This window comes from Halomonas sp. S3-1-1, from assembly GCF_023757625.1.
In the GTDB taxonomy this organism is placed as follows: Bacteria; Pseudomonadota; Gammaproteobacteria; order Pseudomonadales; family Halomonadaceae; genus Vreelandella.
In genome coordinates this window covers 284,720-399,343 of record NZ_JALGBZ010000003.1, presented here as the reverse complement: position 1 = coordinate 399,343, position 114,624 = coordinate 284,720, and the positions used below count along the sequence as shown (strand labels likewise).

General features: G+C 62.1%; 104 protein-coding genes (2 of these 104 only partly in view). 45 read left to right on the top strand and 59 right to left on the bottom strand.

Going from position 1 to position 114,624, the window contains the following annotated elements; genetic code table 11:
- Together MQW23_RS11215 and MQW23_RS11210 are read left to right on the top strand one after the other, a co-directional pair.
- A protein-coding gene (locus MQW23_RS11215) for a methyl-accepting chemotaxis protein (protein WP_252108181.1) crosses the window boundary here: on the top strand, positions 1–736 show its final stretch. It extends 1,367 nt beyond the left edge of the window; only the last 736 of its 2,103 coding nucleotides appear in the window; its start codon lies beyond the left edge, outside the window; it ends in the stop codon at positions 734–736.
- A gap of 276 nt (positions 737–1,012) precedes the next feature.
- A complete protein-coding gene (locus MQW23_RS11210) occupies positions 1,013–2,932 on the top strand; it encodes a methyl-accepting chemotaxis protein (RefSeq protein WP_252108180.1) in 1,920 nt (639 codons plus the stop codon).
- A 7-nt stretch (positions 2,933–2,939) separates the two neighbouring features.
- Here MQW23_RS11210 and MQW23_RS11205 read toward each other — a convergent pair whose 3' ends face one another.
- Entirely contained in the window at positions 2,940–3,866 is a 927-nt protein-coding gene (locus MQW23_RS11205) for a LysR family transcriptional regulator (protein ID WP_252108179.1), read from the bottom strand.
- A gap of 170 nt (positions 3,867–4,036) precedes the next feature.
- Between MQW23_RS11205 and MQW23_RS11200 the strand changes: the two genes are divergently transcribed.
- Positions 4,037–4,813: a ferredoxin--NADP reductase gene (locus tag MQW23_RS11200; RefSeq protein ID WP_252108178.1), complete on the top strand. Its 777-nt coding sequence runs from the start codon at positions 4,037–4,039 to the stop codon at positions 4,811–4,813.
- Positions 4,814–4,886: 73 nt separating this feature from the next.
- Here the strand turns inward: MQW23_RS11200 and glnK are convergent, their stop codons facing one another.
- From glnK to MQW23_RS11185, 3 genes are all read right to left on the bottom strand, one after another.
- Positions 4,887–5,225, bottom strand: coding sequence for a P-II family nitrogen regulator (gene glnK / locus MQW23_RS11195; protein WP_252108177.1), 339 nt, complete (start codon positions 5,223–5,225; stop codon positions 4,887–4,889).
- A gap of 162 nt (positions 5,226–5,387) precedes the next feature.
- Positions 5,388–6,635: an ammonium transporter AmtB gene (locus MQW23_RS11190; protein WP_252108176.1), complete on the bottom strand. Its 1,248-nt coding sequence runs from the start codon at positions 6,633–6,635 to the stop codon at positions 5,388–5,390.
- Between the two features lie 63 nt (positions 6,636–6,698).
- Complete coding sequence (locus tag MQW23_RS11185) at positions 6,699–7,037, bottom strand: P-II family nitrogen regulator (protein ID WP_227389981.1); 339 nt, start codon at positions 7,035–7,037, stop codon at positions 6,699–6,701.
- Between the two features lie 378 nt (positions 7,038–7,415).
- On the opposite strand from MQW23_RS11185, the gene MQW23_RS11180 reads away from it, so the two are divergent.
- The 6 genes from MQW23_RS11180 to MQW23_RS11155 all read left to right on the top strand — a co-directional run bounded on the left by MQW23_RS11180 (position 7,416) and on the right by MQW23_RS11155 (position 15,878).
- A complete protein-coding gene (locus tag MQW23_RS11180) occupies positions 7,416–7,817 on the top strand; it encodes an accessory factor UbiK family protein (protein ID WP_252108175.1) in 402 nt (133 codons plus the stop codon).
- Between the two features lie 183 nt (positions 7,818–8,000).
- Positions 8,001–10,079 (top strand): TonB-dependent receptor, encoded by a 2,079-nt coding sequence (locus tag MQW23_RS11175; protein ID WP_252108174.1) that lies wholly within the window; start codon positions 8,001–8,003, stop codon positions 10,077–10,079.
- 39 nt (positions 10,080–10,118) lie between these two features.
- Positions 10,119–11,039 (top strand): AraC family transcriptional regulator, encoded by a 921-nt coding sequence (locus MQW23_RS11170; RefSeq protein WP_252108173.1) that lies wholly within the window; start codon positions 10,119–10,121, stop codon positions 11,037–11,039.
- A gap of 151 nt (positions 11,040–11,190) precedes the next feature.
- Entirely contained in the window at positions 11,191–13,293 is a 2,103-nt protein-coding gene (locus MQW23_RS11165) for a TonB-dependent siderophore receptor (RefSeq protein WP_252108172.1), read from the top strand.
- A 114-nt stretch (positions 13,294–13,407) separates the two neighbouring features.
- A complete protein-coding gene (locus MQW23_RS11160; RefSeq protein WP_252108171.1) occupies positions 13,408–14,274 on the top strand; it encodes an ABC transporter substrate-binding protein in 867 nt (288 codons plus the stop codon).
- A 92-nt stretch (positions 14,275–14,366) separates the two neighbouring features.
- On the top strand, positions 14,367–15,878 hold the full coding sequence (locus MQW23_RS11155) for a YifB family Mg chelatase-like AAA ATPase (protein WP_252108170.1): 1,512 nt from the start codon (positions 14,367–14,369) through the stop codon (positions 15,876–15,878).
- A gap of 8 nt (positions 15,879–15,886) precedes the next feature.
- On the opposite strand, the gene MQW23_RS11150 is transcribed toward MQW23_RS11155, so the two are convergent.
- Positions 15,887–16,717 (bottom strand): sulfurtransferase, encoded by an 831-nt coding sequence (locus MQW23_RS11150; protein ID WP_252108169.1) that lies wholly within the window; start codon positions 16,715–16,717, stop codon positions 15,887–15,889.
- A gap of 51 nt (positions 16,718–16,768) precedes the next feature.
- Positions 16,769–17,653 (bottom strand): LysR family transcriptional regulator, encoded by an 885-nt coding sequence (locus MQW23_RS11145; protein WP_252108168.1) that lies wholly within the window; start codon positions 17,651–17,653, stop codon positions 16,769–16,771.
- Between the two features lie 92 nt (positions 17,654–17,745).
- Between MQW23_RS11145 and MQW23_RS11140 the strand changes: the two genes are divergently transcribed.
- Positions 17,746–18,888, top strand: a complete 1,143-nt coding sequence (locus tag MQW23_RS11140; protein WP_252108167.1) for an MFS transporter — start codon at positions 17,746–17,748, stop codon at positions 18,886–18,888.
- 12 nt (positions 18,889–18,900) lie between these two features.
- Here the strand turns inward: MQW23_RS11140 and MQW23_RS11135 are convergent, their stop codons facing one another.
- From MQW23_RS11135 to MQW23_RS11125, 3 genes are all read right to left on the bottom strand, one after another.
- On the bottom strand, positions 18,901–19,656 hold the full coding sequence (locus tag MQW23_RS11135) for a glutaredoxin family protein (RefSeq protein WP_252108166.1): 756 nt from the start codon (positions 19,654–19,656) through the stop codon (positions 18,901–18,903).
- Between the two features lie 48 nt (positions 19,657–19,704).
- Positions 19,705–20,940, bottom strand: a complete 1,236-nt coding sequence (locus MQW23_RS11130) for an MFS transporter (RefSeq protein ID WP_252108165.1) — start codon at positions 20,938–20,940, stop codon at positions 19,705–19,707.
- Positions 20,941–21,006: 66 nt separating this feature from the next.
- On the bottom strand, positions 21,007–22,041 hold the full coding sequence (locus MQW23_RS11125; RefSeq protein WP_252108164.1) for an alpha/beta hydrolase: 1,035 nt from the start codon (positions 22,039–22,041) through the stop codon (positions 21,007–21,009).
- A 267-nt stretch (positions 22,042–22,308) separates the two neighbouring features.
- On the opposite strand from MQW23_RS11125, the gene MQW23_RS11120 reads away from it, so the two are divergent.
- Positions 22,309–24,489 carry a malate synthase G gene (locus MQW23_RS11120; RefSeq protein WP_252108163.1) on the top strand — a complete coding sequence of 727 codons (2,181 nt, stop codon included), beginning with the start codon at positions 22,309–22,311 and terminating at the stop codon, positions 24,487–24,489.
- Positions 24,490–24,663: 174 nt separating this feature from the next.
- The gene (locus MQW23_RS11115; RefSeq protein WP_252108162.1) at positions 24,664–25,020 is read left to right on the top strand and encodes a PaaI family thioesterase; all 357 of its coding nucleotides are present in this window, start codon (positions 24,664–24,666) and stop codon (positions 25,018–25,020) included.
- On the opposite strand, the gene paoC is transcribed toward MQW23_RS11115, so the two are convergent.
- Genes paoC through MQW23_RS11100 form a run of 3 tightly spaced genes read right to left on the bottom strand, consistent with a single transcriptional unit; the run spans position 25,017 to position 28,702 of the window.
- Complete coding sequence (gene paoC / locus MQW23_RS11110; protein WP_252108161.1) at positions 25,017–27,194, bottom strand: aldehyde oxidoreductase molybdenum-binding subunit PaoC; 2,178 nt, start codon at positions 27,192–27,194, stop codon at positions 25,017–25,019. The two genes, MQW23_RS11115 and paoC, sit on opposite strands and share 4 nt — an antisense overlap.
- Before the next feature lie 3 nt (positions 27,195–27,197).
- Positions 27,198–28,148: an FAD binding domain-containing protein gene (locus MQW23_RS11105; protein WP_252108160.1), complete on the bottom strand. Its 951-nt coding sequence runs from the start codon at positions 28,146–28,148 to the stop codon at positions 27,198–27,200.
- Complete coding sequence (locus MQW23_RS11100; protein ID WP_252108159.1) at positions 28,145–28,702, bottom strand: 2Fe-2S iron-sulfur cluster-binding protein; 558 nt, start codon at positions 28,700–28,702, stop codon at positions 28,145–28,147. Before MQW23_RS11100 ends, MQW23_RS11105 begins: the two co-directional genes overlap by 4 nt.
- Before the next feature lie 186 nt (positions 28,703–28,888).
- Between MQW23_RS11100 and MQW23_RS11095 the strand changes: the two genes are divergently transcribed.
- Both MQW23_RS11095 and MQW23_RS11090 read left to right on the top strand, forming a co-directional pair.
- Entirely contained in the window at positions 28,889–29,860 is a 972-nt protein-coding gene (locus tag MQW23_RS11095) for an XdhC family protein (RefSeq protein ID WP_252108158.1), read from the top strand.
- A 15-nt stretch (positions 29,861–29,875) separates the two neighbouring features.
- Positions 29,876–30,460, top strand: coding sequence for a nucleotidyltransferase family protein (locus MQW23_RS11090; RefSeq protein WP_252108157.1), 585 nt, complete (start codon positions 29,876–29,878; stop codon positions 30,458–30,460).
- Positions 30,461–30,515: 55 nt separating this feature from the next.
- On the opposite strand, the gene MQW23_RS11085 is transcribed toward MQW23_RS11090, so the two are convergent.
- The 5 genes from MQW23_RS11085 to MQW23_RS11065 form a co-directional block, all read right to left on the bottom strand.
- Positions 30,516–31,484, bottom strand: coding sequence for a substrate-binding domain-containing protein (locus MQW23_RS11085; protein WP_252108156.1), 969 nt, complete (start codon positions 31,482–31,484; stop codon positions 30,516–30,518).
- Between the two features lie 77 nt (positions 31,485–31,561).
- Positions 31,562–32,548 carry an ABC transporter permease gene (locus tag MQW23_RS11080; protein ID WP_252108155.1) on the bottom strand — a complete coding sequence of 329 codons (987 nt, stop codon included), beginning with the start codon at positions 32,546–32,548 and terminating at the stop codon, positions 31,562–31,564.
- A complete protein-coding gene (locus tag MQW23_RS11075) occupies positions 32,545–34,092 on the bottom strand; it encodes a sugar ABC transporter ATP-binding protein (RefSeq protein WP_252108154.1) in 1,548 nt (515 codons plus the stop codon). Before MQW23_RS11075 ends, MQW23_RS11080 begins: the two co-directional genes overlap by 4 nt.
- Entirely contained in the window at positions 34,085–35,239 is a 1,155-nt protein-coding gene (locus tag MQW23_RS11070) for a Gfo/Idh/MocA family protein (protein ID WP_252108153.1), read from the bottom strand. Before MQW23_RS11070 ends, MQW23_RS11075 begins: the two co-directional genes overlap by 8 nt.
- On the bottom strand, positions 35,232–36,323 hold the full coding sequence (locus tag MQW23_RS11065; RefSeq protein WP_252108152.1) for a sugar phosphate isomerase/epimerase family protein: 1,092 nt from the start codon (positions 36,321–36,323) through the stop codon (positions 35,232–35,234). The genes MQW23_RS11070 and MQW23_RS11065 overlap by 8 nt, the downstream gene beginning before the upstream one ends.
- Before the next feature lie 392 nt (positions 36,324–36,715).
- On the opposite strand from MQW23_RS11065, the gene MQW23_RS11060 reads away from it, so the two are divergent.
- The gene (locus MQW23_RS11060) at positions 36,716–37,723 is read left to right on the top strand and encodes a LacI family DNA-binding transcriptional regulator (RefSeq protein ID WP_252108151.1); all 1,008 of its coding nucleotides are present in this window, start codon (positions 36,716–36,718) and stop codon (positions 37,721–37,723) included.
- Positions 37,724–37,740: 17 nt separating this feature from the next.
- On the opposite strand, the gene MQW23_RS11055 is transcribed toward MQW23_RS11060, so the two are convergent.
- On the bottom strand, positions 37,741–38,121 hold the full coding sequence (locus tag MQW23_RS11055; protein ID WP_252108150.1) for a DUF423 domain-containing protein: 381 nt from the start codon (positions 38,119–38,121) through the stop codon (positions 37,741–37,743).
- Between the two features lie 117 nt (positions 38,122–38,238).
- Between MQW23_RS11055 and thiS the strand changes: the two genes are divergently transcribed.
- The 3 genes from thiS to trmB all read left to right on the top strand — a co-directional run bounded on the left by thiS (position 38,239) and on the right by trmB (position 40,121).
- Positions 38,239–38,460, top strand: coding sequence for a sulfur carrier protein ThiS (gene thiS / locus MQW23_RS11050; protein ID WP_252108149.1), 222 nt, complete (start codon positions 38,239–38,241; stop codon positions 38,458–38,460).
- 25 nt (positions 38,461–38,485) lie between these two features.
- A complete protein-coding gene (locus MQW23_RS11045; RefSeq protein ID WP_252108148.1) occupies positions 38,486–39,280 on the top strand; it encodes a thiazole synthase in 795 nt (264 codons plus the stop codon).
- Positions 39,281–39,368: 88 nt separating this feature from the next.
- Complete coding sequence (trmB, locus tag MQW23_RS11040; protein WP_252108147.1) at positions 39,369–40,121, top strand: tRNA (guanosine(46)-N7)-methyltransferase TrmB; 753 nt, start codon at positions 39,369–39,371, stop codon at positions 40,119–40,121.
- 36 nt (positions 40,122–40,157) lie between these two features.
- On the opposite strand, the gene MQW23_RS11035 is transcribed toward trmB, so the two are convergent.
- The 4 genes from MQW23_RS11035 to MQW23_RS11020 form a co-directional block, all read right to left on the bottom strand.
- Entirely contained in the window at positions 40,158–41,267 is a 1,110-nt protein-coding gene (locus MQW23_RS11035; protein WP_252108146.1) for an MFS transporter, read from the bottom strand.
- Complete coding sequence (locus MQW23_RS11030; RefSeq protein WP_252108145.1) at positions 41,264–41,791, bottom strand: TetR/AcrR family transcriptional regulator; 528 nt, start codon at positions 41,789–41,791, stop codon at positions 41,264–41,266. Before MQW23_RS11030 ends, MQW23_RS11035 begins: the two co-directional genes overlap by 4 nt.
- A 193-nt stretch (positions 41,792–41,984) precedes the next feature.
- Complete coding sequence (locus MQW23_RS11025; protein WP_252108144.1) at positions 41,985–42,122, bottom strand: DUF2256 domain-containing protein; 138 nt, start codon at positions 42,120–42,122, stop codon at positions 41,985–41,987.
- 269 nt (positions 42,123–42,391) lie between these two features.
- Positions 42,392–43,309, bottom strand: a complete 918-nt coding sequence (locus tag MQW23_RS11020) for an AEC family transporter (protein ID WP_252108143.1) — start codon at positions 43,307–43,309, stop codon at positions 42,392–42,394.
- Positions 43,310–43,444: 135 nt separating this feature from the next.
- Between MQW23_RS11020 and MQW23_RS11015 the strand changes: the two genes are divergently transcribed.
- Both MQW23_RS11015 and MQW23_RS11010 read left to right on the top strand, forming a co-directional pair.
- Complete coding sequence (locus tag MQW23_RS11015) at positions 43,445–43,945, top strand: hypothetical protein (RefSeq protein ID WP_252108142.1); 501 nt, start codon at positions 43,445–43,447, stop codon at positions 43,943–43,945.
- Between the two features lies 1 nt (position 43,946).
- Complete coding sequence (locus MQW23_RS11010) at positions 43,947–44,555, top strand: SCO family protein (protein WP_252108141.1); 609 nt, start codon at positions 43,947–43,949, stop codon at positions 44,553–44,555.
- 82 nt (positions 44,556–44,637) lie between these two features.
- Here MQW23_RS11010 and bamJ read toward each other — a convergent pair whose 3' ends face one another.
- From bamJ to MQW23_RS10980, 6 genes are all read right to left on the bottom strand, one after another.
- Positions 44,638–45,330, bottom strand: a complete 693-nt coding sequence (gene bamJ, locus MQW23_RS11005; RefSeq protein ID WP_252108140.1) for a BamJ family beta-barrel-assembly machinery protein — start codon at positions 45,328–45,330, stop codon at positions 44,638–44,640.
- Between the two features lie 124 nt (positions 45,331–45,454).
- On the bottom strand, positions 45,455–45,898 hold the full coding sequence (locus tag MQW23_RS11000) for a universal stress protein (protein WP_252108139.1): 444 nt from the start codon (positions 45,896–45,898) through the stop codon (positions 45,455–45,457).
- Between the two features lie 30 nt (positions 45,899–45,928).
- Complete coding sequence (locus tag MQW23_RS10995; RefSeq protein ID WP_252108138.1) at positions 45,929–47,212, bottom strand: TRAP transporter large permease; 1,284 nt, start codon at positions 47,210–47,212, stop codon at positions 45,929–45,931.
- Positions 47,213–47,241: 29 nt separating this feature from the next.
- Positions 47,242–47,820 (bottom strand): TRAP transporter small permease, encoded by a 579-nt coding sequence (locus tag MQW23_RS10990; RefSeq protein ID WP_252108137.1) that lies wholly within the window; start codon positions 47,818–47,820, stop codon positions 47,242–47,244.
- A gap of 193 nt (positions 47,821–48,013) precedes the next feature.
- Complete coding sequence (locus tag MQW23_RS10985; RefSeq protein WP_252108136.1) at positions 48,014–49,060, bottom strand: TRAP transporter substrate-binding protein; 1,047 nt, start codon at positions 49,058–49,060, stop codon at positions 48,014–48,016.
- 157 nt (positions 49,061–49,217) lie between these two features.
- Positions 49,218–49,790 carry a TIGR02444 family protein gene (locus MQW23_RS10980; protein ID WP_252108135.1) on the bottom strand — a complete coding sequence of 191 codons (573 nt, stop codon included), beginning with the start codon at positions 49,788–49,790 and terminating at the stop codon, positions 49,218–49,220.
- Between the two features lie 26 nt (positions 49,791–49,816).
- On the opposite strand from MQW23_RS10980, the gene MQW23_RS10975 reads away from it, so the two are divergent.
- Entirely contained in the window at positions 49,817–51,760 is a 1,944-nt protein-coding gene (locus MQW23_RS10975; protein WP_252108134.1) for an ABC-F family ATP-binding cassette domain-containing protein, read from the top strand.
- On the opposite strand, the gene dtd is transcribed toward MQW23_RS10975, so the two are convergent.
- The 6 genes from dtd to MQW23_RS10945 all read right to left on the bottom strand — a co-directional run bounded on the left by dtd (position 51,757) and on the right by MQW23_RS10945 (position 56,612).
- On the bottom strand, positions 51,757–52,197 hold the full coding sequence (gene dtd, locus MQW23_RS10970; RefSeq protein ID WP_252108133.1) for a D-aminoacyl-tRNA deacylase: 441 nt from the start codon (positions 52,195–52,197) through the stop codon (positions 51,757–51,759). The genes MQW23_RS10975 and dtd overlap by 4 nt on opposite strands.
- Before the next feature lie 3 nt (positions 52,198–52,200).
- The gene (gene thiD / locus MQW23_RS10965) at positions 52,201–53,022 is read right to left on the bottom strand and encodes a bifunctional hydroxymethylpyrimidine kinase/phosphomethylpyrimidine kinase (protein ID WP_252108132.1); all 822 of its coding nucleotides are present in this window, start codon (positions 53,020–53,022) and stop codon (positions 52,201–52,203) included.
- Between the two features lie 9 nt (positions 53,023–53,031).
- On the bottom strand, positions 53,032–54,435 hold the full coding sequence (locus MQW23_RS10960) for a TRAP transporter large permease (RefSeq protein WP_252108486.1): 1,404 nt from the start codon (positions 54,433–54,435) through the stop codon (positions 53,032–53,034).
- Between the two features lie 8 nt (positions 54,436–54,443).
- Complete coding sequence (locus MQW23_RS10955) at positions 54,444–54,992, bottom strand: TRAP transporter small permease subunit (protein ID WP_252108131.1); 549 nt, start codon at positions 54,990–54,992, stop codon at positions 54,444–54,446.
- A 139-nt stretch (positions 54,993–55,131) separates the two neighbouring features.
- Entirely contained in the window at positions 55,132–55,977 is an 846-nt protein-coding gene (locus tag MQW23_RS10950) for an endonuclease/exonuclease/phosphatase family protein (RefSeq protein WP_442908598.1), read from the bottom strand.
- A gap of 2 nt (positions 55,978–55,979) precedes the next feature.
- Positions 55,980–56,612 carry a thiol:disulfide interchange protein DsbA/DsbL gene (locus MQW23_RS10945; protein WP_252108130.1) on the bottom strand — a complete coding sequence of 211 codons (633 nt, stop codon included), beginning with the start codon at positions 56,610–56,612 and terminating at the stop codon, positions 55,980–55,982.
- 313 nt (positions 56,613–56,925) lie between these two features.
- On the opposite strand from MQW23_RS10945, the gene yihA reads away from it, so the two are divergent.
- A complete protein-coding gene (yihA, locus tag MQW23_RS10940; protein ID WP_252108129.1) occupies positions 56,926–57,564 on the top strand; it encodes a ribosome biogenesis GTP-binding protein YihA/YsxC in 639 nt (212 codons plus the stop codon).
- A 15-nt stretch (positions 57,565–57,579) separates the two neighbouring features.
- Here the strand turns inward: yihA and MQW23_RS10935 are convergent, their stop codons facing one another.
- The 8 genes from MQW23_RS10935 to MQW23_RS10900 form a co-directional block, all read right to left on the bottom strand.
- Positions 57,580–58,332 carry an HAD family hydrolase gene (locus tag MQW23_RS10935; RefSeq protein ID WP_252108128.1) on the bottom strand — a complete coding sequence of 251 codons (753 nt, stop codon included), beginning with the start codon at positions 58,330–58,332 and terminating at the stop codon, positions 57,580–57,582.
- Positions 58,329–59,222: a tyrosine recombinase XerC gene (locus MQW23_RS10930; RefSeq protein WP_252108482.1), complete on the bottom strand. Its 894-nt coding sequence runs from the start codon at positions 59,220–59,222 to the stop codon at positions 58,329–58,331. The genes MQW23_RS10935 and MQW23_RS10930 overlap by 4 nt, the downstream gene beginning before the upstream one ends.
- Positions 59,223–59,241: 19 nt before the next feature.
- On the bottom strand, positions 59,242–59,952 hold the full coding sequence (locus MQW23_RS10925; protein WP_252108127.1) for a DUF484 family protein: 711 nt from the start codon (positions 59,950–59,952) through the stop codon (positions 59,242–59,244).
- A gap of 16 nt (positions 59,953–59,968) precedes the next feature.
- The gene (gene dapF / locus MQW23_RS10920; protein WP_252108126.1) at positions 59,969–60,802 is read right to left on the bottom strand and encodes a diaminopimelate epimerase; all 834 of its coding nucleotides are present in this window, start codon (positions 60,800–60,802) and stop codon (positions 59,969–59,971) included.
- Entirely contained in the window at positions 60,802–62,073 is a 1,272-nt protein-coding gene (gene lysA, locus MQW23_RS10915; RefSeq protein ID WP_252108125.1) for a diaminopimelate decarboxylase, read from the bottom strand. Before lysA ends, dapF begins: the two co-directional genes overlap by 1 nt.
- Positions 62,073–62,186 carry an LPS translocon maturation chaperone LptM gene (gene lptM / locus MQW23_RS10910; RefSeq protein ID WP_252108124.1) on the bottom strand — a complete coding sequence of 38 codons (114 nt, stop codon included), beginning with the start codon at positions 62,184–62,186 and terminating at the stop codon, positions 62,073–62,075. The genes lysA and lptM overlap by 1 nt, the downstream gene beginning before the upstream one ends.
- Positions 62,183–63,586: an argininosuccinate lyase gene (gene argH / locus MQW23_RS10905; protein ID WP_252108123.1), complete on the bottom strand. Its 1,404-nt coding sequence runs from the start codon at positions 63,584–63,586 to the stop codon at positions 62,183–62,185. The genes lptM and argH overlap by 4 nt, the downstream gene beginning before the upstream one ends.
- Before the next feature lie 116 nt (positions 63,587–63,702).
- Positions 63,703–65,778: a putative bifunctional diguanylate cyclase/phosphodiesterase gene (locus MQW23_RS10900; RefSeq protein WP_252108122.1), complete on the bottom strand. Its 2,076-nt coding sequence runs from the start codon at positions 65,776–65,778 to the stop codon at positions 63,703–63,705.
- A 152-nt stretch (positions 65,779–65,930) separates the two neighbouring features.
- On the opposite strand from MQW23_RS10900, the gene hemC reads away from it, so the two are divergent.
- From hemC to MQW23_RS10875, 5 genes are all read left to right on the top strand, one after another.
- Entirely contained in the window at positions 65,931–66,875 is a 945-nt protein-coding gene (gene hemC / locus MQW23_RS10895) for a hydroxymethylbilane synthase (RefSeq protein WP_252108121.1), read from the top strand.
- Positions 66,876–66,912: 37 nt separating this feature from the next.
- Positions 66,913–67,683: a uroporphyrinogen-III synthase gene (locus MQW23_RS10890; protein ID WP_252108480.1), complete on the top strand. Its 771-nt coding sequence runs from the start codon at positions 66,913–66,915 to the stop codon at positions 67,681–67,683.
- 25 nt (positions 67,684–67,708) lie between these two features.
- The gene (locus MQW23_RS10885) at positions 67,709–69,148 is read left to right on the top strand and encodes a uroporphyrinogen-III C-methyltransferase (protein WP_252108120.1); all 1,440 of its coding nucleotides are present in this window, start codon (positions 67,709–67,711) and stop codon (positions 69,146–69,148) included.
- Positions 69,145–70,404: a heme biosynthesis HemY N-terminal domain-containing protein gene (locus MQW23_RS10880; RefSeq protein ID WP_252108119.1), complete on the top strand. Its 1,260-nt coding sequence runs from the start codon at positions 69,145–69,147 to the stop codon at positions 70,402–70,404. Before MQW23_RS10885 ends, MQW23_RS10880 begins: the two co-directional genes overlap by 4 nt.
- 302 nt (positions 70,405–70,706) lie before the next feature.
- Positions 70,707–71,126, top strand: coding sequence for a hypothetical protein (locus MQW23_RS10875; protein WP_252108118.1), 420 nt, complete (start codon positions 70,707–70,709; stop codon positions 71,124–71,126).
- A gap of 114 nt (positions 71,127–71,240) precedes the next feature.
- Here the strand turns inward: MQW23_RS10875 and MQW23_RS10870 are convergent, their stop codons facing one another.
- The 5 genes from MQW23_RS10870 to mscL form a co-directional block, all read right to left on the bottom strand.
- Positions 71,241–72,554, bottom strand: coding sequence for a cytochrome c (locus tag MQW23_RS10870; RefSeq protein WP_252108117.1), 1,314 nt, complete (start codon positions 72,552–72,554; stop codon positions 71,241–71,243).
- Between the two features lie 10 nt (positions 72,555–72,564).
- Positions 72,565–74,337 (bottom strand): GMC family oxidoreductase, encoded by a 1,773-nt coding sequence (locus MQW23_RS10865; protein WP_252108116.1) that lies wholly within the window; start codon positions 74,335–74,337, stop codon positions 72,565–72,567.
- Between the two features lie 2 nt (positions 74,338–74,339).
- On the bottom strand, positions 74,340–75,044 hold the full coding sequence (locus MQW23_RS10860) for a gluconate 2-dehydrogenase subunit 3 family protein (protein ID WP_252108115.1): 705 nt from the start codon (positions 75,042–75,044) through the stop codon (positions 74,340–74,342).
- A 252-nt stretch (positions 75,045–75,296) separates the two neighbouring features.
- Positions 75,297–76,952 (bottom strand): hypothetical protein, encoded by a 1,656-nt coding sequence (locus MQW23_RS10855; protein ID WP_252108114.1) that lies wholly within the window; start codon positions 76,950–76,952, stop codon positions 75,297–75,299.
- Positions 76,953–77,021: 69 nt separating this feature from the next.
- Positions 77,022–77,528: a large conductance mechanosensitive channel protein MscL gene (gene mscL, locus MQW23_RS10850; RefSeq protein ID WP_252108113.1), complete on the bottom strand. Its 507-nt coding sequence runs from the start codon at positions 77,526–77,528 to the stop codon at positions 77,022–77,024.
- Between the two features lie 343 nt (positions 77,529–77,871).
- Between mscL and gbdR the strand changes: the two genes are divergently transcribed.
- The 7 genes from gbdR (at position 77,872) to etfB (ending at position 87,123) form a co-directional block, all read left to right on the top strand.
- Complete coding sequence (gene gbdR, locus MQW23_RS10845; protein WP_252108112.1) at positions 77,872–79,011, top strand: choline metabolism transcriptional regulator GbdR; 1,140 nt, start codon at positions 77,872–77,874, stop codon at positions 79,009–79,011.
- 255 nt (positions 79,012–79,266) lie between these two features.
- A complete protein-coding gene (locus MQW23_RS10840) occupies positions 79,267–80,244 on the top strand; it encodes a dipeptidase (RefSeq protein WP_252108111.1) in 978 nt (325 codons plus the stop codon).
- Between the two features lie 90 nt (positions 80,245–80,334).
- Positions 80,335–80,868, top strand: coding sequence for a 4-vinyl reductase (locus MQW23_RS10835; RefSeq protein ID WP_252108110.1), 534 nt, complete (start codon positions 80,335–80,337; stop codon positions 80,866–80,868).
- 11 nt (positions 80,869–80,879) lie between these two features.
- Positions 80,880–82,952: a dimethylglycine demethylation protein DgcA gene (gene dgcA, locus MQW23_RS10830; protein ID WP_252108109.1), complete on the top strand. Its 2,073-nt coding sequence runs from the start codon at positions 80,880–80,882 to the stop codon at positions 82,950–82,952.
- Between the two features lie 82 nt (positions 82,953–83,034).
- Positions 83,035–85,047, top strand: coding sequence for a (Fe-S)-binding protein (locus MQW23_RS10825; RefSeq protein ID WP_252108108.1), 2,013 nt, complete (start codon positions 83,035–83,037; stop codon positions 85,045–85,047).
- Positions 85,044–86,324 (top strand): electron transfer flavoprotein subunit alpha, encoded by a 1,281-nt coding sequence (etfA, locus tag MQW23_RS10820; RefSeq protein WP_252108107.1) that lies wholly within the window; start codon positions 85,044–85,046, stop codon positions 86,322–86,324. The genes MQW23_RS10825 and etfA overlap by 4 nt, the downstream gene beginning before the upstream one ends.
- Positions 86,314–87,123, top strand: coding sequence for an electron transfer flavoprotein subunit beta (etfB, locus tag MQW23_RS10815; protein WP_252108106.1), 810 nt, complete (start codon positions 86,314–86,316; stop codon positions 87,121–87,123). Before etfA ends, etfB begins: the two co-directional genes overlap by 11 nt.
- A gap of 216 nt (positions 87,124–87,339) precedes the next feature.
- Here the strand turns inward: etfB and MQW23_RS10810 are convergent, their stop codons facing one another.
- The 3 genes from MQW23_RS10810 to MQW23_RS10800 form a co-directional block, all read right to left on the bottom strand.
- The gene (locus tag MQW23_RS10810) at positions 87,340–88,227 is read right to left on the bottom strand and encodes a DMT family transporter (protein ID WP_252108105.1); all 888 of its coding nucleotides are present in this window, start codon (positions 88,225–88,227) and stop codon (positions 87,340–87,342) included.
- A 90-nt stretch (positions 88,228–88,317) separates the two neighbouring features.
- On the bottom strand, positions 88,318–90,066 hold the full coding sequence (locus MQW23_RS10805; RefSeq protein WP_252108104.1) for a sodium:solute symporter family protein: 1,749 nt from the start codon (positions 90,064–90,066) through the stop codon (positions 88,318–88,320).
- A gap of 183 nt (positions 90,067–90,249) precedes the next feature.
- The gene (locus tag MQW23_RS10800) at positions 90,250–91,827 is read right to left on the bottom strand and encodes a BCCT family transporter (protein ID WP_252108103.1); all 1,578 of its coding nucleotides are present in this window, start codon (positions 91,825–91,827) and stop codon (positions 90,250–90,252) included.
- Positions 91,828–92,043: 216 nt separating this feature from the next.
- Between MQW23_RS10800 and MQW23_RS10795 the strand changes: the two genes are divergently transcribed.
- Positions 92,044–92,277, top strand: a complete 234-nt coding sequence (locus MQW23_RS10795; RefSeq protein ID WP_252108102.1) for a hypothetical protein — start codon at positions 92,044–92,046, stop codon at positions 92,275–92,277.
- 106 nt (positions 92,278–92,383) lie between these two features.
- Here the strand turns inward: MQW23_RS10795 and gbca are convergent, their stop codons facing one another.
- A complete protein-coding gene (gbca, locus tag MQW23_RS10790) occupies positions 92,384–93,676 on the bottom strand; it encodes a glycine betaine monooxygenase oxygenase subunit (protein ID WP_252108101.1) in 1,293 nt (430 codons plus the stop codon).
- A gap of 364 nt (positions 93,677–94,040) precedes the next feature.
- Here gbca and gbcB point away from each other — a divergent pair, with 364 nt between their 5' ends.
- Positions 94,041–95,147 (top strand): glycine betaine monooxygenase reductase subunit, encoded by a 1,107-nt coding sequence (gene gbcB / locus MQW23_RS10785; RefSeq protein WP_252108100.1) that lies wholly within the window; start codon positions 94,041–94,043, stop codon positions 95,145–95,147.
- A gap of 306 nt (positions 95,148–95,453) precedes the next feature.
- Here gbcB and MQW23_RS10780 read toward each other — a convergent pair whose 3' ends face one another.
- Together MQW23_RS10780 and fdhA are read right to left on the bottom strand one after the other, a co-directional pair.
- A complete protein-coding gene (locus MQW23_RS10780; protein ID WP_252108099.1) occupies positions 95,454–96,056 on the bottom strand; it encodes a hypothetical protein in 603 nt (200 codons plus the stop codon).
- A gap of 565 nt (positions 96,057–96,621) precedes the next feature.
- The gene (gene fdhA, locus MQW23_RS10775) at positions 96,622–97,809 is read right to left on the bottom strand and encodes a formaldehyde dehydrogenase, glutathione-independent (protein ID WP_252108098.1); all 1,188 of its coding nucleotides are present in this window, start codon (positions 97,807–97,809) and stop codon (positions 96,622–96,624) included.
- Between the two features lie 403 nt (positions 97,810–98,212).
- Between fdhA and glyA the strand changes: the two genes are divergently transcribed.
- From glyA to MQW23_RS10735, 8 genes are all read left to right on the top strand, one after another.
- On the top strand, positions 98,213–99,538 hold the full coding sequence (gene glyA / locus MQW23_RS10770; protein WP_252108097.1) for a serine hydroxymethyltransferase: 1,326 nt from the start codon (positions 98,213–98,215) through the stop codon (positions 99,536–99,538).
- 46 nt (positions 99,539–99,584) lie between these two features.
- The gene (locus tag MQW23_RS10765; RefSeq protein WP_252108096.1) at positions 99,585–100,835 is read left to right on the top strand and encodes a sarcosine oxidase subunit beta family protein; all 1,251 of its coding nucleotides are present in this window, start codon (positions 99,585–99,587) and stop codon (positions 100,833–100,835) included.
- Positions 100,836–100,846: 11 nt separating this feature from the next.
- Complete coding sequence (locus tag MQW23_RS10760; RefSeq protein WP_252108095.1) at positions 100,847–101,236, top strand: sarcosine oxidase subunit delta; 390 nt, start codon at positions 100,847–100,849, stop codon at positions 101,234–101,236.
- Positions 101,233–104,274: a sarcosine oxidase subunit alpha family protein gene (locus MQW23_RS10755; protein WP_252108094.1), complete on the top strand. Its 3,042-nt coding sequence runs from the start codon at positions 101,233–101,235 to the stop codon at positions 104,272–104,274. Before MQW23_RS10760 ends, MQW23_RS10755 begins: the two co-directional genes overlap by 4 nt.
- The gene (locus tag MQW23_RS10750; RefSeq protein WP_252108093.1) at positions 104,267–104,902 is read left to right on the top strand and encodes a sarcosine oxidase subunit gamma; all 636 of its coding nucleotides are present in this window, start codon (positions 104,267–104,269) and stop codon (positions 104,900–104,902) included. The genes MQW23_RS10755 and MQW23_RS10750 overlap by 8 nt, the downstream gene beginning before the upstream one ends.
- Positions 104,903–104,957: 55 nt before the next feature.
- Positions 104,958–105,824, top strand: coding sequence for a formyltetrahydrofolate deformylase (purU, locus tag MQW23_RS10745; RefSeq protein ID WP_252108092.1), 867 nt, complete (start codon positions 104,958–104,960; stop codon positions 105,822–105,824).
- 121 nt (positions 105,825–105,945) lie between these two features.
- Entirely contained in the window at positions 105,946–107,328 is a 1,383-nt protein-coding gene (locus tag MQW23_RS10740; protein ID WP_252108091.1) for an L-serine ammonia-lyase, read from the top strand.
- A gap of 276 nt (positions 107,329–107,604) precedes the next feature.
- The gene (locus tag MQW23_RS10735) at positions 107,605–108,507 is read left to right on the top strand and encodes a LysR family transcriptional regulator (RefSeq protein WP_252108090.1); all 903 of its coding nucleotides are present in this window, start codon (positions 107,605–107,607) and stop codon (positions 108,505–108,507) included.
- Positions 108,508–108,599: 92 nt separating this feature from the next.
- On the opposite strand, the gene catA is transcribed toward MQW23_RS10735, so the two are convergent.
- The 5 genes from catA to MQW23_RS10710 form a co-directional block, all read right to left on the bottom strand.
- A complete protein-coding gene (gene catA, locus MQW23_RS10730; protein WP_252108089.1) occupies positions 108,600–109,571 on the bottom strand; it encodes a catechol 1,2-dioxygenase in 972 nt (323 codons plus the stop codon).
- A 62-nt stretch (positions 109,572–109,633) separates the two neighbouring features.
- Entirely contained in the window at positions 109,634–109,924 is a 291-nt protein-coding gene (gene catC / locus MQW23_RS10725) for a muconolactone Delta-isomerase (RefSeq protein ID WP_252108088.1), read from the bottom strand.
- Positions 109,925–109,980: 56 nt separating this feature from the next.
- A complete protein-coding gene (locus MQW23_RS10720; protein ID WP_252108087.1) occupies positions 109,981–111,099 on the bottom strand; it encodes a muconate/chloromuconate family cycloisomerase in 1,119 nt (372 codons plus the stop codon).
- 458 nt (positions 111,100–111,557) lie between these two features.
- Positions 111,558–112,415, bottom strand: a complete 858-nt coding sequence (locus MQW23_RS10715; RefSeq protein ID WP_252108086.1) for a 3-oxoadipate:acetyl-CoA acetyltransferase — start codon at positions 112,413–112,415, stop codon at positions 111,558–111,560.
- Between the two features lie 116 nt (positions 112,416–112,531).
- Positions 112,532–113,008: a MarR family winged helix-turn-helix transcriptional regulator gene (locus tag MQW23_RS10710; RefSeq protein WP_252108085.1), complete on the bottom strand. Its 477-nt coding sequence runs from the start codon at positions 113,006–113,008 to the stop codon at positions 112,532–112,534.
- A 158-nt stretch (positions 113,009–113,166) separates the two neighbouring features.
- Between MQW23_RS10710 and MQW23_RS10705 the strand changes: the two genes are divergently transcribed.
- Complete coding sequence (locus MQW23_RS10705) at positions 113,167–114,156, top strand: AraC family transcriptional regulator (RefSeq protein WP_252108084.1); 990 nt, start codon at positions 113,167–113,169, stop codon at positions 114,154–114,156.
- A gap of 18 nt (positions 114,157–114,174) precedes the next feature.
- On the opposite strand, the gene MQW23_RS10700 is transcribed toward MQW23_RS10705, so the two are convergent.
- Positions 114,175–114,624, bottom strand: the 3' end of a protein-coding gene (locus MQW23_RS10700) for a TRAP transporter substrate-binding protein (RefSeq protein WP_252108083.1). The gene runs 618 nt beyond the window's last position; 450 of the gene's 1,068 nt are visible here — the last part of the coding sequence; its start codon lies off the right edge, out of view; the stop codon is at positions 114,175–114,177.

Genomic DNA, 114,624 nt, shown 5'->3' with positions numbered 1-114,624 from the left:
CCTTTCCCGGCGCACCGACCAGGCGGCTTCTAGCCTGCAGCAGACCTCGACCGCCATGGAAGAGATCAGCAGCACCGTGGGCCATACCACCAGCGCCTCGAAAGAGGCCAGCGGGCTTTCGCATACCGCCGCCGAACTCGCCACGCGCACCAACGGCGCCTTCGGCCAGGTAGTGTCGACGATGGACGAAATTCGCACGACCTCCGATGAGATCCAGAGCATCGTTAAGGTGATCGACGGCATCGCCTTTCAGACCAACCTGCTCGCGCTCAACGCCTCGGTCGAGGCGGCGCGGGCCGGCGAGCACGGCCGTGGCTTCGCCGTCGTGGCCGAAGAAGTGCGCATGCTGGCCTCCCGTAGCCGCGACGCGGCGGCAGATATTCGCCAGCGTATCGGCGCCTCGGTGGACAAGGTCGAAAGCGGTACGAAGCTCGTGCGCGAGGCCGAACAGGCCATGCATGAACTGGCCGACAGCGTCTCCCGCGTCAACCAGATGCTGGGCGATATCAGCACCGCCGCCAGCGAGCAAAACGACGGCATCGGCCAAGTCAGCATCGCGGTCAACGACCTCGATCAGATGACCCAGCAAAACGCCGCGCTGGTCGAGGAGTCAACCACCGCCGCCGAGCAGTTGAAGGAGCAAGCGGAGCGTTTGGCCGAGCTGGTGGGCGGGTTCACGCTCGCCGATAGCAACGAGCACCAAGCGCTGCTGGCCCCACACAAGGCCGACTACTAACGAGGCGTCACGCGCCTAGCGGTTCCGGCCGCTGGGCGCTTTTGCCAGCACTTTTCAACGCCTGCGCAGCCGGGCGCGCTTTTCCACTCGTTCGAGCATCCGCCAACGGTCCGGCGCCGATGAAGTCATGTCGCCGTGCCGGATTCACGCCGGTCAAAAACCCTCAACACAAGACTAAAGTCTTAACCGCTGTAGCCGATAACGACGTCACCTTGATCCCCAGGTTTTACCTTCGGGTCGCCCTATACACTTGTTTTCCCTAATAGCGAGAACCCGATGCTTTCCTCTCTACGCATGCGCATCCTTTTGGTGACGCTGATCGTGATTACGCTGGCACTTCTCGCCAATGCTCTGATCAGCTATACGACGTTGAAAACCCAAAACGACCGCCAAGTGACTCAACAACTGACGTCGGTTTCCAATGACAACGCTTCGATCATCGAAGAGTGGGTCGGCGCCCGTATTTCCATGATGGAAGCGGCGCGCTCGCAGGTCGTCGCGGCAGACCCCAGCGCCTCGCTCGTCCAGCTAGCCGACTCCGGCGGCTTTTTAAGCGCCTATATCGGGCTTCCCGACGGTGGTCTGATCTCATCGGATGGCTGGATTCCCGGTGATGACTTCGACGCGCGCCAGCGAGGCTGGTATCAAAGCGCCGTCGCCCAGGACACCACCATCGTCTCGCTGCCCTACCAGGACTCCAACAGCGGCCAGCTAGTAGTCGCTTTCGCAACGCCGGTCAAACAAAACGGTCGGTTGTTCGGCGTGATCGGCGGTGACGTCCCTATCGATCAGTTGGTTAGCCAGGTCAATGCGATTCAGCTCACACCGTCGAGCTTCGCCTTTCTCAGTAGCGGCGGCGAGACCATTATTGCCCACCCGGATTCGGCACTGACGCTACAGCCGCTCGAGCGCGTGAGCCCAGCGCTGACCCCAGCGCTCATCGAGCGTTTGAGCGACACCCAAAATCGCTGGGAAAGCGTTGAAGTCGATGGCGACACCAAGCGCCTCGTTGCCACCCCCATCGCCGGTACCGATTGGGAACTCGGCTTGGCGCTAGACGAATACGAAGCGACCGCCGGGCTTCGAGCAACGACCCACTCCGCGCTGATCACGCTGCTAGTAGTGCTTGGCGTGACGGCGCTGCTGGTGAGTTTGTGGCTCAAGCGCGCGCTGTCAGGGCTCGAACGTGCCCGCGACGCCTTGAACGATATCGCCAGCGGTGAAGGCGATTTGACACGGCGCTTGGCCGTCGCCGGCAAGGACGAGGTCGCTCAGATCAGCGACGCTTTCAACCGCTTCGTCGACAAGATGGAGCACGTACTGATCGACGTGCGCGCCAGCAGCGATGCGGTCCACCACGCCGCCAACGAAATCGCCTCCGGCGGCCAGGATCTTTCGCGGCGCACTGACAATACCGCGGCGAGCCTGCAGCAAACCTCGGCGTCGATCGAGGAGATCACCAGCACCGTCCAGCACACGGCGTCTTCGGCTCAGGAGGCCAGCCAGCTTTCCCGCAACGCCTCTGACGTGGCGGGTCACGGTGGCGAAGTAATGGGCAGCGTGGTTACCACCATGGAGGAGATCACCAAAGCGTCCGAGAAAATCGGCGAGATCGTCACTTTGATGAACAGCATCTCGTTTCAGACCAACCTGCTGGCGCTCAACGCCTCGGTGGAAGCGGCGCGGGCCGGCGAGCACGGCCGCGGCTTCGCGGTGGTGGCCGAAGAGGTACGCAACCTGGCGCGGCGCAGCAGCGACGCGGCCAACGATATCCAAACGCTGATCGAGGACTCGCAGGGCAAGGTCAATAGTGGGACCGCGCTCGTGCAAAGCGCCGGCAACACCATGAACGATATCGTTTCGCAAATCACCCGCGTCACCGACGTGCTCCAGGAGATCGAGGCGGCCACCAGTGAGCAAAGCGAGGGCATCAAACAGGTCAACGTCGCGGTGGCGGACCTGGACCGCATGACCCAGGAGAACGCCGCTTTAGTGGAAGAGTCCACCACCGCCGCCGAGCAATTGAAGGAGCAGTCCGGTCAGTTGGCCACGGTAATTGGACGCTTCAAGGTCTCCAGCCAAGGCGCTTCGGCCCAAACGCCCGCTTTGGCCAAAGCGGCGCAGCCGCGGCCAGTGGCACCGACACCGCGATTGGCGACGACTCAATCGACCCAAGGCGACTGGGACAAGTTCTAAGGCATCCTTAAGGCACCGGCGGAAGTTCGATGTCGTCGCTTCGGCTGGCACCAGCGGTCATTTCGCGGCACAGCCGCAGAAACTCTCGCACGCCGGTGGTGAGGTACTTGTGCCGGTGCCAGATGAAGGTGAACTGGCGCTTGAGATCCAATTCCGGGGTGGGCAGCGCGACCAGGCTCCCACGCCGGAAGGCGTCGCGCAGCGCCAGCCGTGACACGCAGCCAATCCCCAACCCCGACTCCACCGCGCGCTTGATGCCTTCGGTATGCTCGAGTTCCAACAGCGTATTGAAGCGGCTACGCCGATGGCGGGCCGCGTGTTCGAGCGTCATGCGCGTACCCGAGCCCTCCTCGCGCATGATCCAGTCTTCGCGCAAGAGCTGCTCGAGCTCCAGGTGCTCGCGCCCGGCAAGCGGGTGGCGCGGCGAGCAGAACACACAAAGCTCATCCTCGACCCAAGGCTGGCTGACGATCATTTCGTCATCGCACTGGCCTTCGATCAGCCCCAAGTCCAGCGAGTGCTGGCGCACCCCTTCGATAATATGGCGCGTATTGCGTACCGCCAGCCGTACCCGGCTGCCGGGATAGCGCTGCATGAAGTCGCTGATCAGAAGCGTGGCCAGGTAGTTGCCGATGGTCAGCGTGGCGCCCACTTCCAATGCGCCCACGCCCTTCTGACCGCGCAGCAGTTCCTCGACTTCCTCGGCCCGGTCGAGAAGCGCGACCGCCTTGGGCAGCAGCTGAAACCCTAACGCGTTGAGCTTGAGCCGCTTGCCGAGGCGGTCGAGCAATTGGCAGTCGAACTGGCGCTCGAGCTCGGTCAGCGCCGTGCTGGTCGCAGATTGAGACATGGCCAGCGAGCGCGCCGCCTGGGAGACGCTTTCGTGCTGGGCCACGGCGACGAACACCTCGAGCTGGCGCAGGGTATAGTGCATGACCCACCTATATCGATTTTGCAGATAATGTTTATCAGTATAATTGACTTAACAGATATACCGCCACCGATTAGACTTCTCGGCAACATCATTCATCTCTTTTATTCTTTTATCGAATATGTAATGCGAATGCCTCTTCATTGACCGGCATTTGCGACCAAGGAGTCGTCATGAGCAAGTTTGCCCTGGAAGAAGTGCTGAGCGTTCATCACTGGAACGATACGCTGTTCAGCTTTCGCACGACGCGCGAGCGCAGCCTGCGCTTCAAGACCGGCCAGTTCGTGATGATCGGCCTGGAAGTCAACGGCAAGCCCCTGATGCGCGCCTACTCTATCGCCAGCCCCAACTACGAGGATCACCTCGAGTTCTTCAGCATCAAGGTGCCGGATGGCCCGCTTACCTCGCGTCTGCAGCACCTGAAAGTGGGCGATCAGATCATGGTCAGCCGAAAGCCGACCGGTACGCTGGTGTGCGACGACCTGCTGCCCGGGCGCAATCTTTACATGCTCTCCACCGGCACGGGCCTGGCGCCCTTCATGAGCCTGATTCAGGACCCGGAAGTGTACGAGCGCTATGAAAAGATCGTGCTGGTACACGGCGTGCGCGAAGTCTCAGAGCTGGCCTACGCCGACTTCATCACCAAAGAGCTTCCCGCTCACGAATACCTGGGCGAAGAGATCGCCGAGAAGCTCGTGTACTACCCGACGGTAACGCGGGAAGAGTTTCACACCATGGGCCGCCTGACCGACCACATTCGCAGCGGCAAGATCTTTGAGGACACGGGACTTGCGCCCATCGACCCGCGTCAGGACCGCGCCATGATCTGCGGAAGCCCGGCGATGCTCGACGACACCAGCGCCCTGCTCGATGAGCTCGGCATGAATATCTCGCCGCGCATGGGCGAGCCGGGCGACTACGTGATCGAGCGCGCCTTCGTCGAGAAGTAATGCCGCTTTAAGGCACTAAAAAGCCCCGCCAACCTTCCGGTTGGCGGGGCTTTTTTGCGCACGCTTGGCGAGCTTAAACCGCGTCTTTACCGGTTTCGCCGGTACGGATACGAATCACCTGCTCCAGCGGCATGACAAAGATCTTGCCGTCGCCGATCTTACCGGTATTCGCCACCTGAGTGATCGCCTCGATCACCTGCTCGACCAGCTCGTCGTCGACGGCCACTTCGAGCTTAACCTTGGGCAGAAAGTCCACCACGTACTCGGCGCCGCGATACAGCTCGGTGTGCCCTTTCTGGCGGCCAAAGCCCTTCACTTCCGTCACGGTAATGCCCTGCACGCCGATGTCCGAGAGGGATTCGCGTACGTCATCAAGCTTGAACGGCTTGATAATGGCTGAGATAAGTTTCATTGCGACATCCTTTAACTTGTGGCCCGTTTTTTATCTGGGTAAGCGAAGGTCACTGGAGGCCAAACGCGCCCTGTTCCCCTTAAGCATACACCGCTCCCGCCAGAGAATAAAAAAGCCTCCCACGAAGGGGAGGCCAGAGTCGCTGATATGGGTTAAGCGTGCTTATTTCTTGACGCTAAACTCCGGGTAGGCTTCGAGGCCGCACTCGGCGATGTCCACGCCTTCGTACTCTTCCTCTTCGCTGACGCGAATGCCCATGATCGCTTTGATCACCAGCCACACCACCAGGCTTGCCAGGAATACCCAGGCGAAGATGCCCACGATACCGATCAGCTGCGCGCCGAACGTGGCGGATTCGCTAGAGAGCGGGACGGCCAGCAGGCCCCAGATACCGACGACGCCGTGTACCGAGATCGCACCGACCGGGTCGTCCAGCTTGAGCTTGTCCAGCGTGACGATGGAGACGACGACGATCAGACCGCCGATGGCACCGATGATGGCCGAGCCCAGCGCCGTGGGCGATAGCGGGTCGGCGGTAATGGTGACAAGACCGGCCAGCGCTCCGTTGAGTGCCATGGTCAGGTCCGCCTTGCGGAACCACAGTTTGGCGAGTACCAGCGCGGCGAGCACACCCGCAGCGGCGGCGGCGTTGGTGTTCACGAACACCTGAGCGACGTTATTGGCAGACGCCACGTCGGACAGCTTGAGCTCCGAGCCGCCGTTGAAGCCGAACCAGCCCATCCACAGAATGAAGGTACCCAGCGTTGCCAGCGGCATGTTGGCACCGGGAATGGCATGAATGGCGCCGTCCTTACCGTACTTGCCTTTACGCGGGCCAAGGATCAGCACGCCAGCGAGTGCCGCGGCCGCACCGGCCATGTGCACGATGCCGGAACCGGCGTAGTCGGAGAAGCCCACCGCGTCCAGCCAGCCGCCGCCCCAGGTCCAGTAGCCGGACACCGGGTAGATGAAGCCAGTCATCACCACGGCGAAGGCCAGAAACGCCCAGAGCTTCATGCGCTCGGCCACGGCACCGGAGACAATCGACATGGCGGTGGCCACAAATACGACCTGGAAGAAGAAGTCGGAGCGATTGGAGTAGTAATTCGCGTCTTCACCGCCGTTAAGCACGGCATCCACGCCGTTTTCAGCGCCCAGCAGCACGCCCAAACTCGGCAAGAAGCCGCCTTCGCCGCTAGAGTACATGATGTAGTAGCCCACCAGCAGGTACATGGTGCAGGCAATGGCGAACAGTGCGATGTTCTTGGTCAGGATTTCCGCGGTGTTCTTGGAGCGCACCATACCGGCTTCCAGCATCGAGAAGCCAGCGGCCATCCACATGACCAGCACGCCGCAGATCAAAAAGTAAAAGGTATCGAGCGCGTAGCTCAAATCAGTGACTTCGTTCATGAATCGTTCCCCGTGTTCCTGGCGTTATAGTGATTCGATCAAGGCGTATCCAAATCCTGCGGGCTATACCGCGTCGGCACCGCGCTCGCCGGTACGAATACGGATGACGTCTTCGAGCGGCGTGACGAAGACCTTGCCGTCGCCGATCTTGCCGCTGTTAGCCGCGCTGCAGATGGCGTCGAGCACGCCATCCAGGCGCGAATCGTCGACCGCGACTTCCACCTTCACCTTGGGCAGAAAATCGACGACGTACTCGGCGCCCCGGTAGAGCTCGGTATGACCCTTCTGACGCCCGAAGCCCTTGACCTCGGTCACCGTGATCCCCTGCACGCCGTTGTCGGCCAGTGCTTCACGAACGTCGTCGAGCTTGAACGGCTTGATGATAGCGGTGATGAGTTTCATCCCGGATCTCCCTGCTGGATAAGTAGCGCTGACATGAGCAGCGCTGGGATAAGTAGCGGTACGGCCGCCGAAATTGATGCAATGCCTCGTTAATGCTCATACCGTGCCATTGGCTAAAATTAACTAAAAAATCATAACTTTAAGCACCACTGGAACGTCATGATGACTTTTTCCAGCGCGCCAAGGCGGTGCAGAGATAATTCACCGCACCATATAAGTGCGAATTGAAAAGCGCCCTGCCTTCTTTTGATGCATTGAAAAAGTCAGGGCTTAAACGCCTGCGAAACATGCGTATTTCGCTACGGTTGCGTATCCTTACTGCAAAGACGTGCGTCCCCACGTCGTTTACATTCATGCGTTCCTCATCAGGAGAGAGTCATGGCGACCCAAGACCGTATTAGCCGCCTCGCCCAGCAGATCGGCGATCGTTTACAAAACGCCTCCCACGCGCCGGAAGACATTCAAAAAGGCGTGCAACAGGTCATGCGCGGCGCGTTTGATCGTATGGAGCTGGTCTCCCGCGAGGATTTCGACATTCTGATGGACGTTCTGCAGCGCACCCGCTCGCGGGTAGAAGCGCTGGAGCGCCAGGTGGCGAATCTGGAAGCCTCGATCGACGCAAGCCAGATTGATAAAGCAACGCCCATGGAAGCCGAGGCCCAAGCCACTCCAGCACCGGAAGAGCCGGTCAAAAAAGCCGCCAAGCCGCGCGCCACGGCCACCAAGCCGGCCAAGGACTCGAAAGGCGCGACCGGCGCGGTCGACGACCTAGGCGAATAGCCGTTAAGCGGTTAAACCCGGAAAAACCGCGGGCTTGGCAGATTGATATAAAAAATGAGAACACCTATCATTGCGCTTTACAGCGCCCTTGGTCGGCGTTCTCTCAATAACAATCTGCTTTTCGGATAGCCCATGACTCGCCTTGCTCCCCTAAGCGTCGCCCTTTTGAGCGGCGCTTTTCCCATGATGACGTTTGCCCAGAACCAACCGACCACCGGGGGCGACGCTGCCGCTCAGGACACCATGGTCGTCGTGGGGTCGCGTACGCCCACCCAGATCAGCCAGATTCCCGGCGCCGTGCACGTGGTCGAAGGCGCCGAGCTTACCCAGCAGATCAACGCCGGCGGCGATTTGAAAACGGCGCTGGGCCGGCTGGTGCCGGGGCTCGACTTTGGCCCCCAAGGGCGCACCAATGCGGGGCAGAACATGCGCGGGCGCAGCGTGCAGGTGCTCATCGACGGCGTTTCACTCAACAATTCCCGCGGCCTGTCGCGCCAGTTCGATGCCATCGATCCATTCAATATCGAGCGCGTCGAAGTGCTTTCGGGCACCACCAGCCTGTACGGCGGCGGCGCCACCGGCGGTTTGATCAATATCATTACCAAACAGGGCGACAGCGGGCGCCCGCACTTCGAGACTCAGGCGAGTCTTACCACCGGCTTCAACACCGACCATGACCTGGACCGGCGGCTCTCACAGTCCGCCAGCGGCGGCAGCGATACCGTGTACGGGCGCATCGGCGTGTCGCTCAACGAGAATGGCCGCCAGTATGATGCCGGCGGCGACGAGATCTTTCCCGATATCGCCCAAAGCGATTTGCAGGGCAATCGCAGCCTGGACGTGCTGGGCAACCTGAGTATCGAGCTCAGCGATGATCAGACGCTTCAACTGACCGGCCAGCTTTATGACTCCGGCAAGGAAAACGAGCGCGGCGTTTTCTACCCCAACCTGGCCGCGCCTGCGCCAAACCTGAACGACGCCGATATTCGCGACGGCTTTACCGCCGATCGCGAGCCGCGCACCGACCGCAAGATGATCAGCGCAAGCTATCACCACGCCGATCTGCTGAATCAGGATTTCTATCTGCAGGCGTTTCACCGGGAAGAGGAGTCCAGCTTTCACCCCTTCCCCTACCGGGCCCAGGGCGGCGGCTACTACTTTGCCGCCTCGCAGCAGAACACCACGCTGAGCGGTTTGAAGGGGCTGTTCTCGGCGGACATTACCGATGACTTCAACCTGAGCTACGGCGCAGATATCGACCGGGAGTCGTTCGACGCCTCGCAGATGCGCTTCGATCGCGCCGCCAGCGACGCCTCCGGCGGGCTCGTTCAGCGCCGCGACAGCGTCACCCCGCGCTACCCGAGCTTCGAAGTCGACACGCTGGCGCTGTTTACCCAAGGAGAGTGGTGGGCCACGGACCAGCTCCAGCTCAGCGGCGGCGTTCGCCACCAGCGCATGGACGTGGACATCGATGACTTCAACGGCGTGCCCGGCGGCTCGAGCGACTACGACGTAACGCTGTTCAATACCAGCGCCTTGTACGATTTTGACAACGGCCACCAGAGCTGGCTGGGCTACTCGGAAGGCTTCGAGCTGCCCGACCCGTCCAAGTACTACGGCCGCGCCGGCCAGACCGTGGCGGACAATCCGCTGGATGGCATCAAGACCCGCCAGGTCGAACTCGGCTGGCGCTACCAGGGCGGCGACTGGCTGGCCCAAGCGGCGGTTTACTACGCTTGGTCGGATACCGCGATCGAGCTGGACGAGGATCTCAACATCGCTCAGGTCGACGACGACCGTCGCGACTACGGGTTGGAGGCGTCACTCACGCGCTACATCGGCAACCACTGGGAAGTGGGCACAACGCTCCACGCGCTGGTTTCTGAGCAGAAGGTGGACGGCGACTGGCAGGACCGCGGCATCACCGTTTCGCCCTATCCCTCCCAGGACAGCCTGACCGCCCACGTGGGCTGGCAGGATCAGGCGCGCACGGTTCGCCTTCAGGGCAGCCACGCCCGCGAGTACGAGGACGCCGCCGGCGAAAGCATCGATGGCTTCACCACGTTTGACCTGATCGGAAGCCAGGAGACCGATTTCGGTACTCTGAGCTTAGGCATCAGTAATCTGACCGACAAACAGTACTCCACCCCCTGGGGTCAGCGCGCCGTGGGCTTCTATTCGCCGACCTATGGCCCGGAGTACCTTTACGACTACCAGGCCCGCGGGCGTACCTTTACGCTCGGCTGGTCGCTCGAATACTAGCGCGCATCAAAAAGCGCCACGGTTTTCGGAGGTGATCGCATGCCACGCGCCGCCGTGAATGCCATTACGCCGCACACCCTGGCGCAGTGGGGCCAGCGGTTCGGCATTCGTTATCGCATCGATGACGCCTCGGGGGCCGCTGCTGCCCCGGTGGCCAGTGGCGAGGTGCACGACGTGCGCCTGTTCGATTCGCTGCACCTGACGCTGTCCGATCTCGAGGTCGAGCGCGGCTATACGTCGTCATCGATTCAAGGCGTGCCCTGGTTCGTCAGCGTGGTGCTGGAAGGCGAGGTGTCGCTGATGCTGGGCCAGCAGACGCTGGCGCTGGGCGCCGGCGACGGGTTTTGCGCCCACTTCGATGCCGCCCAGCCGCTGGTCGTTCATCATCCCCGCCAGCGCCGTTTGAAAACGGTAAATCTCGCGGTGCTGGCGACCGCGCCGTTCGCGCTGCCGGCACCAACGTCAACAAGCGCGCTTTACGGCTGGTCGCTGCCGCCATCGCTTTACCAAACGCTAATGCAGGCGGCCTGCGAGCCCGCAAGCGCTTGGCGCCAACGGCTCGTTTGGCAGGGGCTGGCACTGCAGCTTTTGGGCCACGCCCTTCCCGAATCCGATGAAACCGCCGCACCCAAGCTATCCAGGCGCGACCGCGCCTGTCTGAGCGCGCTTTATGAGCGCATCCGCCGCGACCCGGGCGCCGAGTATTGCCTCTCGGCGCTGGCCCGCGACGCCGCCATGAGTACCAGCAGCCTGCGCCAAAAATTCCGCCAGCTTTACGGCGACACCCTTTTTACCCACGTTCGCCGCTGCCGGCTCGACCAGGCACGACGCTATCTCGAGCAGGGCTACAGCGTTCAGCAAACCGCCCACGCCTGCGGCTTCAAGCATGCGACCAACTTCGCCACCGCTTTCAAGCGCGCCTTCGGCGTCTCACCTCACGGCGTCCGCTCACCGCGATAGCCGCTCAAAGCGCCGCGCCTAAAAGTTCGCCATCTTCCCCATATTTGTCATTACGCATAGTCCTTCTAGCGCACGGCATACCTTTTCCGCCACAAAAAAGATAATAATTCTCATTACCTAAACATATTCGCGTTCGATTCCAGGACCTTTCATGCTGCCGACCCGCACGTTCACCCTCGCTCCTGTCGCTACCGCTTTGATGCTGGCCTCGCTTCAGGCCAGCGCCCATACCACGGCCACTCGGCTCGACACCGTGACGGTCACCGCTCAGCAGGCCGCCACCAAGGTATCGACACCTTTTCTGGAGACCCCACAGAGCGTTTCGACCATCACCGATGAAGAGATGGAGCGCCGGGGCGTCGATACCGTTCAGCGCGCCGCCGACTACACCCCCGGCGTGTACACCAACCAGGTCGGCGCCTCCAACCGCTTCGACTACCTGGTGCTGCGCGGCTTTTCTGATGGCAGCCTGAGCAATACGTTTCTCGACGGATTGAAACTGATGGGCGATGCCAACTCCCACAGCTCCATGCGCGTCGACCCCTGGTTTTTGGACAGCATCGAGGTGGTGCGCGGTCCGGCCTCGGTACTTTACGGGCGCGCCTCTCCCGGCGGGGTGGTCGCGCTCAACAGCAAACGGCCCGAATTCGAGCAAGGCGGCGAGCTGCGCTTTCGCCTGGGCAATAACCAGCAGCGCAGCGCCGCCTTCGACCTGACCGGGCCGCTGGGCGATGAGCAGCGCGTGGCGTTTCGCCTGACCGGTATCGCTTACGCCGCCGACACCCAGTTCGACCCCGCCGAGGAGCAGCGCTACGCCATCGCCCCGCGCCTGACCTGGGACATGACCGATGCCACCAGCCTGACCATGGAGGCTTACCTGCAGGACGAGCCCGAAGGCGGCTACCACTCCGGCGTCCCCTTCGAAGGCTCGGTAGTGCCTCACAACGGGCGCAGGATCAGCAACACCTTCTTCGACGGCGAAGAGGCCTTCGATACCTATGAGCGCACCCAACGGATGCTCGGCTACACCCTGGAGCACCGTTTCAACGAGGACGTCACCGGGCGCCAGCTGTTGCGCTACCTGAATTCCGACGTGGTGCTCAACCAGGTCTACGGCTTCGGCTGGAGCGCGCCGGATTCCAATGAGCTAACCCGCTACTACTCGGGCAGCAACGAGTCGCTCACCGCCTGGACGGTGGACAACCAGCTGGAGGCGGCGCTCGATACCGGCGCCGTGGCCCATCAGTTCCTGTTCGGCGTGGACTACCAGCACCGTGAAAACGAGGTCTCCTGGCCTTCCGGCGCCTTTCCGTCGCTCGATGCTTTTGATCCGGTCTACGGCGTCGATCTGGATGAGGCGGTGTTCTACGACCCGACGCGCGAGGACCACGAAATCGAGCAGACCGGCGTCTACCTGCAGGATCAGATCAGCGTCGATAACTGGCGCTTTACCCTCGGCGGGCGCTACGACTGGGTGAACATCGACAACGTCAACCGCGACTCCAATGACGCAAGCTCGCTCAGCGACACCCAGTTCAGCGGCCGCGCCGGGGCGGTGTATCTGTTCGACAACGGTGTGGCGCCTTATGTGAATTACTCCACCGCCTTCACGCCGACCAGCTTCGTTGACGAACGCGACGATTTGCTCGCGCCCATGGAGGGCGAACAGTGGGAGGCCGGCGTCAAGATTCAACCCGAGGGTAGCCAAAGCCAGTTCAGCGCCGCCGTTTTCCACATCAGCCAGGAGAACGTGGCCACCAAGGAGCAGCCGACCGACCCCTACCGGGCCGTCGGCGAAATCGAATCCCAGGGCCTGGAGCTCGAAGCGCAGACCCGACTCACCGACACGCTGTCGCTGCAGGCGGGCTACAGCTTCACCGATATCACCTACGCCAAAAGCGATGACGGCAACGAAGGCAACAATGCCATCTACGCGCCGCGTCACCAGCTTCAGGCCTGGGGGCACTACGCGCCGGTGGATGGCGGGCTCAGCGGTGTCGACATGGGCGTGGGCGTGCGCCACTACGCCGACATCGCCGCCGACCGCGCCAATACAGAGACGGTACCCGATTACACCCTGGTCGACGCCACGGTGGGCTACGACTGGAGCCAGCAGGGCTTCGAAGGCGTCGAAACCCGCCTCAACGTCAACAATGTGCTGGACAAGGAGTACGTTGCTACCTGCAACTCGCTGGACTACTGCTACTTCGGCGCCGAGCGCAGCGTGACCGCCAGCGTCCACTACCGCTTCTGACCAAGCGCCACGCCGGGCGCCCGGGCCATCGCGCTCGGGCGTTCGCCGTTTCGGGTTTGCAAACAATAAATATTATCGTTTAAATACCGGCTGACTTCTCGAGTGACGCCCTGCATGCGCCTTTCCCCTCTTCTTGCCCGCGCCCTGCTGCTGACCGCCAGCCTTCTGCCGGCCGGTGCCCAGGCGCAGTGGGCGACGCTGGACTGGACCATCGCCGAGACGCTGCTGGCCATCGACGCGCCGATCGAAGGCGTGGCGCAAATCCCCGCCTACCATGACTGGGTCGGCGAGCCACGCCTTCCGGATTCGGTGGTTGATCTGGGCCTGCGCCAGCAGCCCAACTTCGAGCTGATGGCGCAGGACCCGCCGGAAGGCTTTCTGATTTCGCCGATGTTCGAAGGGCTCACGCCGAAGCTCTCGCGCCTTGCGCCGGTGAGCTCGTTCGCGCTTTACACGCCAGGCGAAGAGACCTGGCCGGAAATGCTGAGCTTCACCCGCCAGCTCGGCGAAAAGACCCACCGCGAGGCCCAGGCCGAAGCGCTCATCGATGAAACCGACGCGCTGATGGAGCGCCTGAGCGAACAGACGCGCGCCACGCCGCCGCTTTTGATGATTCAGTTCATGGATGCGCGCCACGTGCGCGTGTTTGGCGACAACAGCCTCTACAACGCCGTGCTCTCACGGCTGGGCATCGATAACGCCTGGCAGCAGGCCACCAACGCCTGGGGCTTTGCGCTGACCGGCGTCGAGACGCTGGCGCACTACCCCGACGCCACCCTGGTCATCGTCGACCCCGTGCCCACCGGTGTGGAGGAAGAGCTCGCGCGCAGCGGGCTCTGGCAACGCCTGCCCGCCATTGAGGAGAACCGCGTGATTCGGCTGGCGCCGGTCTGGAGCTTCGGCGCGCTGCCCTCCGCCCAGCGCTTCGCTCGCGAACTGATCCAGGCACTTAACGACGCCTCAAAGCCTGCTGATTCCTGATCCCCGTTGACTCAACGCATTGCCTAAAGCTCGCCCGCTGTGCCAGGTTTAATTGGCAAAAGAAAAATTAGACCAACAACGGGGGAACGGTGATGACGCTTGCCATCGTGAACACGCGCGCCGGCGTGGGGCTCGACGCCCCAATGGTGCAGGTCGAGGTGCACCTGGCCAACGGCCTGCCGGGGCTCACGCTGGTCGGGCTGCCGGAAGCCGCGGTGAAGGAGAGCCGCGAGCGCGTGCGCAGCGCGCTGGTCAACGCCGGTTTCGATTTTCCCAACACCCGGCGCATCACCCTGAACCTCGCCCCGGCGGATCTACCCAAGGAGGGCGGGCGCTTCGATCTGCCCATTGCGCTGGGCATTCTCGCCGCCTCCGGCCAACTGCCGGTGGAGGCGCTCGAACACATCGAGTGCGCCGGCGAGCTGGCGCTGGACGGCACGCTTCGCGCCGTGCCCGGCATGCTGCCCTTCGCGCTGGCCACCAAGGCCGCCGAGCGAGCGCTGATCGTTCCCAACGCCTGCGCCGACGAGGCGGCGCTGGCCGGCAACGGCCTTACGGTGCTGCCCGCCGCCACACTTTGGGACGTGGTGGCGCACCTGCTCGACCAGACCCGCATCGCCCCCCACGTATTGCCCGCCCCGCCGAAGGCGCACAACCCGGCCCCCGATTTGGCCGACGTGCGCGGCCAGCACCAGGCGCGCCGGGCGTTGGAAGTCGCCGCCGCCGGTGGGCATAACCTCTTGCTGGCCGGCCCGCCGGGCACCGGCAAGACCATGCTCGCTAGCCGACTGCCCGGCATTCTGCCGCCGCTTAACGAGGACGACGCGCTGCAGGTCGCCGCGGTGCGCTCGGTGTGCGGGCTGGCGCTCGAGGCGGACTGGGGCCAGCGCCCGTTTCGCCAACCCCACCACAGCGCCAGCGCCGCCGCGCTCGTTGGCGGCGGCTCGAAACCCAAACCCGGCGAGATTTCATTGGCGCACATGGGCGTGCTGTTTCTCGACGAGCTGCCGGAGTTTTCGCGCAGCGTGCTGGAGGTTCTGCGCCAACCCCTTGAAACCGGCGAGATTCATTTATCCCGCGCCAGCCACGAGCGCCGCTACCCGGCGCGTTTTCAGCTCGTCGCCGCCATGAACCCCTGCCCCTGCGGGCACCTGGGCGACCCGCGAAGCCGCTGCCAGTGCACGGCCAGCCAAATCCAGCGCTATCAGGCGCGGCTCTCCGGCCCGCTTTTGGATCGTATCGACCTTCAGGTTGAAGTACCCGCGCTGCCGCCGGAGCAGCTCACCGCCCAGACCCAGGGGGAATCGTCCGACGCGGTGCGCGAGCGCGTGATGGCCGCAAGAGCGCGCCAGATGGAAAGAGGCGCGCTCAACAGCCAGCTAAGCGGCAAGGCGCTGGAAGCCGCCTGCGATTTAAGCGACGAAGAGCGTACCTGGCTTGCCGGCGTGCTGGAAAAACTCAAGCTCTCGGCGCGGGCCTATCACCGCGTGCTGCGCGTGGCGCTCACGCTTTCCGATTTACAGGGCGAACCCAAACCGGGCCAGGCGCACCTGATCGAGGCGATCGGGTATCGGCAACTGGACCGGCTGCTGGGAAAGGGCTGAGCCACACCTCACCCTTGATGGCGTCCGCTCATCACCCACGCCGTCCAGGAGCCATCGAACAGCGAAAGCCGCTCAAAACCGGCAAGCTCGGCGGCCACCCACAGGATGCACGCGGTAATGCCGGAGCCACAGCTAAACGCCACGTGATCCTTTGGCGACACCCCCCTGTCAATCAGCAGTCGCGCAATCTCTTCACGGCTTTTGAAGTGGCCGTTTTCCAGCACGTCACCAAACGGCAGATTGCAGGCGCCGGGTACATGGCCGCTCGGGAATTCCGGACGCGGCTCTGGCGCCTGCCCGGAAAAGCGCCCGGCGCTTCTGGCGTCCACCAGCGTGAAGCGGGGGGTCGCGATGTTGGCCTGAACGTCGTCCACGCTGACCACGCTCGGGTTGGCTTTGAGTACCGGGGGCGTCGAGAGCGGTGTTGGCTCGCTGTAGCCCTGCTGCACCGGAAGCGACTGCGCCACCCACCCGGGCAGGCCGCCATCGAGCAGCCGCACGTGGGTGAAGCCCGCCTGGGTCAGCAGCCAGTAAGCGCGTGGGGCGGAGAAAACGCCGCGATTGTCGAACACGACGATGTCGTCGTCGATCGAGAGGCCGAGCTTGCTGCACGCCTCTTGCAAGGCGTCGAGCGCCGGCAACGTGTGCGGGAAGGGGGCACTCTGGTCAGAGAAGACCCGCTCGATATCGAATTCGAGCGCGCCTGGCAGGGTTTGGCCATCTTCAGCCACGTAGGGCGCCACGGGGCTATTGGGCAGCGAGGCGTCCAGTAGCGTCGGTGGGTCGGGCCGCTCCAAACGCTGGCTGAGTTCGAGAGCACCGATGAGAATGTCGGACATAATGAGACTCCTGCGAGTTGTAAGTGACAGCGGATCCTGATCGAGAACCGCTCATATAATAGGAGCGATCAGCGCATCGAGCGCCCGCGCGGCGGCATCCTCCGCCAAATAGACCAACGAAAGCGGACTCGAGGCGCCTTCGTCATCCAGCGGTATGGCTACCCCGCCGAAGGCGATCATGGTGACGCTTTTGGGCATCAGCGCGACCCCGAGCCCGGCGACGGCGAAACCGGTCATCGCCGCCAGATCCGCCACTTCCAGCGCGTCGGTCAGCGAGACCCCAGCACGCTCGGCCAGCCCTTCGATCTGGCGGCGTAAAAAGGTGCGATCCGCCGCGGGTTGCAGCAGCAGGCGCTCGCCGGCCAGGTCTGCCAGCCGTAGGGTGTCTCTGCTTGCCAGCGGATGGGCGCCTTCGAGCAGCGCATAAAGCGGCTCGTCTCCCAGCCGGGTAAGCGTGAGCCCGTTGGCCGACGCTTCGGCGAGGTCGGCGCGCACCACCGCCGCCTCCAACTGACCATCGCGCAGCGCATTCAGGTGATCCAGCGCGTTACCGGCGCAGAGCGTGAGTGTGATCTGTGGGCGCTGCGCGATCAGTGCCGCTAACGCCCTGGTCAACGTTTGCGAGTAGAGCGCACTGGCAGAGTAGCCCAGCCGCAGCCGCCCGATCTCACCGGCCTCGGCCTGGCGCGCCCGCCGCGCGCTCTGCTCAATGCTCTCCAACAGGCGAGTCGCTTCGGCCAGAAACACCTCGCCGGCGCGGGTGAGCCGAACGCCGTGGGTGTTGCGCGAAAAAAGCGTCACACCGAGCGCGGCTTCGAGCTGACGAATGGCCTGGCTAAGCGGCGGCTGAGTGATGTGTAGCCGCTTCGCGGCGCGGCGAAAGTTGCGCTCTTCGGCGACGGCCACGAAGTAGCGCAGTTGCCTGATGTCGTACATGGCTTAGCGACTCACGGTGAGAGGAAAGCGGACATTCCGCAGGGCGAGCGTTCAACATACCCTGAACGCCACGCTCAGCCCAGGACCTCACCGTGCGCCTTTGGATTCTCATCGCCTCGACCAGCGCTTTTTTCAACCTCTACCAGCTACAGGCGCTCTACCCGTGGCTCGCCGCGCGGTTTGAGGCAACACTCACCCAAGCGGGCTGGCTCAACATGGCCACCCTGCTGGGCATGATGCTAACCGCCCCGTTCGCCAGCCGGCTAACCCGCCGACTGCCCCCCACTCGCGCCATCCTGGTGGGACTGACCGTACTGATCATACTGAACGCCCTGCTGGCCGTCAGCGCCAGCCTGGCCACGGTTTGGCTCGTACGCCTGGCCCAGGGCGTGGCGCTGCCCTGCGTGCTGACCGCCTGCGTGGCGCTACTGGCCGGAGCTCAAAGCGAGCGCCAGCGTACGGTTTGGGTGGGTTACTTCGTTGCCGGAACGGTGCTGGGCAGCACGCTGAGCCGCTTCTATCCGGCCTGGGCGGTGGAGTCTCTGGGCTGGGCCGGCGGCTTTATAAGCGCTGCGGGCCTTCTGGCGCTGGCGTGGCTGTTGATTACTTGGCAGTCGCGGCGGCGGGCACTTCCGGTCGCACGCCCAGCGGCAGCGCCGCCCTTCACTGTGCTATTGAAGGCCTCTCTCGCCGAGCAAAAGCTCACGGTAGCGTTCTGTATCGGCTTCACGCTGCTGTTCACCCAAAGCGCGGTGTTCACCGTGCTGGGGCTCCGGCTGGCCGAGGCGCCGTTTCACCAAAGCGCTGCGCAGATCGGGTTGGTCTACCTGATGAGCCTGCCCGCGATCATTGCGGTGATCGCCAGCCCCAGGCTTTATCGCAACCGTCGCGAGGGACCCTTCTTTTTACCCTTTATCGGGCTGCTATGGGCATCTCTTGCGCTGGCCAAGCCAAGCTATGCGTCGATTCTTGCCAGCGTAGCCGGGTTTTCGCTTTCCACCTACCTGCTGCAAACCCTGACCACCAGGCTTGTGAGCAAAGCCGAGCGTGTGCCCGCCTCGTTTGCCAGCGGCCTATACCTTTGCTGTTACTACGCCGGCGGCGCGCTGGGCGCGGTGCTGGCGGCGGCCTGCTTCAGCCGCTGGGGCTGGGCGGGGGCGCTTTGGCTGATAGGGAGCGCTCACATCACCGCGTCACTGCTGGTGCTGTGGCTATACCGCCGCGCCAATCCTTGACGTGTCGAAAGCTTAGCCGGCCAGCAGACGCAGCCCCATCCAGAGCCCCATACCGATCATCACCAGGTTCTCGGTCAGCGACACAAAACCCAGCGGCACGTTCTTGCCGCCGCCCACGCAGGCGCACTTGAGCTCACGTTTGTCGATGTAAACCGCCTTGAACACCGAGACCGCGCCCACGCCGCCGGCGAGCAGCGCCAGCGGCGCGGCGAGCCAGATCAAGGCGCCTGCCAGCATCAAAAGCCCTGCCAGGGTTTCGATGAAGGGGTAGGCGTAGGCGTAGGGCACGTAGCGCTGGGCAAGCAGGTCGTAATTGATGAACATGGTGCTAAAGCTTTGTACGTCCTGCAACTTTTGCAGGCCCAGTAGCACCATGGCGGTGGCGATAGCGTACTCCGGCAGGCGCGGGGCCAACAGCGTGCCCTCGGCGGCCCAACTCACCGCTAGGCCAATCAAAAGCGCCACGGCAAAAATGGCCAGTACCGGGCGGTAGGTCGTGGCGTTGGGGTCGCGCACGCGAAGGCCCAGGTGCTTGCGCACCTCCTCGTAACCGCCGATGCGCTCATCGCCGATATAGGTTTGGGGCGTGGTCTTGACGTTTTCCCGCGCCTTGAAGGCGTCGATCTCCTCGCGGGAGGTCAGCCAGTGATCCTCGACCTCGAAGCCCTTGCGCTTGAGCAGATCCACCGTTTTCACGCCGAAGGGGCAGCGGTGCTTGGTCATGTTCATGCGATAGACCCGGGCGATACCGCGTGTAGTCGTTGACATCGTTTACCTCGCTAAAACTGTTAAGCGTGCTATCTATTAGTGTAGACGTTAGGGCGCACCCCTGCTTTTCAAGCCGCTGGCGGCACGCTTTCGCGTCAAACCGTAGCCCAGCAGCCCCACCACCGGCCCCGGTACCAAGAGCCAGGCCGCGTCCAGTTGGACACGCTCGAACAGCGCGGTGACCGCAGCGATGGAGACCACGGTGATGGCAAAGCCGATGGCGTTCAAAATGGCAAGCGATGCCCCGACGATCGCCGGTGGGCAGGCCTTCGCCGCCAGCGCCGAGAACTGCGGCGAGTCGGCCACCACCGCTGCCCCCCAGACGAGCAGCAAAAGGCCCAACCCCACCGACGGCAGCGAGCGCCAGAACAGCGCGAACAGCACGGCACAAAGACACGAAAGCGCCAGCGCCGAAAGCGCCACGGCGGCGCTGCCAAATCGGCGTGACAGCGCCCCGCCGATAAGACACCCCAGCGCCCCGACGCCAATCACGCCAAAGGCCATGCCCGATACGCCAATGCTAGACGCTTCACTGGCCAGCACCGAGCTCGCTACCAGCAGCGGCACTACCGTCCAGAAGGCGTAAAGCTCCCACATGTGGCCAAAATAGCCCCAGGCCGCCGCGCGAAAGCGGGGTTCCTTGAACGCCTCGCTGACTCGCAGCGGCGAGCCTGAACCCGCTTGGCGCGCCGGCAGGTGCGCTCCGTCACCCAGCAGGAAAATCAGCCCCGCGCCCGCCAGCGCCAACATCGATGACGCGCTGATCACGACCTGCCAGGGTAGATCGGCGCCCAGCTCCCGGAGCCCGTGGGGCAACGCGGTGCCTAGGGTCAGCATCGCCACCAGCTGAGCGAGCGCCTGGCCGGTGCGCTCTGGGGCCCAGCTGACCACCAGTTTCATGCCTACCGGGTAGATACCGGCCAGGCTCAGCCCGACCAAAAAGCGCCAGAGCAGCGCCTCGGTCAGCCCTTGGGCGCTCCAGGCAAATAGCGCGTTGAACAGAGCCCCCAATAGAGCGCTTGCCACGAACAGGTGGCTGGCGCGAAAGCGGTCGGCAAGCCCGGTCAGTGCAAGTATCAGCGTGCCGAGAATGAAGCCGCTCTGCACCGCCCCGGTCAGCCAGCCGATCTCGGCTGCGCTGACGTTCCAGACGCGGGTGAGTTCTTCAAACGCGCTGTTGGCGCTAAACCAGAGCGAGGTGCCCAGCAGCTGCGCCAGCGCGATGACGGCGACCGGCCGGCGGGCCAGTACGCTCGGCGGATACGAAAAGGGTCGTTGTGCCACCCGCAGCCTCCTCACGCGACGATGGATGAAGTGTTGGCCGTGAAGCGCCGTGGGCGGCGCCTCTGCTTACAAGCCAGTCGATGGCGTCAGCGCGTGGGGCGCTACGGCGGTCTCGTCGACGCTGTCAGGCCCTGCCTCCACCTCGTCGAGAAACGCTTCGAGCCGTTCGAAAAGCGCCTTGCGAATGGCGACGGACTCATTCACCAGGTGGTGTTTCGCCTCCGAGTGGCGAAACACCGTCGCCTCGGGCAGCTTCTCAGTCAATATATCGAGGTTGCGCTCCCAATCTACCGTGGTGTCCTGCTCGCCCTGCAGAATCAGCGTGGGCAAGGCGAGCGGCTCGAAGGCCAGCACTTTAGGAATCCAGCGGCGCATGGCGGACACCCAGACCACGCTCAGGCGTTCGGGCTGCAGCGGGTCGTGCTCGCGCAAAAAGGTAGTGAAGGCTTCGTCGGTCGAGTTCGGCCGGTACTTGCGCGGCAGCTCCTTGACGAAGGGGCTGGCGATGAGGTGCATCCAGCTGGCCTGGCCCCAGCGCCAGGGGCGCACCAGTGGCGCCAGCAGTATGATGGCCGCCCAGCGCGCCGCCTCGCGGTACTCCAGCGCGTCGGTGGCCAGAATCGCCGCGCCGGTGCTCTGACCGATGCCGATCCAGGGCGCCGGGGCCAAATCCGCTGCGTCCAGGGTCTGTTTGACGTGGCTAAAACAGTGCTGGTAGTCGTCGAACTCGTCGATCTCTGCCCGGGGACCGCTGGAGAGCCCATGGCCGGGCAGATCCCACAGCACGACCAGCCAGCCGTTCGCCAAAAGGCTTTCGAGCAGGTGACGATAAAGCCCCAGGTGATCGAAATAGCCGTGCACCACGAAGACCGTGCCCCTTGGCGCCATGGGGCTCCACACCTGACACCAGAGATTGAAGCGGCCGGTATCGATGAACCCAGCGTAGACCGACGGCGTACTCTCGAAAAGCTCGTTCAAACGGTAGTGATGAAAGTAGCCCTGGACCGCGCGGGTCAGCGGTGAGCCAAAAGCCAGGTAGTGAAGCGCCGGAGCGCCGGGTGCCTGGTGGAACACCGCGGATAGCTGGTCGAACTCATGCATGGCCTTTCTCCCTGAGCGATCATGATGCCGCCATGACCGGCGCGCGCCTTATTATCATTTAGTCGAGCACGGCCGCGCTTTCGCGTCTACGCTGTTTACATGCCAAAGCGTTTATGGAACTATTTTCCATAAATAGCTGTCTTGAAATCATTGCCCTGACATTATCGTTCTTGAACTATTTCGTTCTGAAATTATTGACCTGACGTTATGTCGATACTGGCCGTGGCCATCTTTCATCCCCACGGGCACTTTCAAAGGAGAGACCCCATGAGCGAACGTATTACGCGTCACCGTTTACAAGTGGCGGCTGAACTGGACCGCTTCATCACCGAACAGGCTCTGCCGGGGTCCGGTGTCGATGAAGATGCTTTCTGGTCCGGCGTCGATGCCCTGTTCCATGATCTTACCCCGAAAAACCAGCGCCTGCTTGAAGAGCGCGAAACGCTTCAACAAGCCCTCGACGGCTGGCACAAGGAGCACCCGGGTGCGGTGACCGACATGGCCGCCTACCAGCGCTTTTTGAAAGAGCAAGGCTACCTGGTCGACGCGCCGGCCACTGTCAACGTGACAACGGCCAACGTCGACCGTGAAGTCGCCGTTCAGGCAGGCCCACAGCTCGTGGTGCCGGTCAGCAACGCCCGCTACGCGCTTAACGCCGCCAACGCCCGTTGGGGAAGTCTTTACGACGCGCTCTACGGCACCGACGTCATCTCCGAGGAAGACGGCGCCGAAAGAGGCACGAGCTTCAACCCCAAGCGCGGCGACAAGGTCGTGGCCTACGCCCGCGGCGTGCTGGACCGCGCCGCACCCTTGGCCACTGGCTCTCACGCGGATGCCGAAAGCTACACCCTGCGCGACGGCCACCTGGTGGTGCGCTTGGCCGGCGGTCGCGAAACCGGCCTAAAAGACCCGGGCAAGCTGATCGGCTTCGATGGCGACGAAAGCGCGCCGAGCTCAATTCTGCTCTCTAATAACGACCTGCACCTCGAGATCCAGATCGACGCCAACGACGCCATCGGCAAGCGTGATCCGGCGGGTGTGAAGGATGTCGTCGTCGAGGCGGCGCTGACCACCATCATGGACTGCGAAGACTCCGTGGCCGCGGTGGACGCCGAGGACAAGGTCGGCGTCTACGGCAACTGGCTGGGCCTGATGCGCGGCGATCTGGAAGAGAAGATCGAGAAAGGTGGCAAGACCACCACGCGCAAACTCAATGCCGACCGCACCTGGAAAACCACCGAAGGTGGCAGCGTCACCGTGCCCGGCCGTTCGCTGATGTTCGTGCGCAACGTGGGCCACCTGATGACCACGCCGGCGATTCTCGATGAAAATGGCAATGAGCTGCCGGAAGGCATCCTCGACGCTGTGATGACCTCGCTGATCGCGCTGTATGACCTGAAAAAGGACGCCGACCAGCCGCGCAACTCCCGCGCCGGCTCCGTCTACATCGTCAAGCCGAAGATGCACGGCCCCAAAGAAGTGGCGTTTGCCAACGAACTCTTCACCCGCGTCGAAGATATTCTCGGCATGAGCCGCGATACCCTGAAAATGGGCATCATGGACGAAGAGCGCCGCACGACGGTCAACCTGAAAGCGTGCATCAATGAGGCGACCTCGCGCGTGGTGTTCATCAACACCGGCTTCCTCGACCGCACCGGCGACGAGATGCATACCGCCATGGAAGCGGGCCCGATGGTACGCAAGGGCGACATGAAGTCGGCCAAGTGGATCACCGCCTACGAGAAGAACAACGTAGAGGTGGGCCTGGCGTGTGGCCTGCGCGGCCGCGCCCAGATCGGCAAGGGCATGTGGGCCATGCCGGATCTGATGCACGCCATGCTCGAGCAGAAAATCGGCCATCCGAAAGCCGGCGCCAACACCGCTTGGGTGCCCTCACCCACGGCAGCCACGCTGCACGCGCTGCACTACCATCAGGTGAAGGTGGCCGACGTTCAGCGCGAGATGCAAAGCGCCGGCGAATCCGATCTGCTGGGTGACCTGCTTACCGTGCCAGTCGCCGAAAACACCAATTGGTCTGACGAGGAGATCCAGCAGGAGCTCGACAACAACTGCCAAGGCATCCTCGGTTACGTGGTGCGCTGGGTCGAGCACGGCGTGGGCTGCTCCAAGGTGCCGGACATTCACGATGTCGGCCTGATGGAAGACCGCGCGACGCTGCGTATCTCCAGCCAGCACATCGCCAACTGGCTGCACCACGGCATTGTCGACGAGGCGCGAGTAAAAGAGACGCTGGAGCGCATGGCAAAAGTGGTCGACGAGCAGAACGCAGGCGACCCGAGCTACACCGCCATGAGCAGCCACTTCGACGACTCCACCGCCTTCAAGGCGGCCTCGGACCTGATCTTCAAGGGCCGCGAACAGCCGTCGGGCTATACTGAGCCGCTGCTGCACGAGTGGCGCCAGGTGCATAAGAAAAAAGCGCACTAGACGACGTAAATCGTGCCTTTAGTGGCATAAGTGATGAGAGCCTCGGGCAAGTGCCCGGGGCTTTTTTGTGGCATCTTTGAACGCATCCTGCACCCAACAACGGAGACAACAACAATGACCGTCATGACCGTCGAAGAGATCTAGCGCTTTCTGGACGAGGTGTTTCCGCAGCGCATGGGCCGGGTAGAGAGCGTCGGCGAGATGTGCGCGACGATGCGCTTGGAGATACGCAACGAGCATCTGCGCCCCGGCCCTCGGGTGAGCGGGCCGACGATGATGGGCTTTGCCGACGTGGCGCTGTACGTGGCGATCCTGGGCCAGATCGGCCCGGAGCCGATGGCGGTGACCAGCGATCTGAACTGCCACTTTCTACGCGCCGCCTCCGGCGATCACGACATCGTGGCCCATGCCCGGCTGATCAAGATCGGCCGACGCATGGGCGTGGGAGAAGTGCAGGTGTATTCAGCAAGCGACGACGCGCGCCCGGTGGCACACGTCGTCGCAAGTTATGCCCTACCGATCAAGGATTAGATCGCGGGCAGCCGGTCGAGCATGCGATCCAGCGTCAGCGGATAGTCGCGCAGGCGGATACCGGTGGCGTTGTACATGGCATTCGCCACCGCCGCCGCGCCGCCGCAGATGCCGAGTTCGCCCACCCCTTTGGCCTTGAGCGGCGTTGCGGCGCCGTCCAGCGTATCAAGGAAGATCACCTCCTGTTCCGGGATATCCGCGTGTACCGCGATCTCGTAGCCCGCCAGGTCGTGGTTGGTGAAAAAGCCGCGGGTCGTATCGATATTGAGGCTTTCCGAAAGCGCCGCACCGATCGACATGGTCATGCCGCCGAGCACCTGGCTGCGCGCGGTGGTCGGGTTGAGAATGCGCCCGGCGTCACATACCGACAGCATGCGGCGAAGGCGCGTCTCGCCGGTATAGGCGTTGACCGCCACTTCGACGAAGTGCGCGCCGAAGGTACCCAGCTCCATCTCGTCCTGGAAGTCGCCAAAGTGCAGCGTATCCTCGCCGACGAGTTCGTCGCCTTCGATCTCGAAAAGCCCAACGTCCTGGTCGCCTGCCAGCACGCGGCCGTTCTCGAAACGCGGTGACTCGACGCTCAAACGCTTGCCGATTTCGGTCTGAAGCGCCAGGCACGCCGCGTAGACACCCGCCGTGGAGCTGGCCGCGCCGAACTGGCCGCCGGAGCCGGACGACACCGGGTAAGCGCTGTTGCCTAGGCGTACCTCTACCTCGTCCATCGTGACGCCCATGGTTTCCGCCACGGTTTGCGCGAGGATGGTGTAGGAGCCGGTACCGATATCGGTCATGTCGGTTTCGACGACCAGTTTGCCTTGGCTTAGGCGCACCCGGGCGCCGGAGTCCATGGTGATCGCACCGCGGTAGGCGCCGGCCACGCCCTGGCCGATCAGCCACTGCCCTTCGCGCCGGCTACCCGGCGTCTGGTTGCGTTCGCTCCAGCCAAACGCCTCGGCGCCTTTTTGCAGGCACTCGACGAAGTGGCGGTCGCTATAGCGCTTTTGCGGCTCTTCCGGATTGACTTGGGTGTCGTTGAGAATGCGAAATTCTACCGGGTCGATGCCGAGCTTATCGGCCATCTCGTCCATGGCGATTTCCAAGGCGGCCAGCCCCGAGGCCTCGCCGGGGGCGCGCATGTCGGCGGATTCCGGCAGGTTCATGTCGATGGCGTGGTGCGCGGTGCGGCGGCTTTCGCCGGCGTAAAAGCAGCGCGTTTGGTTCACCGCGTCCTCGCCGCTGCCGCCGGGCAGGGTGTGGGAGATCGCCGAGTGATCGAAGGCGGTGATGCGGCCGTCCTTGTTCGCGGCGATGCGCAGGCGCTGGACGGTGCCGGAGCGGTGGGTGGCGTTGTTGAAAATGAACGGGCGCGGCAGCGCCACCTTCACCGGGCGTTTGGTCTCCCGCGAGGCGAGCGCGGCCAGCACCGCGTCGGCGCGCACCCAGAGCTTGCCGCCGAAGCCGCCGCCGACGAAAGGGCTCTCCAGGCGAATGGTGTCGGCATCGATGCCGAAGATTTTAGACAGCCCCTGACGGGACCACTCGATCATCTGGTTCGAGGTCCAGAGCGTCAAGTTCTTGCCGTCACACCAATCGGCGATGGTCGCGTGAGGCTCCATCATCGCGTGGCTCTGCGAGGCGGTGTGGTAGGTTTCGTCCATCGTGACCTCCGCGCGCTCGAACGCGGCGTCCACATCGCCCACTTCCGAGATCACGTCACGATCCTGAAGCCGCTTCCAGGCGTCATCCAGGTCGAAGGTGCCCGGGATCGCTTCGTACTCCACCTCGATCAGCGAGGTCGCCGACCGGGCCTGCTCGAGGGTATCCGCCACCACCACGGCGATCGCCTGATGGTAGTGCTCGACGATATCGCCGCCGAACAGCTTGGCGTCGTTGCTGGCCGGGCGGGGCAGCTCGTCGATGTCGAGCGCAGTGATCACCGCCGCCACCCCTTCGGCGTTACGCGCCGCCGTGGCGTCCATGCGGGTAATGCGCCCCTTGGCGATACTCGCGCCCAGTGGGTAGCCCACCAGGTGGTTCTCCACCACGTCGTTGCGCTCGTAGGCGTAGGGCGCAGTGCCGGTGACTTTCAGCGCGCCGTCGATACGCTTATGAGGCTTGCCGATGATGCGCGCACGGTCGAACAGGTTCTCGTCGACTGATTGGTTAAAATCCATACATCACTCCTTGGCCAGCAGAGCCGCCAGCGTGCGTTCGGCAAGCGTCAATTTGTAGGCGTTATCGTCGGTGGGGCGGGCGCCGTCTAAAAGCTTCTGCATCACCGCGCTCGCGCCGTTGGCAAGCTCGGCGTCGGCTTCAGCGCGCCGCCAGGGTTTGGGCGCCACGCCGCCGAGCGCCACGCACCCTTCGCCGTTTTCCAGCTCGATCAGCGCCACCGAGACCAGCGCGAAAGCATAAGACGCGCGGTCGCGTACCTTGAAGTAGCGCTGCTTGCCGCCGACCGGGGCCGGCAGCACCACGCCGGTGATGATCTCGCCGGGCGTGAGCGCGTTCTCCACCTCCGGCGTGTCGCCGGGAAGTTGATAGAACTCGTCGAGGGTGAGCCGCCGGGTCTGGCCCTCGGGGTCGATGGTTTCCACCTCGGCGTCGAGCACGCGAAGCGCCACCGCCATGTCCGACGGGTGGGTGGCAATGCAGTGCTCGGAGGTGCCGATCACGCCGAGCTGGCGAGTGTCGGCCCCTTCATCCAGGGCGGCGCAGCCGGCCCCGGGCTCGCGCTTGTTGCAGGGCATCTTTGTGTCGAAAAAATACGGGCAGCGCGTGCGCTGCAGAACGTTGCCGCCGGTCGAGGCCTTGTTACGCAGCTGGCTGGAGGCGCCGGCGAAGAGCGCGCGGCTAAGCACCGGATAGTCGCGCTTGATACGCTCATCCGCGCCGAGGGCGGTGTTGCTCACCATCGCACCGATTCTAAGCCCACCCTCGTCGGTAGCGGTGATCTCATCGAGGCCCGCGTGGGTGATGTCGATCAGGTGCGGCGGCACTTCGATTTCGTGCTTCATCAGATCCAGCAGGTTGGTGCCGCCGGCGATGAACTTGCTGCCGGGCAGCTCGAAAGCGCGCGCCGCGGCCTTTGCGGCATCGTCGATGCGCTCGAAGGAAAAGGCTTTCATGCGCGCTCCTCCGCTACCTGTTTGATGGCCTTGAGAATGTTGGCGTAGGCGCCGCAGCGGCAGAGATTGCCGGACATGCGCTCGCGAATCTCCTCGTCGCTCACCTCGATCGGACCGGTCAGCTCCTGGGTCACGTGGCTCGGAATCCCGGCGCGAATCTCATCGAGTGTGGCCTTCGCCGAGCAGATCTGGCCCGGTGTGCAGTAGCCGCACTGGAAGGCGTCGTTGTCGATGAACGCCTGCTGCATCGGGTCCAGATGTTCGACGTCGCCGACGCCTTCGATGGTGGTAATCTCGTCATCTTCATGCATGACGGCGAGCGTCAAACAGGCGTTCACCCGCTCGCCATTGATGTTAACCGTACACGCGCCGCACTGGCCGTGGTCGCAGCCTTTCTTGGAACCGGTGAGGTTCAAATGCTCGCGCAGGGCGTCCAGCAGCGTGGTGCGGTTATCAAGCGTTAGCTCGTAGCGCTGGCCGTTGATGCTCAAAGCAACGTTTGAGCGCGTTTGGGCGCTCGCGCGTGGCTTCTCGAACGTCGTCGTAGAGGTCATTTTTCATTGCCTTTAATTATGTTCCGATGCCGGGTCACGGTCATGACCGGTTAAGCATAGTCACAATCGGCGCGCTCGGCCCAACGCATCCGATAACCCATATCAAGGCTCATCGACTGGTCTACGCTACACTGAAGACTCCCACCCGCGCGGCCCGGCGCCGCTTCACGAGGAACGCGTTATTTCATGCAACATCTGGATCTGAAGGTCATCGAGCAAACGCTTGCGTGGTGCGATGAAGGCGAGACGATATGGCTTTGCACGGTGCTCGACACCTTCGGCTCCTCCCCCCGGGCGCCGGGGTCCTGGCTGTGCGCGAACGGGCGCGGCGAGCACGTGGGCTCGCTTTCTGGCGGCTGCGTGGAAGAGGATTTTCTCGAACGCCTGGCCCACGGCGCTTTCGAGGCGCCGATTACCCTGACCCGCTACGGCGATGGCGCGGGCGCCGTGCCCAACGTGGCGCTGCCCTGCGGCGGGGCGCTGGACGTGCTCATCGAGCGCCTGCCGCCAACGCCCGATACTCGCGCGCACTTGGAAAGAGTGCTGCAAGCGCTCAAGGGCCGCGAGCCGCTGATTCGCCGTGTCGATAGCCAAAGCGGCAAACGCGATTTTTGCCCGGCCCCGCCCACCGGACCCCGCGTGCAAAGAGAGGGCGACACGCTCCACCTGCGCGTCTCGCCGGCGCACCGGCTGGTGATCGCGGGTATCTCGCCGATTACCGCGCCGTGCGCGGCGTTCGCCGTCACGCTGGGTTTCGAAGTGATCGTCTGCGACCCGAATGACGCCGCCTGCCAGGCCCTCAACGTGCCCGGCGCCGAAGTCAAAACCACCCTGCCCTCGGCCTACATCTCGAGCCAGACCTGCCACGGTGCCACCGCGGTGGTGGCGCTCACCCACGACCCGCGCATCGACGACTTGGCGATGATGGAAGCGGTGCGCACCCAAGCGTTCTACATCGGCGTGATGGGATCACAGCGCACTTCTCAGGCCCGCGCCGAGCGGCTGGCGCGCTCCGGCGGTTTGAGCGACGCACAGATCGCGCGAATCCACATGCCCATTGGGCTGGCGCTTGGCAGCAAGACGCCTGCCGAGATCGCGCTGGCGGTGATGGCGGATATCGTGCGCGTGCAGCACGGGAAAGCCATTGATGCGCTTTGATTAAGGAGCCTTAACGTGCAGCGAGACAAGATCATTGCGCTGGTGATGGCGGCGGGCTATTCGCGGCGCTTCGGCGCGGCGGACAAACGCGAAGCGGTGCTCGGTGACGGCCGCTCGCTGCTGATCGCAAGCCTGGCCAACGCCCGAGGCACGTTTTCGAGCCTGCGGGTGGTGGTGCGCAAGGAGGATTCCCCCACCGGAATCGAGGAGTGCGCGCTGATTCGCGTGAAAGGCGCCCGACACGGGCTGGGGGCCAGTATCGGCGAGGCGTTCGGCACGCTGCTCGAGGATGCGTCCATCTCGGACATTCAAGCCGCCGCCGTGCTGCTCGGCGATATGCCCTACATCCAGCGCGGCACCTTTACCGCGCTGATGGACATGAGCGCCCCAAACATCATCGTCTCTCCCAGCATTGAGGAGAGACCGGGCCACCCGGTGCTATTCGGTCGCGACTTCTGGCCGGCGCTGGCCCGACTCACCGGGGGTGACGGCGCAAAGGCCGTGCTAAAGGCCAACGCGGCGCATCACCGGATCCTGCCGGTCGATGATGCCGGCGTTGCGATGGACATCGACCGCCCGGCAGATTTGCCCCGCGCATGACGCACACGCCCCGTCCGCGAAGGCGAACGGGGCGCTGATCGAGCATTAACCGCGATCAATAGGCGGCATCGGGCTCATAGTACTCTTCGACGTTGTCGGCGGTGATCAGGTCCGCGGCGAGAATCATGCGCGACGGCACGCCGTGGTACATGTCGCCCAGGCGCTCGCCCTTCACTCCGTGTACGGCCAGCGCGATCGCCGAGGCAATCATGCTCGGCGGGTAGGTCACGGTACCCTTCACGATCGGATGGTCGCTGCGAATCATCTCGATCACCCGCTGGGAGCCGCCGCCGCCCACCACGAGCTGGATATCGTCGCGGTTGTTCTCTTCGATGGCCTGTATCGCGGCGATCAATACGTCGTCATCGCCGGCCCAGATAGCGTCGACCTCCGGGTTACTGCCTAAAAGGTCCTCGGTCACGCTCAGCGCCTGTTGGGCGTTCCAGTCGGTGTTCTGGGAGGCCAGAATGTTAATGTCCGGGTAGTTCTCCATCACCTGGTTGAAGGCATCGACCCGCTGGCTGTTGATCGGAATCGGCGGGCCTTCCAGCACCAGCAGGTTGCCTTCGCCGCCCAGCTCTTCGGCGATGTAGCGCGCGGCCTGCTCGCCAAGGCCCGGGTTGTCGCCGGCGATGAAGACGTTCTGTGCCGGGGTTTCGAGTTCACGGTCTACCACGACGGTGTAAATACCTTCCTCGTACGCCTCACTAATCACCGACTGCAGCGTGGCAGGGTTGTAGGGCAGAATCACCAGCGCGTCCAAATCGCGGATCATTAGATCCTCGACATTGGCGACCTGAGCGGTACCAGAGTTGGCGGAAAGCACGGTGAAGCTCACGTCCGGATGCTTTTCGGTAAGCTCTTCGGTGGCCTGCTGGGCCCACCACGAAAGCCCGGCGGTCCAGCCGTGCTCGGCGGCGGGCACGGTCACCCCGATGTGGTACTCTTGGGCGCTGGCGCCGAGCGCGGTGCCCATCAGCGCCGTTGCCAGCGCCGTCTTCTGTAGTACGCGTGTCAGTTTCATTGTTATAACCCCGTCTGCGTGCGAAGTGAGCAAGACACCGCCTTGCTCGTTGTAAACCGGCCCAGGTCGGGACTGATCTAGGGCGTGCGCTTGTACTGCAACAGCACCGCCAGCAGGATCACCGCGCCTTTGACCAGCCCTTGAAGGTAAGGCGAAACGCCGGTCAGGTTCAGCATGTTGTTGATAATGCCCAGAATCAAAGCGCCGATCACCGTGCCCCACACGGTGCCGCGCCCACCCGAAAGCGCCGTGCCGCCGATCACCACCGCCGCGATCGCATCGAGTTCGTAGAAATAGCCCGCGTCGCTCGGACTCACCGAGTTGAGCCGCGAGGTCAGCATGATGGCAGACAGCCCCACGCACACCCCGGCGATCAAGAATGCCGAAAGCACCACCCGCTCGACGCGAATGCCCGAGTAGCGCGCCACCTGAGCGTTGGCACCGACGGCGCACACGTGGCGACCAAAAGCGGTGTGAAACAGCAGCACGTGCGAGACGATCGCCAGCAGAAAAAACGTCCACACCGGAATCGGTATCCCCAGCACGAAGCCGCCGCCCACTTCCGAGAACAGCGGGTTGCGCGTGGTGACTTCGGCGGCGTCAGTGAAATAGAGCGCCAGCGAGCGAAAGATCGACATGGTGGCCAGCGTCACCACGAAGGCGGCGATACGCCCGCGCGTCACCAATAGCCCGTTGAAAAGCCCCAGCAGCGCCCCACCCACTACCGCGGCGAGCATGGCGAGAATCACCGCCTGCAGCGGGTCGGTGATGGTATTGAGCACGTAAAGCACTGCGACGCCGACCAGTGCCACCATCGAGCCCACGGAAAGATCGATGCCGCCGGCAATGATGACGAAGGTCATGCCGATGGCGATGATACCGGTATAAGAGACCTGGCGCAGCACGTTGGAGAGATTGCGCGTATTGAGAAAGTACTCGCTGGCAAAGGACGAGACCACGAAGAGAAGAATCAGCGCCGCCAGGGGCGCAAGAATCGCGGCGTTCCAGGGGAGGCGCCGAAACCGCTGGGCCAGCGGCGTGGTGCGTTGGGGTAACGGATTCATGGACGCGCTCCTTGTGATCGTGCGTTATCTGCCCGGCGTTCGGTGTCCGCCTCCCAGGCACCCGCGGCGTAGAGCATGATGCGCTCCTCGTTGATGTCGTCGCCTTCCAGGGTGGCCGCTACCCGCCCTTGGCGAATCACCAGCGCCCGGTCGGCTAGGCCAATGATCTCCTCGAGTTCGGAGGAGATCACGACCACCGCCTTGCCCTGGGCGGTGAGCTCGCGAATCAGGCGGTAGATCTGCTGTTTGGCACTGATATCGATACCGCGAGTGGGCTCATCGAGCAGTAAAATATCCGGCTCGATATCCAGCAGCTTGGCAAAATACACCTTTTGCTGGTTGCCGCCGCTCAAAAGCCCCACCGGAGCGGCCAAGTGGGCCGCCTTGATCGACAGCCGCGATTGATACTCCTCGGCGCGCTTGCGCTCCAGGCCGTGGCGAATCAACCCGCGCACGTAGCGAGCCAAGCTAAGGTCGGTCACGTTTTGCATCACGTTAAAGGAGAGCTGCAGGCCCTTGCCTTGGCGATCTTCGGAAAGGTAGGCAAGCCCGCGGGCGTGGGCGTCGCGGGGGGATTTGAAAGTGACCGGCTCGCCATCAATGAGAAGGTCGCCGGCGCTTTTACGGCGAAGCCCCATGATCGTTTCGGCGATTTCGGTGCGCCCGGCGCCGACCAGTCCGGCAAGGCCGAGTATTTCGCCCCGATGCACGTCGAAATCGATATCGTGCAGTACGCCCTCCACGCAGAGCCCGCGTACGGCCAGCGCCGGCGTCCCGCGGGGCGCTCCATCGGTGGGTTTATCGGGAAAGATTTGTGCCAGCTCGCGGCCCACCATCTTGCGCGCCATATCCTCTTCGTTCATGGAGGCCACGGCGCAGTGCTCGACCTGGCGGCCATCGCGCAGGATCAACAGCCGGTCGCACAGCGCTTTCACCTCGCGCAGCTTGTGGGAGATGAACAGCACCGTCACGCCCTTGTCGACCAGCGCCTTCACTACGCGAAACAGCACCGCGGTTTCGTGGCTCGTGAGCACCGTGGTGGGCTCGTCCAGGATGACTATCCGCGCATCGTTGACCAGCACCCGAGCTACCTCGACCATCTGCTTTTGCGCCACGCTCAGGCGCTCGATGGTCTGGTTCGGGTCCAGATGCACGTCGAGCGACTCGAGCAGCGCGCGGGTTTGCTCGCGCATACGGGCATGGTCCAAAAAACTGCTACGGCGAAGCTCCTGGCCCAGAAACACGTTCTCGTACACCTTGAGCGTGGCTACCAGGTTGAACTCCTGGGGAATCATCGCCACGCCCAGGCGTCGGGCGCTGATCGGGTCCAGCGCGTCGAACGCGCTTCCACCAATGTGAATACGCCCAGCGCTTGGGGTGTAAATGCCGCTGATGATTTTCAGTAGCGTCGACTTACCGGCCCCGTTCTCGCCCAGAATGCCCAGCACTTCGCCCTGGGCAATGTCGAGGTTGATATCCTCGAGCACCGTCACGGGCCCAAAGGACTTACCGACTCCCTCAAGGCGCAGCAGCGGCTCAGCCATCGCATTCACCCTCGCCAAGCGCGGTCCATACGCCGTCCTTTCGACTGGAGGCGATCGTCGCCTCGATGAAGCGCATGCCGTCGACGCCGTCCTCGATACCCGGAAGCCAGTCCGGCGGGTTGCCTGCCTGCACGCCGTCGGCAAAGCACTGGTAAAGGTTGGCGAAGCTTTCGATATAGCCTTCCGGATGGCCGCCGGGTAGGCGAACGCTGCGCGCCACCTGCTCGCTTACCGCGTCATCGCGGCGGGTCAGGCGTTGGCTTGGGGCGTTGAGCGGCTTGAGCCAGAGTTCGTTGGGGCTCTCCTGGGCCCAGGCAAGACTCGCCTTCTCGCCCACGACGCGAATACTCAGTTCATTTTCGAACCCCGGGGCGCACTGGCTGGCCCAGAGCATACCACTGATGCCGGATTCAAAGCGAAGCAGCGCCTGCACGCTGTCGTCGAGCGGGCGTTTAGGCACCGCGGTCGTCAAGCAAGCGCTCACTTTATTGATCTTCTGGCCGCTGACGAACTGCGCCAGCTGAAAGGCGTGCACGCCGATATCCCCCAGGCATCCCGCCGCGCCGGCCTTGGCCGGGTCCGTGCGCCAGGCGGCTTGGCGGTTCTCGTCGCCCTGGGCCTCACTCAGCCACTCCTGCACGTACTCCACCTGTACGTGACGCAGCGCGCCCAGCTCGCCGCGCGCCACTAGCTCGCGGGCGTGCTGTATCATCGGGTAGCCCGCATAGGTGTGGGTCAGCAGAAAGCGTCCGGTACTTTGCGCGGCCGCTTTCTTCAGCGCCAGGGCCTCGGCTGCGGTCATGGTCATGGGCTTTTCACATATCACGTGAAGCCCCGCCTCGAGGCCCGCCATCGCAGCGTCGAAGTGCAGATGGTTGGGCGTCACGATGATGAGCGCCTCGACCCCGTCTTCTTTGGCCGCTTCAGCCGCAATCAGCGTGGCCACGTCGGCGTAACAGCGCGCTGGGTCGATATAAAGCGCTCGGGCGCTTTGCCGATTACGCTCGGGGTTCGACGACAGCACGCCGGCGAGCAGCTCGAAGCGATCATCCAGACGCAGCGCCGAGCGGTGCACCGCGCCGATGAACGCCCCCGGGCCACCGCCAATCATGGCCACGCGCAGGCGCCTGGGGGTGGTATCACTCATGGCGGGCTCCTGCGTTCCCGGTCTGGACGTCGCCAAGGCCGAGCAGCGCCCGGTTGGCGCTTTGATCGGTTTTGGCATCGGCGAAGTCGTCGAAAGCCCGGTCGGTCACGAGAATGATGTGTTCGGCGACAAACCGCGCCCCTTCCAGCGCCCCCTGCTCCGGATGCTTGAGCGCGCACTCCCACTCGATGACCGCCCAGCCTTCGAAATCGTACTGGGCGAGCCTGGTGAAAATGCCCTTGAAGTCGACTTGGCCGTCACCGAGCGAGCGAAAGCGCCCGGCTCGCTCGACCCAGGACGTGTAGCCTCCATACACGCCCTGGCTTGCCGACGCGTTAAACTCGGCATCCTTGACGTGAAACATGCGAATGCGCGCGTGATAGCGATCCAAAAACGCGAGATAGTCGAGCTGCTGAAGCAAAAGGTGCGAAGGATCGTAGAGAATATGGCAGCGCGGATGATGGTCGACGGCTTCGAGAAAGCGCTCGAAGGTGGCACCATCGTGCAGGTCTTCCCCCGGATGAATCTCGAAGCAAAGATCCACCCCTTCGGTATCGAAAACATCGAGAATCGGGCGCCAGCGGCGAGCGAGCTCATCAAAGCCCTCTTCGACCAGCCCCGGCGGGCGCTGCGGCCAGGGGTAAAGAAACGGCCACAAGAGCGCGCCGGAAAACGTGCCCACGGCGTCGAGCCCCAGATTGGCGCTGGCGCGAGCGGCAAGCTTGAGTTGCTCTACCGCCCAGGCTTGGCGAGCGTCCGGGTCACCGTGCAGCGCTTTGGGGGCGAAGCCGTCAAACAGCGTGTCGTACACCGGATGTACCGCCACCAGTTGGCCCTGCAGGTGGCAGGAGAGCTCACTAATGTGCAAACCGTGACGCGCCAGCGTCGCCTTGATCTCGTTACAGTAGCCGAGATCATCAGCGGCTTTGGCCAGATCGATCAGCCGCGTGTCCCAACTCGGGATCTGCACCGCCTTGAACCCCATGGAGGCCGCCCAGCCTGCGATACCGTCCAGCGTATCGAAGGGCGGCTCGTCGCTTACGTACTGCGCTAAAAAGAGGGCGGGACCCTTGATCGTTTTCATGCGGCTTCCTGACTTTTTGTCGTTATAAGCGCCAGATGTGACGACTCAATGTAATGGATTACATTGCAACAAAGGCGCTTGTGCCGGTCAAGCAGGACCATCGTTGGCTAAATGGCGAATCGCCTTTTCAAGCTCATGATTATTAAAACAAAAGCCAAAAATAAGCCAAAAAATACACCGACCAAAGTATAAATTATGAAAAACCAGAATTGTTTACAGCCAGCCATTAAAATGAAAATCGCTGTCTCGGCGGGCCCTTTTATGCAATCGTTTACAATGAGGAGCGCCTGAGCTTTTGCGCTAAACGGCACAAGCGCGGTCAGGTGGCCTCGAACGTTACCGCTAGGTGCCCTGCTGCGTTAAGCTACCGCCCTTTTATTTAGATATCCGCCATGAGTACGATCAAGGAAGTCGCAAGTGTGGCCGGCTGCTCCACCGCTACGGTGTCGCGAGCGCTGGCCACCCCGGAGAAGGTCAGTGAGGCGACGCGCGCCCGTGTCGCTCGCGCCATTGCTCAGGTGGGCTATACGCCCAACGGCGCGGCGCGCAACCTGCGCCGCCGGGAGTCCAAAACCATCGTCGCGCTGCTGCCGGATATCTCGAACCCTTTTTTCTCCGAGATCATCAACGGCATCGAAGAAATCGCTCACCAGGCCGGGTATCAGATTCTGATCGGCGATTGCGAGCGCGACCCCGGTCGCGCCGAGGCCTACTTCGATCTGCTGCCCGCCAACCAGGCCGACGGTGTGCTGCTGCTCACCGCCGATGTGCCTCGAGCGCTGGTGGAAAACGCCCGCCGCCAGGCGCGCTTTCCGCTGGTCATGGCCTGCGAATTTTTCAGCGATATCGACCTGCCCACGGTCACGGTGGATAACTACCGGGCCGCCTGCCAGGCGATCGACTACCTGGTTTCGCTGGGCCATCGCCACATCGCGACGATCAGCGGCCCCGCCGCCAATCCGATCTGTCTCGAGCGCGAGCGTGGCTACCGCGATACGCTAACCGCCCACGGCTTATTGGACACGGCGCGCACCCAAGCAGGGGATTTTGGCGTCCACTCGGGCTACGCCCAGGGGCTTGAACTGCTGACCCCGTCCAGACACCGCCCCACGGCGATTTTTTGCCACAGCGATGAAATGGCCATTGGCGTGCTCAAGGCCGCGCGCCAGCTCGGCCTTGCGGTACCGAAGGATCTTTCAATCGTCGGTTTCGACAACATCCGCCTGAGCGAGTACTGCGACCCGGAGCTCACCACCATCAGCCAGCCGCGCCCCGAGATCGGGCAAAAGGCGATGAAGCTGCTGCTTGGGCTGATTCGCGATGAGCCGGTCGAGCGCCATCAGGTGCTGGAGACCCGGCTGATCGTGCGCCAAAGTACCGCCCGCCCCGGGGCTGTTTAAAAAGGCGTTAAAAAACGCTAATCCCGCGCGATCGCCACCACCAGCAAAAGCGCCAGCCACCCGCCGATCAGCGCTACCCCGCCGATGGGCGTGACGATCCCCACGCTCAGCCCGAAAAGCGCCATGGCGTAGAGCGACCCGCAAAAACCGAGCGTACCCAGCAGCCAGAGCGTGAGCACCAGCCGCTGGCCCGCACGCGGGCGCTGGGCGCGCCACACCAAAAGCGCCAGCATCGCCAGCGTATGCCAGGCCTGGTAGCGCACGCCGGTTTCCACAGCGCTGACCATGTCGCTTCCGACCCGCTCGGGCAGCCCGTGGGCGGCGTAGGCGCCGAGCGCCACCATCACCGCACCGGAGATCGCGACCCAACACCACCATGCTTTATCGGCTTGCTGCACGTAACGCTCCTTACCGTTGTCGGTTCGACCCCATTCATATCACAGGTGACATACCTTGCACGGCGCTAAACCGCTACAATAGGGGATGTTTGGCTTATCAAGGGATACTCATCGTTCATGTCTACCCCTAACGCACCCATAGAGCTTAGGCTCAACGGCGAACCTTACGCCATCAATCAAGGGCAGACGGCGGCGGATCTGATCGCTCAGCTGGGGTTGACCGGGCGGCGCATCGCCGTCGAGATCAACGAGCAGATCGTACCCAAAAGCCAGCTCGACGCCACCGCGCTCAACGAAGGCGATCAGATCGAAGTCGTCCACGCCATCGGCGGCGGCTAGCCACCTTCGCGCTTAAGGACTACACATGACTGCACACCACGATACGCCTTTTACCGTTGCCGGGCGCACCTTTGGCTCGCGCCTTCTGGTCGGCACCGGCAAGTACAAGGACATGGCGGAAACCGGCCAAGCCGTGGCTGAAAGCGGCGCCGAGATTGTCACCTTTGCGGTGCGCCGCACCAACTTGGGCCAGGACGCCGACGCGCCGAATCTTTTGGATGTGATTCCACCAAGCCGCTATACGCTCTTGCCCAACACCGCCGGCTGCTACAATGCCAAGGACGCGGTACGCACCTGCCGGCTCGCCCGCGAACTGCTCGACGGCCACAACCTGGTCAAGCTCGAGGTGCTCGGTGACGACGCCACGCTCTACCCCAACGTGGTGGAAACGCTCTCTGCCGCGAGAACGCTGATCGACGACGGCTTCGACGTCATGGTCTATACCAGCGACGATCCGATCGTTGCCCGCGAGCTCGAGGCGATCGGCTGCTGCGCGATCATGCCGCTGGGGTCCCTGATCGGCTCCGGCCACGGCATCCAGAACCCTTACAACGTTCGCCTGATCGTCGAGCAGTCGAGCGTACCGGTACTGGTAGACGCCGGCATCGGTACCGCCTCCGAGGCGGCGATCGCCATGGAGCTCGGCTGCGACGGCGTGCTGCTCAACTCCGCCATCGCCCACGCTCGCGAGCCGCTGCGCATGGCCCGCGCCATGAAGCGGGCCGTCGAGGCCGGCCGCGACGCCTTTTTGGCCGGTCGCATGGCGCGCCGGGACACCGCCGAGGCGTCCACGCCCTTTGCCGGCCGTATCAACGGCTGATTCGACGCCTTGTTTTAAAGGCCTGTTTTAAAGACCTGTTTCAAAGAACCATTTTGACGCTTTATTCGAGAACCCTTGCCGAGACCCCATGACCGAGAATAACGCCACCCCGTCCGATAACGCCGGCACCACGGGGCCCGAAAGCCAGGACGCGCCGCTTCACCGCCGCGGCATCAAAAGCTACGTGATTCGCGCCGGGCGCATGACGCCGGCCCAGACCCGCGGCCTCGAAGACGTATGGCCGCGCCTTGGCCTCGCGCTGGAAGACGGGCCGCAGGATCTCTACGCGCTGTTTGGGCGTAAAGCCCCCTGCGTGGTCGAGATCGGTTTTGGCATGGGTAACTCTCTGATCGAACAGGCCAAAACCCACCCGGGTACCGACTTCATCGGTATCGAGGTGCACGCACCGGGCGTGGGCAAACTACTCGATGAAGCCGACAAACTCGGGCTCACCAACCTGCGCGTCTATCGCGAGGATGCGCTGCGCGTGCTGGAAGAGTGCCTGCCGGCGGGGGCGATCAACACCGTTCAGCTGTTCTTCCCCGACCCCTGGCCGAAGAAGAAGCACCACAAGCGGCGCATCGTTCAGCCCGCGTTTGTGGAGCTGATCCGCACCCGGCTGGAGCCGAACGGCTTTTTCCACATGGCAACAGATTGGGAAGCCTACGCCGAGTGGATGGCCGAGGTCATGGAAGCCGCGCCCGGCTATGCCAATACCGCCGACGCCGATACCGCGCCTTTCGTGCCGCGCCCCACTTTCCGCCCGCTGACCAAGTTCGAGGCGCGCGGCGAGAAGCTCGGCCACGGCGTATGGGATCTGATTTACCGAAAAACGCCTTGAACCAAAAGTGAGTGACCAGGGCTTGCGGCCTGAACGTTAGCCGCGCGCCCAGGCCGCGGTCAGCGTAAGACCTGCAAATGCTACAACGGCGGTGGTGGCGCCCAGTTGATCCATCATCATCCCGAACACCGGCGCGCCCGCCGTTTGCCCGACCGCGATGGTCAGAAAACCGACCATTAATCCTGTGGCCGGGCGCTCGGGCAGCGCGTTAATGCCCCATACCAGATAGACGCCGGTCAGCATAATATAAGCCATGCCGAAGAGCAGCCCGCCGATAAGCGCCATCGCTGGCGTCGTGTTGACCATCCCCACCATGAGCACTCCCAGCGCAAGCGCCGCCAGAAAGACCCGGTGTATCGGGTTGATCCCGAATCGGGTGATCAGCGCCCCCGCAAAGGCGCCTGCCATTCCCGCACCGCCGATCGCAATCCACAAGAGTCCGCTGCCGGTATGGCCCCAATCGAGGCGTAGCGCCAAAAGCTGGCCGCCGAACGACCACACCGCGGTACTGGCGGCTCCCATCAAAAACGATGCCATGATCAAGCGGATTAGCAGCGCATTGAGCGACACCTTCCCCGCCTTCGCACCGGCCTTGTGCTTGCCACCGGGTACGCTGAACGCGACCGCCACCGAAAGCAGAAGCGCCGTCGCGGCAAATCCCGCGAAGGCCAGACGCCAATCCTCCATCCAGAGTGCCATCGAGCCTGACAGGACTACGCCCGCCCCGGTGCCGGCGTTGATCACGGTATTGGTCAGGCTTTGACGTTTGGGCGCCACGACCTTGTCCACCGCCGCGGCCATGGGCGGCGAGGCAAGCCCGGTACTCGAGCCCGCCAGCATCACCGCCAGGGCTAACCACCAGGCTGACGTCGCCATGACAATTCCTAGCATGCCAATCCCTGCCACCAGCGCTGCACCGATGGCCACAAGCCGAGGCCCCAGCCGCTCGGTCAAGTAGGCAGACGCGACGATGGCGACACAGTAGCCAAGAAAGGAGCCGCCGGAAATGAATCCGCTGAGGCTCGTGGAAAGGGAAAGCTCGGCATCGATTTGCGGAAGAAAAAGCCCGAAAGCAAAGCGCGCAAATCCGTAGCACACCGCAATCAGGCCAAAGCCGCATGCGCCGAGCGTCAGTGCCGGGCTCACAAGCGGTGACGCTCGAGCAGCGTAGCGGCCGCCATCCGCGCGGCGACTACCGATTGCTCACCGCGATAGATCGCAGCGGCCGTCGCCCCCTCAAAAAGCACGATGATCTGCTCGACTAGATCAGCGTTGTCGCTCTGGCGCGTTTCCACGATGACCAGCTCGGCGATCTTGTCCGCCACGCGGGCTTTATGAGCCAGCACGGCCTCGACGATTTCCGGGGAGTCGCCGCCGGTCTCTCCATAAGCGCGCAGGAAAAGGCAGCCGCGCCCCCCTTCCACCCGCGCCCAATCCTCCAGCGCCTTGAACAGCGCATCGATGCTATCGACCTCCAGCCGACGGGCAAAACGCTTGTCACGTTCGCCAAGCACACTGGCAATCAACGCATTCTTGCTGCCCGCGTGTTTATAGAGCGTGCGGCTCGAGATACCCGCGCTTTTGGTCAACTTATCCATGCCGGTGGCGGTAAAACCGTGGCGGTCGAACAGCGCTTCCGAGGCGGCAACGAGTTTGCTCATTATGTCCATTGTGCGTCTCCTTTGAATGGAACCACACACTCAATGTAAAACGATCATTTTACACCATCAAACGATATCGCCGTAGCCGCCTGAGCCCAAGGCGCCCTAAAAACGCCATGAGCACGCAAGTGTTTGATGGATAGATAACTCTTGAGTGAGCGCACCACTTTAAAAAAACCGCGGGTATCGAGGCGGGAAGGGTTTAAACGCCCTGGCGCCGGCAGCGCTCGGAGCAGTAGACGACGTTATCCCAGTCGCGTGCCCACTTCTTGCGCCAAGCGAAGGGCTTTTGGCAGACGGGGCAGGTTTTGGTCGGAAGGTGGGGCTTTTTATGGGCCATGAGGGCGGCTCGCGTACGGAATGTCGCCTCAGTCTAGACACGTTGTCCCCGCTTCCGGGACGGTAAGGGCGTAAAAATTTCGGGAGGCACAAAAAAAGAAAGCCACTCCAGAGGAGTGGCAAAAGACCGTGACTAGCAATGAGAGGGAGAAACCATGACAGAAAAAGTCCCGCTGCCCTGGTTGTGACGTCTCATCAAACGCCAGCAAGGACAATATAATAATTCTCATTTACCGCGTCAACACAAATGCGAATACTTTTTATTTATTTTTACCCGCCCGCCAGTTTTAGCCACAGCGGCAGCGTCAGCATGGCTAAAAGCGTTTGTCCTGTGATGATCGCGGCCATCAGTTCCGCGTCGCCGCCCAGTTGGCGAGCCAGGATATAGGCCGAGGTCGCCGTGGGCAGCGCGGCAAATAAAAGCGCTACGTCGCGGCTCAAGGGGTCGAGCCCCAGCGCCCAGGCGAGCAGCAGCACGACCAGCGGCATGAGCAAAAGCTTGGCCACGTTAGTAGTCAGCGTACCGCGGTCCAGGCGCCACAGCGCCGCCGGGCGAAGCGCCACGCCTACCGCCACCAGCCCCAGCGGCAGCGCGGCGCGGCCCAGTAGCTCTGCGGCACTGGCGCTCCAGCCGGGAAGGCCAATGCCGCTTACGTTCAAAAAGATCCCCGCCAGGCAGGCTAGAATCAGCGGGTTCTTCAAAAGCGTTAGCGCGCTTTGCCCCAGGCTTGCCTGCCCTAGCGTGCCGGCCCGGATGAAGCTCGCCACGCAAAGGATGTTGACCACCGGCACCATGACCGCCACCGCGACCGCCGCGGTGGTCACCCCGGCGCTTCCGTGCAGGGCCCCGGCGCCAGCCACGCCCACGTAGGTGTTGAAGCGAATCGCGCCCTGAAAAACGGAGGTGAACGCCGGTGCGTCCAGCCGGATCCATTCACGCAGCCTCCAGAGCAGCCCCGTCATGAGCCCGATCGCCCCCAGCAGCACCGCCGCAAGCCTTGCCACGGGCACTTGGCTTACGTCCGCCGTGGCAAGCGTTGCCACCAGCATGGCGGGGAACAGCACGAAATAGATGAGTTTTTCCATTTGCGCCCAGAACTCAAGGCTCGGCCAGCGCCGGTAGCCGATGACCCCGCCCAGTAGAATCAAGATAAAGAGCGGCCCCAGCGCTCCGGTAATGCTGTTCATCGATGCTCCTTCGATTGACGCGCGATATTCGACATCCTGACTGCTCGTCGGCGTCGCTTAGCTGCTACCATGCAGTATCTTCTCTGCCCTGTGGTCGTATCGTGACGCTTTTGCCATGAACAAGCCAACGCTGCCATGAACAAGCGAACCCCGTTGGGACATTCTCGCGCTTTTCCACTGCTCAACGTACTCATGCTGGTCACCGCCCTGGCGCTGATGGCGTGCCTGACGTACGGCTTGAACAGCTGGCTGCGCGACGACAGCGAGATCACCTGGTTTGCGCCCAACCCGGGCTGCGCGCTGCACACCGGCGCCTGCTCGGCGCCGTTAGATAACGGCGTACTGAGCTTCGCGGTGGACGTGGATGGGCCCATCGAGGCGCTCAACGTTCTACCGCTCGAGGTGACCGTCAAGGGCGTGCCGGCGCGCCAGGCAAGCGTTGAATTCATCGGCCGCGACATGGAAATGGGCCGCCACCACTTCGATCTGATCACCACCGCGCCGGGCCACTTCCACGGCCAGGGGCAGGTCGGGCTCTGCACTCAGGCGGTCATGGCCTGGCGGGCGCGGGTGGTGGTGACCACGCCTAGCGGTAAAATCGGCAGCTGGTTCGATTTCGAGGTTACCCGGAGTTAGCATGCACGCACTTCTCAAACGCCGCGAGGTGATCGCGGCCCTGCTTTTGGTACTGGGCGGGCTTGGCGCGCTGGCGCTGTTGCTGACCGGCGCCGGGCAAAAAAGCGATGCGCCGCGCGGCGGGCCGATCGCCATGGCCTCGACCGACGGCGCCTTTTCGCTTTCCCACCTTGATGAGGATCAGATCGCGGTGGTGACGTTCGGCTATACGTACTGCCCGGACGTCTGCCCGATTACGCTGGCCGTCAAACGCCAGGCGCTGGAGCAGTTCGATGACGCTACCCGCGAGCGGATCGTCCCGGTCATGGTCACGGTGGATCTCGAGCGCGACACCCTGGCGCGGATGCGCGAGTACATGGAGACCTTCGGCAGCGAGTTCGTAGGGCTGGTCGGCTCCCCCGGAGAGCTTGCGGACGTGGCCGAGCGCTACGGCGTGGTGTGGCAGCGCCGGGAGGCGCCGGATTCCTCCATGGCCTATACCGTGGACCACACCGCCGGGCTCTTTCTCGTCAATCGGGAGGGAGAGATTCTTGAGCGGGTGCTTTATTCACCCACGCCGTCGGCGCTGGTGTCGGCACTGGATCGCGAGCTCGAGCGGGGCACCGGTTAGCCAGCGCCGCTGACGTGAACGCTCAATGCAACAAAAGCGCCGCCCTCGGGCGGCGCAGTGCGGTCAAGGCGTGGGGAAGTGATTACTCGATACCCAGCAGCTCGACGCGGAAAGTGAGCATTTCGTTGGGACCGATCGGGCCTTGGCCGTTTTCGCCGTAGGCGAGCTCGGAGGGGATGTAGATCATCCACTTGTCGCCGACGCTCATCATCTGCAGCGCTTCCTGCCAGCCTTCGATCACCTGGTTGACCTGGAAGGTGACCGACTCGCCACGCTCGAAAGAGCTGTCGAACACGGTGCCATCGAGCAGCATGCCTTCGTAGTTCACCTCGACGGTGTCTTCGGGGCCGGGGGATTCGCCATCGCCTGACTCGAGCACTTCGTACTGCAGGCCAGACTCGGTGACTTCGACATCGTCACGCTCGGCATTTTCGGCCAAATACTCCTCGCCTTCCTGCTGATTCATCTCGGCGATTTCCGCCGCCTGCTCTTCACGTTCCTGCATGGAGCGCTGCTGGAAGGCGACCAGGGTTTCCATCATCTCTTCTTCGGAAAGCGCCAGCTCGTTGTCTTCGAACACGTCGCGCATGCCGTTTGTGAAGGTATCGATATCGAGATCCTCGATATCTGCCTTCATGCTTTCGCCAAGCGTAACCCCAAGGCTGTAGGCCAAGCGCTGCTCGTCGGTTTCCGGCTCGGCGGCGGCGAACGGCGCCACCAAAAGAAGCCCGGTCAAAGCCGCGGTTTTGAACGTTGTAGAGACCATTGCTTTCATGTGTAAACCTTCTTCAAGACGCTGTGCGCCGGCTAGAGAATTCTGGGTCGCAAAAGCGTATACGCGACGCCTGTCTGGTTAAGACCCCTTTGTGGGCCAAAGGTTTAAAACTGCGGTTTCAAGATTACACCACCAGGGTGGGGCAGTGCGATGCCCCGGCAACGCGCTGTGACACGCTGCCGAGCAGCAGATTCTTGTCGCCGTTGGTACCCTGGGCGCCGATCACGGTCAAATCGCACTCGCGCTTTCGCGCAAAGCGTACGATCGTGCGCGACGGTCGCCCGCCCTTGACGAAGGCGCGCACCCGAGTGGCGTCAGCGCCAAGCTCCACCGCGAGTGCCTTGGCGTAGACGGCGATTTCCGCGGCGTACTCCTTGAGCGCGTCGTCGGGAATGTCGAGCTTGCTCGGGCGCACCATGGAAAGCGACGCCTCGAGCAGGCTGTGATGCTTGAAGACGCAGAGTATGTAGAGCTCCGCGCCGGTCAACAGATGCAAGCTCACCGCTTTCTCGAGCGCCTTGACCGCGCCCTTCGAGCCATCCACCGGTACCAGGATACGATGAAACATGGGTGTCTCCCCTTTTTATGATCCGGTCACCTAGCGAAAGGCCACATCGCGTAGAAACAGCGCAATTTGCGGGAACATGATCAGAAGCGCTGCGGCGAGTATCAAAATGAAGATGAACGGCGGCGTGCCCTTGATCACGTCCCAGTACGGGCGCTTAAAGATAGCGATCGCGGTGAAGATATCGCAGCCAAACGGTGGCGTCGCCGAGCCGATCGCCACCTGCAGCGTGATCAAAATACCCACCAGCACCGGGTCGAGGCCCGTGGCGGCCACCGCCGGCGCGAAGATCGGCGTGAGCACCAGAATCACTACAATCGGGTCGACGAACATGCAGGCAACGAAAAACGACACGCAGATCGCGATCAAAACGCCGGTCGGCCCAGCGTCGTTGACCCCCACCGCTTCGAGAATGGCCTGAGGAATCTGGGCAAACGAGATGATCCAGGAGAAGCCGTTACCCACTGCCACCAGAATGAACACCACCGCCGTGATCAAGCCGGTAGATTTTGCGATGGCGTAGATATCGGTCATTTTCAGCGAGCGAAACACCACGAACTCCAGAAGCACCGCGTAAAGCACGCAGGCCGCCGCCGCTTCCGTGGGGCTGAACACGCCGCCGTAGATACCGCCGACGATGATGACCGGAAAGCCCAGCGGCCAGAGCGCATCTTTTACTGCCAGCGCGCGGGTCTTCCAGCTCGCGCGCGGCTCGGTGGGGACGTCCTTGACGATCGCATAAACGATGCAGTACGCCGAAAACATGAAAAGAATCAGAAGCCCTGGCCCGATACCGGCGATGAAGAGCTCGCCGATCGAAGTGCCGGAAATAACGCCGTAAATGATCATGCCGATACTCGGCGGAATCAAAAACGCAATGTCGCTGGCGTTGATGATCAGCGCCAGCGTAAACGAGTCCGAGTAGCCCGCTTTAAGCATCCTTGGACGAAGCGGTGAGCCCACCGCCACCACCGTTGCCTGGGTCGAGCCGGATACCGCGCCAAACAGCGTGCACGACGCTGCAGTGCTGACCGCAAGCCCACCCTTGATGTGGCCGATGAAAGACATCACCATTTCGATCAGGCGGTTGGCCGACTGGCCTCGGGTCATGATGTCGGCGGCGAGAATGAACATCGGCACCGCAATCAACGAGGCTGGCCGGATGCCCGCCATCATCTGCTGAATCAACGTATCCATCTGGCCAAAGCCGTTGAACATCATGTAAAAGCCGATCACCGCGGCAGTGATCAGCGGAACCATCATGGGAAAGCCCAGCAGCAGCAGGGCGATCATGGTCACTACCATTATCGTCGTCATCGTGTTCCCCTAAGCCCGCGTGGCCCTTGTTAAACTTCCGTTTCCGTGTCCTTGTACCCATCCACAACGCCGGTCGAGAGATAGACGTCGTGGCTGGTCAGGTTCTTGATGGCGGTCAGCAGGTATTGAATGGCGGTGATCAAAAACCCCATCGGCACCCACACGTAGATCATCCACACCGGCAGGCTGAGCGCCGGCAGCACCCGCCCCTTGCTGTAGAGATCGAGGATGTAGATCACCGAGTAGTAGAGCAAAAAGAACATCACGAGCGAGGTGAACAGCGAAATCACGACCATCAGCGCGCGGCGCCCGCCCACCGGCAGCGCATCGTAAATGGCCGACATACGGATATGACGGCCGTGGCGGGCGGCGTAGCCGATCCCCGCGAAAGTAATCATGATGATGAGAATCCGGTTGAGCTCGCCGGAGAACATGATGCTGTTGCCGAACACGAATCGGGCAACGACGTTGATGACCGTATTCAGCGCCATTAGCAAAACCCCCAGCGCCAGAATCACTGATTCGACTTTGCTAATTGCGGTGTCGATCACCCCCAAAACGCCGGGAAGCCCCGAGCGATAGTTGGCTTCTGCTTCCTCTTCGGTCATGGCTACTCTCCTGTCAGCGCCTGCGCTTCGCCCGTCAATACGAGCGGCATTGCGGTTAAAAGGCGCGGATAAAGTGCATTCAAAACGCATCTCCAGGAACACTAAAAAGGGCAGCCGTGGCTGCCCCTTGCGTTACTCGAGATAGGCGTGCGGCGAAGCCGGTGGGATCATCGTCCCACCGGAGACAACGCGCTTACTCGTTTTCAACGTTTTCAAGGTCGGCCTTGAACTGCTCAAGCAGCTCGCTTCCGCGCTCGCCGGTCATCTCGAGGAAGGCTTCCTCGACCTGCGGGGCGCGCTCGCGAAACGCTTCGATCTGCTCGTCGTTCAAGCGCGTAACGGTGACTTCGTCGGACGCCTCCTGAATTTTCTCCAGTGACTCCTCGGCCAGCCCCTTGACGTGGTCCATGGTCTGCTCATAAGCGGCTTCGGTGGCGTCCTGAACCAGCTGCTGGTCCTCTTCGGAGAGGCCGTCGTAGAAGTCCTGGTTGGCCATCATCGCGGTGGTGAACCAGCCGTGGCCGGTAAAGGTCAGGTGCGGTGACACTTCATAAAGCCCGCCAGACTCGATCCAGAAGATCGGGTTTTCCTGACCGTCGATGATGCCGGTCTGCAGGCCGCCGTACACCTCACCCCAGGGCAGCGGCGTCGGCGTGGCGCCAAACGCGCTGTAGGTCTCGGAGAGCAGCGGGTTGGTCATGGTACGGATTTTCTTGTTATCCATATCCTCCGGCGAGCTGATCGGCTCGTCGGTAGTGATGACCATTTCGCCTTCAGGATACATCTGAAGAAGTTCGAGCCCCTGCTCGGCGTAGAGCTCGGGGAACATCTCGTTGATCGCCTCGCTTTCGTCGAAGAACGTCAGAACGGTCTCTTCGTCGGTAGGCAGCAGGTAGGGAATGAAGAAGATTTGCGCTTCGGGAATCAAGGCGCCGGTAAAGCCGGGCGACTGGTTGACGAACTGCAGGATGCCGTTCTGGGTCTGCTCCATGATGTCGTCGGACTCGCCCAGCTCGCCAAAGCGATACACCTGGACGGTATGGTCGGAGTTCTCTTCGATGTACCCCTTGAACGCTTGGGCAAACACGTCCTGAACGTCGCCTTCGTACTCTTCGTGGGCGTAACGCCAGTTATCTGCCTGGGCCGCGGCGCTCAGGCCGAACAGCAGCGCGCCAACGCTTGCCGAGGTAAGAAGTTTGGACGTGACCGAACGCGTTGATAAAGCCTTGTAAGCCTTCATGCAGTGTTCCCCTTGGAGTGGTAAGCGCGTCAAATAAAGCGCAAAAATCCATTTTTAAATAACGGCTAGCGCAGCGTTGATGCCTTACCCGCTAAGTTTGAAGCGGGCACGGTCGACTCAAATGCCATGCGTTATTCAAAAATAGCTTAATTTGAGGCTAGCGCGCTGATTTGACCGGGTCAAGACGGGTGCCAATCACCTCCCAAGCGTTTTCGATCTGGACACAAGGCTTATCGAAAACGAGGCTATCGGTCGTGAAATCATCGCAAAAGAGCTGGCATCGTAGCCAAACGCTCGCTTTTTTTGATGATTCATCGAGCTCTTCGAGCGTTGAAATATCGCTTTGAGGCGCGAGCGCGAACGCCTGCCAAGCGTCCAGGTTTTCTTTTTCGGCGGCGAGTTCGGCGTGCTTGATCGTCTCGCGCAGCGCCGCGATCGAGGCACTTTGTTGCGCTTGGCCCTTGAGCGTTTGGCGAAGCGCGCGAAGCGGCTGGGTGATCTCGCGCTGCCAGCGCGCTCGCGCCAGCCGCTCTCGGGCAAGCGCTACCGGCTTGGCTTTGAGCCGCTGACAATAAAGCCAGGCGTGGAACAGCAGCTCGCAGACGTCGACCCCGGCCTGGTCCTGCAGCGTCAAACACGCCGGCGCCACGTCGTCGAGCGCGTAGAAAGCGCAGGCGAAATCCCAAAGCGGTGTCTGCTGCAAGCACTTTGATCGGTTAGAATCACTCATCACGTTCGCCTCATTCGGGAGAAAGCATGATCGCACTGCGCCAGGTGGCCCTGCAACGGGGCACGCAAACGCTGCTGGAGGGCGCCGATCTGACGCTACACAATGGCGTCAAGGCCGGCATCATCGGCGCCAACGGCGCCGGCAAGTCGAGTCTTTTCAAGCTGCTGCTCGGCGAGCTGGGTCCGGACCAGGGCGATGTCGAAATGAGCGGCGGCCAACGCGTGGCCCACATGGCTCAGGAAGTCGAGGCGCTCGACCGGTCGATCATCGAGTACGTGCTGGATGGTGACGTTGCCCTGCGCCAGGCGCAGCAGGAATTGCGCGATGCCCAGCGCGCCGATGACGCCCACCGCGAGGCGGAGCTTCACGGGCTGATCGAAACCCTCGATGGCTACACCGCCGAGTCCCGCGCTGCCCAGCTGCTGGTCGGCCTGGGCTTTTTACAAGCGAATCTGACCCAGCCGCTATCGAGCTTTTCCGGCGGCTGGCGCATGCGGGTGAACCTGGCGCGTACGCTGTTCATGCCCTCTGATTTGCTGCTGCTCGACGAGCCAACCAACCACTTGGACCTCGACGCGCTGCTCTGGCTCGAGAACTGGCTGACCCGCTACCCGGGCACGCTGCTGCTGATCTCTCACGACCGCGACTTTCTCGACGCGGTGTGCGATCACATCGTCCACATGCACCAGCAAAACGTTGAGCTCTACCGCGGCAACTATTCGCGCTTCGAGCGCACCCGCGCCGAGAAGCTCGCCCTTCAGCAGGCCCAGGCCGCCAAACAGCAGGCGAGGCGCGAGGAAATCGAGCGCTTCGTCGCCCGCTTTAAGGCCAAGGCGACCAAGGCGCGCCAGGCGCAGAGCCGGGTGAAGATGCTCGAGCGCATGGAAGAGATCGCCGTGGCCCACGTCGACTCGCCGTTCCACTTCACCCTGCCCGCCGCCGACAAGACCTCGCACCCGCTGCTGGTGCTCGACGACGCACGCCTGGGCTATCGCGGTGACACCGAAGAAACCGTTCAGCTCGACAAGGTCAACCTGACGCTGCTGCCCGGTAGCCGCATCGGCCTGCTGGGCCCCAACGGCGCGGGCAAGTCGACGCTGATCAAGACGCTGACCGGCGAGCTCGAACTGCTGGCCGGCAAGCGCGTGCCCGGCGAGCACCTGGCGATCGGCTACTTCGCCCAGCACCAGCTCGAGGGGCTCGACGTCACCGCTACGCCCTTCGTCCACGTGCAGCGCCTCTCCCCCACCGCAAGCGACCAGGAGATCCGCAACTTTCTCGGCGGCTTCGGCTTCAAGGGCGACGACGCCTTCGCCACGGTCGCCCACTTCTCCGGCGGCGAGAAAGCGCGCCTGGCGCTTTCGCTGGTGGCTTGGCAAAAGCCGAACCTGTTACTGCTCGATGAGCCCACCAACCACCTGGATCTGGAGATGCGCGAGGCGCTGACCCAGGCGCTTTCGGCCTTCGAGGGCACGGTGATTCTGGTGTCCCACGACCGCCACCTGCTACGCGCTACGGTCGACGAGTTCTGGCGGGTGGCGGATCACCGGGTCGAGCCCTTCGACGGCGATCTGGACGACTACCGCGCCTGGCTCAAGACGCGTCTGGAAGAGAGCCGCCGCGAGGAGCGCGTCGAGAAGAGCGAGCGCCAGGCGCAGCAGCCAAGCGTAGACCGTAAGGCCTCACGCAAGGCCGCCGCGGCGCTCAGAGAAAAGCTGCGGCCGCAGAAAAAAGCGCGTGACCAGGCCGAAAAGGCGATGGAGGCCGCCCAGGCCGCACTGGAAAAAGTGGAAGAGACGCTTGCTGATCCTGAGCTCTACACCGACCCGGCACGCAAGGCGGAGCTAACTGAGGCGCTCGCCGAGCAGGCGCGCTGTAAGGAGCGCGTAGACAGCGCCGAGCAGCAGTGGCTCGCCGCCGAGGAAGACCTTGAAGCGATGGAGGCTGAAATCCTCGAAAGCGAGCGCTAGCGGCTTTCGAGCATGAAAGTGACCGGCCCGTCGTTGGTGAGCGTCACCTGCATGTCGGCGCCGAAGCGGCCGGTTTCGACCGCAGGCCAGGCCGCCCGAGCGCACTCGACGAGGTAGTTAAACAGCCGCTCGCCTTCGGCCGGGGCGGCGGCGCTGGAGAAGCCCGGCCGCAGCCCTTTACGGGTATCCGCAGCCAGGGTGAACTGGGAAACCAGCAACAGTCCGCCTTCGGCCTGCTGCAGGTTGTCGTTCATCTTGCCCTCGGCGTCGCTGAACACCCGATAATGCAGCAACTTATGCAGAATTTTTTCCGCATCCGCCTCGCTATCACCGCGCTCGACCCCGATCAGCGCCAGCAGCCCCTGGTCGATGGCGCCGATGCGCTCGCCGTCCACGTCCACGCAGGCGTGCTTCACTCGTTGAATCAGTGCTTTCACAAGCTACCACCAGCGATGAAAGTGATGGATCGGGCCGCGCCCGTGGCCGACGTGCAGTTGATTGCTTGCCTCGAGTGCGGCGTGTAGCCACTGCTTGGCCTCGCGAATCGCCTCTACCGGGGCGTGCTCGTCGGCATCCAATGGGAGCCTGGCCAAGCACGCGGTGACCGCCGAGGAGAGCGCGCAGCCGGTGCCGTGCAGGTTCTCGGTATCGATGCGCGAAGCGGGAAGCCAGGCGTGCTCGGTGGGCGTGGCCAAAAGATCCGGGCAGGTTTCGCCGGTCAGGTGGCCGCCCTTGAGCACCACGAAGGGCGCGCCGAGCGCGGTGAGCCCCGGCAACATCGCTTCCATCTCATCCGGCGTTTTGGGCGAGGCGGTGTCGAGCAGCACTGCGGCCTCGGGCAGATTTGGGGTGATCACGTGGGCGAGCGGCACCAGAATATCGCGCACCGCGTGGATGCCCTCGTTATCCACCAGGATATCGCCGCTTTTGGCGACCATCACCGGATCGAGCACGATCCAGCGCGGGCGATGCTTGCCGAGCACGTCAGCGATCACCTCGGCGACCTCGCGGCTGCCAACCATGCCGATCTTCACCGCGTCGATGACCACGTCCTCGAGCAGATTCTCGAGCTGCACGCGAATCATCGAAGGCGACACCGGCTCGACCCGGGCCACACCCTGAGTGTTCTGCGCGATAACGGCCGTGATCACGTTGGTCGCATAAACGCCCAGCGCCGAGAACGTCTTGAGATCTCCCTGCAGCCCGGCGCCGCCCGAGGGGTCGGAGCCTGCGATGGTCAATACCTTGGCAATGTCAGCCATAATCACCTCTTACATCACGGAAGGGAGCCAGGTGGCGATCCCGGGGAACAGCGACAGCGCCAGCAGCATACCCAGCTGCAGCAGGATGAACGGAATCACGCCCTTGTAGATCGCCGAGGTCGGCACACTCGGCGGGGTGACGCCGCGCAGGTAGAACAGCGCAAAGCCGAACGGCGGGGTCAAAAACGAGGTCTGCAGGTTCACCGCGATCATGATGCCGAACCAGATCGGGTCGATGCCCATGGCCAGCAGTACCGGACCGACGATCGGCACCACCACAAAGGTGATCTCGATGAAATCAAGAATGAAGCCGAGCAGAAAGATCACCAGCATGACGATGATCGTCGCGCCGACCACGCCGCCGGGCATGGACTCGAACAGGCTCGTGACCAGCTCCTCGCCGCCGTAGGCGCGAAATACCAGCGAGAACAGCGCCGCGCCGATCAAAATCAGAAATACCATGCTGGTGACCTGGGCGGTCGAGTAGAGCGTCTCCTTCAGCATGGTGAAGCTCACGCGCCGGTTGGCCGCCGCCAGCACCAGCGCGCCGAAGGCGCCTACGGCGGAGGCCTCGGTGGGCGTGGCGAAGCCGCCGAGAATCGAGCCTAGCACCGCCACGATCAGCAAAATGGGCGGCACCAGCCCCTTGAGCAGCAGCGGCCAGATCGAGCCCTGATGATTGAGCTCCGCCTTGAGCTCCTCACGATCCACCGCCGGCGCCGACGCCGGCTTGAGCCACGCCAGCACCAGCAGATAAACGATGTAGGCCACGACCAGAATCAGCCCCGGCACCAGCGCGCCGATGAACAGATCGCCGATGGAGAGCGTCTTCGGGCTCCATACGCCCATGGAGAGCTGCGCCTGCTGGTAGGCGTTGGAGAGGACGTCGCCCAGCAGCACCAGCGCGATCGACGGCGGAATGATCTGGCCCAGCGTACCGGTAGCGCAGATGGTGCCGGTAGCCAGCGCCGGGGAGTAGCCGCGCTTGAGCATGGTCGGCAGCGACAAAAGCCCCATGGTGACCACGGTCGCCCCCACGATTCCGGTAGACGCGGCCAGAAGCATACCGACGATGATTACCGAAAGCCCGAGCCCTCCTCGCAGCGAGCCAAAGGCCATCGCCATGGCGTCGAGCAGCGTTTCGGCGACGCGGGATTTTTCCAAGAGCACGCCCATCAGCACGAATAGCGGCACCGCCAGCAGCGTCGTGTTGGTCATGATGCCGTAGAGACGGTTGGGCATCGCCCCCATCATGTGCGGCTCGAAGGGCACGTCCACGCCAAAAGAGGTTAGCGCGTAGCCGATACCGGCGAAGGCGAGCGCCGTGCCGGCCAGCGACAGCGCCACCGGGTAGCCCAGCATTAGCACGCCGCACACGGCAGCGAAGAGCACCAGCGGCATGAAGTCCAGTATAACGGCCACTAGACGACCTCCTCGTGCTCATGAGTGGGGTTGGGGAGCGCGCCGCGAATGATCAGCGTTTGGCGAATCAGCTGCGCCACCGCCTGCAAGAGCAGCAGGACCACCATGGCGAGAATCAGCGACTTCAAAAGATAGACCGCCGGAATGCCGGCGTTGGGCGAGCGCTCCATGATCGCCCAGCTGGTCAGCACGTAGTGGAAACTGCCGATGGCGATGAATAGCGACACGGGCACGAGCAAAAACAGCGTGCCCAACAGGTCGATCCAGGCCCGGGCGCGGCTGGAGAGCTTGCGGTAGAAAATATCCACCCGCACGTGGCCGTCGTGCTTGAGCGTCCAGGCCGCGCCAAGCATGAACACCGCGGCGTGCATGTACATCACCGACTCCTGCATGACGATGCTGTTGGCCCCGATCACATAGCGCAGCACCACGATGGCGAACTGCACCAGCATCATGATGATGATCAGCCAGGCGACCGCTCGCCCGACGCCTTCGGTCAGCCCATCGAGCCAGCGTAAAAGCCGCGGCTGAGGAGAATTTGCACGCATGGAGGTGTCCTGCCTTCTGAAAACGACTCGAAATGATCGCCGATTCTATCCCCTGCGTCATCCCCTGCGACCTCAAGCCCCCCTTTTTACGACCATTTACCGAGCAAGGGCCACCAAAGAGCGACTTTGAGCTCGATGGTCAGGTCAGGGGCACTTGGTGATGAGCGGCTTCGAGTGATCGTAGGCAGGCGGCAGGCAGCGGCAACTCCACCGCCACCGGCAGGTGATCAGAAAAGAGATGGTCGAGCACGCTGACATCGGCGGCTTCCAGCGTCTGAGACAGCAGAATGTGATCCAGCGCCCGACGCGGCTGCCAGGAGGGGTAGCTCAAAAGCGGCTTGACCGGATGCAGCGGCAGCGAAGCGCTAAAGCGCTCGTGGGCGTGAAGCTGCTCCGGGGTGCAGTTGAGATCGCCCATCACCACCACATGGCGAAGCGGGGCGATGATGTCGCTTAGATAGTTGAGCTGGCGCACCCGGCCGCGGTGGCTCAGCGCCAAGTGCGCCACAAAGATATGCAGCGCGTCCGGGCCGTTGCCAAAACGCACATGGATCGCCCCGCGCCCTGGAAGCGTGCCGGGCAGCCGGTGCTCTTCGATACGGCTGGGGGTGAGTTTCGACAAAAGCCCGTTGCTGTGCTGGGCGATACGCCCCAGATTGCGGTTGAGCTGCTGAAAATGGTGGGGAAACCCGGCCTGAGCAGCTAGGTATTCGACCTGATTGATACGGCTGGAGCGAAAGCTTCCGCCGTCGACTTCCTGAAGCCCCACTACGTCGAACTTGCCCAGCACCTCGCCCATGACGTCGAGACGCTTAACGCGGCGCGGGTGGGGCAAAAAGTGCTGCCAGCTGCGGGTCAGGTAGTGATGGTACGCCGAGGTTTGAATACCGACCTGCAAATTGAAGGTCAAGAGTCTCAGCGTACCGCTCTCCCAAAGCGGGCTTTGCGCTTCTTTCGAGGCGTCGCCGGCGGAGAAACCCGACACGATTACTCGGCGCGCTCGCTGCGGACCTGCTCGATCAGCGCCTCGGCGACGACCGGCATGTTGTCCGCGCCGCCGGCGGTGCTCGGGGTGACCACGAAGCGGCCGTCGACCACCAGCGCCGGCACGCCCATCAGGCGCATTTCGCGCATGCGGCTGTTGGCTTTATTGGTTTCGCTGCGTACCGGGAAAGAGTTGAGCGCCTTTTTAGCTTCGTCTTCGGTCACGCCGTAGTTGGCGAAAAACGCGGCGATGTCGTCTTCATCGGTCAGCGACTGGCCGTCCTGATGAATCGCATCGAAGAAGTCCTGGTGCAGCTCTTCCTCGATCCCCAGCGACTGGGCAGCGTAGAAAGCGGTGGCATGGGTATTCCAGTTGCCGCCCATGGTCGCGGGCATCTTGACGACTTCGACGTCGTCGTCGAGGGTGTCGTACCACTCATTAACCGTGTCCTGAAGGCCGTAGCAGTGCGGGCAGCCGAACCAGAACACCTCGGTGACTTCGATGTGGTCGTCATTGGCGACGGTTGCGACCGGGTTCTCCAGCAGCGTGTAGTCCTGGCCTTCCACCACCGTCTGGGCGCTGGCGGCGGTCGAGAGCGCAAGGCCGGCCACGGCCGCAACGAATACTTTAAACATTATCGACATTCTCCAAAGTTGAGCGAAGCCTATGACTATCAAACGTTCGACCGGTTCCCGGGCGCATTCAACGCACCAGGCCGCGTCGTAAAGGGATGCGCCGTAAAGGCATACTTGCCCGCTTTTTCGCCGCCGTCCAGTGGTACACTAGCGTTTTCAGCAAGCCTACCTGCCCCACCGAGTGTAACCAATCCCGTCAGCGGCTTAAATGGCCGCCGCCTGGCCGGGCCGTTTGCCCTCGACCCTTTGCACTCGACGAAGAGGGCGCCCGGGTAGCCTTGACGTATGACTCAAGCGTTCAGGATTTTTTTCCATGTCGACTCAAGACCGCCAAAGCCCGCGCCTCAACTACGCCACGGCCCAGTTCATGACAAGCGCCCCGAAGCTTTCGCTCTGCCCGGACGATACCGGCGCCGAGGTGGCCTTTGCCGGGCGCTCGAACGCAGGAAAATCCAGTGCGATCAACGCGCTGACCCAGCAAAAGGCGCTGGCGCGCACCTCGCGCACCCCCGGGCGCACCCAGTTGATCAATTTCTTCAGCCTGATGAACGACCCGGCCACGCGCATGGTGGACCTGCCCGGCTACGGCTACGCCAAGGTGCCGGAGTCGGTGAAGCTCGAGTGGCAGCGCCATCTTTCCGAGTATCTGACGGAGCGCTTTAGCCTAAAGGGCGTGGTGCTGCTGATGGACGTGCGCCACCCGCTGACCGAGTTCGACCTGACCATGCTCGACGTCGCCGACCAGCGCGGCATGCCAGTGCATATTCTGCTGACCAAGGCCGACAAGTTGAAAAAGGGCCCGGCCAGCGCCGCGCTGCAAAAGGTCCGCTCGCGGCTGGTCGAGTGGGAAGATCTGGTCACGGTGCAGCTCTTCTCGTCGCTCAAACGCGACGGTGTGACGACGCTCTGCCAAACCCTGGACCGCTGGCTGGACGCGCCGGAACCGGCGTAACGTTTCCCGCCCGGCTCAGTCGGGCGCATTCTCCAGCCGCGCGATCAGCGCCGGCAACTCTCGCACGTGGCTCAGCCGGTAGACGCGGCTGGGCAGCTCCCGGTCGGCCTCACCGGCGATCCACACCGCGTGCATGCCGAGCCTGCTTGCCGGCAGCACGTCCTCTTCCCAGGAATCCCCCACGTGCATGGCGCACTCCGGCGCCACGTTAAGGCGTTCGAGCACGTTCAAAAACGCGCTTGGGTCGGGCTTGGGGGTGAACAGCTCGCCGGCGGCCACGGCGATGGGAAAATAGGCCGCCAGCGGCTGGCGCCTCAAGTGAATATTGCCGTTGGTAATGGCGGCTAGATGAAAGCGCTGGCCCAGCGCTTCGAGCAGCTCAAAAGCCTCCGGGTGCGGCGTGACCTGCACGCGCAGCCGGTGAAACTCGTTCATCGCCGCCGCCGCCCACAAAATCGCGGCGCTGCGATCAAGCCCTGACTCTTCGAGCTGGGCCTCCAGCGCGCGTAGCCGCAGCCAAGTGAAATCGCCCCGGCGCGCAGGCGTTGCCTTGGCCAGCGCCTGACGCTTGGCGAGATAGTCCGCCAGTCCCGCCTCCTGCTCGATCGCAAGCGCGGTTTCGTCTCGCTTTGAGCGCCACTCGTTGAGTGCGCTCAAAAGCCACTGGTAGTGGCCCTGCTCGGTTTTCAACATCACGCCGTGGTTGTCCCAGAGCGTGTCGTCGAGATCGAAGGTGATGGCTTTTAGCTCGGCTGCGGGTTCGGTCATGAGTCGCTCCGGGGGCGGCGTTTGGCACGGGGGTGGGCGGCATCGTAACTCGTGGCCAGATGCTGCCAGTCAAGGCGGGTATAGACCTGGGTGGTCGAGAGATTGGCGTGGCCCAAAAGCTCCTGCACGGCGCGCAGATCCTGGCTCGACTCCAGAAGGTGGCTGGCAAAGGAGTGGCGCAGCCGGTGCGGATGCAGGTGCTCAGCCAACCCGCGCTCGACGCACAGGTGCGCCAGGCGCTTTTGGATGGCGCGGTGGCCAAGGCGCCCACCTCGACGCCCGACGAACAGCGCAAACTCTGCGCCTGCGGCCAGAAGACCGCGCACCGTCAGCCATTGCGTCAGCGCGGCGCGAGCGCGCCGGCCTACCGGTACCTGGCGGGGCTTTCCGCCCTTGCCCACTACCCGCACGTAGCCGCCCTGAAGGCTGGTTAGATCGAGCGCGGCGAGTTCCGCCAGACGCAGGCCGCTGGAGTAGAAAAGCTCCAGCATGGCCTGGTCGCGGCGAGCCAGCGGCGAGTCGTCATGGGGCGTATCCAGAAACCGGGCAAGGATATCCACGTCCAGCGGCCGCGGCAGGTGGCCTGGCTGCTTGGGCGTGCGCACAAGCCGAACTGGGTTGTCGGCAAGCGTACCCTGGCTTACCAGCGCGTCGGCAAAGCGCGAAAGCGCAGCGCGCCGCCGCGCCAGGCTTCGCGGCGAAAGCCCACGGCTACGCTCGGCGCCGAGAAAAGCGCGGGCAAGCGGCGCATCCAGCCGCTCGGCCAGCACCACGCCGCGGGTTTCGGCGAAGCGGGCGAAGGCAGCGAGATCCTGACGGTAGCCCGCCACGGTCGCCGGGCTTGCACGCTCGGCGAGCCGATCAAGATAGGCGTCGATCGCCTCCCACATCGCGCTGGCCACGGCGTCGTTAACCACCGCTTCCCAAACGCTGCAAGAGCCTGGCGACGATATCGCCCAAATACTCGGTGAACAGCGTATCCATGCTCGCCCGGTAGCACTCAGCATCCGGGCTTGCGAGCAGCAGATAGCCCATCGGCTCGCCGGCGGAGAGCCGGGTGATCGCACACGACCCCGCCTTGCGCGGCGCTTTGGTATGCGGCAACAAGTGCTTCCAGTCGCTTGCGCTGAGTTTGGCGCAGCGGCTGGTGCGCCCGTCCAGCAGCGCCGTCAGCCGCGACGTAGCGTGCTGATCGAGCACGTGGCGCGGCGGCTGGGGCGGCGCCGGCTCCTCGTCGCTCACACTCGACGGGCACCAGAGCGCCATCGCCGGCGTGTCGAAGCGCTCGTTAAGCTGGGTCGCCAGCGCCTGAGCGAGGGCGTCGCGATCCTCGGCATCGATCAGCACCAACAGCGTTTCGCGCAGGCGCCGGTACTGCGCCTCGTTGTGCCGCGCGGTTTCCAACAGATGCTCGAGCCGGCCCTCGGCGCTCTCTGCGCGGTGGCGAAGATCCATCACCAGCCGCTCCAGCAGCGACGTGGCGCCATCGATGTTCGGATGGGGCACCTTGAGCTGCTGTAAAAGCCCTTCCCGGCCGACAAAAAAGTCCGGGTGGCGGGCCAGCCAAAACGCGACCTGGTCCGGGTCGAGCGTCTTGCGCGGCTCGGGAGCTTGCGACATCGCCGTTCTCCTTGGATTAGTTGAGCGTCACACGGCCGTCAAACACCCGCGTGGCCGGGCCAATCATGACCAGCGCGGCGTCTTCGCTCGGCCACTCGATGGTGAGCTGACCGCCGGGCAGGTGTACCGTGACCGGGCTTTGCAAAAGCCCCTGACGAATGCCGCTGGCCACCGCCGCGCAGGCGCCGGTGCCGCAGGCGAGCGTCTCGCCGCTGCCGCGCTCGAATACGCGCAGGCGAATCTCGTTTGGCGACACCACCTGCATGAAGCCGACGTTGACCCGCCGGGGAAAGCGCGGATGCGCCTCCAGAAGCGGGCCCAGCCGCTCGACCGGGGCACGCTCGACGCTGTCCACGGTGAGTACCGCGTGGGGGTTGCCCATCGACACTGCGCCGATCTCGAGGGGCTGCCCGTCGACTTCGATGGCGTGCAGCACCGCATCCGCCGGCGCATCAAACGGAAGCTGTTCCGGGGCGAAGCGCGGCCGACCCATATCGACCCGTACCTGGCCGTCACTTTGCACGTGCAGCGTGAGCGGGCCGCCGGCGGTCTCGACGCAAATTTCGTGTTTATGGGTCAGGCGCTGCTCGCGCACGAAGCGCGCAAAGCAGCGCGCGCCATTGCCGCAGTTTTCGACTTCGCTGCCGTCGGCGTTGAAGATCCGGTAGCGAAAGTCCATGTCCGGGTCGCGGGGCGGCTCGACCACCAGAAGCTGGTCAAAGCCGATGCCAAAGCGCCGGTCGGCCAACTGAGCGATCATCTCGTCGGTGAGCCGGGCACGCTGGGTGACCAGATCGATCACCATGAAATCGTTGCCCAGCCCGTGCATTTTGGTGAAGTGAAGCAGCATCAAGTCGCCTCGTTTGGCAAGAGCGTCTCGCCGGCCCACAGGTTTTCCAGCGTTTCCCGGGCGCGCACCACGTGCACGCGGTCGCCGTCGACCATCACCTCGGCCGGGCGCGGGCGGCTGTTGTAGTTCGAGGCCATCACGTAGCCGTAGGCGCCCGCCGAGCGCACCGCCATCAGATCGCCTGCGGCGATGGCAAGTTCGCGATCCTTGCCGAGAAAATCGCCGGTTTCGCACACCGGGCCGACCACGTCGAACGTGGCAGTGTCACGGCTTTCACGGGTATCGACACGCACGATCGCCTGCCAGGCCTGGTAGAGCGCCGGGCGGATCAGGTCGTTCATGGCCGCGTCGACGATGGCGAAGTTCTTCGTCTCGCCGGGTTTCAAAAACTCGACCCGGGTGAGCATGACGCCGGCATTGGCGGCGATGGAGCGGCCGGGCTCGAACAGAAGCGTGAGTGTCTCGCCGCCTTCCCAGCGCGACAGCCGCGCCAGCAGTTGGCTTGCGTAGTCAAAAGGCTGCGGCGGGGTCTCATCGCGATACGGCACGCCAAGCCCGCCGCCGAGATCCAGGTGCTCGATTTCGATGCCGCGCTCGCGAAGCCGCTCCATGAGCAGCAGCAGCCGCTCGAGGGCATCGAGAAACGGCGCCGTCTCGGTCAGCTGCGAGCCGATGTGGCAATCGAGCCCCTTGATGGCGAGATGCGGTAAATCGCGGGCGAGCGTGTAGACTTCGAGCGCATCGTCGATGGCGATGCCGAACTTGTTGTCCTTGAGCCCGGTGGAGATATAGGGGTGCGTGCCCGCATCCACGTCCGGATTGACGCGAAGCGACACCGGCGCGATGACGCCGAGCTCACCGGCCACGGCGTTCAGGCGCTCAAGCTCCGGCGCTGACTCGACGTTGAAGCACTTGATGCCGACCTCGAGCGCTCGCGCCATCTCGTCGCCGCGCTTGGCCACGCCGGAAAAGACGACCTTCTTCGGGTCGCCGCCGGCTTTGAGTACGCGCTCGAGCTCGCCCACGGAGACGATATCGAAGCCCGCGCCAAGGCGTGCCAGAAGCCCCAGCACCGCCAGGTTCGAGTTGGCCTTCACCGCGTAGCAGATCAGGTGCGGGTGGCCGCCAAGCGCCTCGGTATAGGCGCGAAAGTGGCGCTCGAACGTGGCCTTCGAGTAGACGTAGCAGGGCGTACCGATGTCGTCGGCAATGCGCGTGAGCGGCACCTCTTCGGCGAACAGCACGCCGTCCTGGTAGTTGAAGTGATCCATCAGGACTCCTCGGCGGCGATTGGTGCGTTGTCATCCGGCAGGTAGAGCGGGCCCTTCTGGCCGCAGCCGGCGAGCAGGAGTGTAACGAGCGCGATCAGGGCGAGCGCCTTCATTGCGCCTCCCGGTGCGCCTTGAGCGCCTCGAGCGCGCGGCTGGCCGCGGCACGGACCTGATCCGGCGCGGTGCCGCCGATATGGTTGCGCGCAGCCACTGACCCTTCGAGTGTCAGCACGTCAAAAACGTCCGCCTCGATGGTGTCGGAAAACTGCTGGAGCTCTTCAAGGGTCATCTCGGAGAGATCCTTTTTCTCCTTCAGGCCAAAGGCCACCGACTGGCCGACGATCTCGTGAGCGTCGCGGAAGGCCACGCCCTTGCGCACCAGATAATCCGCCAGATCCGTCGCCGTGGAGAAACCGCGCCGCGCCGCCTCGAACATGCTCTCTTTTTTCGGCTCGATGGCGGGCACCATGTCGGCGAAGGCCTTGAGGCAATCCAGCACCGTATCGACGGTGTCGAACAAGGGCTCCTTGTCCTCCTGGTTGTCCTTGTTGTAGGCCAGCGGCTGCGATTTCATCAGCGTGAGCAGGCTCATCAGATGACCGTACACGCGGCCGGTCTTGCCGCGCACGAGCTCCGGCACGTCCGGGTTCTTCTTCTGCGGCATGATCGACGAGCCGGTGCAGAAACGATCCGGCAAGTCGATGAAGTCGAACTGGGCGCTGGTCCAGAGCACCAACTCCTCGCTCATGCGCGACAGGTGCATCAACAAAATGCTGGCGAAGCTTGCAAATTCGATGGCGAAATCGCGATCCGAGACCGCGTCCAGCGAGTTCTCCGCCGGGCGGGAAAAGCCCAGCAGCTCCGCGGTAACGTGGCGGTCGATCGGATAGGTGGTGCCGGCCAGCGCCGCTGCGCCCAAGGGCATGACGTTGACGCGCTTACGGGTATCAAAAAGGCGCTCGTGGTCACGGGCGAGCATCTCCTGCCAAGCCAACAGGTGGTGGCCAAAGGTGACCGGCTGGGCGGTCTGCAGGTGGGTGAAGCCCGGCATGATGGTGTCCGCTTCGCGCTCGGCGAGGCCAATCATGCCTTCACGCAGCCGCGTTAGCTCCGCGTCGATCGAGTCGATGGCATCGCGCATGAAAAGCCGAATATCGGTGGCGACCTGGTCGTTGCGCGAGCGTCCGGTGTGCAGCTTCTTGCCGGTGATGCCGATCTTTTGCGTCAGCCGCGCTTCGATGTTCATGTGCACGTCTTCAAGCGGTACCGACCACTCGAATTCGCCGCGTGTGATCTCGCCCTGAATTTCGGTCAGGCCGTCGATGATGGCGTCGCGCTCCTCATCGCTCAGCACGCCGACGCGTGCCAGCATCGTGGCGTGGGCGATCGAGCCCTGGATGTCCTGAGCGGCCAGGCGCTGATCGAAGCTCACGGAGGCGGTAAAGCGGGCAACAAAGGCGTCGGTGGGCTCGCTAAAGCGTCCGCCCCAGGACTGATTCGTAGCTTGGCTCATCAAGAATTCCTACTGACAAAACGAAGGTGGCAACAAGGGTGACAACATAAGGGAATCGTTGACCCAGAGTGTACCAGAGTCGACCCGGTTCGCGGCACGCGGTTTTGCGCGCCCGCTCAGGGCGAATCGACGCCCGCCTCTTGAAGCGCCTTTGACCAGTTAAACCCCGCCAGATAGTCGCCAAGCTCGGCAAGCGGCATGGGCATAGCGAAGTAGTAGCCCTGCATGAAGGTGGAGTGACGCTGGTGCAGATAGCGAAACTGCTCGGCGGTTTCGACGCCTTCGACCAGCACCTCGAGCCCCAGCTTCAAGGACATGGTGATCACCCCTTCCACGATCGCCGCATCGTGCTCGTCGTGGGTGACGTCGCGAATGAACGAGCGGTCGATCTTGAGCCGGTTGATCGGCAGGCGCTTTAGGTAGCTCAAGCTGGAAAAGCCGGTGCCGAAATCGTCCAGTGCGATATTCACTCCTAAAGCGCTCAGCTTCTTGAGCGCCTCGATGGCGCTCTCCAGACTCTCCATCAGCACGCCTTCAGTGATCTCGATCTCCAAAAGCGCCGGGGCCAGCCCACTGTGCTTAAGCACGCGCTCGATCGAGGCGACAAAGCCCGGGCGCTGAAACTGGGTGGGCGAAATATTGACCGCCATGACGATCGGGCGCTGGGCGCCGTCGTTGATGCGCACCGCATCGCGACACGCCTGGCTCAGCACCCACTCGCTGATGGGGATGATCTGGCCGGTCTCTTCCGACATGCCGATGAAATCCGCCGGCGAGACCGGGCCGCACTCTGGGTGGTGCCAGCGAATGAGCGCCTCGACTCCAACCACCTCGCCGCTCGCACCGTCGATCTGCGGCTGATAATGAAGCTCGAACTGTTCCTGTTCGATGGCCGTTTGCAGCGCGTGGCGCAGGCTCACCCGCTCGCTCACCCGATGGTTGAGCTCTTCGGTGTACCATTGGTAGGTATTGCGTCCGCGACGCTTGGCCTTGTACATGGCCAGATCCGCCTGCTGCACCAGCGCTTGGGTCTTGGCCATACTGCCGTTGTCAGTGCCTATACCGATACTGGCGGTGATGTGAAGCGCCTTGTCTTGATACCAGTAGGGCTCGGCAATCCGCTTGAGCAAACGCTCCACCACCTGGATCACATCCTGCTCCATCGCCAAATCCGGCAGCAGCACGATGAACTCGTCACCGCCAATACGCGCCACGGTATCCCAGGGTCGTAGCTCCTCCTCGAGGCGCCGGGCAACGCTGATCAGGATAAAATCGCCAACGTCGTGACCCAGCGAATCGTTGATTGGCTTGAAGTCGTCCAGGTCGATGAACAGCACCGCCACGTGGCGACGATAGCGCTTGGCCAAAACTCCCCCCTGGGACAAGCGTTGGTTCAAGAGCTGGCGATTGGGCAAGCCGGTCAGGGCATCGTGGTTGGCGTTATGCCTGAGCTGCGCTTGGTACTCGCGCTGGGCGGTAACGTCGTTTTGCACGCCAATGAAATGAGTGACTCGCCCTTGCTCGTCGCGCACCGGCGAGACGTACAAATCGTTCCAAAAGGACGTTCCATCCTGACGATAGTTGCGCAGCATCACGTGCACATCGCGCTGTTCGCGTATGCCTCGGCGCAGTTGCTTGACGGTCGAGTCGTCGGTTTCGTCGCCCTGTAGAATGCGGCAATTGAGCCCCAGCGCGTCATTGCGGGCGTAGCCGGTGATGGTCTCGAAGGCCTTGTTGACGTACACCATGGGCAAATCGTCAGCTAGCGCATCGACGATGACGACACCATTGGTACTCGACTCTACGCTGCGCTCCAATAGCATCAGCTTCTGCTCGGAGGTCTTGCGCTCGGTGATATCGCGGGCGATCACGTAGATCACTTCGCCGTCGGCGAAGGCGCTCACCTCCAGCCAAGTGAGCGCGTTGGTCTGACTTTTGGCGCGCACGTCAAAGGGGTCGATCTGCTCGCCCCGGTGTATGCGCGCAAGCGCGCTCTCTATAACGGGATGGTCGTCGGGCTCGACGATCACCCCGCACGGGCGGCCAATCACCTCTTCGGCGCGGCGGCCCAGCAGATGCTCGAAGGCCGGGTTAACATTGAGCAGTGTCCCTCGGAAATCGATGCAACAAAGCATATCCTGCGAGAGCAGAAAAAATTGATCCAGCTCACCTTGTTGATCGGCAGAGGACATGGGCATTACCTGCACGTAACAATAGAATTTAGCGTCGGCCAATCAAGAGTGATCGATTTTACGGCGCAAGCGTTTTTACTGCGTAAGCGCGTGCTTTATGATGAGATTTATCATAGTTCGACACGCCGTGTCTGCGGCAAAGGGAGAATAACGTGTCATCCATCACCAAATTACGCATTGCCACGCGCAAAAGCCAGCTGGCGTTGTGGCAAGCAGAGCACGTCCGCGAGCGCCTAATGGCAGCGCACAGCGGCCTGGAAGTCGAGCTGGTCGCCCTGTCCACCAAAGGCGACAAGATCATCGATACCCCGCTTTCCAAAATCGGCGGCAAGGGATTGTTCGTCAAGGAACTCGAGGAGGCAATGCTCGACGGCCGCGCCGATATCGCCGTGCACTCGATGAAAGACGTGCCAATGCACTTTCCCGAAGGCCTCGGGCTTTCCGTCATTCTGGAAGGCGCCGAGCCTACCGACGCCTTCGTCTCCAACCGTTTTCAAAGCGTCGATGAGTTGCCGGAAGGCGCGCGTATCGGCACCGCGAGCCTGCGCCGGGGCCTGCAACTGCGCGAGGCGCGCCCGGATCTCGAGATTCTGAACCTGCGCGGCAACGTTCAAACGCGCCTGGCAAAGCTCGACGACGACGAGTTCGACGCCATTATACTCGCGACCTCCGGGCTCAAGCGGCTGGGGCTTGCCGCGCGCATCGCCCAGGAGCTGCCGCCGGAGATCTGCCTGCCCGCTTGCGGTCAGGGCGCGCTTGGCATCGAGTGCCGGCTGCACGACCCGGAGCTGATCGCGCTGCTCGCCCCGCTCGATGACAACGACACCGCCACCCGCGTGCGCGCCGAACGCGCCATGAACACCCGCCTGGAGGGCGGCTGCCAGGTTCCGATCGCCGGCCACGCAGTACTCGACAAGGCCAACGAAACCATCTGGCTGCGCGGGTTGGTGGGTAACCCGGAAGGGACCGAGGTGCTGCGCGCAGAGGGCCGCGGCTCGATCCACGAACCCGAAGCGCTGGGCATTCGCGTGGCCGAAGACCTGCTCGATCAGGGCGCCGGCGATATTCTCGCCGAGGTGTACGGCGACAACGTATGAACACGCGCTGTCCATGAAGGCGACCACGACCCCACCAATGGCCGCGCCGGTGTTGATCGGCCGCCCCGGCGAGCGTGGCGAGGCCCTGGCCTCGGCGCTGGCCGCCGACGGCGCCTGGGTCGAGCCGCTCGAGGTCATGGCGCTGGAGACGCTCGAGGAGGACGCCGCGCTTAGAAGCATCTGGCTCGATCTCGACCGCTTTCATAAAATCGTGGTCACGAGCCCCTTCGCCGCTTTGCAACTGATCGAGGCGGTCGACCGCTACTGGCCGCAGCTGCCGGTGGGGATCGAGTTCTACGCGCCGGGCGCGGGCACTGCAGGCGCGCTCGAAGGCGCGCTCGACGTCCGCGTAGAGCGCCCCCCGATAAGCGCCGGCGAGGACACCAGCGAAGCGCTATTGACGCTTGATTCGCTTTCAGGCCTTGCGCATCAGCGCGTGCTGTTAGTGGCCGGTGAAGGTGGGCGAACGCTTTTAGCCGAGACACTCACCGCGCGCGGCGCCGCCGTGACCCGCGTGGCGACCTATCGACGCGTTTATCGCGCGCCCGGTCCAGAGTTGCAGCGGCGTCTGGCCGAGGGCAGTTTTCATGCATTGATCGTGACCAGCGGCGAACTGCTTGAATATCTGTCAAACTGGTGCCATCAAGCAGCGTTGAAACAACCCCTAATCGTTTCCAGCCGCCGTTTGGCCGCCTTGGCCGGCACGCTGGGTTTTTGCGACCTCAAGGTGGCGTCAGGCGCATCGACGGCCGCGCTGGCAGCGGCGTTGAACGCGCTCAGCTCCCCCGGAGATGCCGATGTCGATTAAAGAACTTAACAAGGGCTAACGACAGATGAGCAAACAACCATTTGATCAACAGGGCGACAACAAGACGTCTGATGATGCCGCCTCCCGCCAGGTAGCAAGCGACACGCCCCCGAGCGATGCGACATCGAGCGTTTCGCCTTCGACCCCAGCGGCGGATAAAAACGCCGAGGCGTACGCGGCGAAGAACAGCCGCTCGCGCCGACGCAACAAGGGCGGCAATAATAGCCAGCCGGCCAAAACCGGCGCTGATACGAATGCCCGTACTGACGCCGGTGCTAACGCCAGCGCTGATAGCGCAAGTACCAGCCCGAACAAAGCGTCCGCCGCCAGCGCATCAAACAAGCCCGCTACCTCCAGTAGTAAGCCCAGCGCCACGACGCCGCCGCCCAAAACGCCCGCTCCAAACACGCCCCCGCCCTCTTCCGGCGGTGGCAAGGGCGGTGCAGTGGCGATCGTGCTGGTCGTGATCGTCGCCCTGATACTCGGCGTGATCGCTTGGCAGCTTTGGCAGCGCACGGACGCCCAGCAGGCGCGCATCGATGAGCTCGCCCAGCAGACCCAGTCGAGCGCTACTCAGCAAAATCTCGACGACCTTCAGTCGCGCATCGAAAGCGGCGAGACCGAGCGTAACGAGACGCTCGACAGCACCGTAAGCGAGCTGCGAGGCGAGCTCGAAAGCGTTCAGTCGCGCATCGACGAGACCGTGTCTGACGTGCTCGATCAGCTCTCCCAAGCCCAGGACACTGACGAGCGCGACTGGCTCCACGCCGAAGCCGCCTATCTTCTGCGCTTGGCCAACCAGCGCCTGCAGCTCGAAGGCGACGTCGAAGGCGCTTCTGCCCTTTTGCGCACCGCCGACGCCCGCCTGGTCGATGCCGATAACCCGGCGCTGACGCCGATTCGCCGCGAAATCGCCAATGAGCTTGCTGCCCTTGACGCCGTTCCCCGGGTCGACCGCACCGGCATCTACCTGGCGCTGAACGCTCAGCAGGAGCAGATTGCGGGGCTTCGCCTGTCACAAGAGATCGAAGAGCGGGCAATCAGCGAAGGCATGGAGCAGCCGCCGAGCGGCTCCTTCGAGCGCCAGCTGGCGAAATTCGGCGCCGAGCTGCGTGATCTGGTCGTGGTGCGCCATCACGATGAGGCGCTGGAGGCGTTGATAACCCCGGAGCAGGAGTCCTACCTGCGCCAGAGCCTGCGCCTGATTCTCGAACAGGCCCAGCTCGCTCTGCTTAGAGAAGAGCAGCCGCTATTCGAGGCGAGCCTCGACAAGGCGCTGGATCTGCTCAACCGCTACTACGACACCGAGCGCGACGAGACGCAGAGCGTGATCGCGCGCCTGGAAGAGATCAAACAAAACCAGGTCGAGCCGGAGCTTCCGGATATCAGCGGTTCGCAGCAGGCCATGGCCGACTTCATCGACAATCGCTTCCAGGCGCGTCGCCAGGGCGGAGGTGACGAATGAGAAAACTGCTGCTGCTAATCGTCGCCGGCCTCGCCGTCGGCGCTCTGTTCGGCCACCTGATGATGTCGGTGCCGGGCTACTGGCTGATTCGCGTCGGCGATACCTCGGTTCAAACCTCGTTCTGGTTCGGCCTGGTGCTGCTGCTTGGCGCCTTCATCGTGGTGCACTTCGTGCTGCGCCTTCTTTCTGGCATCATTCGCCCGGTGGGCCGCTATCGCACCTGGAACGCCCGGGCGCGCAATCGCCGCGCCATGAAGCGCACGGTGCGCGGGCTGGTCGCGCTGACCGAAGGCCGCTTTAAGCGCGCCGAGCGCACGCTGGCAGGCGCGGCGGACGACTCCAGCACGCCGATGGTCAACTATCTGTCGGCGGCGCTGGCGGCTCACTACCAGGGCCACCACGAGCGCTCCCAGGAGCACCTGAACCAGGCTCAGCTCTCCACCGACGGCGCCGATACTGCGGTAGGCCTGATGCAGGCGCAGCTGATGATCGATCGCCAGCAGCCGGAAGAGGCGCTGGCGATTCTCAACCGTCTCGACCAGAAGCTGCCCAACCACCCGCAGGTCCTGAAGCTGTTGAAGCAGGTCTATCTCAGCGTCAGCGACTGGGAGGGGCTTCGCCATCTGGTCCCGCGGCTGGTGGCCAAAAAGCTGATCACCCAGCAGGAGCGCGAGCAGCTCGAGTTCAAGGCTTACCGTGAGCTGATTCTGTTCGAAGCCGCCAACCCAGCCAACATCGAGCGGGTGCGCGGGCTATGGGCGGACATGCCGGACTATCTGCGCGGCAATACCGAGCTGATCGTGCTCTACGTCGAGGCGCTGCTGCAGGCGAATGAAGAGGCGATCGCCGAGCGGCTTTTGAGCCAGTCGCTGGATACCCACTGGGACGCGCGGCTGGTCAAGCGTTTCGGGCTTCTGGGCGTCGACGCGGCGCGCCAGCTCGCCCGCGCGGAAAAATGGCTGCAGGAGCGCCCCAACGACCCGGAACTGCTGCTGGCCTGCGGGCGCCTGTCGCTGCGTACCGGCCAATGGGAGAAGGCGCTGGAGTACTTCGAGGCCAGCCAGCGCCAGCGCCCGAGCGGCGAAGTGTGCGCCGAGCTTGCGCGTCTTTACGCAAGCCTTGGCGAGCACAACAAGAGCCAGCTCTACTACCGCCAAAGCGTGGAAATGATGGCGCAGTCACTGCCCTCCCTGCCCCAGCCAAGCGATGCAAGCGACAGCGACGGCCCGCAAAAGGGTGGAAAAAAACGCCGTTGACCTATTGCCTTGCGATTGTCACCCAATGACAGGGCGCCTTCGGGCGCCCTTCTCTTTTCTACGACTTTGGTCTAAATCGACGGCGTTCGATGTTTTTAGTATCAAATAACCTCTATAACTCTACTTGAGCAAACAAATGTACAGTACTTGTCGCACTTAAATTTAAACAAATCGAATGGTCTAGCGAATTTTAAGCGCTTTTTTTACTAATTTTTCGATACTAAGATGCCTGCATGGTTTGAGGCGCTCTCGCCCAACAAGCCCTAAAAAAACATTCAAATCGATTAATTAGGTACGCCACCATGAAAAAACTGACCGCCACCGCCGCTATCGCCCTTGCCCTCGTTTCCGGTTCTGCCTTCGCCGAGCGCGGCTCCGCCACGCTTAATAGCGTCGATCAGCCGAACAGCTCGAGCGTTTCTCAGATCGAGTCTCGCAATGCATCCATCGAGCAGGTAATCGCCAAGAACAGCGGTATGGGCTTGCCGATCACCAGCGCCGACTCTCACACCGCCAACACCAGCCACGCGATCTCGCTTGACCAGCTGCACGCCCGCAACGGCGCGACCGGAGAGCAGACCATCAACGCCGACCTGGACGCCACCAGCGCGACCAGCGTCAAGCAGAGCCACGACGCCACGCTGTCCAAGGACCTGCTGCAGGCGCGTAACGGTGCTACCGGCGAGCAGACCATCGACGCCGACGCTCAGCGCACCTTGTAAGCACTGCTTTCAGGTACGAAAAAACCCCACCAATCGGTGGGGTTTTGCGTTGATCAGGGTGCCCCACGGGGCACCCTTTTTCATGGCTTACTTTTCATGGCTTGGGAAAACCGATCAGTCGTCGATGACCGGCGCGCTGGTCACGCGATCGTCCGGCAGCTCGTCGCGCACGTCTGCTACGGCGCTGGCACTGACCTCTCCCGCGTCGTTGCCCCAGGCACCGCGCACGAAGGTGGCAAGCTTTGCGACCTCTTCGTCGGACAAGCGCCAGGCGAAGTCCGGCATGGCCAGCGCTTCCGGGCGCTGCTCCGTGGAGGGTAGCCGGGCTCCGGCCAGGATCACCCGGATCATGCCGGTCGGGTCGTCGGCGTTGACCATCGAGCTTCCCGACAGGCTCGGAAACACCTGGGCGGCGCCGCGGCCGTTGGAGAAGTGGCAGGCGTTGCAGTTGTCCAGGTAGAGCCGCGCGCCGAGATCGTTTTCCACGTCCGCCCGCGTAAGCATGGCGTCGGTTTCGTCGACCTGAGCGTCGGTGATCAGGGGCCGGTCGCCTTGGCTTCCCAGCGAGTTCAGATAGGCGGCGATCGCCTGCAAATCACTCTCGTTGAGGTGCGAAGTGCTGTGCGCCACCACCGACGTCATCTCGCCGGCCACGGCGCTTTCGTCGTTACGGCCGGTGGCCAGATAATCGACGATGGCCTGATCGTCCCAGCGCTCGATGGCCCTGCCGCCGTCGCCGCTGCCGCGCAGGCTCGGCGCGTACCAGCCCTCCAGCACCTCGCCGGAAAGGAACGCGTCGTCGCTGTCGTCCAGCGCCTTCTCCTGGAAGAAGAGCCCGCGCTCGGTGTGGCAGCTGCCGCAGTGGCCAAGCCCCTGAACCAGATAGGCGCCGCGGTTCTCCTCGTCGCTACGCTCGGGGTCCGGCGAGAACGTCTCATCGTTGGTGAACAGCCAGTCCCAAAGCCCGATGCCCCAGCGCTGGTTGAACGGAAAGCTCAGATCCGTGCGCTCCGGGGTATTCTCGACCGGTGCCACGCCTTCCATGAAGTAGGCGTAGAGCGCGTCGATATCCTCATCGGTGATCAGCGAATAGGAAGGGTACGGCATGGCCGGATAAAGGTGCTTGCCATCGGCGCGCTCGCCCTCGCGGAGCGCGGCGGCGAACTCGTCGCGGCTGTAGTCACCGATACCGGTTTCTGAGTCTGGCGTGATGTTGGTCGAGTAAATAGCCCCAAAAGGGCTCTCCACGGCCAAACCGCCGGCGAAGGGCTCACCGTCGGGGGCGGTGTGACACGCCACGCAATCGCCGGCGCGGGCCAGATACTCGCCGCGGCTGATCACTTCGTCATCGAACGCAAGGCTTGCGGTGGTGACGCTCAAAAGGCCAACGCCGACCAGCCCTTGGCGCCATTTTACGGTGTGCTTCATGGTCGCTCTCCTAGGCTTGAACCAGCGGGCCGGGGTTTGGCAGGTACTGCTCGCGAATCGCCTTCGCCGACCAGTAGGCCAGTGCGCCGACCAGCCCCGTCGGGTTGTACTGCAGGTTCTGCGGAAAGGCACTGGCGCCCATCACGAAGACGTTGTGTACGTCCCAGCTCTGCAGGTAGCGGTTGAGCGCGCTGGAGGAAGGGTCGGTACCCATGATCGCTCCGCCCACGTTGTGCGTGGTCTGGTAGGGGCGCACGTCGTAGCGCGTATCGAAGTCCTTGAAAGAGAGCCGGTAGTCGTCCGGGCCCAGCGCCTTTGAAAGCGTATCGATCTTCTGTTTCATGAACTGGGTCATGCGCACATCGTTGGCCTTCCAGTCGAAGGTCATGCGCATCAACGGCCGGCCGTGGTCGTCGGTGTAGTTGGGGTCGAGATCCAGATAGCAGTCGCGATAGCTCATGTTGCTGCCGTGAGAGCCAATCGACATGACGTGGCCGTAGGTCTCCTGCACCGCCTGCTTCCACCCTTCGCCCCAGCTTGGCGCGCCGGCGCGCAGCGGCATGTTGCGAATCGGCTGGCCGTTGGTCATCGCGGCGTTGATGTAGGAGCCGCCGATAAAGCCTTCCTGAGCGAAGTCGATCTGCTCAACGCCGAAGTCGTTGATTACTTCGCCATTGCCACCGGCGCCGATGAAGGGGTTGAACTCCTTGTCGCGGAAATAGAGCGAAGAGCCGCCGTTCATCTGATAGGCGTAGTTCTTGCCGACCACGCCGTCCCCGGTTTCCGGGTTGTAGGGCGTGCCGATGCCGGACACCAGCATCAGGTGCACGTTGTGCAGCGAGTAGGCGCCCAGGATCACCAGATCCGCCGGCTGAAAGACCTCGTTGCCTTCCGGGTCAATATAGGTCACACCAATAGCGCGCTCGCCATCGCTATCGAGCTCCACGCGCAGCACTTCGCTCTGCGTGCGGTAGGAGAAATTCTCGCGGCGCTTGAGCGCGCCCAGAATGCAGGTCTGCGGCGACGACTTGGAGTAGTTCAAGCAGCCGTAGCGCTCGCAGAAGCCGCAGAAGTTACACGGGCCGAGCTGCATGCCGTAAGGGTTGGTGTAGGCAACAGAGGCATTGGCTGCGGGCAGCGGGAAGGGGTGGTAGCCTTCGCTTCGGGCGACATCGGCGAACAGCGTATCGTTATAGGTTCGCGCCAGCGGCGGCATGGGGTACTCATCAGAGCGCCAGCCCTCGAACGGATTGCCGCCTTCCTGAATCTCGCCGTTGAGGTTCCCCGCCTTGCCGGAGATACCCGCCACTTTCTCGAAGTAGTCGAAAAAGGGCTCGAGCTCATCGTAGCTGACGCCGAAGTCCTGAATCGTCATTTCGTCGGGAATGATGTCGGCGCCGAAGTTCTCCTCAACGTAGCTTTTAAGGCGCAGCTCCTGGGGCTGGGGCCGCCAGGTGTGGCCGTTCCAGTGGGTGCCGGCACCGCCGACGCCGTCGCCGGGCAGAAACGAGCCCAAGTGGCGATAAGGCACCGCCATGTCGCCCACGTTGTGGCGCACGGTGAGCGTGCTTTTCGCCGGGCGCTGCATCAGTTTATAGCGCACCCCGTAGGTGAGCTCATCGGCCATCTTCGGGTAGGCGAAATCTGGCACCGTGTCGCGGTCTTCGCCGCGCTCGAGCGCCAGCACGTTCAAGCCTGCGTCGGTCAATTCCATGCCCATGATCGCGCTGGTCCAGCCAAAGCCGACCAGCACGACGTCAACGGGTGATTCTGTACGTGCCATGCTTATCCCCTCTCCCCGTTAAGGCTGACCGGCCCCAGCGGGTACTCGACGTTGTGCTGATCCACCCATTCGCGATACGACGCGCGCGCCCCAGGAAAACCGATGAACTTCCAGGACGCCATGTGCTTGTTGCCGCCATGAATGGGGTCGGCAAAGTAGCCCTCTTTAGTGTTTTGCAGCAGCATGTCGAAAAAGTAGCTGCCCCGCATCGACGCCATCTCGATCTCGCCGTCTTGAAGCTGGGTCAGGACCTGGTCGCGGGCGGCGTCATCGAGCGCGGCGAAGGCGACGTCGTGGCGGTTTTGGCAGAAGTCGTTCACCGCCGCGATCCCTTCGCGATACATCTCGCGCGGGGTCAGCGGGATCTGATGGCCAAAGAGCGCCGGCACGTCATCGGGGAACGGCCCCTTCATGTACCAGTCGGCGGCATGGCCGAAGCCCCCTTCCATCTGGCGGTCGATGAAGATCGGTACGTTGGTCTCGAGCGCGCCGGGGCCGGGGCCGGTACCTGGAATCAAGCGATCGCAAGCGGCGATGATGAAATCCCATTCGGCGGACTCGAAAAAGGCGGGCTGGTAATCGGTTAGCTGCTGCGGGGGCTCATCGGCGGAAGCGGTCAGCGATACGCCGCTGCCGATGGTGACGGCGGGGATTCCCGTCAGCGCTCCCTTCATGAACCGACGTCGCGATGCGTCTTTTAGGCTCACGGTCTCTCCTTGCTCATTGCGTCATTGGTCAGCGGTATTTTGGTTTTTTTAATAACGACATTTTAATATATATTTTACTAATTAGCTTATTAACCAAGTCTCCACTGCCTTCGTCCGCTCGTTAAAGCCGGTTCTCTAAACGTAAAACGCCCGGCTGACGCCGGGCGGGCAACGGATTAAAACTTTAGTCTAAAACCCTCCTCAACAAAGGGCGTCAGCGCCACGGTTTCACCGCGCGGTGACGTTTTTTCGCTACGGCGATGCCGGAGTGAAGGTCATATCGAAGGCCTGCACCTCTTGCGCAAAAGGCGTTAATACCAGGGGAAGACGATCCGCGTCACCTTCGATTTTCAGCTGGAAGTCATGGGCGTAAGGGAACGACACGCCCTCAATCAAGGAGCGCGGGGTGGGGGGAAGCGAGGCGTCATAGCGAAGGTTGGTATTGTAGACGCGGATATCGCCATGAAGGGTGCTGTTATCGGGAATGAAGGCGTTGCGGCGGTTGCCGAGCTCTAAATGCCACTCGCCACTCGTCTGTGGAATCGGAATCGCTCGGGCCACGGCGTCCCCGCGCTGGACGCTAGTGGGCTCGTCACCGAGCTCAATGAACAGGTGCTCTTCCACCGTGACCGGTCGATAGGCAAGCGTGGCGGTCACGCCCTGAACGGTACTCCAGTCAACGCTCTCCCAGCCCAGCGGCCGCAGGGTGATCTCGATCGCTTGGCCCCGCTGAGTGCTATTGACCTGATGATTGCTGGTCACACGTAGCGGTAGCGCCAGCGCTTCACCATCGGCACCCTGAAGCGTCAGCGCATTCAGACTGAGTCCGCCGGCAAACTGGCGCTCTTCGAGATGAATCGGCACGCGCAACGTCAGCGCGTTCTGGTCAACGTCGATACGAAAACGCCCTTCGCGCTCTGGAAACACCTTTTGAACGTCGTCGGGCTGTCGAGGATTTCGCGCCGTCAGTGCCTCCTTGCGCTGCGGCAAGTCCAAATCGTAGTGCTCCTGACCCGGCTCCTCTTCGCTGGGGTCGGCGAAGGTTTCGAAGTGGTACAGCATACTCGGTGCGTGCTCACCCAGCGCCGCCTCGTCGTCAAGTGCCTGCATGGCCAAGGTCAAGGGGATGGTCACGGCCTGCCCCTGGTACTGGCCGGTCTGCTCGGCGAACAGCGCCAGCGACTCGATCCATCCGGTATCACGCTCGACTTTCACGCGCCCCTCGAGCTTGCTTAGGCTAACCGCCACATCGCCCCCGGGGAGCGGCCAGTCACCGGGCTCGGCCTTATCCGCCGGAGAGAGGTCCGCCGTGATCCATTGGTCGGTGACCTCGGTCACGGTCAGCGTCACATCGCTCAGCGGGTGGAGGCCGCCGACCGTGACCGTTGCGCCCACCGTCGGCGGCAACTCAGCCATGATGCCGGGGACGCCGAAGGCTCGGGTGAACTGCTCGGGATTCAGGTCATCCTGGCCGGTGGACAGCGCCTGCCAGGCGTTCGAGTCGTGGGCGGTCATCGTCGTGTGACCACGCGAGTCCGCCTGGAGCTCGAACCCCGCGGCCATCGCCCTGGCGATGGCCGTCTCGAAGGTCTCGGGGCTGGCGCTATCGAAAAGCACATCGTAATAGGGGGCGGAGATCATGAGATAGCGCGGTTCGATATCGAAAGCCATCACCGCATCCACGTCCGTATCGACGCGGTAGCGCATTACGCTTTCGATATAGCGGTCCTCGCGTTGCAGGACCGGCGAATCCGCGCCCAGACGCAGGCCGACGAAGTATTGGCGCTGATCGCCAAGGGCGGGGTCGAAGCCCTCGGCGTGGGCGGTCGCGTTTGAAAACAGCATCGCCGCGGGTAGGGCCGCGGCGATGCTGAGCGCCACAGTAAGCGATGGACGTAAGAAGGGCACGCGCGTCTCCTTTGGACGATAGTTCGTCGAGGATAGTAGCGCGTTTAATTCATTTTCTAAATTAGCCGATCAGGATGTGGTTTTCGGCGCGCTCGAGGACGTCTCGGGAGCGCTGGCGCTGGACAGCGTCGAGGTGCAGTGGCCGCAGCGGCTCGCCTTGATCGGCACGGTCATGAAGCAGTAGGGGCAGGACTTCTCTACCGGGCTTTTGGGCTCGTCCATCTCTTCGCGCTTGAGCCGGTTGATGGTGCGCACCAGCATGAAGACCACGAAGGCGACGATAGCGAAGCTGATCACCGCGTTCAAAAACAGCCCGATGTTGAGCGTCACCGCCCCCGCCTGTTGAGCGGCGTCCAGCGTCAGATACGGCCCGGCTACCGCGCCTTCGCGCAGTACGATAAAGATATTCGAAAAATCGATGCCGCCGACCAGCAAACCGATGATCGGATTCATGATATCCGCCACCAGCCGCTGAACGATGAGCGTAAACGCGCCACCGATGATAATCCCCACCGCCATATCGATCACGTTGCCTTTAACGGCGAACTCGCGAAACTCCTTGAAAAATCCCGACATTTCAGCATTCCTTTTTTAATGGCTTATGAGCATATAACTTTTCGAGCCTAAAACCTTCGGGCTCAATAACTTACGAAAGCGACATGGGGTGTTCAAAATGCGTTGCATTTTTTCTCCAAGTGCGAGAAAACCGCATTATTCCGCCTTCAAAGCGACATATAGAGTTCCGTTTACGACAGCGCGCGCATCGTATACAAGATTGCTTTGTCAGTATAAGAGGCATTCGTGCCACTATGCAGGTGGATAGCTTAAAAGCTCATTCGGGGAGCATAACAACACGCCAGTAACCCATACCTATAACAAGAAAAACTCCAGACGTTTCGGTGATAAGAGGTACCAGACCATGACATCCGATCAAATCACATCCTGCGCCCCCGCAGGTCGCCCCAGCGCACCGCAAACACTGGGTTTTTTGCTGTTGGACAACTTCACTCTGATCTCCCTGGCCTCGGCGATCGAACCCCTGCGCATGGCCAACCAGCTGGCCGGCCGCGAGCTTTATCGCTGGTATACGCTGACCCAAGACGGCGCCCCGGTACGCGCCAGCGACGGACTCAACGTGACGCCGGACGCCGCCATGCAGGCGCCGCTGGCGCTCGACTGGGTCATCGTCTGCGGCGGCGTCGCCCCGCAGCATAGCGTCAGCCGCGAGCACATCCACTGGCTTCAGACCCAGGCGCGTCAGTTAAAGCACTTGGGCGCGATCTGCACCGGCAGCTGGGCGCTGGCCAAGGCGGGGCTTTTGGATCACTACGAAACCAGTATTCACTGGGAGTGTCTGGCCTCGGTTCAGGAAGCTTTCCCGAAAATCGTGCTGACTACCAAGCTTTTCTCCATCGACCGCGACCGTTTCACCGCCTCCGGCGGCACCGCGCCGCTCGACATGATGCTCAACCTGATCGCCCACGACCACGGCAAGGCGCTGTCAGCGGGTATTTCGGAGATGTTCATCTACGAGCACATGCGCAACGAGCAGGACCAGCAGCGCGTGCCGCTCAAGCACGTGCTGGGCACTACCCAGCCCAAGCTTCTGGATATCGTGGCGCTGATGGAGTCCAACCTCGAGGAGCCCCTGGAGCTCAACGAGCTGGCAAGCTACGTGGACGTCTCCAGGCGCCAGCTCGAGCGGCTTTTCCAGCGCTATCTGCACTGCTCGCCGTCGCGGTACTACTTGAAGCTTAGACTGGTGCGCGCGCGTCAGTTGTTGAAACAAACATCGCTTTCGATCATCGAGATCGCCTCGGTATGCGGCTTCGTCTCTACCCCGCACTTCTCCAAGTGCTACCGCGAATGCTTTGGCATTCCGCCCCGAGACGAGCGCTTGGGCTCGCAGTCGCGCCAAACGGCGCAGATCAAGAACGCGCCGCTCATACAGCACTGGGGCGTGGAGCCCGTCGGCGGCGAACCCACCTCGAGTGCACTATTGGCGCTGGCCTACGCCCAGGGCGAGCCGACGTTTGCAAGCGTGCCGCTGATGAACTGACCCACACCAAAAAGCGATCGAAACGTCGCAAGAGCGGCCCGCGCGGCCGCTTTTTTGTGCGCGCTCGTTGGCTGCGCTCCGCGATTTTCCTTCTGACGCCAGCACGTCATACCGTTTAATCGTGAACTTTGCTACGCGTGCGACGCGCTCATGGCGCAGCGTGACGCTTTTGGAATTTTCGTCGTCGTTTCCAGGAGCAGCGCGACCCCGGCCCAGCGCTATGCTCCCCGTCATGGACAACCCTGGAGCCTCGTTATGACCCCTTCTGAATTGCACCAAGACGCCATCGTCATCGACGGCCTGATCATCGCCAAATGGAACCGTGAGCTGTTGGAAGACATGCGCCGTGGGGGCTTGACGGCGGCCAACTGTACCGTCTCGGTGTGGGAAGGGTTCAAGGCCACCGTCGACAACATCGTCGCGTCCAACAAGCTGATGGAAGAGTGCAGCGACCTGGTTCGCCCGGTGCGCACCACCCGCGACATCACCCGCGCCAAGGAAGAGGGCAAGACCGGCATCATCTATGGCTTCCAGAACGCCCACGCCTTTGAAGACCAGATCGGCTACGTCGAAGTGTTCAAGCAGCTCGGCGTTGGCATCGTGCAGATGTGCTACAACACCCAGAACCTGGTCGGCACCGGCTGCTACGAGCGCGACGGCGGGCTTTCCGGCTTCGGACGCGAAATCGTTGCCGAAATGAACCGCGTCGGCATGCTGTGCGATCTGTCTCACGTCGGCGCGAAGACCTCCGAGGAAGTCATCCTGGAGTCCAAAAAACCGGTGTGCTACTCACACTGCCTGCCGTCCGGGCTCAAGGAGCACCCGCGCAACAAGTCCGATGAAGAGCTCAAGTTCATCGCCGACCACGGCGGTTTCGTCGGCGTGACCATGTTCACACCGTTTCTCAAGAAAGGCGTCGACTCCACCATCGACGACTACTGCGAAGCGATCGAGTACATCATGAACATCGTCGGCGAAGACGCTATCGGCATCGGCACCGACTTCACCCAAGGCCACGACCAGAACTTCTTCGAGTGGCTGACCCACGACAAGGGCTATGCGCGCCGCCTAACCAACTTCGGCAAGATCATCAACCCGGAAGGCATCCGTACCATCGGCGAGTTCCCCAACCTGACCGAGGCGCTTTTGAAGCGCGGCCTGAGCGAGAACCAGGTGCGCAAGATCATGGGCGAGAACTGGGTGCGCACGCTGAAAGACGTTTGGGGCGAGTAACGATTTCAAACGGGGCGAGTCGATTCAAAAAAGCGCCGCCCCCATGACCCTCTCTTGTTTGAACAAGTACAAGTTTTAAGGATGACCACCGTGACCAAGACAGCTCCCGAACTTCCAATTGACGTCGACAGCGAAACCGGTATCTGGACGACCGACGCGCTGCCGATGCTGTACGTACCGCGCCACTTCTTCGTCAACAACCACATGGCCGTCGAAGAGGCCCTGGGCGCGGAGAAATACGCTGAGATCCTCTACCACGCCGGCTACAAGAGCGCCTGGCACTGGTGCGAAAAGGAGGCCGAGCTGCACGGCCTTGAAGGCGTTGACGTCTTCGAGCACTACATGAAGCGCCTTTCCCAGCGCGGCTGGGGCCTTTTCAAGACCGAGGAGATCGACCTGGACGCCGGCACCGCCCGCGTGCGCCTCGAGCACAGCGCCTTCGTGTATCAAATGGGTAAGGTCAACCGCAAGATCGAGTACATGTTCACCGGCTGGTTCGCCGGCGCCATGGACCAGATTTTGGCGGCGCGAGGAAGCGACCTTCGTACGGTAGCCGAGCAGACGCAAAGCGGCGCCGAGGAAGGCTGTGACCACGGCCTGTTTGTTGTAACGCCCAAGCACTGAGGGTCGACGTCATGGCATTCGATGCACTGTTCAAGCCGATTCAGATCGGCAAGCACACTATCCGTAACCGCGTAGTCAGTACCGCTCACGCCGAGGTGCACGCCACCGACGGCGGCATGACCACCGATCGTTACGTCAAGTACTACGAAGAGAAGGCCAAGGGCGGCTGCGGGCTTTGCATCTGCGGCGGCTCGTCGATCGTCTCGATCGACAGTCCCCAGGGCTGGTGGAGCTCGGTGAACCTCTCCACCGACCGCATCATTCCGCACTTCCAGAATCTGGCGGATGCCGTGCACAAGCACGGCGGCAAGATCATGATCCAGATTACCCACATGGGCCGGCGCTCGCGCTGGGACGGTTTCGACTGGTCGACGCTGGTCTCGCCGTCCGGCATCCGCGAGCCGGTTCACCGCTCGACCTGCAAGACCATCGAAGAAGAAGAGATCTGGCGCATCATCGGCGACTTCGCCCAGGCCGCACGCCGGGCGAAGGAAGGCGGCCTCGACGGCGTCGAACTCTCCGCGGTGCACCAGCACCTGATCGACCAGTTCTGGAGCCCGCGGGTCAACAAGCGTACCGACGACTGGGGCGGCACCTTTGAAAACCGTATGCGCTTTGGCATGGAAGTGCTCAAGGCGGTGCGCGCCGAGGTTGGCGACGACTTCACGGTCGGCATGCGCATCACCGGCGACGAGTTCCACCCGGACGGCCTCGACCACGAGGAAATGAAGCGCATCGCGGCGTACTACGACGCGACCGGCAAAATCGACTTCTTCGGTGTGGTCGGTTCCGGCTGCGATACCCACAATACGCTCGCCAACGTCATTCCCAACATGTCCTACCCGCCGGAGCCGTTTTTGCACCTGGCGTCGGGCATCAAGGAAGTGGTCAACGTACCGGTCATCCACGCCCAGAACATCAAGGATCCCAACCAGGCCCAGCGGATTCTCGAAGGCGGCTACGTCGACATGGTCGGCATGACCCGCGCCCACATCGCCGACCCGCACATCATCGCCAAGATCAAGAACGACCAGGTCGATCAGATCAAGCAGTGCGTCGGCGCCAACTACTGCATCGACCGCCAGTACCAGGGCCTCGATGTACTGTGTATCCAGAACGCCGCGACGTCGCGGGAGTACATGGGGCTTCCGCACATCATCGAGAAAACAGAAGGTCCGACGCGTAAGGTCGTGGTGGTCGGCGGCGGCCCCGGCGGCATGGAAGCGGCGCGCGTGTGTGCCGAGCGCGGCCACGATGTGACGCTGTTCGAAGCGAAAGATCAAATCGGCGGGCAGATCACCATTGCCTCAAAAGCACCGCAGCGCGATCAGATTGCCGGCATCACCCGCTGGTATCAGCTCGAGCTCAACCGGCTGGGTGTCGATCAGCGCTTGGGCACCAAGGCGGACGAAGCGACTATTAAAGACTTGCGCCCAGACGTGGTGATTCTCGCCACCGGCGGCCAGCCGTTTCTCTCCCAGGTACCGGAGTGGGGCTATGACGCGGATACCGACAAGAGTCTGGTCGTCAGCACTTGGGACATCCTCGAAGGGCGCGTCGAGCCTGGCAAGAACGTGCTGATCTTCGACACCATCTGCGAGTTCTCCGGCGTTTCTGCGGCGGACTACCTGGCGGATAAAGGCTGTCGAGTCGAGATCGTCACCGACGACATCAAGCCCGGTGCGGCGGTGGGTGGCACCACCTTCCCCACCTACTACAGAAGCCTGTACGAGAAAGAGGTCATCATGACCTCGGATCTCGCCCTGCATAAGGTGTATCGCGAAGGCGAGTCGTTGGTTGCTGTGCTCGAAAACGAGTACACAGGGGCTTTAGAGGAGCGCGTGGTCGACCAGGTCGTGGTCGAAAACGGCGTGCGTCCGGACGAGGCGCTCTACTACGCGCTCAAGCACCAGTCGCGCAACAAGGGCCAGACCGACATCGAAGCGCTCTACGCGATCAAACCCCAACCCAGCCTCTCGCAAAGCGGCGACGGTTTCGCACTGTTCCGCCTGGGGGATTGCACCGCGCCACGCAACACGCATGCAGCCATTTATGACGCGCTGCGGCTGTGCAAGGACTTCTGACACAATAACGCTGTAAGCCGACCACCGCGGGCCTTATGGTCCGCGGTGTAGTCCTTACGGTGTCTCTGAGAGGAGAGACGCCATGCTCGATATCCTGTTACCCATCCTGCTGTTCTCTGCGCTGGCGCTTGCCGCCATTGGCGCGGTTCGCCGCGCTCGTTTATGGCGCCAAGGGCGGCCCTCTTCCGTGCCCGTACTCAAGGGCCTCATGCAGGTTCCCAGGCGCTACCTGGTCGACCTGCACCACGTCGTCGAGCGCGACAAGTATATCTCTCACACTCACGTCGCCACCGCTGGCGGCTTCGTGCTGGCCGCGCTTCTGGCCATCATCGTCCACGGCGTTGGCCTGGACAGCGCGATCCTTGCTTGGGTGCTGCTGGCCGCCACCACCAGCATGTTCATTGGCAGCATTCTCGTCGCCAAACGCCGCAGCCCGCCGCCTTCGCGGCTATCAAAAGGGCCCTGGATGCGCCTGCCGAAAAGCCTGATGGCGTTTTCGATCGGCATGTTCGTGATCACGCTGCCCACCGCCGGCATTCTGCCCGACGGCGTGTTCCAGGAAGGCCTTGGCTGGATCGCCGCTCTGGTGCTCGCGGCCATCATCGTCTGGGGCCTGGGCGAGATGTTCTTTGGCATGACCTGGGGCGGGCCGATGAAGCACGCCTTCGCCGGTGCCCTGCACCTGGCGTACCACCGCCGCCCGGAGCGCTTTTCCGATAAGACCGGCGGCGAACACCGCTCCACCGGCCTGAAAGCGCTGAAACTCAACGATGACAGCGCCAAGCTCGGCGTCGAAAAGCCCGCCGACTTCACCTGGAACCAGCTTTTAGGCTTTGACGCCTGCGTGCAGTGCGGGCGCTGCGAAGCCGCCTGCCCGGCCTTTGCCGCTGGCCAGCCGCTCAACCCGAAAAAGCTGATTCAAGACATGGTCGTCGGTATGGCCGGCGGCAGTGACGCCAACTACGCAGGCTCCCCCTACCCCGGCAAGCCGGTCGGCGAGCACCAGGGCGACCCCTTTGGTCCAATCGTCGCCCGCGAAGGCACCGCGCTGGTCGATCCTGAAACGCTCTGGTCCTGCACGACGTGCCGCGCCTGCGTGGAAGAGTGCCCGATGATGATCGAGCACGTCGACGCCATCGTCGACATGCGCCGCTTTCTGACGCTGGAGCACGGCAACACCCCCAACAAGGGCGCCGAGGTGCTCGATAACTTGATCGCCACCGACAACCCCGGCGGCTTCGATCCCGACTCGCGCCTGCACTGGGCGGCGGATCTGAACCTGCCGCTGATGGCGGACAAGAAAGAGGCCGATGTGCTCCTGTGGCTCGGCGACGGCGTGTTCGACATGCGCAACCAGCGCACCCTGCGCGCGTTCATCAGCGTGCTGCGCGCGGCAGGCGTCGACTTCGCCGTGCTCGGCAATGAAGAGCGCGACAGCGGCGACGTGGCGCGCCGCCTGGGCGACGAAGCGACCTTCCAGACGCTGGCCCGCCGCAACATTCAGACCATGAGCCGCTACCGTTTCGATCGCATCGTCACCTGCGACCCCCACAGCTTCCACGTGCTCAAAAACGAGTACGGCGAGCTGGGCACCGCGGAGGCCCCGTCCAGCTACCACGTGCAGCACCACAGCACGTTCATTAGCGAACTGGTCAGCGCGAACAAGCTCAGCTTCAAGGCGTGGAAAGGCGGCAGCGTCACCTACCACGACCCGTGTTATCTCGGCCGCTACAACGGCGAGTACGAGGCGCCGCGCGATGTGTTGAAAGCGCTCGGCATCGAAATCAAGGAGATGGCCCGCTCCGGCTACCGCTCGCGCTGCTGCGGCGGCGGCGGCGGCGCGCCGATCACCGACATTCCCGGCAAGCAGCGGATTCCCGACATGCGCATGGAAGACGTGCGTGAAACCGGCGCAGATCTGGTCGCCGTGGGCTGCCCGCAGTGCACCGCCATGCTCGAAGGCGTGGTGGAGCCGCGCGCCGGCATCAAGGACATCGCCGAGCTGGTCGCCGATGCATTGATAATCGACACCGCCGCCGATAAAGCGGCGCAGGCCAAGGCCGACCCCGCCCCTGCGCTGGAGGAAACCTCATGAGCGACATTCTGCGCCGCGACCCCCGCAAGGAGTGGATCGCCCGTAACCGCCTGCATCCGCAGCATCAGAGCGTAATTGCCGAACTCGGCGGCGGCGCCCGCCCCACCGAGTGGATGGGGCCCAACGGCGTGATGCGCCGCGACCCGCGTGCGGTCGGCTTCATCGGCCCCAACGGCGTACGCCGCATCGATAGAAGCGGCGCCCAGCAGGCCGCCCAGGCCCCAGCGCACAGCGCTGCGGCCAAGGACACTCGTCAGAACGTCACCATCGATGCCCCGGCCTTTATCGTGGCCGTAGTGCCGGACATGGCTGGCGGGCGCCTGTCAGCCCACGATCGCGATCTTCTGGGCCTGGCCCGCCAACTCGCCGACGCCGACCCGGCAAGCCCGGGGGCGGTACTCGCGGTGGTCTTTGGCGAGCACAAGGAGAGCGCCTTCGGTGAGGCCGGCATCGACCGGCTGCTGCACCTAGACGGCGAGCGCTTCTCGGGCTACCTGCCTGAGCTCAAGGTGGCCACGCTTCAAAGCGTGGAGCGCGAGCTTGCTCCGCGCTTTTGGCTGTTGCCCGACTCCGCCCTGGGCGGCGGCGAGCTTGGCCGACGCCTGGCCGCCAGGCTTGGCGAGCGCCCCGCCGCTCAGGTGTGGCAGGTCGAAGCCAGCAATGACAGCGCGACCGGCTGGCGGGCCACCGCCCGCGCCGGCGCGGGCCGCCACGACGTTCATCGCGAGCTGCCCCGAGTGGTGCTGGCACTGGCCGAGTGCGCCGACCCGATCAGCGAAACCCGCCACGCCGCTGACCCCATCGCGCTTGGCCAGGGGCTTCCCGACGTGCTCGGGCGCATCGAGGATCTCGGCGAAGTCGCGGTGGACCCGGCAAGCGTCTCGCTTGCCGAAGCCGAGTTCATTCTCTCCGCCGGCAACGGCGTCAAGGATTGGGACGGCTACCACCACGCCGCCGACGTGCTCGGCGCGACCAAGGGCGCCTCGAGGGTGGCGGTGGACGACGGCTACATGCCCCGCGACCGCCAAGTCGGCGCCACCGGCACTTGGGTTTCCGCTCGGGTCTACGTGGCCATCGGCATTTCCGGCGCCATCCAGCACCTGCAAGGTATTCAAAGCTGCGACAAGGTCGTTGCCGTCAACCTCGACGAAGGCTGCGACATGGCCAAACGCGCCGACCTGACCGTGATTGGCGACGCCAGCGCGGTGCTCGCGGCGCTGGTAGCGCGGGTCGAGCAGTACCGCGCCGAGCAACAGGAGAACCGCGATGCCGCCTAACGCCCCCGCCAAACAAAGCGCGTCACTCGACGTGGCCGTACTGGTCTCGATCGGCCGCCATCCGCTGACCGCCCGCGCCCGGCGCGCCGACCAGGACGCCCGCGCGGTGGAAATGGCGCTCACCCTGGAGAACGCCTCTGTGCGCCTGCTGCACGCCGGCCAGCACGAAAGCGAGCAGGAAGAGGCCCTGCGAGGCTACCTCGGCATGGGCATCGACCATATCGGGCTAATCGAGCAAAGCGAGAACGCCGACGTGATCCCGGCACTCGTCGAGGCGCTTCGACACGATGCCCCCCAACTGATTCTAACCGGCAGCCGCGCGGAAACCGGCGAAGCCTCGGGCCTTCTGCCCTACCAGCTGGCTGAAGCGCTGGGCTGGCCGATCATCACCAGCTTGGCCGCGGTCGAGAAGGTCGAGCAGGGCACGGCGGTGGTGCTCCAGGCCCTGCCCCGCGGCAAGCGCCGGCGCCTGCGCATTCGCCTGCCGGCGATCGCCACGATCGATACCAGCGCCCCGGCGGCGCGCCAAAGCGCCTTTGGCCCGGCCAGGCGCGGCGAGCTTGCGCTAAGCGAGGCACAAAGCGAAACTGATGAGACGCTGGCCAGCTGGCAGTTCCACCCGGCGCGTAAGCGCCCGAAACGCCTCAAGATCGTAAAATCCTCTTCGGCGCGGGACCGCTTCAAGGCCGCCGCCGCCAAGGCGGACGGCGGCGGCGGGCAGACGCTCAACGACGTCACCCCGGAACAGGGCGCCGAAGCAATCTTCAAGCTGTTGAAAGAGGAAGGCGTGCTGCGCTAAACGCCCCGTTTCATGGTAGTACCTTTCAGCCCGCCATTACGGCGGGCTTTTTAGTGGTGCGCCTACAAGGTCGAGGGTCAAGGCAACACACGAGGATGGAAGTAGTCCGTAGCGGGGGTCTTTCGCTAGGGAAGGCGAAAGTAGCCTACAGGGAAGTATTCATGGCGCCCCCGCGTAGGGCTGCTTGCATCCGGCACGAGACCACATTGCGTCGCCCTACTTTCCTACCACCTCCTGATAGAGTCGCAGCCTTTGCCGTTCGCGCTTAAGACCGACCCCGGCGTGGACCATCAGCACGGTGATCACCAGCACCCCGCCAGCAAGCGTCGAGGCGGTAGGCTCTTCACCCAAGAGCCACCACACCCAGAGCGTGCCGAGCGCGGTTTCCACCAGATAGAAAAGCGCCACCTCGGTTGAGGGCAGATAGCGCGTGGCGCTGTTGATCAACACGGTCGCCAGCGGCATCTGAACGAGGCCCATCAGCGCCAGCACGCCAAACTGCGGCGCTTGGAGAGCCAGCGGAGATGCCATCGGCCAGGCAATCGCCGCGGACAAAAGCCCGCCGCCGGCGATCACGGTGGTCGTATCGATACGCGGGTAGCGGCGCAGCACCGTGAGATTGCCGCCGATCGCCAGCGCCGCGGCCAGCGCGAATAGGTTGCCCACCAGCATCCCCGCCGCCCCCTCGCCGAAAAACACCAGCCCCATGCCCAGCATGCACAGCGCGATGGCGATCAGCGTGCGAAGCGCGACCCGCTCGCCAAGAAACACGCGCGAGAAAATCGCGGCGAACAGCGGCGCGGTGCTCAAAATCACCACCACGTTGGCCACATTGGCATTCATCACCGCCAGCACGAACAGCGCCGATATCAGCCCCAGCAGCGTGGCCGATGCAAGCGAGGCCACCGGATGCACGCGCAGCGTCGAAAGTTTTTGGCGCACCAAACAGAGTGCGCCCAGCACGCAAAGCATCAAGAAGCCGCGCCAGAACACGATGGTGAAGCCGTCGGTTGCGGCCAGGCGAATCAACAGCCCGTCGAAGCTTAGAAAAACGACGCCCAGAATGACGATCATCAGGCCGCGCTGGTAGGTACTGGTTTGCATGACACTGACTCCCGATCAAAAAAACGAACCGCCCGCCAAAAGGCGAGCGGTCGCTGAGGATGTGATGGCAAGGCGCGGACGCCTCGACGGCTAGCGGCCCGGGGATACCGCCATACGCGCCGCGTGCCCCCGGCCTTTCGGGCGCACCAGCCAAAAGCCGACGCCGCCGGCCAGCAATAACATGACGCCACAGCCAATGGCCAGCCCGTAAGCGCCCTGCACTGCCCCGGCGCTTAGGCCGAACTGCGCGGCGAAGCCGTCGAGGGTCACCGCGTACTGGCGCCACAAAAATACCCCAATGGCCACCCCGGAGAGCATGGTGCACAGCGCGATCAACCGCGTGCCGGAAACCCAGCCGCTCACGCTTTGGGCGTCGAAGGTGTGCAAGAACGCCCGATACTCGCGCTCGGCCTGGCTTACGCGGGTCAGCCGGGAGGCGATGGCGATAGCCACCAGCGCCATCAGCGTGCTGATCAGCACCGGGTGCAGATAGACCGGAAGCGACAGCCACTCGGCCTGCACCATCAGCGAGATGGCGACGTTGCCGCCAAAACCGACCGCCAGCCCCCAGCCCGCACCGGCGGCGGTGATGCGCTTGCTCCAGATGCTCAGAAGCGCCACCGGCCCCCAGGAAGAGGCGAAGAGCGTGGCGGCGAACCACACCACCGACATCACCGCCGGCGGCTGAAACAGCGCCAGAATCAGCGCGATCAGCCCCGCGGCAAGTACCGCCAAACGGCTTTTACGCATCGCCGAGGCTTCGTCCTGCGAGGCGCTCAGAATATCGTTGGAGATACTAAAGCCGATGATCGACAAAAACGTCGAGCACGACGAGAGCCCGGCGGCGAACACGCCGGTCAGAATCACCACGCCAAGCCAGGTCGGCAGAATATTGAGCGCCACCCACACCATCGAGCGCTCCGGGTCCAGGCTCGTGTCATAAAGATTGATCGCCGCGCCGGTCACCATCATCAGCGCGTAGAAAACGGCCAGCGCCACCGCGGTCAGCATCGCCGAGCGCATCACCACGTGCTCGTTGCGCGCCATCAGGTAGCGGCTCGACTGCCAAGGGCTCGCCGCCAGCACCGCCGCCCAAACAAGGCCGAGGGTAACGCCCCAGATCAGCGCCTCGCCGGGCGAGGAGAACGTGGCGTCCGGGCCCTCGAGCACGCCGTGCCACAGCGCGATCCCGGGTTTGTCGGACTGAGTCAACAGCCCCTCGACCACACCGCTCCAGCCGCCGAGATCGTTGATCACGTAGAGCGAACCACCGAGCGCTGCCAGCGAGAAGATCACGAACATGATGGTATCGGTGAGCATGACGCCGGGCGAGCCGGAGTACAGGATGAAACCGGTATAGGTCGCCCACACCAGCACCAGCCCCACCCAGTAGGGCATGCCGGTCAGCTCTGAAAACATGATGCCCGCGCCCTGCATCACGCCCAAAAGATACGCGCCCAGACCGATGATCGTGGTCAGCCCCGCAATCACCTGCACCTTGCCCGAGGCGAAGCGCTTACCGAAGAACTCCGGCACCGTGTTGGCGCCGCTGCGGCGCAAATAGCGCCCGAATACCAACGCGCCCAGCAGGCACCCGGAGGTGCTGATCGCGGCGAAGATCAGCATGACGAAGGGGTAGCCCTGGTAGGCAAAGCCCGTCTCGCCGAGAAAGGCGCTGGTGCTCAGGTAGCTTGCCACCAGCGTGCCCAGAATGAAGAAGGTCGGCGCGTTGCGCCCGGCGACCAGGTAGTCGTCCAGGCCCTTGACGCGTCGGCCGGCCAAATGGCCGATAACGAAGTAGCCGATCAGGCTCAGCAGTATCGCGACGGTGTAGATCATGAGTGCAGCCGTTGAGTTGTTGATATTATCGATGCGCAGGCAGCGCCTGCGGATTCCCTGCCTGCATGATGCAGCGCTTTATAAGCTGCCTCTTAGCTACCCGCGCCAGCGGATGCCGAAATTACGACACGCCCCCATGCAGAAAGGCGCCCCGAGGGGCGCCTTTCTGGCTTACACGCGGAACTATCCGGCCATGCGCGGCATGGCGTTGAGCTCTCGCCACTCCTTTTGCAAGCCCATGAACAGGCTTACGCACATCAGCAATAGCACCAGTGTGAACGGCAAGCCCGTGGCCACGGCGCCGGCTTGCAGCGCGGTGAGCGCGGTGCTGCCGCCGCCGTAAAGCAACACGCCTGCGATCACGCCTTCGAGCGCGGCCCAGAACACCCGCTGGCCCTTCGGCGCGTCGGTCTTACCGCCGGCGGTGATGCTGTCGATCACCAATGAGCCCGAGTCCGACGAGGTGATGAAGAACACCAGCACCAGCACGATGGCGAGTGTCGAGGTGATTGAGGTCAGCGGCAGTTGCTCGAGCATGTGGAACATGGCCAGCGACACATCACTAATGCCGTTGGAAAGCTCCCCGATGCCGTTTTCCGCCTGAAACAGGGCCGTGCCGCCGAAGGCGCTCATCCACACCAGCGTGACCAGCGTCGGCACCAGCAATACCGCAATCAGGAACTCGCGCACCGTGCGGCCTCTCGAGACCCGCGCGATGAACATGCCCACAAACGGTGACCAGGAGATCCACCAGGCCCAGTAGAAGATGGTCCAGCCGTGGTACCAGGTATCGTCGTCGCGGCCGACCCAGTTCGACAGCGGCAGCAGATGGCTGGCGTAATCCATCGCCGTGGTGCCGATGCCGGTCAGAATGGCCAGCGTCGGGCCAGCGGCGATCACGAAGATCAGCAGAATGGCGGCGATCACCATGTTAATGTTCGAAAAGAGCTTCACCCCGCCGTCGAGCCCGCGCCAGACCGACATCAGCGCGACCACCGTCACCAGAACGATAATCGCAAGCTGCGTGCCGATGGTGTTGGGTACTTCGAACAGGTAAGCAAGCCCACCTGCCGCTTGGGTAGCGCCGAAACCAAGCGAGGTGGCCAAACCGAAGATGGTTGCCAGCACTGCGAGGATATCGATGATGTGCCCCGCCCAGCCGCGGGTACGCTCGCCCAGAATCGGGTAGAACGCCGAGCGCAGCGTCAGCGGCAAACCGCGGTTATAGGCGAAAAACGCTAGCGACAGACCGACCACGGCGTAGATCGCCCAGGGGTGCAGGCCCCAATGGAACATGGTCGCGCCCATCGCCGCGCTCGCGCCTTCCGGCGTGTTGGCGGGCGTGTTCAGCGGCGTGCCGTACCAGTCGGTGTAGTAGGCCACCGGCTCCGCCACGCTCCAAAACATCAGCCCGATGCCCATGCCGGCAGCGAACAGCATCGCAAACCAGGAGGTGCGCGAGTACTCGGGCCTGGCCTCCTGACCGCCCAAACGAATGCGCCCCAGCGGCAAAAAGATCAGCACCAGGCAGAAGATGACGAAGACGTTGCCCGCGATCATGAACAGCCAATCGAAGTGTTCGATCGACCAATTCTTGGCCAGTCCCAGATGGGTATTGGCGGCATCGGGATAGACCAGCGCGTAGAGAATGAACAGCAAAATGGCGAGTGCGGAGAGGGGAAAGACGGGGTTATGAAAATCCAACCCCATGACCTGCTTGTTGTCCTGACCAGGGGTCAGGACAGGTTCCTCGTGGTTCATAGGTTGTCCTCAGGTTTTAATCTTTATTATTTGACGCGGCGCGTCACCGCCGGACACGGCTTCTAAATTCTTGAGCGAGACGCCAAAAGGCGATTATTCAAAACCGACCTCGACATAGCTAAAGCCGCGTCCAGCAGCCCCCATGGCGCGTGATTTTGCGTACACTCAACGCTCGATCCGCGCCCCTTCGCGGCCCACTAAAAAAGGAGTGCAGCCATGATGATTGTCGATTTGGTCGATGGGGATGATTTTCGCGCGCGGCTCATCGCGCTGGGGGTTGACCTCCCCGCTAACGCCGATCCGGACGAAAGCGCTCGCTTGGCCGCTAAAGCGCACCAGGAGTGCCCCGTCGAAGGGCTTCCCGCGCTCGTCGACGAGCTCACAAGCCGCCAGGACATTGTGCTGCCCGCGGTGCGCGATGCCATCGAGCGCCACCTGGCGCACCTATAGGCGCGCCGCTTGATCGTCCATTGAAGCTAAAAAAAACGGGCCGTGTGAGTGATCACACGGCCCGCTGGGGTCTTCGGCCGCCTAATGCGGCGGCCGGTTGGACGGCTTAACCCTGCGCCTTGGCAAGCGTTAGCGGCACGCCTTCGCTTCCCAGGTTCTCCAGCATGCGATCGGCGTACCAGTTGACGAAGTCGATCACGCCGAACTCGTAGGTTTCAGAGTACGGACCCGGCTGGTAGGCCTTCGAGTTGATGCCGCGCTGGTTCTCTTCGGCAAGCTTGCGGTCCTGGTCGTTGGTGGCGTCCCACACGCGGCGCATGTTTTCCGGGTCGTAATCCACGCCTTCGACCGCATCCTTGTGCACCAGCCACTTGGTGGTGACCATGGTCTGCTGCGGGCCCAGCGGCAGCACACGGAACACGATCGAGTGATCGCCCATGAAGTGGTTCCAAGAGTTGGGCAGGTGCAGGATACGCAGCGAGCCCATGTCCGGGCTGGTCAGCCGGCCCATCAGCTTGTTGCAGGCGGGCTTGCCGTCCATGGTCATGGAGACCACGCCGTCGAGCAGCGGCGTGCGGGTGATGCGGTTGCGGCTGCCGAAGCGCTTGAGCTGCCAAGGCACCTGCTCGCCGTTCCAGTCGTTTTGCTTGCGGATCACCAGATCCTTGTACTTATCGGTGGCGCGCGGGTCTTCGGTGTCGTCGAACTCCATCAGCGAGTTCAAAAGCTCCGGGTGCGAGCCGTTGCAGTGGTAGCACTCGCGGTTGTTCTCGATCACGAGCTTCCAGTTCGCCTGCTCGACGATGCTGGACTCCACCGCCACCTTGACGTTATCCATCTGGTAGGGCTCGAGGTAGTGCTCGAGCGTGACCAGGAAATCGTCGATCGACGCCGGGTTCTCGGAGAGGTTGATGAACACGAAGCCGCCGGCGGTGCGCACGTGCACCGGCTTCAGGCCGAACTGGTTCAGGTCGAAGTCGGCGCCCATTTCGCTGCCGGCGAACAAAAGCCTGCCGTCGAGCTCGTAGGTCCACTGGTGGTAGGGGCAAACGAGCTTGGCGACCTTGCCCTTGTCGGTGGTGCAAAGCCTGGAGCCGCGGTGACGGCAGACGTTATGAAAGGCGTGAATCTGGCCTTCGCCGCCGCGCACGATGACGATCGGGTTGTTGCCGATCTCGAGGGTCATGAAGTTGCCCTTGGCCGGAATCTCGCAGCTCATGCCCGCGAACAGCCACTCTTTCTCGAAGATCTCTTCCATGTCGAGCGCGAACAGCCGCGCGTCGTTGTAAAACGGCTGCGGCAGGGAGTAGGTGCGCGCCCGCGACTCGAGCATCCCGACCGTCTCTTCACGCATGGCGGCCAGCGGATCGTTTTGGGTGTAGTCCGACGAATTATTCATACCAGATATCCTTTTAAACCCGCCGGCCTCGAAGGCGGCGACACAGTCATTGACCAAACTACGTTGTCTTGTTGTTAAGTGGCGTCACCTGGCGTTGTACGGGCGCTGCGATGGCGTCATTGTGGGGTGGATTGTGGTGCAGGGTGTCGAGTCCGAGTTATCTGCCGACGACATCGCTAAGCGTGCCGACGACGTGAAAACCGATTTGTAACGCCCATGGGGTGGCGCAAGACAAGTGCGTGTCGCTAACAGGTAAGCCGCCGCCTAAACGCGTACCCAGAATGCAGGGGAATGGTGCTGGACCGTGCTAGCAAGGACGGACCCGGTGAAGGCAACGTGCAAGCTCGGCCATATTGAGATAACGATGACAATGAACTTCTACAACCCCGTCACGACCCAGACCTGGACCAACGGCCGCCACCACGTGCGCTGTGTAAAAATGATCCAGGAGACCTGGGACGTTCGCACGTTCTGTTTCATGGCCGAACAGCCCGTGCTGTTCTTCTTCAAACCGGGCCAGTTCGTGACCCTGGAGTTGGAGATCGACGGCCAGCAAATCATGCGCTCCTACACCATCTCGAGTTCGCCTTCGATTCCCTACAGCTTCTCGATCACGGTTAAGCAGGTTCCCGGCGGCTACGTCTCCAATTGGCTGCACGCCAACCTGAAGGTGGGCGACGAGCTGGTGGTTCACGGGCCGGTGGGCAACTTCAACTCCATCGACTACCCGGCCGAGAAGGTGCTGTTCCTCTCTGGCGGCGTGGGCATTACCCCGCTCATGTCGATGACGCGCTGGTTCTTCGACACCAACGCCAACGTGGACGTCGAGTTCATCCACAGCGCCCGCGCCCCGCGCGATGTCATCTACCACCGCGAGCTGGTGCACATGTTCTCGCGGATCCCCGAGTTCAAGCTGCACATCGTCTGCGAGAAGAAGGACGACATCGGCGAGGCCTGGGCGGGCTATCGGGGCTTTTTGACCCAGCCGATGCTCGAGATGATGGCGCCGGATTATCTGGAGCGCGAGATCTTCTGCTGCGGCCCCGTGCCCTACATGAACGCCATCAAGGAGATTCTGCGCGCCAACAACTTCAACATGGACCACTACCATGACGAGGTATTCGGCGCGACCCCGGCGGACGTCAAGGAGGACGTACTGGAGCTTGCCGAGCAGGCCGAAGTGGAAGCCGAGATGACCGAGCCGGAAGACCTGCTCAACGTCGAATTCGCCCAGTCGAACAAGAGCGTGCGCATCCAGCCCGGCGAAACGGTCCACGCCGCGGCGGCCAAGCTCGGCCTGCACATTCCCAAGGCCTGCGGTATGGGCATCTGCGGCACCTGCCGGGTATCGCTGAAGTCCGGCGAGGTCGAGATGGAGCACAACGGCGGCATCACCGACGAGGACATCGAAGAGGGCTACATCCTCACCTGCTGCAGCCGGCCCAAGAGCAGCTTGGTGGTGGACTTCTAACGCAATCGTAATCAGCCAGAAGTAATCCTAAGCGGGGCGCTGTGAACCCGTTCATGGGCGCTACTTTCGCCATCCATGGCGAAAGCCTATCGCTACGGATTACTTCTGACCTCGCCTCAGGAGTCATTGCAGATCATGACACCAGTCTTCGGGCTGTCATTAAAGGCGAACATCCATACTTCGACTGACAGGCCGTCTTATTACTGACTATCCATTGCTGGGACAGTAACATTTCTCTCAGTATCGCGATTTTTAAAAGCATCAAAATAACTTGGCACTATCAAACTATAACTCTACTGATTATGTCTAACATTTAAGAATGCTAGTAACAATATTATCGACATGCATCTTTATCTTTTTAGCAACGCGGGCTTTACGCAACGACTTTCGCCAAACGCCCAAGATAAGTATAGAAACACTCGCAACGAATGCCCACTTCCATTCAACCATACGCCATGGATATGCAAAATACTCGCTTGATGGTTTTGTAAAATATACAACTAACGCAAAAGCCACTAAAGCAAGAACCAACGTCTTACCTGTAACATGTTCTAAATTAAGCCTATTTTCTATTGTTCGCCCAGAACTTATTTCATGTTCTTGGCCAGTTGAGTGATTAACTAACGAGCATATCAACCCTTCCTTTTTATCTTGGCGCTTCGCACAGACAAGAGTAATACGCTGCTTAGGGCGTAACGGTACATTAACCTCTTCAAGCTGAATGGAGTGCTCCCTCCCCTCGTCATCACGGACCCAAAAATCATGGTATTTTCTTTGGCTCACCCGCAAGTAACGGTTATTAATGCCCTGAGATTGAACGTGCGTTTCGCTGTAGCGATCAGTATCCAAGACCTCGCCTTGAACTTGCCAAAACTCTACTTGCTTACCTCGATAGCCAAAATTACCCATGCTAATAAGCCTAATATGTTCATTACTGATTTATCTAAAAGCGGTATGCTGGTAAAAAGTGTATCTAAAAATCATTAGCGCCGCACCCTAACTTTAGCCTGTAACCACTACCCCTCATCCTGATATAGCGCATAGCCAAGTTCAGTCGCACTTATAACCATAAATGTATGGCCCGCGTACGCCATTTACAGATACTCCTCGTTGATCAGCGCAGAGACTTTGTGCGTCGCGTTAACAAAGTTTTTTCGCCAGGACGCGTCCACTCGTACTGCTCACTAACGGGCTTGACTTCCTGCTCGGCTGCGGCCCGATCACGCTTATAGCGGTAGCGCGGCTCTGTTGGTGCCAGTTGCCATCACTATACACAGGCTTGATGTCGCTGATTTTGCAGCAAGTCATGACCATTCACCCAGGTAGTATTGATGTCTACAGCTTTAGACTGCAAGCGTGAACAAATCACTCTTACAGGTCGATATCCAAGATTATCAACTCTTTCGTCATAAAAAAACGCTCATGACCCAAAGGCCATGAGCGTTGGCTACCCGCGCTATTTAACTTAACGCAATCAGGCGGCGCCAAGCAGCCCGTGCGGATCGAGGACGAACTTGCTCGCCACGCCTTGATCGAACTGCTCGTAGCCCTGGGGCGCTTCTTCGAGCGAGATCACCTGAGCGTTGACGATCTCGGCGATGTTCAGGCGCCCGTGCAGAATCGCCTGCATTAGCTGGCGGTTGTACTGCACCACCGGGGTCTGGCCGGTGTGGAAGGAGAGCCCTTTCGCCCAGCCCTGGCCAAAGCGCAGGCTCAGACTTCCCGTTTGCGCCGCTTTTTCCGCGGCACCCGGGTCTTCGGTCACATAAAGCCCGGGAATGCCGATGGAGCCGCCTTCGCGGGTCACTTCCATCATCTGGTTGAGCACCACCGCCGGCTGCTCCTTGCCGCTATGACCAACCGCCTCGAAGCCTACCGCGTCGATGGCGCTGTCCACGCTCGGCTCGCCGACAACGGCCGCAATCATTTCGCCCAGGCGATCGTGCTGGGAGAGATCGATCGGCACGAAGCCCATCTTGCGCGCGTGCTCGAGACGCGCCTTGTTGAAGTCGCCGATCATGACGACCGCCGCGCCCAGAAGCCGCGCCGAGGCCGCCGCGGCCAGACCCACCGGGCCGGCACCGGCGACGTAGACCGTTGAGCCCGCGCCGACACCGGCTTTCAAGGCGCCGTGGAAACCCGTCGGCAGGATGTCACTCAACATGGTCAGGTCGCGAATCTGGTTCATCGCCTGGTCGCGGTCCGGGAATTTCAGCAGGTTGAAGTCGGCGTAGGGCACCATGACGTAGTGCGCCTGGCCGCCGACCCAGCCGCCCATGTCAACGTAGCCGTAGGCGCCGCCGGCGCGGTCGTCGTTGACGTGCAGGCAAAGGCCGGTGTGGCCTTCCTTACAGGTACGGCAGCGACCGCAGGCGACGTTGAACGGCACGGAGACGATATCGCCGATCTGCAAAAACTCGACGCCCTTGCCCTTCTCGATCACTTCACCCGTGATTTCGTGGCCCAGCACCATGCCTTTCGGGGCGGTGGTGCGCCCGCGCACCATGTGCTGGTCGGAGCCGCAAATGTTCGTGGAGACGACCTTCAGGATGACGCCGTGGTCGATGGGCTTGCCGTTGGGGGTTTCCATCTTCGGGTAGTCGATGTTCTGGACTTCGACCTTGCCGTCACCGACATAGACAACACCGCGATTGTTGGACATGGATAATCCTCTCTTCCGGGTGCGGCCGCGATTATGAGTCGCGCTGCATCGTTATTCTTGAGTGAAACTGGCGTGTTTGACGCAATCCCGACGCGCGTGCGCCGACGATCCGCCAAACGGCATCAGGTGCCGCTCCAGCATGGTTCATTCGCGCGCGCGGAAGTTACTCACAGACGACATCGAACGGCGGATGGACGACCTGTTTCGGCACGCGTCACGATTTTGTCGTAAATGTCGCAAATACGCCGAGCGGTGACGTGGGCAAGCATCTTGGGGGCAAGGCCCGGCGATACTATCGCGGCATGATAGCGTCGCAAGCCCATCCCAACAGCGCGGCGCTAACAAACGACCGGACCGAACACAGACCGATCAACAGAACAACGCGACTCGCCTGGAGACCCAGATGTCAGACAACAATTTTTCTCCCGATGCCCGCCTGGCCAGCTACGACACGGCCCTTGCCTCCGCCATTGCCGAAGAGACGTCGCGCCAGGAAGCCCATATCGAGCTGATCGCCTCGGAAAACTACACCAGCAAGCTGGTGATGGAAGCCCAGGGCAGCCAGCTGACCAACAAGTATGCCGAAGGCTACCCGGGCAAGCGCTACTACGGCGGCTGCGAGTTCGTCGACAAGGTCGAAACACTTGCCATCGAGCGCGCCTGCAGCCTGTTCGGCGCCAACTACGCCAACGTGCAGCCGCACTCCGGCGCCCAAGCCAATGCCGCGGTGTTCATGGCGCTGGTCAAGCCCGGCGACACCATTCTGGGCATGAGCCTGGCCCACGGCGGCCACCTGACCCACGGCGCGGCACCGAACTTCTCCGGCAAGCACTACAACGCCGTTCAGTACGGTTTGGTCGAAGGCACCGGCGAGATCGACTACGACGAGGTTGAGCGTCTGGCCCGCGAGCACCAGCCGAAAATGATCATCGCCGGCTTCTCCGCCTACTCGCGGGTGATCGACTGGCGGCGTTTTCGCACCATCGCCGACGAGGTGGGCGCGTATCTGATGGTCGACATGGCCCACGTCGCCGGTCTGGTCGCCGCCGGCCTCTACCCGAGCCCGCTGCCCTACGCCCACGTGGTCACCACCACTACCCACAAAACGCTGCGCGGCCCGCGCGGTGGCCTGATCCTCTCCGCCGACGGCGACGAGGCGCTCTACAAAAAGCTCAACGGCGCGGTATTCCCGGGCCAGCAGGGCGGCCCGCTGATGCACGTCATTGCCGCCAAGGCCGTGGCCTTCAAGGAGGCGATGAACCAGGACTTCGTCAACTACCAGCGCCAGGTGATCGCAAACGCCCGCGCCATGGCGAAGGTGTTCATCGAGCGCGGCTTCGATGTCGTCTCCGGCGGCACCGACGATCACCTGTTCCTGCTTTCGCTAATCAAGCAGGGCGTGACCGGCAAGGACGCGGATGCCGCCCTAGGCCGCGCCCACATCACGGTCAACAAGAACAGCGTGCCCAACGACCCGCAGAGCCCGTTCGTTACTTCCGGCCTTCGCATCGGCACCCCGGCGGTGACCACGCGCGGCATGGTCGAATCGGACTGCGAGCAGCTCGCCGGCTGGATTTGCGACATTCTCGACGTGCTGGCCGATCAACAAGACACCACCGAGATCGAAAACCAGGTGCGCGACCACGTCGCTGATCTGTGCGCGCACTACCCGGTTTACGGTCAGGCCCAAACTCAGGCAGAGCCGGTCGAAGACGCCACCGTCGCGTAACGACCGCCGCCCGCGGGCTCCACGGAGTCGATTCAGGAGAGATTTCATGCAACGTTATTCCGGCTTCGGACTGGTTAAACATGCGCTCGGTCATCACGAGAACTGGGAGCGCCAGTGGCGCAACCCCGAGCCCAAGAAGCGCTACGATGTGATCATCGTGGGCGGCGGCGGCCACGGTTTGGCTACCGCTTACTATTTGGCCAAGGAGTTTGGCGTCAAGAACGTCGCCGTGGTCGAGAAAGGCTGGCTGGGCGGCGGCAACACGGCGCGTAACACCACGATCGTGCGCTCCAATTACCTGTGGGACGAGGCCGCGCGCCTTTACAACCACTCCCTCGACTTGTGGAAAGGGCTGTCTCAGGATCTGAACTACAACGTCATGTTCTCGCAGCGCGGCGTCTTGAACCTGGGCCACACCCTGCAGGACATGCGCGACATTCAGCGCCGCGTACACGCCAACCGCTTGAACGGCGTGGATAGCGAAGTGGTCACGCCCCAGCAGATCAAGGAGATCGAGCCCGAGCTTGATATCTCCAACCGCGCCCGCTACCCGATCATGGGCGCCTCCTGGCAGAAAAGTGCCGGCGTGGCCCGCCACGACGCGGTGGCCTGGGGCTACGCCCGCGGCGCCGACGCATTGGGCGTGGATCTTCTGCAGAACACCGAAGTCACCGGCTTCAAGATTCGCGACGGCAAGGTGCTCGGCGTTCACACCAACCGTGGCGACATCGAAGCCAATACGGTGGGCTGTGTGGCCGCGGGTAACTCCGGGGTGCTGGCGGACATGGCGGGCATCAAGCTTCCGCTCGAGTCTCACCCGCTGCAGGCGCTCGTCTCCGAGCCGCTCAAGCCGGTACTCAACACCGTCACCATGTCGAACCACGTGCACGGCTACGTTAGCCAGTCCGACAAGGGCGACCTGGTGATCGGCGCGGGCATCGATGGTTATCTCGGCTACGGCCAGCGCGGCAGCTACCCGACCGTCGAGCACACCCTGCAAGCGATCGTCGAGATGTTCCCGATGTTCTCGCGGGTGCGCATGAACCGCCAGTGGGGCGGCATCGTCGATACCTGCCCGGACGCCTGCCCGATCCTTTCGAAAACGAAGGTCAAGGGTCTTTATTTCAACTGCGGCTGGGGTACCGGCGGCTTCAAGGCCACCCCCGGATCCGGCCACGTGTTCGCGGCGAGTCTGGCCAAGGGTGAAATGCACCCGATCGCCGCGCCGTTCTCCATCGACCGTTTCCACACCGGTGCGCTGATCGACGAACACGGCGCCGCCGGCGTTGCGCACTGAGGAGAGCTGACATGTTCTATATTCACTGCCCCTACTGTCAGGAGTACCGCGAGGAAGAGGAGTTTCATCCGCGCGGTGAGGCTCACCTGATGCGCCCGAAAGACCCGGACAATACCACCGACGAAGAGTGGGGCGACTACCTGTTCTTTCGCAAGAACCCGCGCGGCGTTCACCACGAAATGTGGGTCCACTCCGTGGGTTGTCGCAAGTTCTTCAACATCACCCGCAACACGGTGACCTACGAGATCCTCGAGACCTACCGGATGGGCGAGCAGCCGAGCATCACCGCCGAAACGGAAAAGGTCCGCAAGGAACAGGGCGTACAAACCGCTGACGGCGGCTGGCAGACCATCGGTGCCCAGCCCGAATCCAAGGCCTTGAACGAGGAGACCTCGTCATGACGCAGACCAATCGTATCGATGCCGGCGGCCGTGTCGATCGCTCCCAGACGCTCGAATTCACCTTCAACGGCCAAAGCTACAAGGGCCTGAAGGGCGACACCCTGGCCTCGGCCCTGCTCGCCAACGGCGTGGACATCGTCAACCGCAGCTTCAAGTACTCACGGGCCCGCGGCATCGTCGCCGCCGGCGCCGAAGAGCCCAACGCCGTGGTCCAGCTCGGCGCTCGGGAAGAGACCCAAGTGCCCAACGTGCGCGCCACTCAACAGGCGCTCTACAAGGGCCTGGTCGCGCGCAGCACCAACGGCTGGCCGAACGTTCAGCGCGACGTCATGAGCTGGGTCGGTCGGCTGGGCGGCGGCTTCATGCCGCCGGGCTTCTACTATAAGACCTTCATGGCCCCGGCCTCGATGTGGATGACGTACGAAAAGTACATCCGCAAGGGCGCAGGCCTGGGCCGCGCGCCCCACGAGTCCGACCCGGACATCTACGACCACATGCACCACCACTGCGACGTGATGGTGGTGGGCGCAGGCCCAGCGGGGTTGGCCGCGGCGCTTTCGGCAGCCCGTGCTGGCGCCCGCGTGATCCTTTGCGACGAGCAGGAAGAGATGGGTGGTTCGCTGCTCGATAGTCGCGAGACCCTCGACGGCGTTTCCGCCGTGCGCTGGGTCGAAGAGACCGTCAAGGAGCTCGCAAGCCTTGAAAACGTGCTCCTTCTGCCGCGCACCACCGCCAACGGTTACCACGATCACAACTTCGTTACGCTGCACGAGCGGCGCACCGAGCACTTGGCCGACACCGCCAGTGAGGCAGGCCTTGCCGGTCAGGCACGAGCGCGGCTGCACCGCGTGCGCGCAGGCCAAGTGGTGCTCGCCAGCGGCACCCACGAGCGCCCGCTGGTCTACGCCAACAACGACCTTCCGGGCAACATGCTCGCCGGGGCCGTTTCCACCTATATCCGCCGCTACGCGGTGGTGCCGGGCAAAAAGCTGGTGCTTTCCACTAGCAACGACCACGCCTACCGCGCCGCGCTCGACTGGAAAGAGGCCGGCCGCCAGGTCGTGGCGATCGTCGATGCCCGCGCCAACCCGGACGGCGATCTCGTTCGCCAGGCCCGCGACAGCGGCATTCGCGTGATCACCGGAAGTTCCGTGGTCGAGGCCCGCGGTGGCCAGCGCGTCACCGGCGCCCGCGTCTGCGCGATCGATCTCGAGCGCTTCGTGGTCACCGGTAAGGTCGAGGAGCTCGAGTGCGACACCATCGCAAGCTCCGGCGGCTACAGCCCGGTGGTGCATCTCTCGTCTCACACCGGCACCCGCCCGCAGTGGAACGAGGAGCTGCTCGGCTTCTTGCCCGGCGAGGTGAAAGGCATGATCTCCGCCGGCGGCGTGGCTGGCCACTTCGGGCTCGACGAGACGCTGGCCGACGGCGAACGTGCCGGCCGCCAGGCCGCCCAACTGACGGGTTTTGAAGACGCGCAGGCGATCACCCTACCCGCTACCCGCGGTCTCCGCGACGGCAAGGCCTGCGCGCTCTATCAGGTGCCACACGAAAAAACCGCGCTGCGCGCGCCGAAGCAGTTCGTCGACCTGCAAAACGACGTGACCGCCGCCGGTATCGAGCTCGCCACTCGTGAGGGCTTCGAGTCCATCGAGCATGTCAAGCGCTACACCGCGCTCGGCTTCGGTACCGACCAGGGCAAGCTTGGCAACATCAACGGCATGGCTATCGCCGCGCGCTGCCTCGACCGCTCGATTCCGGACGTCGGCACCACGGTGTTCCGCCCCAACTACACGCCGATCACCTTTGGCGCCATCGTCGGCCGTCACTGCGACGAGCTGTTCGACCCGAAACGCTACACCGCGCTTCACCAGTGGCACATGGAGAACGGCGCCGAGTTCGAGGACGTGGGCCAGTGGAAGCGCCCTTGGTACTTCCCGCGCACGGTCAACGGCAAAAAAGAGACCATGCATGAAGCGGTCGCCCGCGAGTGTCTGGCGGTGCGTGAAAAAGTCGGCATTCTGGACGCCTCGACGCTGGGCAAGATCGACATTCAGGGCCCGGACGCCCGCGAGTTCCTGGGCCGCGTCTACACCAACAAGTGGGCCCAGCTCGCCCCGGGCCGCGTGCGTTACGGCTTGATGTGTAAAGACGACGGCATGCTGATGGACGACGGCACCACGAGCTGCCTCGCCGATAACCACTTTTTGATGACCACCACCACCGGCGGTGCCGCGGGCGTACTCGAGTGGCTGGAGCTTTGGCACCAGACCGAATGGCCGGAGCTTCAGGTCTACTTCAACTCAGTGACCGATCACTGGGCGACCATGACCGTGACCGGCCCGGACGCGCGCAAGCTGCTGTCCGAGCTCACCGACCTGGATCTGGATAAAGAGTCGTTCAAATTCATGGACTGGCGCGACGCCACGGTGGCCGAGGTGCCGGCACGTATCTTCCGCATCTCGTTCACCGGCGAGCTGGCCTTCGAGATCAACGTGCAGGCCAACTACGCGCTGCACGTCTGGAAGAAGCTTTTTGAGCACGGCGAGAAGTACGACCTTACGCCCTACGGTACCGAAACCATGCACGTGCTGCGCGCCGAGAAGGGTTTGATCATCGTCGGGCAGGACACCGACGGCTCGGTCACCCCGGAAGATCTGGGCATGCAGTGGGCGATCGGTTACGACAAGCCCTTCCCGTGGATCGGCAAGCGCGCGCTGAGCCGCCCGGACACCCTGCGCGGCAATCGCAAGCAGTTCGTCGGCTTGAAGCCGAAGGATTCAAGCGTGGTACTGGAAGAGGGCGCGCAGATCGTTTTCGACAAGGAGCAGAGCATCCCGATGGCCATGAAGGGCCACGTGACCTCGAGCTACTACAGCCCGTCACTGGGCCACGGCTTCGCCTTGGCGGTGGTGGTCGAAGGCCGCGAGCGCATGGGCCAAACCGTTTACCTGCCGATGACCGACGGCACGATGCATGAAGCCGAGATCGTCAGTCCCGTCTTCATCGACCCGAAAGGAGAGCGTCAAAATGTCTAACGTGAGCGCCAAGCAGTTCGACACCGTGCCCGCCGGTAACCCGGCGGTCGAGTCGCCGCTTTGCTGGAGCTACCAGCAGCAAAAGACCGCCAACAGCGCCAATGCCGGCGTGGTGCTGCGCGAGAAGGCGCTGCTGGGTCACGTGGTGCTGCGCGGCGGCGCCATCGTGCTCGATGAAGCAGTGCGCCAGGTGCTCGGCATCAGCCTGCCGGCCAAGCCCAACACCGTTGAGCGTGACGAGGCCGGCGAGCGCTCGATCCAGTGGATCTCGCCGGACGAGTGGCTGGTGATCGTTCCTGGCGGCGAGGAGTGCGCTCTCGAGCGCTCCCTGCGCGAAACCCTTGGCGATGCCCACGTCAGCATCGTCAACGTCAGCGGTGGCCAGACCGTGCTGACGCTTGCCGGCGACAACGCCCGCGAAGTGCTGATGAAGACGGTCTCGTTCGATGTTCACCCCCATGCATTTCCCGTCGGCAAGGGCGTGACCACGATTTTTGCCAAGGCGACCGTGGTGCTGCGCCGCACAAGCGAGACCGAGTGGGAGCTGGTGGTACGGCGCAGTTTCGCCGACTACTGCTACCGCTGGCTGCTCGACGCCTCCGCGGAATACGGTATCGATACACAATAAACGCATAACGGCCGGCACCCGCCGGCCGCCCTGACTGCGATGAAAGAGAAGCGCCATGAGCCGACTAACGGATACCTGGATCATCACCGCCCAGTGCCCGAGCATTCTGGGCACGGTCGATGTCCTCACCCGGTTTTTAAAAGAGCAGCACTGCTACATCACCGAACTCAGCTCCTTCGATGATCGGCTGGGCGAGCGCTTCTTCATTCGTGCCGAGTTTCGCCCGGAGCTTGATGACTTCAGCGAGCAGGCGTTCGAGGAGGCCTTTGGCCCCCGCGCCCGCGAGTTCGACATGAGCTTCGAGCTGACCCCGCCGGCCAAGCGAACCGGCGCGGTCATTCTGGTGTCCAAAGCGGACCACTGCCTAAATGATCTGCTCTACCGCTATCGCACCGGGCAGCTTTCGCTGGATATCAAGGCGATCGTCTCCAACCATCCTGACCTGCAGCCGCTGGCCGAATGGCACGACCTGCCCTATCACCATCTGCCGATCACCCCGGACACCAAGTCCGAGCAGGAAGCCCAGGTGCTCGACATCATCGAGCAAACCGGCGCGGAGCTGGTGATTCTGGCGCGCTACATGCAGGTGCTTTCGCCGCGCATGTGTCAGCTGCTCGATGGCCGCGCGATCAATATCCACCACTCCCTGCTGCCTGGCTTCAAGGGTGCCAAGCCCTACCACCAGGCCTACGACAAGGGCGTGAAGCTCGTCGGCGCCACCGCGCACTACATCAATAACGACCTGGACGAAGGCCCGATCATCGCCCAGGGCGTGGAGCCGGTGGACCACGCGCACTACCCGGAGGATCTGGTCGCCAAGGGGCGTGATATCGAGTGTCTGACGCTCGCCCGGGCCATTGGCTACCACCTGGAGCGGCGGGTGTTTTTGCACGGCGGCCGCACGGTGGTGTTCGGCAACTGATCGAACGCCCCTGACGCTCGCGCCTCGACTACAGTAAGTACAACAAACGACGTCGCCTCGCCGGACGATGGGTTCGCCCGTCGCCGGTGAGCCGGCGCGCTATTCTCATCAGAGGTCTTCCATGCCTATCAGTGTCTTCGACCTTTTCAAGATCGGCGTCGGCCCGTCCAGTTCACACACGGTCGGCCCCATGATGGCGGCCTTCAAATTCGCCGCGGCGGTAGAAGATGCCGGCGTACTCGACCGGGTCAGCCGTCTGGAAGTGCATCTTTACGGCTCGCTCTCCGCCACTGGCGTTGGCCACGGCACCGACCACGCCACCGTCATGGGCCTGATGGGCGAGCGCCCGGATCGGATCGACCCATCGATCATCGGCCCGGCGATCGCGACGCTCAAGGAGACGCACACGCTGTCGCTTAACCGCCAGAAGGACGTCACCTTCGTTTGGGACCGGGACATGCGCTTTCACGATGAAAGCCTGCCCCACCACCCCAACGCCATGAAGCTCTGCGCGTATGACGAAGCCGATCAGGTCCTGCTCGCCAACACCTACTACTCGGTCGGCGGCGGCTTCGTCGTCGACCAACACCAGGTGGACGCAAAGCTCGAGGACATGGACAGCGCCGAGATCCCCTTCGACTTCAACTCCGCCGAGGAGCTGTTGGCGATCTGCAAGCGCGAAGGCATGAGCGTCAGCCAACTGATGATGGCCAACGAGAAAACCTGGCGGCCCGAGCAGGAGGTGCGCGACGAGCTGTGGCGCATCTGGCGGGTGATGTGCGAGTGCGTCGACAACGGCTTGACTCACGAAGGCGTGCTGCCCGGCGGGCTCAACGTCAAGCGCCGCGCCAAGCTTTTGCACCAGCGCCTGTCCGCCGCCGAGCAGAACCCGTGCCTGATTGCGACCACCTTCTCCGCGATGGAGTGGGTCAACATCTTCGCGCTGGCGGTCAATGAAGAGAACGCCGCCGGCGGGCGCATGGTCACCGCCCCGACCAACGGCGCGGCGGGCATCATCCCGGCGGTTCTGCACTACTACATGAAGTTCCAGGCAGGCTCCAGCGAGCGTAACGTGGTCGACTTCCTGCTCGCCGCGGGTGCCATCGGCATCCTGTGCAAGAAAAACGCCTCGATCTCCGGCGCCGAAGTGGGCTGCCAGGGCGAGGTCGGCTCCGCCTGCGCCATGGCCGCCGCCGGCCTGGCCGAGGTGATGGGCGCCACGCCCGAGCAGGTCGAACACGCCGCAGAAATCGGCCTGGAGCATAACTTAGGCTTGACCTGCGACCCGGTCGGAGGGCTTGTGCAGGTGCCCTGCATCGAGCGCAACGCCATCGCCACCGTCAAAGCGATCAACGCCGCCCAAATGGCGCTGCACGGCGACGGCACCCACTTCATCTCGCTCGATAAAGTGATTCGCACCATGCGCGACACCGGCCGCGACATGCTCGACAAGTACAAGGAGACCTCCAAGGGAGGCCTGGCGGTGAATGCGATCGAGTGTTGAGCGCCTTTTCTTCTACCAAGCTCCATGGCGGTCCAACCGCCATGGAGTTTCACGTTTGCTGCTTCACCCTTCAATCCATGTCTTGCTGTATTGCTGCCCCTATCCCGCTCTTTGCTTATCGATAGACTCGTCTGGCGAGTATTACTAAAGTCTAAGCGGCTTCCTCCCTTGCTATTGCTTGAATACTGATAAGGTATGGACCACTGCCCAGCCACTTAATGGCGGCAACAGGTTATACCGTCTATCTTGAGCGCCCCTTCATACCCGGGAGGTATCATGGAGCTACGCCACCTGAGGTACTTTTGCGTTGTGGCGGAGGAGTTGAATTTCACCTGTGCCGCCGAGCGGCTTCATATGTCTCAGCCGCCGCTTTCCCGTCAGATTAAACAGCTGGAGCAAGAAGTAGGCGCTGAGCTTTTCGAGCGAGGGTCTCGGGGATTACGTTTGACCCAGCCAGGCATCTTTTTTCAACAACGCGCTATAGAAATTCTGGAAAAAGTAAACGTCACTATCGATTCCACGCGCCACATGGCTCGTAGCAAGCGATCTCTTTTTGGTATTGGGTTTGTGCCCTCAATCTTTTATGGCCAGATACCGATGCTTGTACGAGATTTACGCCAACTCGATAACATAGAAATATCATTAGCGGAGCTCACGACAGTTCAGCAAGTGCACGCGCTCAAGTCAGGACGCATTGACATCGGTTTTGGCCGTCTTCGAATTGATGACCCAGATATTGAGCAGGAACTACTTTTTAATGAGCCACTGATCGCCGCCGTTCCTAGTGGGCATCCACTTGAAGGCTCCTCCCCTACCTGTGCTGATCTTGCAAATTATTCGCTTATTCTTTTTCCTGCAAAACCGCGACCCAGCTTTGCCGATATGGTGCTGGGTATTTTCCGTCGCCAGGGTTTAAAAGCAAATGTATTGCAAGAGGCGAACGAGGTTCAAACAGCGTTAAGTTTAGTCGCCTCAGGGATTGGAATAACTCTGGTACCAGAAGAAGTAAAACGTGTACAACGGGACGGTATTTCTTATATTCCCTTGGCCGATAAAAACATTACCTCGCCTGTTCTTTGTAGTCGCCGCCGCCATGAGAAACCCTCCGCTCTCATGAGGGAAGCGACTACTATTTTAAACAAGCTGGTTGATGATCGCCTCAAAGGTCGATATCCCTAATCATTAGTGTTACGCACTAGTCTGCATATGACCCGCAGCCAGACTAGTGCGACCTCCAAGTGACAACCAAAGCTATTGATATAAAACTATATCTATACCTTGGCAGTACCCGCTAACTGGCTAGCTAGATCATGCTCGTCCTCTTTGGCGCGCGCCCGGGGGTGACGCGTTTGAAGCGCGAGATCTTTGGCCGAGGTCAGCTCGACATCAAACACCACTTGAGAAAATGGGCCGTCCAGTTCGCGCTTAGAAATTTCCGCTGGGTCTTCGATATGCTCTGCAGGAATGACTAGCTCTTCGCGGGTAGCGAAGGCAAAGTCATCGAAGGTATAGGGGTCACCCGCCAGGTTGATCTGGGTAGTCAGATGCTGATGTCCCGGAGCGGAAACGAAGTAGTGGATGTGAGCCGGGCGTTCGCCGTGGCGGCCGAGCGACTTGAGTACAACATCAGTGGGCGCGCCTTCGGGCACCCCATAGCCGGAAGGAATAATGCTGCGGGCGGTATAGCGACCATCGCTGTCGGTGTAAATCGTGCGGCGCAGGTTGTACTCGGACTGCGATGGGTCAAAGAACGAGTAGCCGCCCTTATCATTGGCGTGCCAGATCTCGACCTTGGCCCCGGCGATCGGCGTGCCGTCCACATCGCGCACTTGGCCAGTCAACCACATGGTTTCGCCCTCAGTACCTTCATCATCCATGCGCGCGAAACTTTCGGCTTCCGGGGCGCCGGCCACGTAGAGCGGGCCTTCGATGGTGCGCGGAGTACCGCCTGTACGGTGCGCTTCAGCGTCGATAGCGTCGTGGCGCATATCCAGGAAATGGTCGAACCCAAGTCCAGGCGAGAGCAGCCCGAACTGTGTCTGACTACCCAGCGCGTTAAGCAGATTAACGCCCGCCCAGTACTCTTCTTCGGTGATGTCGAAATCGTCGATCAGTTTGAACAGATCACCGACCAAGCGCTGCACGATTTGCTTGGCGCGCTCGCTGCCGCCGGACTGATCGAGACCAGCAACCTTGTTAATAAAGTTCTGTACGTCTGGCGTATCGAAAATTTTTACGGTCATGTCAGAATCCTCAATTATTATAGAGTTGTATTTTTAATCAAGATGGCTTGGTTAGTGCTGTCTCAGTTGTCGTCTTCGCGAATGGAGGAAGGGTGACGGCACAAGGGTTTGACGCTGATTTCCATGTACGGAAATAACGGGAGGTTGCTAACGAGCTCTTGCAGTTCCGTATTGTCTTCAACGTCGAAAATACTGACATTGGAGTAACTACCGGCGACCCGCCATAAGTGGCGCCACTTACCCTGGTGCTGTAGTTCTTGCGAGTACTCTTTCTCTGTTAATTTGATACTGGCCGCCTGCTCAGCGGGCATCTCAGGGGGTAGCTTAACGGTCATCTCTACTTGAAATAGCATCCGTATCTCCTTTCTCTTTCCGGTTGCGCTTAGCGCAGACGACTTAAGCGCGACGGTTATCGGCGTGAATAGTGGGCTAACTTATCCTCATCCAGGATCACACCCAGACCCGGCCCTTTAGGTACATCAACACCAAACTCGGTGTAATTAAGTGGCTCGACGACGATATCGTCTTTTTGTAAGAGTGGGCCGAACATCTCAGTTCCCCAAGTCATCTCGGGAAGGATGGACCAAGCATGAAGTGAGGCGGCCGTGCCAATCGTGCCTTCCAAGAGCGTGCCGCCATATAAGCCAATACCGGCAGCTTGGGCGATATGTGCCAGCTCCAGGGCACCATATATACCCCCAGATTTGGCAAGCTTAAGTGCAAAAGCACCGCTAAAGCCGCGGCAGACGAGATCCAGTCCGTCGCGGGCATCCTGAACTGCTTCGTCTGCCAACATGGGGACATTGAAGCGGTTGGCCAGACGCACCAGGCCAGCCTGCTCGCTGGCGTGAATGGGCTGTTCGATCAGCTCAATACCCGCTTCTTGAAGGGCCTGAATACCACGCACTGCCGTAGATTCGTCCCAAGCCTGGTTGACGTCGACGCGCACACTGGCACGCTCCCCGAGCGCCTCCTTAATCGCCGCCACATGACGAACGTCCTGGTCGACCGGGTTAGCACCGATTTTTAATTTAAAATCGCAGTGCCGGCGCTGCTCCAATCGCAACTGCGCTTCGTCGATATCCTTGGCGGTATCGCCGCTAGCCAGCGTCCATAGCACGGGAAGATGCACCTGCTGAGGACCACCAAGAAGCTCGGAGACACTCAGCCCCAAGCGCTTTCCGTGGGCGTCCAGAAGGGCCGTTTCGAGTGCAGATTTAGCGATCATATTGCCACGAGCATGCCGGTTTAACTGCGTGCGTAGGGCGTGAACATTGTGGGAAGGCTGACCAATCAGCAGGGGGGCCAAGTAAGTGTCGATATTGCGCTTGATGCTTTCCGGGCTCTCCGGGCCGTAGGCCAAGCCCCCTATGGTGGTGCCTTCCCCAAGACCTTCTATACCGTCGGAGTGACGCATACGCACGATAACCATGGTCTGGCAGGCCATGGTTGTCATGGAGAGTTTGTGGGGACGGATAGTCGGCAGATCAACTAGTAGCGTCTCAATGTGTTGTATGACGGTTGACATGGAAGCTCCGGCGTAATGCGATCAGTTCACTGACTAGCAGTGTGAGTGGCGCTATCAGCCAAAACCAATATTGTTTGAGTGCCTAGCTATACCGGAGAGGTATAACTGTGTACTCACACTAATCCGGTCCAAGCGTATAGATAGTGTTGGCGCATCATAAGTGGCTAAAATTGAGGTTTTTAAAAATCCTGAAAACGATCTTTTTGGCCCAAAATGACTGTTGGACTATTTGTTGCGCCACATTAGCGTAGCCTTTTTGCAAAATTGCCGACTGCTTTACTGAAATATAGCTTTTCCAGATTATTTTTTGGATATTAATAACTTAAAATAAAAATTCGCCTTTCCTATAAAAAGGCTTGAGCTTTAAATAAACAACCAAAATTTATCTATTACGACCAAAGGATAGTCTAGCGCTGTCACTGAGCGCTTGGTCAGCGCTCAATATCGTTACATGCCTTTTATAACCCCAATATCTCGCGCGCCTGCTGCCAGCTAGCTACCGGTCGCTGGTACTTGGTACATAGCGCAACGGTGCGCTTGACCAACGCCGCGTTGGAGGACGCCAGCGTATCGCGGTCCAAACGAACGTTGTCCTCAAGCCCCGTACGCGTATGCCCACCTGCAGCAATCGACCACTCGTTCAGAAGATATTGGTTAGCGCCAATACCGGCACCACACCACTGAGCATCAGGTGCCAAACGTTTGAGCGTCTCGATATAAAAATCAAACGTGGGCTTGTCCGCAGGCATTGCGTTCTTCACGCCCATAACAAACTGCACATAGAGTGGTGTTTTAAGCTTACCCTGTTTGGAGAGCGTCACCGCCTGATGGATATGCGATAAATCAAAGGCTTCGACCTCAGGCTTAACACCATACTTGAGCATCTCATCGGCTAGCCAGTCCACTAGTTGCGGCGAGTTCTCGTATACGCGGTTAGGGAAATTGTTGGAGCCTACCGAAAGGCTGGCCATATCCGGTTTTAGCGACAGCATCGCGCCGCGTGCTTCGCCGGCGCCGGAACGCCCCCCGGTCGAGAGCTGTATAATCATGCCGGGACAATGCTTTTTGAGCCCCTCCATCAACCGGGCAAACTTCTCCGGATCAGATGAAGGCGTTTGATCATTGTGACGCACGTGGCAATGAGCAATAGCAGCTCCCGCCTCGAACGCGGCTTGGGTGCTTTCCACCTGCTCTTGTACCGTAATGGGTACGGCCGGATTGTTCTCTTTACGGGGCACACTGCCGGTAATAGCGACGCAGATAATACAAGGACGAGACATGGGCAACTCTGCTTTATTCCAGAACAAAAGAGGCATTTTATACTTTTAAAGCATACTACATGCCCTAGTCAATTGAACTATAAAAACACCCACGCTACTAAAACAACCCCTAAAGCGAACAACTCATACTCAAATATATATTTACAATCAATCTATATAGCATTAAGATTATGAAACATTTTACTCAAGCATTGATTAATATAAATAATTTCTTGCTTGCTAAAATCGCTAAACGCTTTTTCCACTAGCCTGCTTGTAACCTGCCTCGCAATATCTAACTTTTCCTCTCCGAAAGAAGTAATATCAACTTCCGTAACACGCCCATCCTGAGAGCTAATTTCGGTTATCAATAAACCTGCTTCCTGCATACGATAAATCGTCTTGGTAATGGTTGATAGCTTGGCAACAGCATGTACTGAAATATCAGACATACTCAGACGCCCATGCTCATGCAAAATCATCAAGATTCGCCATTTCGATGAACTCAGCCCATGTGGTTTTAGCAGTGAGTCAACATCTGCTCCATGCTTTGCGTTCAACCGTGCAACCCAATAAAAAGGGAAATCGCGTGATCGAAAATCATCGGAAAGAGGAAAAAACGAAGAGGATAGTCCTTCCTTGTCCACCATATATATGCCATCCCAGAAAGTAGTAGATTATTCTAGCATATAACCCATACAGTGTAAGCGGAGGCGACCGTGGAAAGGGGGTTGGTCTTCGACGCTGTAGGTGGCACGCCAACTCACCTTTCACATGTATCAACAAGGTCAATCCTTAGAGGTGAAACGTGGCGACAACGTCGTTTATACTGCAAAAACACGGGGTTCTTCACACTGACTCTCAAGATACCATTAGAGAGCGTGTTGCCCACTACCTGTGCCCACACCATATGCGCTTGTTCGACGGTCAACCGCTGTCCTCCAAGATGAGTGCGATCAGCTTCGATCAGCTGTCGATTATCGAGTTGCAATATGGGGCCGATGTCGAAATTGACCCAGAGGCGGAATCCAACGTTTACCTATTTCGTGTGACGCTTGAAGGCCAAGGGAAGATTGTGTATCCCGATCAAAAGATCGATATGGTGCGCGGTGGGGTTACCGTGAGCTCACCCTGCCAAAGGGCCCTGATTCAAACTACGCAGCACTGCCATAACATTATCATGCGTATTCCTCGCCACCGGCTGGAGCAGCGGCTAGCCCACCGGCTCCAACAGCCGATTTCTTTTCCGCTAATCTTTGAGCACTATGCCCCTAGCTACTCACCCGCCACCGACTTTTTGCTCAATACCATCAGATATTTTGCCAGCCTATCGGATTTTCACCTTCATTCGTCCACCGCAGCGGAGCAGTTAAAGCGAATGGAAGATTATCTTTATGACAGTCTACTTGGGCTCTTCAAACATAATTACAGTCAACGTCTTCAGCTGGATACATCGTTATTGCCTCGCCATGTAAAAAAAGCCAAACAGTATATGGATCAGCATCTGAGTCAAGAGATCACGCTTGAAACACTAGCGCACCATGCTCAAGTCTCGACACGCACACTGCAATATGGCTTCCAGCGATTTGTGGGGCTTTCACCCAAGGCTTACCTTATCCAACAGCGTATGCAAAGCGTGCACGAAACGCTGGTTAATGCACGCCCTGGTACCCGCGTGACCGATATCGTACTGCAGCATGGTATTAACAACCCCGGACATTTCGCTAGTCGGTATAAAAAAGTATATGGCATCACGCCGGTACAGACCTTATACACCAATGATCACCACACGGCGTGAGCTAACTTCTATTCTATGTTAAAGGAGCTCGTCACGATAAGTGTTAAAGAGCTCCTTCATGCGTGTCTCAAGCTCGCGAGCTGGCAAACCTTGTGCTTCTGCACCGTCAAGAATCGCGTCATTTACCGGCGCCAATCGTTCGCCCCATCGAGCCGCCTCTTCTTCCGAAAGCGAGATGATCTCGACCCCTTCTTCAGCTTGCGACCACTCCAAGGAGCGCTGAATCTGCTCATCCAGATACTGTCCAGTGAACGCGGCCATTTCAGGTGCCAGTTCTTCCATCACCTCCTGCACCTGTGTAGGTAGCGATTCCCATTTTTCCTGCGTCATCACCGCGGCGAAGATGGTATTCGTCAATGGATAATCGGTTACATATTTGACAGTACGAGCAAACTGCAAATCCATTAGTACTTCGCGAGAAGACGCGTACCCATCAATGATCCCGGCCTGCAATGCCTCGCCGGTCTC

What these genes read in the sequence shown, in the direction of transcription:
- MQW23_RS11210 (WP_252108180.1), top strand. Translation starts at nt 1,013, where the DNA reads ATGCTTTCCTCTCTACGCATGCGCATCCTTTTGGTGACGCTGATCGTG.
- MQW23_RS11205 (WP_252108179.1), bottom strand. Translation starts at nt 3,866, where the DNA reads ATGCACTATACCCTGCGCCAGCTCGAGGTGTTCGTCGCCGTGGCCCAG.
- MQW23_RS11200 (WP_252108178.1), top strand. Translation starts at nt 4,037, where the DNA reads ATGAGCAAGTTTGCCCTGGAAGAAGTGCTGAGCGTTCATCACTGGAAC.
- glnK (WP_252108177.1), bottom strand. Translation starts at nt 5,225, where the DNA reads ATGAAACTTATCTCAGCCATTATCAAGCCGTTCAAGCTTGATGACGTA.
- MQW23_RS11190 (WP_252108176.1), bottom strand. Translation starts at nt 6,635, where the DNA reads ATGAACGAAGTCACTGATTTGAGCTACGCGCTCGATACCTTTTACTTT.
- MQW23_RS11185 (WP_227389981.1), bottom strand. Translation starts at nt 7,037, where the DNA reads ATGAAACTCATCACCGCTATCATCAAGCCGTTCAAGCTCGACGACGTT.
- MQW23_RS11180 (WP_252108175.1), top strand. Translation starts at nt 7,416, where the DNA reads ATGGCGACCCAAGACCGTATTAGCCGCCTCGCCCAGCAGATCGGCGAT.
- MQW23_RS11175 (WP_252108174.1), top strand. Translation starts at nt 8,001, where the DNA reads ATGATGACGTTTGCCCAGAACCAACCGACCACCGGGGGCGACGCTGCC.
- MQW23_RS11170 (WP_252108173.1), top strand. Translation starts at nt 10,119, where the DNA reads ATGCCACGCGCCGCCGTGAATGCCATTACGCCGCACACCCTGGCGCAG.
- MQW23_RS11165 (WP_252108172.1), top strand. Translation starts at nt 11,191, where the DNA reads ATGCTGCCGACCCGCACGTTCACCCTCGCTCCTGTCGCTACCGCTTTG.
- MQW23_RS11160 (WP_252108171.1), top strand. Translation starts at nt 13,408, where the DNA reads ATGCGCCTTTCCCCTCTTCTTGCCCGCGCCCTGCTGCTGACCGCCAGC.
- MQW23_RS11155 (WP_252108170.1), top strand. Translation starts at nt 14,367, where the DNA reads ATGACGCTTGCCATCGTGAACACGCGCGCCGGCGTGGGGCTCGACGCC.
- MQW23_RS11150 (WP_252108169.1), bottom strand. Translation starts at nt 16,717, where the DNA reads ATGTCCGACATTCTCATCGGTGCTCTCGAACTCAGCCAGCGTTTGGAG.
- MQW23_RS11145 (WP_252108168.1), bottom strand. Translation starts at nt 17,653, where the DNA reads ATGTACGACATCAGGCAACTGCGCTACTTCGTGGCCGTCGCCGAAGAG.
- MQW23_RS11135 (WP_252108166.1), bottom strand. Translation starts at nt 19,656, where the DNA reads ATGTCAACGACTACACGCGGTATCGCCCGGGTCTATCGCATGAACATG.
- MQW23_RS11125 (WP_252108164.1), bottom strand. Translation starts at nt 22,041, where the DNA reads ATGCATGAGTTCGACCAGCTATCCGCGGTGTTCCACCAGGCACCCGGC.
- MQW23_RS11120 (WP_252108163.1), top strand. Translation starts at nt 22,309, where the DNA reads ATGAGCGAACGTATTACGCGTCACCGTTTACAAGTGGCGGCTGAACTG.
- MQW23_RS11115 (WP_252108162.1), top strand. Translation starts at nt 24,664, where the DNA reads ATGGGCCGGGTAGAGAGCGTCGGCGAGATGTGCGCGACGATGCGCTTG.
- paoC (WP_252108161.1), bottom strand. Translation starts at nt 27,194, where the DNA reads ATGGATTTTAACCAATCAGTCGACGAGAACCTGTTCGACCGTGCGCGC.
- MQW23_RS11105 (WP_252108160.1), bottom strand. Translation starts at nt 28,148, where the DNA reads ATGAAAGCCTTTTCCTTCGAGCGCATCGACGATGCCGCAAAGGCCGCG.
- MQW23_RS11100 (WP_252108159.1), bottom strand. Translation starts at nt 28,702, where the DNA reads ATGACCTCTACGACGACGTTCGAGAAGCCACGCGCGAGCGCCCAAACG.
- MQW23_RS11095 (WP_252108158.1), top strand. Translation starts at nt 28,889, where the DNA reads ATGCAACATCTGGATCTGAAGGTCATCGAGCAAACGCTTGCGTGGTGC.
- MQW23_RS11085 (WP_252108156.1), bottom strand. Translation starts at nt 31,484, where the DNA reads ATGAAACTGACACGCGTACTACAGAAGACGGCGCTGGCAACGGCGCTG.
- MQW23_RS11080 (WP_252108155.1), bottom strand. Translation starts at nt 32,548, where the DNA reads ATGAATCCGTTACCCCAACGCACCACGCCGCTGGCCCAGCGGTTTCGG.
- MQW23_RS11075 (WP_252108154.1), bottom strand. Translation starts at nt 34,092, where the DNA reads ATGGCTGAGCCGCTGCTGCGCCTTGAGGGAGTCGGTAAGTCCTTTGGG.
- MQW23_RS11070 (WP_252108153.1), bottom strand. Translation starts at nt 35,239, where the DNA reads ATGAGTGATACCACCCCCAGGCGCCTGCGCGTGGCCATGATTGGCGGT.
- MQW23_RS11065 (WP_252108152.1), bottom strand. Translation starts at nt 36,323, where the DNA reads ATGAAAACGATCAAGGGTCCCGCCCTCTTTTTAGCGCAGTACGTAAGC.
- MQW23_RS11060 (WP_252108151.1), top strand. Translation starts at nt 36,716, where the DNA reads ATGAGTACGATCAAGGAAGTCGCAAGTGTGGCCGGCTGCTCCACCGCT.
- thiS (WP_252108149.1), top strand. Translation starts at nt 38,239, where the DNA reads ATGTCTACCCCTAACGCACCCATAGAGCTTAGGCTCAACGGCGAACCT.
- MQW23_RS11045 (WP_252108148.1), top strand. Translation starts at nt 38,486, where the DNA reads ATGACTGCACACCACGATACGCCTTTTACCGTTGCCGGGCGCACCTTT.
- trmB (WP_252108147.1), top strand. Translation starts at nt 39,369, where the DNA reads ATGACCGAGAATAACGCCACCCCGTCCGATAACGCCGGCACCACGGGG.
- MQW23_RS11030 (WP_252108145.1), bottom strand. Translation starts at nt 41,791, where the DNA reads ATGGACATAATGAGCAAACTCGTTGCCGCCTCGGAAGCGCTGTTCGAC.
- MQW23_RS11025 (WP_252108144.1), bottom strand. Translation starts at nt 42,122, where the DNA reads ATGGCCCATAAAAAGCCCCACCTTCCGACCAAAACCTGCCCCGTCTGC.
- MQW23_RS11020 (WP_252108143.1), bottom strand. Translation starts at nt 43,309, where the DNA reads ATGAACAGCATTACCGGAGCGCTGGGGCCGCTCTTTATCTTGATTCTA.
- MQW23_RS11015 (WP_252108142.1), top strand. Translation starts at nt 43,445, where the DNA reads ATGAACAAGCGAACCCCGTTGGGACATTCTCGCGCTTTTCCACTGCTC.
- MQW23_RS11010 (WP_252108141.1), top strand. Translation starts at nt 43,947, where the DNA reads ATGCACGCACTTCTCAAACGCCGCGAGGTGATCGCGGCCCTGCTTTTG.
- bamJ (WP_252108140.1), bottom strand. Translation starts at nt 45,330, where the DNA reads ATGAAAGCAATGGTCTCTACAACGTTCAAAACCGCGGCTTTGACCGGG.
- MQW23_RS11000 (WP_252108139.1), bottom strand. Translation starts at nt 45,898, where the DNA reads ATGTTTCATCGTATCCTGGTACCGGTGGATGGCTCGAAGGGCGCGGTC.
- MQW23_RS10995 (WP_252108138.1), bottom strand. Translation starts at nt 47,212, where the DNA reads ATGACGACGATAATGGTAGTGACCATGATCGCCCTGCTGCTGCTGGGC.
- MQW23_RS10990 (WP_252108137.1), bottom strand. Translation starts at nt 47,820, where the DNA reads ATGACCGAAGAGGAAGCAGAAGCCAACTATCGCTCGGGGCTTCCCGGC.
- MQW23_RS10985 (WP_252108136.1), bottom strand. Translation starts at nt 49,060, where the DNA reads ATGAAGGCTTACAAGGCTTTATCAACGCGTTCGGTCACGTCCAAACTT.
- MQW23_RS10980 (WP_252108135.1), bottom strand. Translation starts at nt 49,790, where the DNA reads ATGAGTGATTCTAACCGATCAAAGTGCTTGCAGCAGACACCGCTTTGG.
- MQW23_RS10975 (WP_252108134.1), top strand. Translation starts at nt 49,817, where the DNA reads ATGATCGCACTGCGCCAGGTGGCCCTGCAACGGGGCACGCAAACGCTG.
- thiD (WP_252108132.1), bottom strand. Translation starts at nt 53,022, where the DNA reads ATGGCTGACATTGCCAAGGTATTGACCATCGCAGGCTCCGACCCCTCG.
- MQW23_RS10955 (WP_252108131.1), bottom strand. Translation starts at nt 54,992, where the DNA reads ATGCGTGCAAATTCTCCTCAGCCGCGGCTTTTACGCTGGCTCGATGGG.
- MQW23_RS10945 (WP_252108130.1), bottom strand. Translation starts at nt 56,612, where the DNA reads ATGTTTAAAGTATTCGTTGCGGCCGTGGCCGGCCTTGCGCTCTCGACC.
- yihA (WP_252108129.1), top strand. Translation starts at nt 56,926, where the DNA reads ATGTCGACTCAAGACCGCCAAAGCCCGCGCCTCAACTACGCCACGGCC.
- MQW23_RS10935 (WP_252108128.1), bottom strand. Translation starts at nt 58,332, where the DNA reads ATGACCGAACCCGCAGCCGAGCTAAAAGCCATCACCTTCGATCTCGAC.
- MQW23_RS10930 (WP_252108482.1), bottom strand. Translation starts at nt 59,222, where the DNA reads ATGTGGGAGGCGATCGACGCCTATCTTGATCGGCTCGCCGAGCGTGCA.
- MQW23_RS10925 (WP_252108127.1), bottom strand. Translation starts at nt 59,952, where the DNA reads ATGTCGCAAGCTCCCGAGCCGCGCAAGACGCTCGACCCGGACCAGGTC.
- dapF (WP_252108126.1), bottom strand. Translation starts at nt 60,802, where the DNA reads ATGCTGCTTCACTTCACCAAAATGCACGGGCTGGGCAACGATTTCATG.
- lysA (WP_252108125.1), bottom strand. Translation starts at nt 62,073, where the DNA reads ATGGATCACTTCAACTACCAGGACGGCGTGCTGTTCGCCGAAGAGGTG.
- lptM (WP_252108124.1), bottom strand. Translation starts at nt 62,186, where the DNA reads ATGAAGGCGCTCGCCCTGATCGCGCTCGTTACACTCCTGCTCGCCGGC.
- argH (WP_252108123.1), bottom strand. Translation starts at nt 63,586, where the DNA reads ATGAGCCAAGCTACGAATCAGTCCTGGGGCGGACGCTTTAGCGAGCCC.
- MQW23_RS10900 (WP_252108122.1), bottom strand. Translation starts at nt 65,778, where the DNA reads ATGTCCTCTGCCGATCAACAAGGTGAGCTGGATCAATTTTTTCTGCTC.
- MQW23_RS10890 (WP_252108480.1), top strand. Translation starts at nt 66,913, where the DNA reads ATGGCCGCGCCGGTGTTGATCGGCCGCCCCGGCGAGCGTGGCGAGGCC.
- MQW23_RS10885 (WP_252108120.1), top strand. Translation starts at nt 67,709, where the DNA reads ATGAGCAAACAACCATTTGATCAACAGGGCGACAACAAGACGTCTGAT.
- MQW23_RS10880 (WP_252108119.1), top strand. Translation starts at nt 69,145, where the DNA reads ATGAGAAAACTGCTGCTGCTAATCGTCGCCGGCCTCGCCGTCGGCGCT.
- MQW23_RS10875 (WP_252108118.1), top strand. Translation starts at nt 70,707, where the DNA reads ATGAAAAAACTGACCGCCACCGCCGCTATCGCCCTTGCCCTCGTTTCC.
- MQW23_RS10870 (WP_252108117.1), bottom strand. Translation starts at nt 72,554, where the DNA reads ATGAAGCACACCGTAAAATGGCGCCAAGGGCTGGTCGGCGTTGGCCTT.
- MQW23_RS10865 (WP_252108116.1), bottom strand. Translation starts at nt 74,337, where the DNA reads ATGGCACGTACAGAATCACCCGTTGACGTCGTGCTGGTCGGCTTTGGC.
- mscL (WP_252108113.1), bottom strand. Translation starts at nt 77,528, where the DNA reads ATGTCGGGATTTTTCAAGGAGTTTCGCGAGTTCGCCGTTAAAGGCAAC.
- gbdR (WP_252108112.1), top strand. Translation starts at nt 77,872, where the DNA reads ATGACATCCGATCAAATCACATCCTGCGCCCCCGCAGGTCGCCCCAGC.
- MQW23_RS10840 (WP_252108111.1), top strand. Translation starts at nt 79,267, where the DNA reads ATGACCCCTTCTGAATTGCACCAAGACGCCATCGTCATCGACGGCCTG.
- dgcA (WP_252108109.1), top strand. Translation starts at nt 80,880, where the DNA reads ATGGCATTCGATGCACTGTTCAAGCCGATTCAGATCGGCAAGCACACT.
- MQW23_RS10825 (WP_252108108.1), top strand. Translation starts at nt 83,035, where the DNA reads ATGCTCGATATCCTGTTACCCATCCTGCTGTTCTCTGCGCTGGCGCTT.
- etfA (WP_252108107.1), top strand. Translation starts at nt 85,044, where the DNA reads ATGAGCGACATTCTGCGCCGCGACCCCCGCAAGGAGTGGATCGCCCGT.
- etfB (WP_252108106.1), top strand. Translation starts at nt 86,314, where the DNA reads ATGCCGCCTAACGCCCCCGCCAAACAAAGCGCGTCACTCGACGTGGCC.
- MQW23_RS10810 (WP_252108105.1), bottom strand. Translation starts at nt 88,227, where the DNA reads ATGCAAACCAGTACCTACCAGCGCGGCCTGATGATCGTCATTCTGGGC.
- MQW23_RS10805 (WP_252108104.1), bottom strand. Translation starts at nt 90,066, where the DNA reads ATGATCTACACCGTCGCGATACTGCTGAGCCTGATCGGCTACTTCGTT.
- MQW23_RS10800 (WP_252108103.1), bottom strand. Translation starts at nt 91,827, where the DNA reads ATGAACCACGAGGAACCTGTCCTGACCCCTGGTCAGGACAACAAGCAG.
- MQW23_RS10795 (WP_252108102.1), top strand. Translation starts at nt 92,044, where the DNA reads ATGATGATTGTCGATTTGGTCGATGGGGATGATTTTCGCGCGCGGCTC.
- gbca (WP_252108101.1), bottom strand. Translation starts at nt 93,676, where the DNA reads ATGAATAATTCGTCGGACTACACCCAAAACGATCCGCTGGCCGCCATG.
- gbcB (WP_252108100.1), top strand. Translation starts at nt 94,041, where the DNA reads ATGACAATGAACTTCTACAACCCCGTCACGACCCAGACCTGGACCAAC.
- MQW23_RS10780 (WP_252108099.1), bottom strand. Translation starts at nt 96,056, where the DNA reads ATGGGTAATTTTGGCTATCGAGGTAAGCAAGTAGAGTTTTGGCAAGTT.
- fdhA (WP_252108098.1), bottom strand. Translation starts at nt 97,809, where the DNA reads ATGTCCAACAATCGCGGTGTTGTCTATGTCGGTGACGGCAAGGTCGAA.
- glyA (WP_252108097.1), top strand. Translation starts at nt 98,213, where the DNA reads ATGTCAGACAACAATTTTTCTCCCGATGCCCGCCTGGCCAGCTACGAC.
- MQW23_RS10765 (WP_252108096.1), top strand. Translation starts at nt 99,585, where the DNA reads ATGCAACGTTATTCCGGCTTCGGACTGGTTAAACATGCGCTCGGTCAT.
- MQW23_RS10760 (WP_252108095.1), top strand. Translation starts at nt 100,847, where the DNA reads ATGTTCTATATTCACTGCCCCTACTGTCAGGAGTACCGCGAGGAAGAG.
- MQW23_RS10755 (WP_252108094.1), top strand. Translation starts at nt 101,233, where the DNA reads ATGACGCAGACCAATCGTATCGATGCCGGCGGCCGTGTCGATCGCTCC.
- MQW23_RS10750 (WP_252108093.1), top strand. Translation starts at nt 104,267, where the DNA reads ATGTCTAACGTGAGCGCCAAGCAGTTCGACACCGTGCCCGCCGGTAAC.
- purU (WP_252108092.1), top strand. Translation starts at nt 104,958, where the DNA reads ATGAGCCGACTAACGGATACCTGGATCATCACCGCCCAGTGCCCGAGC.
- MQW23_RS10740 (WP_252108091.1), top strand. Translation starts at nt 105,946, where the DNA reads ATGCCTATCAGTGTCTTCGACCTTTTCAAGATCGGCGTCGGCCCGTCC.
- MQW23_RS10735 (WP_252108090.1), top strand. Translation starts at nt 107,605, where the DNA reads ATGGAGCTACGCCACCTGAGGTACTTTTGCGTTGTGGCGGAGGAGTTG.
- catA (WP_252108089.1), bottom strand. Translation starts at nt 109,571, where the DNA reads ATGACCGTAAAAATTTTCGATACGCCAGACGTACAGAACTTTATTAAC.
- catC (WP_252108088.1), bottom strand. Translation starts at nt 109,924, where the DNA reads ATGCTATTTCAAGTAGAGATGACCGTTAAGCTACCCCCTGAGATGCCC.
- MQW23_RS10720 (WP_252108087.1), bottom strand. Translation starts at nt 111,099, where the DNA reads ATGTCAACCGTCATACAACACATTGAGACGCTACTAGTTGATCTGCCG.
- MQW23_RS10715 (WP_252108086.1), bottom strand. Translation starts at nt 112,415, where the DNA reads ATGCCTCTTTTGTTCTGGAATAAAGCAGAGTTGCCCATGTCTCGTCCT.
- MQW23_RS10710 (WP_252108085.1), bottom strand. Translation starts at nt 113,008, where the DNA reads ATGGTGGACAAGGAAGGACTATCCTCTTCGTTTTTTCCTCTTTCCGAT.